The 111,736-nt window shown below is 59.0% G+C and carries 110 protein-coding genes, 1 pseudogene and 1 riboswitch (2 of these 112 cut by a window edge); of the genes and pseudogenes, 52 read left to right on the top strand and 59 right to left on the bottom strand.

All coding sequences use genetic code 11. The features are described from left to right. The 3 genes from AB6K10_RS08130 to AB6K10_RS08120 form a co-directional block, all read right to left on the bottom strand. Nucleotides 1–823 carry the 5' portion of a TRAP transporter large permease gene (locus AB6K10_RS08130; protein ID WP_339118404.1) on the bottom strand. 458 nt of this gene lie to the left of the window's left edge, so the window shows 823 of its 1,281 coding nt (coding positions 1–823); its start codon is at nucleotides 821–823; its stop codon lies beyond the left edge, outside the window. A gap of 5 nt (nucleotides 824–828) precedes the next feature. After that, a complete protein-coding gene (locus tag AB6K10_RS08125) occupies nucleotides 829–1,455 on the bottom strand; it encodes a TRAP transporter small permease (RefSeq protein ID WP_339118403.1) in 627 nt (208 codons plus the stop codon). A 72-nt stretch (nucleotides 1,456–1,527) separates the two neighbouring features. Further along, nucleotides 1,528–2,601, bottom strand: coding sequence for a TRAP transporter substrate-binding protein (locus AB6K10_RS08120; protein WP_159341451.1), 1,074 nt, complete (start codon nucleotides 2,599–2,601; stop codon nucleotides 1,528–1,530). A gap of 307 nt (nucleotides 2,602–2,908) precedes the next feature. Between AB6K10_RS08120 and AB6K10_RS08115 the strand changes: the two genes are divergently transcribed. The 4 genes from AB6K10_RS08115 (at nucleotide 2,909) to AB6K10_RS08100 (ending at nucleotide 5,266) form a co-directional block, all read left to right on the top strand. Beyond that, complete coding sequence (locus tag AB6K10_RS08115; RefSeq protein ID WP_339118402.1) at nucleotides 2,909–3,358, top strand: MarR family transcriptional regulator; 450 nt, start codon at nucleotides 2,909–2,911, stop codon at nucleotides 3,356–3,358. A 132-nt stretch (nucleotides 3,359–3,490) separates the two neighbouring features. After that, nucleotides 3,491–3,916, top strand: a complete 426-nt coding sequence (locus tag AB6K10_RS08110) for an organic hydroperoxide resistance protein (protein ID WP_285262658.1) — start codon at nucleotides 3,491–3,493, stop codon at nucleotides 3,914–3,916. Between the two features lie 235 nt (nucleotides 3,917–4,151). Then, complete coding sequence (gene yghU, locus AB6K10_RS08105) at nucleotides 4,152–5,012, top strand: glutathione-dependent disulfide-bond oxidoreductase (protein WP_253016992.1); 861 nt, start codon at nucleotides 4,152–4,154, stop codon at nucleotides 5,010–5,012. Between the two features lie 23 nt (nucleotides 5,013–5,035). Further along, nucleotides 5,036–5,266 carry a DUF2798 domain-containing protein gene (locus tag AB6K10_RS08100; RefSeq protein ID WP_253016990.1) on the top strand — a complete coding sequence of 77 codons (231 nt, stop codon included), beginning with the start codon at nucleotides 5,036–5,038 and terminating at the stop codon, nucleotides 5,264–5,266. 96 nt (nucleotides 5,267–5,362) lie between these two features. On the opposite strand, the gene AB6K10_RS08095 is transcribed toward AB6K10_RS08100, so the two are convergent. From AB6K10_RS08095 to AB6K10_RS08035, 13 genes are all read right to left on the bottom strand, one after another. Continuing rightward, nucleotides 5,363–7,474 carry a TonB-dependent siderophore receptor gene (locus AB6K10_RS08095; protein WP_339118401.1) on the bottom strand — a complete coding sequence of 704 codons (2,112 nt, stop codon included), beginning with the start codon at nucleotides 7,472–7,474 and terminating at the stop codon, nucleotides 5,363–5,365. Nucleotides 7,475–7,685: 211 nt separating this feature from the next. Next, nucleotides 7,686–8,003, bottom strand: a complete 318-nt coding sequence (locus AB6K10_RS08090) for a DUF6693 family protein (protein ID WP_253016986.1) — start codon at nucleotides 8,001–8,003, stop codon at nucleotides 7,686–7,688. Nucleotides 8,004–8,101: 98 nt separating this feature from the next. Continuing rightward, entirely contained in the window at nucleotides 8,102–8,620 is a 519-nt protein-coding gene (locus tag AB6K10_RS08085) for a DUF421 domain-containing protein (protein ID WP_253016984.1), read from the bottom strand. Between the two features lie 61 nt (nucleotides 8,621–8,681). Then, a complete protein-coding gene (locus tag AB6K10_RS08080; RefSeq protein ID WP_285262660.1) occupies nucleotides 8,682–9,002 on the bottom strand; it encodes a hypothetical protein in 321 nt (106 codons plus the stop codon). Nucleotides 9,003–9,059: 57 nt separating this feature from the next. Beyond that, nucleotides 9,060–9,998 (bottom strand): lipid A deacylase LpxR family protein, encoded by a 939-nt coding sequence (locus AB6K10_RS08075; RefSeq protein ID WP_253017372.1) that lies wholly within the window; start codon nucleotides 9,996–9,998, stop codon nucleotides 9,060–9,062. A gap of 292 nt (nucleotides 9,999–10,290) precedes the next feature. Then, nucleotides 10,291–10,830 (bottom strand): YaeQ family protein, encoded by a 540-nt coding sequence (locus AB6K10_RS08070; protein WP_339118400.1) that lies wholly within the window; start codon nucleotides 10,828–10,830, stop codon nucleotides 10,291–10,293. A 55-nt stretch (nucleotides 10,831–10,885) separates the two neighbouring features. Next, complete coding sequence (locus tag AB6K10_RS08065) at nucleotides 10,886–11,584, bottom strand: glutathione S-transferase family protein (protein ID WP_285262662.1); 699 nt, start codon at nucleotides 11,582–11,584, stop codon at nucleotides 10,886–10,888. Between the two features lie 74 nt (nucleotides 11,585–11,658). Next, complete coding sequence (locus AB6K10_RS08060) at nucleotides 11,659–12,432, bottom strand: enoyl-CoA hydratase-related protein (protein WP_285262663.1); 774 nt, start codon at nucleotides 12,430–12,432, stop codon at nucleotides 11,659–11,661. Between the two features lie 109 nt (nucleotides 12,433–12,541). After that, nucleotides 12,542–13,390: a 3-hydroxybutyryl-CoA dehydrogenase gene (locus AB6K10_RS08055; RefSeq protein WP_339118399.1), complete on the bottom strand. Its 849-nt coding sequence runs from the start codon at nucleotides 13,388–13,390 to the stop codon at nucleotides 12,542–12,544. Beyond that, nucleotides 13,387–15,033: an acyl-CoA synthetase gene (locus AB6K10_RS08050; RefSeq protein ID WP_339118398.1), complete on the bottom strand. Its 1,647-nt coding sequence runs from the start codon at nucleotides 15,031–15,033 to the stop codon at nucleotides 13,387–13,389. The genes AB6K10_RS08055 and AB6K10_RS08050 overlap by 4 nt, the downstream gene beginning before the upstream one ends. A 90-nt stretch (nucleotides 15,034–15,123) precedes the next feature. Then, nucleotides 15,124–16,917 (bottom strand): acyl-CoA dehydrogenase, encoded by a 1,794-nt coding sequence (locus AB6K10_RS08045; protein WP_339118397.1) that lies wholly within the window; start codon nucleotides 16,915–16,917, stop codon nucleotides 15,124–15,126. A gap of 114 nt (nucleotides 16,918–17,031) precedes the next feature. Continuing rightward, nucleotides 17,032–18,402, bottom strand: a complete 1,371-nt coding sequence (locus tag AB6K10_RS08040) for an MFS transporter (protein ID WP_159341442.1) — start codon at nucleotides 18,400–18,402, stop codon at nucleotides 17,032–17,034. Between the two features lie 135 nt (nucleotides 18,403–18,537). After that, nucleotides 18,538–19,176, bottom strand: a complete 639-nt coding sequence (locus AB6K10_RS08035) for a class I SAM-dependent methyltransferase (protein WP_339118396.1) — start codon at nucleotides 19,174–19,176, stop codon at nucleotides 18,538–18,540. Nucleotides 19,177–19,216: 40 nt separating this feature from the next. Between AB6K10_RS08035 and AB6K10_RS08030 the strand changes: the two genes are divergently transcribed. The 4 genes from AB6K10_RS08030 to AB6K10_RS08015 all read left to right on the top strand — a co-directional run bounded on the left by AB6K10_RS08030 (nucleotide 19,217) and on the right by AB6K10_RS08015 (nucleotide 21,420). Further along, nucleotides 19,217–19,600 (top strand): glyoxalase/bleomycin resistance/extradiol dioxygenase family protein, encoded by a 384-nt coding sequence (locus AB6K10_RS08030; RefSeq protein WP_062373496.1) that lies wholly within the window; start codon nucleotides 19,217–19,219, stop codon nucleotides 19,598–19,600. 117 nt (nucleotides 19,601–19,717) lie between these two features. Next, the gene (locus AB6K10_RS08025; protein WP_159341440.1) at nucleotides 19,718–20,122 is read left to right on the top strand and encodes a DUF4870 domain-containing protein; all 405 of its coding nucleotides are present in this window, start codon (nucleotides 19,718–19,720) and stop codon (nucleotides 20,120–20,122) included. Nucleotides 20,123–20,125: 3 nt separating this feature from the next. Beyond that, complete coding sequence (locus AB6K10_RS08020; protein ID WP_339118395.1) at nucleotides 20,126–21,058, top strand: lysophospholipid acyltransferase family protein; 933 nt, start codon at nucleotides 20,126–20,128, stop codon at nucleotides 21,056–21,058. An 11-nt stretch (nucleotides 21,059–21,069) separates the two neighbouring features. Continuing rightward, nucleotides 21,070–21,420, top strand: a complete 351-nt coding sequence (locus tag AB6K10_RS08015) for a DUF4870 domain-containing protein (RefSeq protein WP_159341438.1) — start codon at nucleotides 21,070–21,072, stop codon at nucleotides 21,418–21,420. 10 nt (nucleotides 21,421–21,430) lie between these two features. Here AB6K10_RS08015 and AB6K10_RS08010 read toward each other — a convergent pair whose 3' ends face one another. Both AB6K10_RS08010 and AB6K10_RS08005 read right to left on the bottom strand, forming a co-directional pair. Continuing rightward, nucleotides 21,431–22,840 carry a mannose-1-phosphate guanylyltransferase/mannose-6-phosphate isomerase gene (locus AB6K10_RS08010; protein ID WP_339118394.1) on the bottom strand — a complete coding sequence of 470 codons (1,410 nt, stop codon included), beginning with the start codon at nucleotides 22,838–22,840 and terminating at the stop codon, nucleotides 21,431–21,433. Continuing rightward, a complete protein-coding gene (locus AB6K10_RS08005; RefSeq protein ID WP_339118393.1) occupies nucleotides 22,837–24,432 on the bottom strand; it encodes an alkaline phosphatase in 1,596 nt (531 codons plus the stop codon). The genes AB6K10_RS08010 and AB6K10_RS08005 overlap by 4 nt, the downstream gene beginning before the upstream one ends. A gap of 203 nt (nucleotides 24,433–24,635) precedes the next feature. Between AB6K10_RS08005 and AB6K10_RS08000 the strand changes: the two genes are divergently transcribed. The 4 genes from AB6K10_RS08000 to AB6K10_RS07985 are packed head-to-tail and all read left to right on the top strand — an operon-like array spanning nucleotide 24,636 to nucleotide 29,741. Next, nucleotides 24,636–26,138 (top strand): glucan biosynthesis protein G, encoded by a 1,503-nt coding sequence (locus AB6K10_RS08000; protein ID WP_339118392.1) that lies wholly within the window; start codon nucleotides 24,636–24,638, stop codon nucleotides 26,136–26,138. Then, nucleotides 26,131–28,101, top strand: a complete 1,971-nt coding sequence (mdoH, locus tag AB6K10_RS07995; RefSeq protein WP_339118391.1) for a glucans biosynthesis glucosyltransferase MdoH — start codon at nucleotides 26,131–26,133, stop codon at nucleotides 28,099–28,101. Before AB6K10_RS08000 ends, mdoH begins: the two co-directional genes overlap by 8 nt. After that, on the top strand, nucleotides 28,102–28,905 hold the full coding sequence (locus AB6K10_RS07990) for an FkbM family methyltransferase (protein ID WP_339118390.1): 804 nt from the start codon (nucleotides 28,102–28,104) through the stop codon (nucleotides 28,903–28,905). Nucleotides 28,906–28,940: 35 nt separating this feature from the next. Next, nucleotides 28,941–29,741, top strand: coding sequence for a creatininase family protein (locus tag AB6K10_RS07985; protein ID WP_339118389.1), 801 nt, complete (start codon nucleotides 28,941–28,943; stop codon nucleotides 29,739–29,741). Here the strand turns inward: AB6K10_RS07985 and ribA are convergent. Continuing rightward, nucleotides 29,738–30,841 carry a GTP cyclohydrolase II RibA gene (ribA, locus tag AB6K10_RS07980; RefSeq protein WP_339118388.1) on the bottom strand — a complete coding sequence of 368 codons (1,104 nt, stop codon included), beginning with the start codon at nucleotides 30,839–30,841 and terminating at the stop codon, nucleotides 29,738–29,740. The genes AB6K10_RS07985 and ribA overlap by 4 nt on opposite strands. 97 nt (nucleotides 30,842–30,938) lie before the next feature. Between ribA and AB6K10_RS07975 the strand changes: the two genes are divergently transcribed. Further along, nucleotides 30,939–31,763, top strand: a complete 825-nt coding sequence (locus AB6K10_RS07975) for a RibD family protein (protein WP_339119606.1) — start codon at nucleotides 30,939–30,941, stop codon at nucleotides 31,761–31,763. A gap of 108 nt (nucleotides 31,764–31,871) precedes the next feature. On the opposite strand, the pseudogene AB6K10_RS07970 reads toward AB6K10_RS07975, so the two are convergent. From AB6K10_RS07970 to AB6K10_RS07955, 4 genes and pseudogenes are all read right to left on the bottom strand, one after another. Then, a pseudogene (locus AB6K10_RS07970) lies at nucleotides 31,872–32,741 on the bottom strand (lysylphosphatidylglycerol synthase transmembrane domain-containing protein); the annotation flags it as partial. 3 nt (nucleotides 32,742–32,744) lie between these two features. Further along, on the bottom strand, nucleotides 32,745–34,679 hold the full coding sequence (locus AB6K10_RS07965) for a glycosyltransferase (protein ID WP_339118387.1): 1,935 nt from the start codon (nucleotides 34,677–34,679) through the stop codon (nucleotides 32,745–32,747). Further along, nucleotides 34,676–35,074 carry a 6-carboxytetrahydropterin synthase gene (locus tag AB6K10_RS07960; RefSeq protein ID WP_159341429.1) on the bottom strand — a complete coding sequence of 133 codons (399 nt, stop codon included), beginning with the start codon at nucleotides 35,072–35,074 and terminating at the stop codon, nucleotides 34,676–34,678. Before AB6K10_RS07960 ends, AB6K10_RS07965 begins: the two co-directional genes overlap by 4 nt. Before the next feature lie 35 nt (nucleotides 35,075–35,109). Next, nucleotides 35,110–36,090, bottom strand: a complete 981-nt coding sequence (locus AB6K10_RS07955) for a zinc-binding alcohol dehydrogenase (RefSeq protein WP_339118386.1) — start codon at nucleotides 36,088–36,090, stop codon at nucleotides 35,110–35,112. 259 nt (nucleotides 36,091–36,349) lie between these two features. On the opposite strand from AB6K10_RS07955, the gene AB6K10_RS07950 reads away from it, so the two are divergent. Both AB6K10_RS07950 and AB6K10_RS07945 read left to right on the top strand, forming a co-directional pair. After that, nucleotides 36,350–37,069, top strand: coding sequence for a CDP-alcohol phosphatidyltransferase family protein (locus tag AB6K10_RS07950; protein ID WP_339118385.1), 720 nt, complete (start codon nucleotides 36,350–36,352; stop codon nucleotides 37,067–37,069). A 287-nt stretch (nucleotides 37,070–37,356) separates the two neighbouring features. Then, nucleotides 37,357–37,917 (top strand): manganese efflux pump MntP family protein, encoded by a 561-nt coding sequence (locus AB6K10_RS07945; protein WP_339118384.1) that lies wholly within the window; start codon nucleotides 37,357–37,359, stop codon nucleotides 37,915–37,917. A 111-nt stretch (nucleotides 37,918–38,028) separates the two neighbouring features. Here AB6K10_RS07945 and bla read toward each other — a convergent pair whose 3' ends face one another. The 5 genes from bla to AB6K10_RS07920 form a co-directional block, all read right to left on the bottom strand. Further along, nucleotides 38,029–38,910, bottom strand: a complete 882-nt coding sequence (bla, locus tag AB6K10_RS07940) for a class A beta-lactamase (protein WP_339118383.1) — start codon at nucleotides 38,908–38,910, stop codon at nucleotides 38,029–38,031. Nucleotides 38,911–38,967: 57 nt separating this feature from the next. Then, nucleotides 38,968–39,396: a GFA family protein gene (locus AB6K10_RS07935; RefSeq protein ID WP_339118382.1), complete on the bottom strand. Its 429-nt coding sequence runs from the start codon at nucleotides 39,394–39,396 to the stop codon at nucleotides 38,968–38,970. A 43-nt stretch (nucleotides 39,397–39,439) separates the two neighbouring features. Further along, entirely contained in the window at nucleotides 39,440–39,910 is a 471-nt protein-coding gene (locus AB6K10_RS07930) for a GNAT family N-acetyltransferase (RefSeq protein WP_339118381.1), read from the bottom strand. An 18-nt stretch (nucleotides 39,911–39,928) separates the two neighbouring features. Beyond that, complete coding sequence (locus AB6K10_RS07925) at nucleotides 39,929–40,456, bottom strand: GNAT family N-acetyltransferase (RefSeq protein WP_339118380.1); 528 nt, start codon at nucleotides 40,454–40,456, stop codon at nucleotides 39,929–39,931. Nucleotides 40,457–40,561: 105 nt separating this feature from the next. Then, entirely contained in the window at nucleotides 40,562–41,026 is a 465-nt protein-coding gene (locus AB6K10_RS07920) for an OsmC family protein (RefSeq protein ID WP_339118379.1), read from the bottom strand. A 198-nt stretch (nucleotides 41,027–41,224) separates the two neighbouring features. Between AB6K10_RS07920 and AB6K10_RS07915 the strand changes: the two genes are divergently transcribed. The 3 genes from AB6K10_RS07915 to AB6K10_RS07905 all read left to right on the top strand — a co-directional run bounded on the left by AB6K10_RS07915 (nucleotide 41,225) and on the right by AB6K10_RS07905 (nucleotide 42,712). After that, nucleotides 41,225–42,046 carry an aldo/keto reductase gene (locus tag AB6K10_RS07915; protein WP_339118378.1) on the top strand — a complete coding sequence of 274 codons (822 nt, stop codon included), beginning with the start codon at nucleotides 41,225–41,227 and terminating at the stop codon, nucleotides 42,044–42,046. Between the two features lie 163 nt (nucleotides 42,047–42,209). Further along, nucleotides 42,210–42,461, top strand: coding sequence for a type II toxin-antitoxin system prevent-host-death family antitoxin (locus tag AB6K10_RS07910; RefSeq protein WP_339118377.1), 252 nt, complete (start codon nucleotides 42,210–42,212; stop codon nucleotides 42,459–42,461). After that, complete coding sequence (locus AB6K10_RS07905) at nucleotides 42,458–42,712, top strand: Txe/YoeB family addiction module toxin (RefSeq protein ID WP_339118376.1); 255 nt, start codon at nucleotides 42,458–42,460, stop codon at nucleotides 42,710–42,712. Before AB6K10_RS07910 ends, AB6K10_RS07905 begins: the two co-directional genes overlap by 4 nt. 71 nt (nucleotides 42,713–42,783) lie before the next feature. Here AB6K10_RS07905 and AB6K10_RS07900 read toward each other — a convergent pair whose 3' ends face one another. Beyond that, nucleotides 42,784–43,161 carry an Ltp family lipoprotein gene (locus tag AB6K10_RS07900; RefSeq protein WP_339118375.1) on the bottom strand — a complete coding sequence of 126 codons (378 nt, stop codon included), beginning with the start codon at nucleotides 43,159–43,161 and terminating at the stop codon, nucleotides 42,784–42,786. Nucleotides 43,162–43,735: 574 nt separating this feature from the next. Then, a complete protein-coding gene (locus tag AB6K10_RS07895) occupies nucleotides 43,736–44,464 on the bottom strand; it encodes a DUF2971 domain-containing protein (protein WP_339118374.1) in 729 nt (242 codons plus the stop codon). Nucleotides 44,465–44,950: 486 nt separating this feature from the next. Then, nucleotides 44,951–45,082, top strand: a riboswitch (TPP riboswitch). Between the two features lie 85 nt (nucleotides 45,083–45,167). On the opposite strand from AB6K10_RS07895, the gene tenA reads away from it, so the two are divergent. Both tenA and thiC read left to right on the top strand, forming a co-directional pair. Further along, complete coding sequence (gene tenA / locus AB6K10_RS07890; protein ID WP_339118373.1) at nucleotides 45,168–45,836, top strand: thiaminase II; 669 nt, start codon at nucleotides 45,168–45,170, stop codon at nucleotides 45,834–45,836. A 26-nt stretch (nucleotides 45,837–45,862) separates the two neighbouring features. Further along, entirely contained in the window at nucleotides 45,863–47,779 is a 1,917-nt protein-coding gene (gene thiC, locus AB6K10_RS07885; RefSeq protein ID WP_339118372.1) for a phosphomethylpyrimidine synthase ThiC, read from the top strand. A gap of 58 nt (nucleotides 47,780–47,837) precedes the next feature. Here the strand turns inward: thiC and AB6K10_RS07880 are convergent, their stop codons facing one another. The 6 genes from AB6K10_RS07880 to AB6K10_RS07855 all read right to left on the bottom strand — a co-directional run bounded on the left by AB6K10_RS07880 (nucleotide 47,838) and on the right by AB6K10_RS07855 (nucleotide 52,720). Further along, entirely contained in the window at nucleotides 47,838–48,023 is a 186-nt protein-coding gene (locus AB6K10_RS07880; protein ID WP_159341408.1) for a CsbD family protein, read from the bottom strand. A 108-nt stretch (nucleotides 48,024–48,131) separates the two neighbouring features. Continuing rightward, entirely contained in the window at nucleotides 48,132–49,232 is a 1,101-nt protein-coding gene (locus AB6K10_RS07875; protein WP_339118371.1) for a DUF2955 domain-containing protein, read from the bottom strand. Further along, nucleotides 49,222–50,283 (bottom strand): HlyD family secretion protein, encoded by a 1,062-nt coding sequence (locus AB6K10_RS07870; protein WP_339118370.1) that lies wholly within the window; start codon nucleotides 50,281–50,283, stop codon nucleotides 49,222–49,224. The genes AB6K10_RS07875 and AB6K10_RS07870 overlap by 11 nt, the downstream gene beginning before the upstream one ends. A 184-nt stretch (nucleotides 50,284–50,467) precedes the next feature. Next, on the bottom strand, nucleotides 50,468–51,007 hold the full coding sequence (locus AB6K10_RS07865; protein ID WP_305948105.1) for a porin family protein: 540 nt from the start codon (nucleotides 51,005–51,007) through the stop codon (nucleotides 50,468–50,470). Nucleotides 51,008–51,159: 152 nt separating this feature from the next. Beyond that, a complete protein-coding gene (locus AB6K10_RS07860; RefSeq protein ID WP_339118369.1) occupies nucleotides 51,160–51,669 on the bottom strand; it encodes a porin family protein in 510 nt (169 codons plus the stop codon). Between the two features lie 130 nt (nucleotides 51,670–51,799). Next, a complete protein-coding gene (locus AB6K10_RS07855) occupies nucleotides 51,800–52,720 on the bottom strand; it encodes a DMT family transporter (RefSeq protein ID WP_339118368.1) in 921 nt (306 codons plus the stop codon). Nucleotides 52,721–52,872: 152 nt separating this feature from the next. On the opposite strand from AB6K10_RS07855, the gene AB6K10_RS07850 reads away from it, so the two are divergent. Continuing rightward, on the top strand, nucleotides 52,873–54,057 hold the full coding sequence (locus AB6K10_RS07850) for an acetate kinase (protein WP_339118367.1): 1,185 nt from the start codon (nucleotides 52,873–52,875) through the stop codon (nucleotides 54,055–54,057). After that, complete coding sequence (gene pta / locus AB6K10_RS07845; protein ID WP_159341401.1) at nucleotides 54,054–56,237, top strand: phosphate acetyltransferase; 2,184 nt, start codon at nucleotides 54,054–54,056, stop codon at nucleotides 56,235–56,237. Before AB6K10_RS07850 ends, pta begins: the two co-directional genes overlap by 4 nt. 97 nt (nucleotides 56,238–56,334) lie before the next feature. On the opposite strand, the gene cyoE is transcribed toward pta, so the two are convergent. The 6 genes from cyoE to AB6K10_RS07815 all read right to left on the bottom strand — a co-directional run bounded on the left by cyoE (nucleotide 56,335) and on the right by AB6K10_RS07815 (nucleotide 62,288). Next, nucleotides 56,335–57,258: a heme o synthase gene (gene cyoE / locus AB6K10_RS07840; protein WP_159341400.1), complete on the bottom strand. Its 924-nt coding sequence runs from the start codon at nucleotides 57,256–57,258 to the stop codon at nucleotides 56,335–56,337. Next, nucleotides 57,216–57,542: a cytochrome o ubiquinol oxidase subunit IV gene (cyoD, locus tag AB6K10_RS07835; RefSeq protein WP_044629017.1), complete on the bottom strand. Its 327-nt coding sequence runs from the start codon at nucleotides 57,540–57,542 to the stop codon at nucleotides 57,216–57,218. The genes cyoE and cyoD overlap by 43 nt, the downstream gene beginning before the upstream one ends. 1 nt (nucleotide 57,543) lies before the next feature. Next, entirely contained in the window at nucleotides 57,544–58,155 is a 612-nt protein-coding gene (gene cyoC, locus AB6K10_RS07830; RefSeq protein WP_159341399.1) for a cytochrome o ubiquinol oxidase subunit III, read from the bottom strand. Continuing rightward, entirely contained in the window at nucleotides 58,155–60,182 is a 2,028-nt protein-coding gene (gene cyoB, locus AB6K10_RS07825; protein ID WP_159341398.1) for a cytochrome o ubiquinol oxidase subunit I, read from the bottom strand. Before cyoB ends, cyoC begins: the two co-directional genes overlap by 1 nt. Nucleotides 60,183–60,184: 2 nt before the next feature. Beyond that, nucleotides 60,185–61,231: a ubiquinol oxidase subunit II gene (cyoA, locus tag AB6K10_RS07820; protein WP_159341397.1), complete on the bottom strand. Its 1,047-nt coding sequence runs from the start codon at nucleotides 61,229–61,231 to the stop codon at nucleotides 60,185–60,187. Nucleotides 61,232–61,520: 289 nt separating this feature from the next. Then, nucleotides 61,521–62,288, bottom strand: a complete 768-nt coding sequence (locus AB6K10_RS07815; protein WP_159341396.1) for a DeoR/GlpR family DNA-binding transcription regulator — start codon at nucleotides 62,286–62,288, stop codon at nucleotides 61,521–61,523. Nucleotides 62,289–62,570: 282 nt separating this feature from the next. Here AB6K10_RS07815 and AB6K10_RS07810 point away from each other — a divergent pair, with 282 nt between their 5' ends. The 7 genes from AB6K10_RS07810 (at nucleotide 62,571) to cdd (ending at nucleotide 69,485) form a co-directional block, all read left to right on the top strand. After that, nucleotides 62,571–63,416, top strand: coding sequence for an outer membrane protein OmpK (locus AB6K10_RS07810; RefSeq protein WP_159341395.1), 846 nt, complete (start codon nucleotides 62,571–62,573; stop codon nucleotides 63,414–63,416). A 34-nt stretch (nucleotides 63,417–63,450) separates the two neighbouring features. Further along, nucleotides 63,451–64,734 carry a NupC/NupG family nucleoside CNT transporter gene (locus AB6K10_RS07805; RefSeq protein WP_159341394.1) on the top strand — a complete coding sequence of 428 codons (1,284 nt, stop codon included), beginning with the start codon at nucleotides 63,451–63,453 and terminating at the stop codon, nucleotides 64,732–64,734. An 83-nt stretch (nucleotides 64,735–64,817) separates the two neighbouring features. Beyond that, nucleotides 64,818–65,624 (top strand): deoxyribose-phosphate aldolase, encoded by an 807-nt coding sequence (gene deoC, locus AB6K10_RS07800; protein ID WP_159341393.1) that lies wholly within the window; start codon nucleotides 64,818–64,820, stop codon nucleotides 65,622–65,624. Further along, nucleotides 65,625–66,977 (top strand): thymidine phosphorylase, encoded by a 1,353-nt coding sequence (gene deoA / locus AB6K10_RS07795; RefSeq protein ID WP_159341392.1) that lies wholly within the window; start codon nucleotides 65,625–65,627, stop codon nucleotides 66,975–66,977. Beyond that, nucleotides 66,977–68,221 carry a phosphopentomutase gene (locus AB6K10_RS07790; protein WP_159341391.1) on the top strand — a complete coding sequence of 415 codons (1,245 nt, stop codon included), beginning with the start codon at nucleotides 66,977–66,979 and terminating at the stop codon, nucleotides 68,219–68,221. Before deoA ends, AB6K10_RS07790 begins: the two co-directional genes overlap by 1 nt. 93 nt (nucleotides 68,222–68,314) lie before the next feature. Continuing rightward, on the top strand, nucleotides 68,315–69,040 hold the full coding sequence (gene deoD, locus AB6K10_RS07785) for a purine-nucleoside phosphorylase (RefSeq protein ID WP_159341390.1): 726 nt from the start codon (nucleotides 68,315–68,317) through the stop codon (nucleotides 69,038–69,040). A 37-nt stretch (nucleotides 69,041–69,077) separates the two neighbouring features. Beyond that, the gene (gene cdd, locus AB6K10_RS07780; protein WP_159341389.1) at nucleotides 69,078–69,485 is read left to right on the top strand and encodes a cytidine deaminase; all 408 of its coding nucleotides are present in this window, start codon (nucleotides 69,078–69,080) and stop codon (nucleotides 69,483–69,485) included. Here cdd and AB6K10_RS07775 read toward each other — a convergent pair. The 5 genes from AB6K10_RS07775 to AB6K10_RS07755 form a co-directional block, all read right to left on the bottom strand. Continuing rightward, the gene (locus AB6K10_RS07775) at nucleotides 69,482–70,471 is read right to left on the bottom strand and encodes a LacI family DNA-binding transcriptional regulator (protein ID WP_159341388.1); all 990 of its coding nucleotides are present in this window, start codon (nucleotides 70,469–70,471) and stop codon (nucleotides 69,482–69,484) included. The two genes, cdd and AB6K10_RS07775, sit on opposite strands and share 4 nt — an antisense overlap. Nucleotides 70,472–70,555: 84 nt before the next feature. Then, complete coding sequence (locus AB6K10_RS07770) at nucleotides 70,556–71,818, bottom strand: ABC transporter substrate-binding protein (RefSeq protein ID WP_159341387.1); 1,263 nt, start codon at nucleotides 71,816–71,818, stop codon at nucleotides 70,556–70,558. A gap of 63 nt (nucleotides 71,819–71,881) precedes the next feature. Next, entirely contained in the window at nucleotides 71,882–72,931 is a 1,050-nt protein-coding gene (locus tag AB6K10_RS07765; RefSeq protein WP_159341386.1) for a Gfo/Idh/MocA family protein, read from the bottom strand. Beyond that, entirely contained in the window at nucleotides 72,928–73,707 is a 780-nt protein-coding gene (locus AB6K10_RS07760; protein ID WP_159341385.1) for a ThuA domain-containing protein, read from the bottom strand. Before AB6K10_RS07760 ends, AB6K10_RS07765 begins: the two co-directional genes overlap by 4 nt. Before the next feature lie 138 nt (nucleotides 73,708–73,845). Next, nucleotides 73,846–75,255 carry a hypothetical protein gene (locus AB6K10_RS07755; RefSeq protein ID WP_159341384.1) on the bottom strand — a complete coding sequence of 470 codons (1,410 nt, stop codon included), beginning with the start codon at nucleotides 75,253–75,255 and terminating at the stop codon, nucleotides 73,846–73,848. A gap of 111 nt (nucleotides 75,256–75,366) precedes the next feature. On the opposite strand from AB6K10_RS07755, the gene AB6K10_RS07750 reads away from it, so the two are divergent. Both AB6K10_RS07750 and AB6K10_RS07745 read left to right on the top strand, forming a co-directional pair. Beyond that, nucleotides 75,367–76,356: a DnaJ domain-containing protein gene (locus tag AB6K10_RS07750; protein ID WP_159341383.1), complete on the top strand. Its 990-nt coding sequence runs from the start codon at nucleotides 75,367–75,369 to the stop codon at nucleotides 76,354–76,356. Nucleotides 76,357–76,387: 31 nt separating this feature from the next. Next, on the top strand, nucleotides 76,388–76,819 hold the full coding sequence (locus tag AB6K10_RS07745) for a hypothetical protein (protein ID WP_159341382.1): 432 nt from the start codon (nucleotides 76,388–76,390) through the stop codon (nucleotides 76,817–76,819). Here the strand turns inward: AB6K10_RS07745 and AB6K10_RS07740 are convergent. Next, nucleotides 76,736–79,162, bottom strand: coding sequence for a mechanosensitive ion channel family protein (locus AB6K10_RS07740; RefSeq protein ID WP_159341381.1), 2,427 nt, complete (start codon nucleotides 79,160–79,162; stop codon nucleotides 76,736–76,738). The two genes, AB6K10_RS07745 and AB6K10_RS07740, sit on opposite strands and share 84 nt — an antisense overlap. 126 nt (nucleotides 79,163–79,288) lie before the next feature. Here AB6K10_RS07740 and AB6K10_RS07735 point away from each other — a divergent pair, with 126 nt between their 5' ends. Next, nucleotides 79,289–80,296 carry an amidoligase family protein gene (locus tag AB6K10_RS07735; protein WP_159341380.1) on the top strand — a complete coding sequence of 336 codons (1,008 nt, stop codon included), beginning with the start codon at nucleotides 79,289–79,291 and terminating at the stop codon, nucleotides 80,294–80,296. A 39-nt stretch (nucleotides 80,297–80,335) separates the two neighbouring features. Then, complete coding sequence (locus tag AB6K10_RS07730) at nucleotides 80,336–81,019, top strand: gamma-glutamyl-gamma-aminobutyrate hydrolase family protein (RefSeq protein ID WP_253016866.1); 684 nt, start codon at nucleotides 80,336–80,338, stop codon at nucleotides 81,017–81,019. Here the strand turns inward: AB6K10_RS07730 and tpx are convergent. Next, nucleotides 81,009–81,512, bottom strand: coding sequence for a thiol peroxidase (gene tpx, locus AB6K10_RS07725; RefSeq protein WP_285262713.1), 504 nt, complete (start codon nucleotides 81,510–81,512; stop codon nucleotides 81,009–81,011). The genes AB6K10_RS07730 and tpx overlap by 11 nt on opposite strands. A gap of 112 nt (nucleotides 81,513–81,624) precedes the next feature. Between tpx and AB6K10_RS07720 the strand changes: the two genes are divergently transcribed. Then, complete coding sequence (locus AB6K10_RS07720; RefSeq protein WP_339118366.1) at nucleotides 81,625–82,335, top strand: glutamine amidotransferase; 711 nt, start codon at nucleotides 81,625–81,627, stop codon at nucleotides 82,333–82,335. Here the strand turns inward: AB6K10_RS07720 and nfi are convergent. The 3 genes from nfi to AB6K10_RS07705 form a co-directional block, all read right to left on the bottom strand. Beyond that, entirely contained in the window at nucleotides 82,332–83,021 is a 690-nt protein-coding gene (nfi, locus tag AB6K10_RS07715; RefSeq protein WP_339118365.1) for a deoxyribonuclease V, read from the bottom strand. The genes AB6K10_RS07720 and nfi overlap by 4 nt on opposite strands. Before the next feature lie 133 nt (nucleotides 83,022–83,154). Continuing rightward, the gene (locus AB6K10_RS07710) at nucleotides 83,155–84,867 is read right to left on the bottom strand and encodes a DEAD/DEAH box helicase (protein ID WP_159341375.1); all 1,713 of its coding nucleotides are present in this window, start codon (nucleotides 84,865–84,867) and stop codon (nucleotides 83,155–83,157) included. After that, the gene (locus AB6K10_RS07705; RefSeq protein ID WP_162527871.1) at nucleotides 84,867–85,139 is read right to left on the bottom strand and encodes a hypothetical protein; all 273 of its coding nucleotides are present in this window, start codon (nucleotides 85,137–85,139) and stop codon (nucleotides 84,867–84,869) included. Before AB6K10_RS07705 ends, AB6K10_RS07710 begins: the two co-directional genes overlap by 1 nt. A gap of 245 nt (nucleotides 85,140–85,384) precedes the next feature. Here AB6K10_RS07705 and AB6K10_RS07700 point away from each other — a divergent pair, with 245 nt between their 5' ends. Both AB6K10_RS07700 and AB6K10_RS07695 read left to right on the top strand, forming a co-directional pair. After that, complete coding sequence (locus tag AB6K10_RS07700; protein WP_253016862.1) at nucleotides 85,385–85,582, top strand: CsbD family protein; 198 nt, start codon at nucleotides 85,385–85,387, stop codon at nucleotides 85,580–85,582. A 99-nt stretch (nucleotides 85,583–85,681) separates the two neighbouring features. Then, nucleotides 85,682–86,164 (top strand): PRC-barrel domain-containing protein, encoded by a 483-nt coding sequence (locus AB6K10_RS07695; RefSeq protein ID WP_159341373.1) that lies wholly within the window; start codon nucleotides 85,682–85,684, stop codon nucleotides 86,162–86,164. A gap of 105 nt (nucleotides 86,165–86,269) precedes the next feature. Here the strand turns inward: AB6K10_RS07695 and AB6K10_RS07690 are convergent, their stop codons facing one another. Beyond that, nucleotides 86,270–87,274, bottom strand: a complete 1,005-nt coding sequence (locus AB6K10_RS07690) for a glutathione S-transferase family protein (RefSeq protein WP_253016851.1) — start codon at nucleotides 87,272–87,274, stop codon at nucleotides 86,270–86,272. 80 nt (nucleotides 87,275–87,354) lie between these two features. Next, the gene (locus tag AB6K10_RS07685) at nucleotides 87,355–88,275 is read right to left on the bottom strand and encodes a LysR family transcriptional regulator (protein ID WP_159343712.1); all 921 of its coding nucleotides are present in this window, start codon (nucleotides 88,273–88,275) and stop codon (nucleotides 87,355–87,357) included. Between the two features lie 608 nt (nucleotides 88,276–88,883). Between AB6K10_RS07685 and AB6K10_RS07680 the strand changes: the two genes are divergently transcribed. Then, nucleotides 88,884–90,578: a peptidoglycan DD-metalloendopeptidase family protein gene (locus tag AB6K10_RS07680; protein ID WP_253016849.1), complete on the top strand. Its 1,695-nt coding sequence runs from the start codon at nucleotides 88,884–88,886 to the stop codon at nucleotides 90,576–90,578. A gap of 67 nt (nucleotides 90,579–90,645) precedes the next feature. Here the strand turns inward: AB6K10_RS07680 and AB6K10_RS07675 are convergent, their stop codons facing one another. Further along, nucleotides 90,646–92,277, bottom strand: coding sequence for a murein L,D-transpeptidase (locus AB6K10_RS07675; RefSeq protein WP_253016847.1), 1,632 nt, complete (start codon nucleotides 92,275–92,277; stop codon nucleotides 90,646–90,648). 172 nt (nucleotides 92,278–92,449) lie between these two features. On the opposite strand from AB6K10_RS07675, the gene AB6K10_RS07670 reads away from it, so the two are divergent. The 3 genes from AB6K10_RS07670 to AB6K10_RS07660 all read left to right on the top strand — a co-directional run bounded on the left by AB6K10_RS07670 (nucleotide 92,450) and on the right by AB6K10_RS07660 (nucleotide 95,537). Further along, nucleotides 92,450–93,178, top strand: a complete 729-nt coding sequence (locus AB6K10_RS07670; RefSeq protein WP_159341369.1) for a murein L,D-transpeptidase catalytic domain family protein — start codon at nucleotides 92,450–92,452, stop codon at nucleotides 93,176–93,178. Nucleotides 93,179–93,331: 153 nt separating this feature from the next. Continuing rightward, nucleotides 93,332–94,432 (top strand): CZB domain-containing protein, encoded by a 1,101-nt coding sequence (locus tag AB6K10_RS07665; protein WP_253016844.1) that lies wholly within the window; start codon nucleotides 93,332–93,334, stop codon nucleotides 94,430–94,432. Between the two features lie 85 nt (nucleotides 94,433–94,517). Further along, nucleotides 94,518–95,537, top strand: coding sequence for a patatin-like phospholipase family protein (locus AB6K10_RS07660; RefSeq protein ID WP_339118364.1), 1,020 nt, complete (start codon nucleotides 94,518–94,520; stop codon nucleotides 95,535–95,537). Nucleotides 95,538–95,566: 29 nt separating this feature from the next. Here the strand turns inward: AB6K10_RS07660 and AB6K10_RS07655 are convergent, their stop codons facing one another. Then, entirely contained in the window at nucleotides 95,567–95,854 is a 288-nt protein-coding gene (locus AB6K10_RS07655; RefSeq protein WP_159341366.1) for a hypothetical protein, read from the bottom strand. A 19-nt stretch (nucleotides 95,855–95,873) separates the two neighbouring features. On the opposite strand from AB6K10_RS07655, the gene AB6K10_RS07650 reads away from it, so the two are divergent. The 4 genes from AB6K10_RS07650 (at nucleotide 95,874) to AB6K10_RS07635 (ending at nucleotide 100,434) form a co-directional block, all read left to right on the top strand. Continuing rightward, nucleotides 95,874–97,226 (top strand): MFS transporter, encoded by a 1,353-nt coding sequence (locus AB6K10_RS07650; RefSeq protein ID WP_339118363.1) that lies wholly within the window; start codon nucleotides 95,874–95,876, stop codon nucleotides 97,224–97,226. Between the two features lie 78 nt (nucleotides 97,227–97,304). After that, the gene (locus tag AB6K10_RS07645; protein WP_285262720.1) at nucleotides 97,305–98,570 is read left to right on the top strand and encodes a nitrate regulatory protein; all 1,266 of its coding nucleotides are present in this window, start codon (nucleotides 97,305–97,307) and stop codon (nucleotides 98,568–98,570) included. Nucleotides 98,571–98,644: 74 nt separating this feature from the next. Further along, nucleotides 98,645–99,331 carry an SDR family oxidoreductase gene (locus AB6K10_RS07640; RefSeq protein ID WP_159341363.1) on the top strand — a complete coding sequence of 229 codons (687 nt, stop codon included), beginning with the start codon at nucleotides 98,645–98,647 and terminating at the stop codon, nucleotides 99,329–99,331. A 110-nt stretch (nucleotides 99,332–99,441) separates the two neighbouring features. Further along, nucleotides 99,442–100,434, top strand: coding sequence for an LLM class flavin-dependent oxidoreductase (locus AB6K10_RS07635; RefSeq protein ID WP_159341362.1), 993 nt, complete (start codon nucleotides 99,442–99,444; stop codon nucleotides 100,432–100,434). 10 nt (nucleotides 100,435–100,444) lie between these two features. Here the strand turns inward: AB6K10_RS07635 and AB6K10_RS07630 are convergent, their stop codons facing one another. Next, nucleotides 100,445–101,077, bottom strand: a complete 633-nt coding sequence (locus AB6K10_RS07630; protein ID WP_159341361.1) for a LysE family translocator — start codon at nucleotides 101,075–101,077, stop codon at nucleotides 100,445–100,447. Nucleotides 101,078–101,186: 109 nt separating this feature from the next. Here AB6K10_RS07630 and AB6K10_RS07625 point away from each other — a divergent pair, with 109 nt between their 5' ends. The 4 genes from AB6K10_RS07625 (at nucleotide 101,187) to AB6K10_RS07610 (ending at nucleotide 107,378) form a co-directional block, all read left to right on the top strand. After that, nucleotides 101,187–101,690, top strand: a complete 504-nt coding sequence (locus tag AB6K10_RS07625) for a GNAT family N-acetyltransferase (RefSeq protein WP_339118362.1) — start codon at nucleotides 101,187–101,189, stop codon at nucleotides 101,688–101,690. Between the two features lie 342 nt (nucleotides 101,691–102,032). Further along, complete coding sequence (locus AB6K10_RS07620; RefSeq protein WP_339118361.1) at nucleotides 102,033–103,709, top strand: methyl-accepting chemotaxis protein; 1,677 nt, start codon at nucleotides 102,033–102,035, stop codon at nucleotides 103,707–103,709. A gap of 12 nt (nucleotides 103,710–103,721) precedes the next feature. Further along, nucleotides 103,722–105,599 carry a methyl-accepting chemotaxis protein gene (locus AB6K10_RS07615; protein ID WP_368473614.1) on the top strand — a complete coding sequence of 626 codons (1,878 nt, stop codon included), beginning with the start codon at nucleotides 103,722–103,724 and terminating at the stop codon, nucleotides 105,597–105,599. Between the two features lie 123 nt (nucleotides 105,600–105,722). Next, nucleotides 105,723–107,378, top strand: coding sequence for a diguanylate cyclase (locus AB6K10_RS07610; RefSeq protein ID WP_339118360.1), 1,656 nt, complete (start codon nucleotides 105,723–105,725; stop codon nucleotides 107,376–107,378). Here AB6K10_RS07610 and AB6K10_RS07605 read toward each other — a convergent pair. Next, entirely contained in the window at nucleotides 107,356–107,922 is a 567-nt protein-coding gene (locus AB6K10_RS07605; RefSeq protein ID WP_253016820.1) for a DUF1415 domain-containing protein, read from the bottom strand. The two genes, AB6K10_RS07610 and AB6K10_RS07605, sit on opposite strands and share 23 nt — an antisense overlap. A 95-nt stretch (nucleotides 107,923–108,017) precedes the next feature. Next, a complete protein-coding gene (locus AB6K10_RS07600) occupies nucleotides 108,018–108,686 on the bottom strand; it encodes an FCD domain-containing protein (protein WP_339118359.1) in 669 nt (222 codons plus the stop codon). A gap of 192 nt (nucleotides 108,687–108,878) precedes the next feature. Between AB6K10_RS07600 and AB6K10_RS07595 the strand changes: the two genes are divergently transcribed. The 4 genes from AB6K10_RS07595 to AB6K10_RS07580 all read left to right on the top strand — a co-directional run. After that, the gene (locus AB6K10_RS07595) at nucleotides 108,879–109,436 is read left to right on the top strand and encodes a chromate transporter (RefSeq protein ID WP_339118358.1); all 558 of its coding nucleotides are present in this window, start codon (nucleotides 108,879–108,881) and stop codon (nucleotides 109,434–109,436) included. Continuing rightward, a complete protein-coding gene (locus AB6K10_RS07590; RefSeq protein WP_285262728.1) occupies nucleotides 109,433–109,963 on the top strand; it encodes a chromate transporter in 531 nt (176 codons plus the stop codon). The genes AB6K10_RS07595 and AB6K10_RS07590 overlap by 4 nt, the downstream gene beginning before the upstream one ends. Nucleotides 109,964–110,003: 40 nt before the next feature. Further along, nucleotides 110,004–111,611, top strand: a complete 1,608-nt coding sequence (locus AB6K10_RS07585) for a gamma-glutamyltransferase family protein (RefSeq protein ID WP_339118357.1) — start codon at nucleotides 110,004–110,006, stop codon at nucleotides 111,609–111,611. Between the two features lie 122 nt (nucleotides 111,612–111,733). Continuing rightward, nucleotides 111,734–111,736, top strand: partial view of an ABC transporter ATP-binding protein gene (locus AB6K10_RS07580; RefSeq protein ID WP_339118356.1) — the beginning only. The gene runs 1,845 nt beyond the window's last position; 3 of the gene's 1,848 nt are visible here — the first part of the coding sequence; the start codon lies at nucleotides 111,734–111,736; its stop codon lies beyond the right edge, outside the window.

Below are 111,736 nucleotides of genomic sequence, written 5' to 3'. Positions count from 1 at the left end.
CCATGCCCGTCAGCCTGGCCGTGCGAATCAGCATGCCCATGAGTTCACTGAGCTTGAACTCCCGGTAGACCAAGAGCGAAATCGCCAGCGAATAGAGCAGCGCCGCCACAGCGGCTTCTGTTGCAGTGAACACGCCGCCAATAATGCCGCCAATCACGATCACCGGCAGCACCAGGGCCAGCCACGCGTCTTTGAAGGCTTTCCACAGCACGTCCCAGCGGAATTTACGCACCCCGCCACCCTGTTTGTTGGCCAAAATGAAGGTGGTCACCATCAAGGCCGCGCCGATCAGCAGCCCCGGGACGATACCGGAGATGAACAGACGGCTAATGGAGGTTTCCGTGACGATGCCGTAAAGAATCAGCGGGATGGAGGGAGGAATAATGATCCCGATCACCGACGAGACGGTGTTAATCGCCGTGGCGTTGGCAGCGGTGTAGCCCTGCTGCTTCATGGAAGGAATCATCATCGAGCCGGTGGCCGCCGTATCGGCCACCGCCGAGCCGCTAATGCCGCCAAAGAACATCGAGCCAGTGATCGCCACTTGCCCCAGGCCACCGCGCATGAACCCAACCAGCGCACCGGCCAGTTCCATCAGACGGCGCGCGATGCCGCCGTTACTCATCACTTCACCGACCAAGATAAAGAACGGAATGGCCAGCAGCGGGAAGCTATTCACCCCACGGATGGACTGCTCGATCATGATGGAGAGCGGAATATCAGACAGTACAGCCATCACCAGCGCCGCTACCCCTAAACCAAAGGCGATAGGCAGGCCAATGATGATCGACACGAATAAAATAATGAGAAAAATCCATAGCATGACGCTTACTCCCCTTGCGCGTTAGCCGAAGGGCCATGTGGTTGAACAATGACGCGCACGCTCATCCAAACCCGCCACAGCGATACGGCAGCGATAAAGATGACACACAGCACGAGGGAAAGACTGACCAAACTCAGCGGCACTCCCATGATGGCCGATCGACCGCTGGAGCGCGCCAGAACCTGATAGCCACCAAATATCATGACCAGCATCAGGCCAGTAATAATCAGGTGCTGCAGGCAGTAGAGCATATGCGCCAAACGCAGCGGCAAACGCCGCACCAGCGCATCTACGGCAATGTGCTCATAACGGGCGAACGCAGCCGCCGCACCAATGAAGACCAGCCAGATGAATAGCATGCGCGCCAGCTCGTCGACCCAAGGCAGCGAGTGGTTGAACAGCGAACGGCCCACCACATTGCTCGACACCGCCACGATCAACGCGACCAAAATCGCGCCAATCAAATACTCCATGCCAAGCGTTAACCAGCGAAACAGCGCCGGGCCCTGGCGCGTTTCGGTATCGATTTCCAGCAGCTTGCGATTGGGATCGTCCAGATAGACCGACGGATCTTCCATCGCGCGCGCTTTCAAAGAGGATTCAGCATTGGAAAGTGTTGAGGAGGGTGTCATAAGAACTCCAAGGGGCACTGACAAGTCGGGCAGGCACAATGGCCTGCCCGATGGCGCGCTTAATGGTGCGTATTAGTTGCTGCTGTCTTCGACGATCTGCTGAATTTCAGCGATCAGATCTTCGCCAATGCGCGGCGCCCACTCTTCGTAAACGGGCTGCACGGCGTCTTGGAACGCGGCCAGCTGCTCATCGCTCAAGCGAGTGATCTGCATACCACGCTCTTCTAACTGCTCACGAGACCAGTCGTCGTACTCAGCGGAGAGCTGAATTTCGTACTCGGCAGATTGACGCGCAGCTTCCAGTACCAGCTCTTGATACTCGGGTGCCATGCGGTCCCAGGTACGCTCGGACAGCATCATGATGAACGGGGTGTAAACGTGGCGGGTTTCGGTGCCGTAATCCTGCACTTCATTGAAGTTGGAGGTCAGGATGGTGCTCCAGGGATTCTCCTGACCATCGACGACGCCCTGCTCTAGCGCAGAGAAGAGTTCACCAAAGGCCATTGGCGTGGGGTTAGCACCGAGGGCTTCCCAAATCGCCAGGTGCACCGGGTTCTGCATGGTACGTACGCTCAAACCGCGAACGTCCAGGCCTGCCACGTCTTCCGGCGACTCCACCGGGCGTGCGCTGTTGGAGAGCTGGCGGTAGCCGTTCTCGGAGAGGGCCAACGCTTTCAGGCCAGTACCTTCGAACTTATCCAGCATTTCCTGAGCCACGTCGCTCTGCATGACGGCCATGGCGGCTTCACGGCTGGGCAGCAGGAACGGCAGGTCAAAGACGGAGAGCTCTTCGACGTAGCTGGTAGTGGCCGAGCTGGAGGGATACGTCATATCCAACGTGCCGGTCTGCAGCATTTCCATCATTTGAACGTCGTCACCCAACTGGCTGTTGGGGAACACGTTGACCGTAATGCGGCCTTCGGTACGCTGCTCCAGAATTTCGCCAAAGTACTGGCTAGAGAGAAACTGCGGAGACGTTTCCGATAGGCCAATACCCATACGAAGCGTATGGCTACCGTGGTCGGCCACGATATCCCCTTCGATGGCCGGCGGGTCGGAAAGCTCGGGGCTCTGGGCATGCGCCATGCCAAAAGTCAGGGTCGTTGCGCCCACTAGGGTAAGCGTGCTGCGCCAAATCGCTGTCATGACGTTATCTCCAAACATTCATTGTTGTTAAATGATGAGCGGTTGAGTGCTGGGTTGCTGAGCGTTTATCTGCCAACGGGCTAATGGCCTTTTATTAGCATGATCGAATAACGCCGCCGCATGAATGTTGCCGCTAACCAGCGGTTTCACACTTTCTTTGTTACCGGTAACATTCAATAAGCGAAGGCTAGCGACCGCTAGGCGGGGTGTCAAAACAAAACTGCTAACTTACGACCAACGTCTAGGGATAGCCACTCATCGTCTGGCGCGCTACATTACTGGCTATGCATCCCGTCCTGGAGTCCACATGCCTGCGTTAGACCCTTGCAGCGAATTGGAGCTCGATCATCAGCTCTGTTTCGCCCTCTATTCAACGTCGTTGACGATGACCAAGATCTACAAACCGCTTTTGAAAGAGCTAGGGCTGACCTACCCGCAGTACCTTGCCATGCTGGTGCTGTGGCAAGAGGATGGTATTACCGTTGGCTCATTGAGTAAGCGGCTGCTCACCGACCCCGGCTCGCTGACCCCGTTGCTCAAGCGCCTGGAAGCGGACCAGCTGCTGCGCCGTCAGCGCAGTGTGCAGGATGAGCGCGTCGTCGAGCTGTTCCTGACTAATAAAGGCCATGCGCTGCGCGAGCAGGCGCGCCATATTCCAAGCTGCATCGTCAATGCGAGCGAGAAATCGGTGGAAGCCTTGACGCAACTCAAAGAGGATCTCGTTCAACTGCGCGACAGTCTGCAAAAAGCGAAATAGACACGGTCGTTTCGCCAGCGGAGCATACTTTTATGGCAATTAACTTGCGCGCAAAATAAAGCTGGACTAAATTAAAACCCGTTTTGCACCAACGCGTCACACACCCAACGATTGATGAATAGGAGATACCCGATGTCGATTGAAACGATTGCTTATCGTGCCCACGCCCATGCGACTGGCGGCCGTGAAGGCCATGCCAAATCCTCCGATGGCGCGCTGGACGTCAAACTGAGCACACCAAAAGAGCTGGGTGGCGCAGGTGGCGACGGCACCAATCCTGAGCAGCTATTCGCAGCGGGCTACTCCGCCTGCTTCCTGGGCGCGCTGAAGCACGTGGCCAGCCAGGAAAAAGTCAAGCTACCTGCTGATACACAGATCGATGGCAGCGTGGGCATTGGTGCCATTCCCACGGGTTTCGGCATTGAAGTGGAGCTAAAAATCAGCTTGCCGGGTCTTGAGAAGGACGTTGCGCAGGCGCTGGTCGATAAAGCGCATATTGTCTGCCCTTACTCTAACGCGACCCGTGGCAACATCGACGTCACCTTGACGCTGGTGTAAACCGCCTTCCCCGCCACCTTGCCTATCGGCAGGGTGGCGGCTGTGTGATCTTTCCCACTCCTCTCTTGCCGTGCTGACTTCGCCGCGGCCTTCCCTTCACCGCCCCGCATATTTTTATTTAACGAACTCAAGGTCTACCCTTGTACCCAGGTTTTACGTCCCCATAAACCAGGGACAACTTAGCAAGCTAGGCAATTGGCACTGCTCTTTTCACCTGTTCAACAGCGAGGCTACTATGAGCGATACGACCTACACGCCACCACGGGTATGGAAATGGGAGCCGGGTAACGGCGGCAAGTTTGCCAATATCAACCGTCCGGTGGCAGGCGCGACCCACGAACAGCCGCTGCCCGTTGGCAAACACCCCTTACAGCTCTATTCGTTGGCGACACCCAACGGCGTCAAAGTAACGGTCATGCTCGAAGAGCTGCTCGAAAAAGGCGTCACTGCCGCCGAGTATGATGCTCACCTGATCCAAATTGGCGAAGGCGACCAGTTTGGTAGCGGCTTCGTTGAGGTCAACCCCAACTCGAAGATTCCAGCACTGATGGATCACAGTGTGAACCCGCCCCAGCGCGTATTCGAATCAGGGGCCATCTTGCTTTATCTCGCCGAGAAGTACGGTGAATTCCTGCCGTCGGATCCTGCCAAGCGTACCGAGTGCCTCTCTTGGCTGTTCTGGCAAATGGGCAGCGCACCGATGTTGGGCGGCGGCTTTGGTCACTTCTACGCCTACGCGCCAGAGAAGTACCAGTACCCGATCGATCGCTACACCATGGAAGTCAAACGCCAGCTAGACGTGCTGGACCGCCACCTCGCCGACAACCGCTTCATGGCAGGCGACGAGTACACCATTGCCGACATGGCGATTCACCCCTGGTACGGGGCACTGGTCAAAAACCGCGTGTACGACGCCGCTGAGTTCCTCGAGGCACACACCTATACGAATGTGCTGCGCTGGACCGAAGAGATTGACGCCCGCCCCGCAGTACAGCGTGGCCGCATGGTAAACCGTACCTGGGGTGAACCCAGCGAGCAGCTTCACGAGCGTCACGACGCTAGCGACTTCACTGAAAAAACCGAAGACAAGCGTTAATTCGCGTATTAGGAAAACGCACGATGTTCGATCCGAAATACGCCCAGCTGATATTTTCATGCCTGATGGCGCTGTTCATGTCATGCATCATGTCGCTGGTGATTACGCTGTATAACGTGGGACTCGTCGAAGGGATCGTGATGATTTGGCTCAAGGCGTGGCTGTTTGCCTTTGCCGTCGCGCTGCCGGTGATCAACCTAGTCTCCCCCATCGTGCGGCGGTTAGTGAAGCTACTGATCAAGCAGCCACACTAATCGTCGACACACGAAGAGACCCAAAAAGAGAACGGGGCCTGCTCATCGCAGGCCCCGTCGTTTTATGTGGCAACCTGCCACCGTATGTCGCGCGTATTAAAACTGATAGCGCACGTTGGCCGTGACGCTGCGGCGGTCGCCGTAGCCACAGTCGCCGCCGTCATAACGACACCAGGAGACATACTCTTCATCCGTGGCGTTTTTCAGGTCCACCGAGAAGTCCCACTCGCCCATGGTGTAACCCACCATCGCATCATACAGCGTGCTGGAAGGCACCACGGGCGCACCGCCAGACCCCACGTTGTCGCCGACATAACGAACGCCCGCCCCAATACGCCAGTGACTACCCACATACAGTCGGTTCCACCAGGAAGCCTGCTCTTCGGCCACGTACGGTAACCGCGTACCGGTGCTGTCGTTGGTGGCGTTCAAGTTGGTGTAGGCGAGCTGGGTTTCGAACTGCTGCCAGCGCTTGTTCACCTGCAGTTCCCAGCCATCGACCACGGCACCTAGCTGCTCTACGCCGCCTGGGGTAACGCCGTCGCTAATACGGTTTTGCTGCGTGATGTCAAAGTAGGCGGCACTCACGGCCAGCGATTGATCTGGAGAGACGTACTTGAAGCCAACTTCTTCTTGGTCGCCGGTCGTAGGTTTCAACGGGCTCGGATTGGCCGTTCCGTCGGTGCCCAGGTTCATGGCGAACGCTTCCGAATAGCTCACATAGGGCGAGAAGCCGTTATCGAAACGGTACATCAGCCCCACGCGCCCCGTGGTTTCGCCCTCATCGCTCACCGTATCCGGTCCAGACAGCGCCAGCGTGCGGTTCTCTGCCCAGTCACGACGCAGGCCTGCGGAGACGACCACGGGCCCTACTTCGATGTGATCCGCTAGATACACGCCCACCTGCTCGATTTCATTATCCGGGCGGTCGGTGGGGTTCAGTGAGCCCAGCTGCAGGTTGCCATACTGGGGGTTGTAGACGTTGAACTGCCCACCTCCACTGGCCACTGAGCTGTAGTTATCCTGAGACCAGCGGGCGTCCTGACGGTCGATGCCTGCAATGAGGGTGTGCTGAGTATTGCCAAGTGCGAACTCGCCTTCCAGCCGGGCATCCATATTGAGAGTGCGCGTTTCGGCATCGGCGGTGAAGATGGTGCGGTTGACGTTACCGTCGGCATCGGGAACGCTCGGAATATCGATCCAGTGTTCGCGGGTTTCGGTGCTGGAATCGGTGTAGCGCGCGGTGGCTGCAAAGGTCCAGTCATCGTTGAGCTGGTGATCGACGAATAGCGTCGTTTCGGTTTTTTCGCGGTCATAACGATCCCAGCCGGGCTCGCCCACGAACCGCTCAGAGCCAATGAACCCACGCGACCCCGGCTCCAACGTGCCCGCCTGGGGCAGAAACTGCGCTGATACCTGGCCTTTGTTTTCCTGGCGATTGAGCAGCAGCGTAATGCTGGTCTCGTCGCTGGGACGCCAAGTAAACGACGGCGCAAACAAGTAGCCATCATCCTCGACGTAATCGACTTGGGTGTCGCTATCACGGGTCAATGCCACCAAGCGATACAGAAATTCACCGTCCTCATCTGCCGCGCCGGTGACATCCAGCGCCAGCTGCTTGCGGTCATAGGAGCCGTACTGCGCCCACACTTCTCCGCTGCTCTCCTCTTGAGGCAGTTTCGAAACGCCGTTGATGATGCCGCCTAGATCCGCTTGGCCATAAAGCATGGAAGATGGCCCACGTAGGACCTCGACGCTCTCGAGTGCGTATACGTTGGTACGCACGGTGTTGTAAGAGCCATACACCTGGCGCAAGCCATCCAAATAGCGACCTGCGTCTAGCCCGCGCACTTTGGCACTGTCGCCACGGGTGTCGAAGCCAAAGTTGCCTGCATACACGCCGGGGGTATACAGCAGCGCATCTTGAATGTTTTTGGCACCGCTATCCTGGATGAACTCTTGGTCGATGACGGACATGGCGTAAGGCTGCTCGGCCAGCGGCACATCCAGCTTGCCGACGCTGGGTTCGCGTTCGGCATCGCTGTAACCAAAGCGGCCCGCTGCGTCAGCAGTGACTTCCACCGTTTCCAGATTAACGCGGTCAGAGGCATTTTCTTGTGCGCTAACAGCCGATACCGAAGTGGCAGACGCTAAGGCGACCGCGACGCTCAGCGCCCGCAGTCGAAAGTGAGGAGTGGTTTTCATCATGTTAGATCCCGGAGCAAATATTAATATTAATGATAGTAATTTTTATTCACGGGAAATATAGGGAGTTGTACAAACGTTGTCAATGACGCCGAATGGCTAGTTGAAACACAAGCGACGATACGTTAAACGCAAACGCTTATCACTCATAAAGCCTCTGCCGACGCTCGGCAGAGGCGATATTGTGGCGCGGGTGGACGTACAACCGGAGAGATTACTGCAGACGAGCGTTATTTAGGGCGTAGTTCCACACCCGGTAAAAGTAGAAGATGTAACCGAGCCCCAACGTAAGAAATGAAATGACCATCCATAAAATGATATGGCCAACGTTGCTGAAGATATTGATATCACACACCATTTTCCGCTCGATACCCGTTGCGTTATCGACCACGCGGGTGCGGTTGATTACGAAACGAGCAAACGAGTAAGGAAAGAAAAACAGTGCAATGCCAAAGGTAATCAGGGTCAGTACCACCCAAATCAACAAATGGCCAACGATGTCCAAGATCGAGAGATCAGCTTTAACGTTCACGGATTGCCCTTACACAGTAGGAGAGAAAGGCGCGCAGCGTACCACCATGGCGGCTAGCCGTGAACGGCATAGCGCTATCGACAGCTAACGCCCCATCGCTAGGGGCTCTGCACACCTCGCAGGCTGGTTTCCCCCGGTTGGCTGCTGCGTTTCACCACGCTCAGCGAGCCATCGGTCTCCAACACCACCGCCTGAGCGGCATCGAGATTGGCCAAGCCGCTACTCCGTACCGCAGAGCGTACTTCATCCCGCGTCACCCGTGCCTTGCGCAGCGCGTCGAGCAACAGCTCGCCCTCGTACAGCAACAAACGCGGCTCGCCGGTCACTAACCGCTTGACCCAGCTCACGCGAACGCTCAGCCACGTGATCAGGAACTGCAGAAAAATCAGCAGCCCCAACGCCAGCGCGCCTTCTGCCAGCGCCACGTCTTTCGACAGCAGTACCGTTGCCAACGTAGAGCCCAACGCGACCGTCACGATCAAATCAAAGGCGTTCATTTTCGATAGCGTGCGATTACCAGACATCCGCAAGAAGACAACCAGCACCGTGTAAGCAAGCACGCCTACGACGAGGGTACGGGCCAGACTTTGCCACCCGCCAAAAAACACCATGTCCATATGCCACTCCTGCTGAGTGAAGAAACCTATTCCTTACACAGCTCAGGGTAGCAACCATGGTTTATGAGTGCGACGCCCACCACTGGGCATACGAACTGTTATGAGGCGCCAAGCCTCCCTCATCGGGCGCGCCATCTTCCCACCAGACAGGACCACGCTCGCCCAAGGCTTCCTTGGCCTCTTGCACCGACTGACGCGCTTGACGCAGCGCGTCGTCGTCACCTTGCTGCTGGGCGCTGCGTACCGCCCGACGCGCCTTCATCAGCGCTTTGATATGGACGCGCTTCTGCTCTTCCGTGAGGCGGGGGTCGGTGCAGCGCCAAAGTCGGTTGTTAGCGACGAAATAGCGGCCATCCGGTGTGTGAGGGTACTTATTAGCCATCTCGAATCACCTTACCCCGTCGTTAATCACTGCCCTTGCAGGAGATTATCGGATGGCTTAGAAGCGCCGAGTCAGCGTAACGGCGCCAAACGTGTCCTGCTCGTCCTGACCATCGAATTCGCGAGTGCGCTGAACGGCGGCGTACGTCACCTGCCACGCATCCCAAGCCAATGCTAACCCGGCAGACGCCTCGGCCACCCACTCGTTGCGGTCGACCGAGTGGCTATCACGGAAGGTATTCCCATCGAGCGTCAGGTTTTGTGCCATGTAGTACCCTTCCACGTTCGCGAATAGGTACCACTGCCAGCCACTAGTGCCGTTCAACTGATGACGACTACCAGGATTTGGCGTCAGCGTGGGAATGCCCTGCGCATCGTCTCCCCAGCGTACGCTGTAGCCTGCACTGGCGTAGGTGTACAGGTTCCCCAGCGCCGCACCAACGCTGGGCCCATGGGAAAACTGCTTTCCGGCCAAGGGGGCATCGTGCCACCACTGGCGACGCATGGTCAGGTTGAGGATGGCCTCATCACCGAGCTGGTTTCGCCACCCGCGCGGACGGTCGCTATCGGTCACCCGGTGCACTTCCCGCTGAATGCTATCCGCTTGAGAAGAAGGTCCGACCAACCCCACGTCCAAGTGCAAATCCGTAGCCTGCTGCCAGCGGCCGACCGCTTTATCCTCATAAAGCGATACGCCACCGTACACCAACCCAGCGTAGGGGCGGTCATCTTCGATCAAGTCACGACGCTCGATCACATTGGGCGTGTAGATTTGATGTACCAGACGATACGAAGCGCGATCCGCTTCACCAATGAGGCTATCCGGTAACGCCGTGGCCAAACGCTGGGTCCAGCTCTGCGGCTCCGGGGTAAACATCCAATTCAGCTCGAAGCCACTGGTAAAGTGGCCATCGTCGCTGCTGGCGAAGCCATCATTTTCCAGCTTGACGGACAGCGCGCTATCGTCGGCCAACGCCATGGTGGGTAACAGGCCCATGGGTAGCACGAACGGCAGGATCGCTTTGTAGAACCTTAGCGGGTGACGCTTTGGCTGTTGAAAACGCGTATTGCAGCGTGCAACGCTGCGTGATATAGCAGATGGCATCATGCTCATTCCTTGAGTTGAGGGCTAAAACGGGCAAATACGAACGTAGCGGGGAGCAACAAACATTGCTGATTGTATGTAATCATGCAAATAGATAGCAAGCTACATTCTAGGAATCACCCATCATTAACGCGACTTCCTGTTCAGACCGACCACACGTCTTTAAAACCTAGCACAACATGGTTCAGCGCTCCCGCAATAGCCACTGCGGGGTCATCTCATGCTGACCATTGTCGTCGGTGATGAACAACGATCCATCGCTAATCATCACTGCCCAGTTATTCGCCCGGGGCAAATCTGCTGCTACGGTGGCCAGCGTTTCTTGGGGCAGCCCGGCGATGTGCACGTTCTTCAACGAGGCAACGGCAGGCAGCACTTTGCTTTCCCAAATATCCACGCGACCATACGCCAGCAGCGAGACCCGCTCTGCCCGGCGCGAGCACCAGGTCAAACGTTCGGCATCGGGTAGACCGACTTCGATCCAGTGAAGCACGCGACCATCCAGGCTCTTTTCCCAAAGCGCAGGCTCGTCCACATCGGAAAGCCCGCGCCCAAACCCCAACGATTCGCTGTACCAGAGCAGGTAAGCAATCAAACGTGCGCAGAGACGCTCTTCGGTTTCTGAGGGATGACGGGCCACGGTGAAGCGCAGCGTCTCGTAAACGCTGCGATCCAGATCGGTCAAGTTAACATCGACTTTATAAGGGGTCGCGCTCAGCGCCATGGCAAAGGTCTCTCTCGAAAGAAGGGGGCGCGCCAGTGTAGCGGATTTATCCCCATCACGCCGTGTTGCGTTCATCGCGAAGCAGCGTGGCGTTTTTCAACGTTTCCTCTTCGTGCATAGGTTCGCGCCAGGCCTCCTTCAGCGCGGCGTCGTACCAATCCTGCATAGCGGGAAGCGCCAACAGGCGCTGCACATAAGCAAGGGAGGCGTCACTCAGCGGCAGATTGAAGGTTTGTATCCGAAACGCCACAGGGGCGTAAAACGCATCCACCGCCGTAAAGTGTTCGCCTGCCAGAAACGGGCCGCCAAAACGCGCAAGCCCTTCTTGCCACAGGGCATCTAACCGAGCCAGATTGCTTTTCAGCCCTGGGGAAAGCTCGTTCATGGCCACGCGTACGCCACAGTTCATCGAACATTCGTCGCGCAGTGCGCCAAAGCCGCTGTGCATTTCGGCACTGGCCGAGCGCGCCCAGGCCCGCGCCCCACGCGCTGATGGCCATATGTTTGGATGTGTCTCGGCCACGTACTCGACGATCGCCAACGAATCCCACACGGCCACGTCGTGCTCACTATCGACCAAACACGGCACTAAGCCCGACGGTGAAAAGCGCTTGAACGTGGTGTGACTCTCCCCAAAGCCACCCTCAAACGGCATGAGGTGCTCATTAAAGGGGATCTCCAACGCTTTCAGCAACACCCAAGGGCGCAGCGACCAGGAAGAGTAGTTCTTGTTAGCGATATACAGATCGAACATGCCGCACTCCTTGTGAGCCACAAAAAAGGGCGGCGAATGCGCCACCCTTTTTAACTTAAACTTAATAAAACAATTTAAAAGTTGGGTTTACGCTTTTCGACAAAGGCACTCATGCCCTCTTTCTGCTCCTGACCTGCAAAGCAGAAAGCGAACAGGCTGGTTTCCAGCGCCAGGGCGCTATCCAGGTCTTGGTCCATGCCGTCATGAACGGCTTGTTTGGCTCCGCGAACCGACTGCGGCCCGTTGCCCTTCAGCTGTTTGGTGAGTTCTTCGACGTAGTTCTCAAGCTCCGCTTGGGGCATCACGCGGTTTACGAGACCAATGCGCAGCGCTTCGTGGGCATCGATTTTGCGCCCGGTAGTGACCAAATCAATCGCCATGGCGGGGCCGACTCGGCGCGGCAGACGCTGGGTACCGCCAAAGCCAGGAATGACGCCTAACAGGACTTCCGGCTGGCCGAAGACAGCGTTGTCGCTGGCGACGGCCCAGTCGCAGGCCAGCGCCAGTTCGCAGCCGCCGCCAAGGCAAAACCCGTTCACCAGCGCGACCACCGGCACGGGCAGTGTCTCAAGTCGCTTGATGGTACGCAGTGCCTGGCTGGCAAATGCGCGGGCCTCTTCGGGGGTTTTATCCCGCATTTCGGTGATATCTGCCCCGGCCACAAAGGATTTTTCCCCAGCGCCGGTAATCAATACCGCCCGCAGGTTGGGGTGCGCTTCAAGCTCGACTAAATGCGCTTCCAAAGCGCTGAGCACGTCGCTATTCAGCGCGTTCAGGGCTTTGGGGCGATTAATGGTCAGGCGCACTACACCGTCGTTATCAACCTTCTCGATCACTGCGTCGCTCATGATGGCTCCTTGATTGTTATTGCGCTTGTAAGTGATGACCACTCAACCCTAGCGAACGCTTGGTTGGGTGGCAATCACTTCTTTTGTCGCGCTTCAATCCGGCAGTTGGCTATTCGTAGATATAGAACCCACGGCCGCTCTTACGGCCCAGGTAGCCTGCGGCCACCATGCGCTTGAGCAGCGGGCAGGGGCGATATTTGGGGTCGCCAAAGCCTTCCTGCAGCACGTCCATAATCGCGAGGCATACATCCAGGCCGATCAAATCCGCCAGCGCCAGCGGCCCCATCGGGTGGGCAGCACCCAGCTTCATGGCCTCATCGATGGCTTCCGGCGTCGCGGTGCCTTCCTGCACGATAAACGCGGCTTCGTTAATCATCGGCACTAGCAAACGGTTCACGGCAAAGCCCGGCGCGTCGCCTACCGGCACGGCGGTTTTGCCCAGCGCTTTGGCCAGCGCTTCAATGCGCTCGACGGTGGCATCCGAGGTTTGCTCAGCACGGATCACTTCCACCAACTTGAGTACCGGCACTGGGTTGAAGAAGTGCATACCCACTACTCGCTCCGGGCGCTCGCATACAGCGGCCAAGCGGGTGAGAGACAACGAGGACGTGTTAGAGGCCAGGATGGCATCGCTGCTCAGATGGCTGAGATCGCGAAACAGCTTCTCTTTCAGCGCAGGCTGCTCAGGGACGGCTTCGATAATCACGCTGCAGTCGCTGAGCGCATCGAGCGCCGTGGTGGTAGAGAGTCGAGCGAGTGCTTCTTGCTTGCCCTCTGCGGTCATCTTCTCTTTGGCAACGAGCTTCTCGAGCCCTTTATCGATAGCGCCTTTGGCGCGGGTGAGCTGCTCGTCGGCGACATCGTACAGCCGAACGTTAAAGCCACTGGCGGCGACCACTTGGGCAATGCCCTGCCCCATGGTGCCTGCGCCTACCACGCCGATCCGTTGTTCGCTCATTGCTGCCCCCCTGACTGGTGCTGCTTGGCTTCTTCACGCAGCACGAATTTTTGAATTTTGCCCGTCGATGTTTTCGGCAGCTCGCTAAAAATCACCGTTTTGGGCACCTTAAAGCTCGCTAAACGCTCACGGCAGTGGGCGATGATATCCGCCTCGGTGACCTCGCCGTAGCCGATTTTTAACTTAACAAACGCACAGGGCGTTTCGCCCCACTTTTCGTCCGGCTTCGCGACGACCGCCGCCTCTTCAACCGCCGGATGGCTGTAAATGGCATCTTCCACTTCGATGGTGGAGATATTTTCACCGCCGGAGATGATGATATCTTTCGAGCGGTCTTTAATCTCGATATAGCCATCGGCGTGCCATACCGCTAAATCACCGGTGTGGTACCATCCACCCTCTAGCGCTTTTTCCGTCGCCTCGGCGTTTTTGAGATACCCCTTCATCACGTTGTTGCCACGCATCAAGATCTCGCCCATGGTTCGGCCATCTTTAGCGACGGGTTCTAACGTCACCGGGTCGGCCACGCAGAGCGCTTCCAGCATGTGGTAACGCACGCCTTGGCGGGCCTTGATTTTGGCACGGGACTCCAGTGGCAGCTCGTTCCAAGCATCACGCCAAGCGCATACGGTCACCGGACCGTACACTTCAGTAAGCCCGTATACGTGAGTGACTTCGATACCCAGCTTTTCCACCCCAGCAATCACCGAGGCGGGCGGCGCGGCACCGGCGGTGGTCACTTTTACCGGATGATCAAACACCCGCTTTTGGTCGGCCGGTAGGTTCACCAACCCATTGAGCACAATCGGCGCGCCGCTGAAGTGGGTGACGCCCTCTTCGGCAATAAGGTCCGTGATGCGTTTGGGATCCACCTTGCGCAGACACACGCTAACGCCCGCATTGGCGGCAATGGTCCAGGGGAAGCACCAGCCGTTGCAGTGGAACATCGGCAGCGTCCACAGATACACCGGGTGATGGGGCATGGCCCACTCGAGAATATTACTCACCGCGTTCAGGTAAGCACCGCGATGGTGATACACCACGCCCTTGGGCTTGCCGGTAGTGCCGGAGGTGTAGTTCAGCGAAATCGCCTGCCATTCGTCGTTGGGCAGCCGATAAGCGTAATCAGCGTCGCCCTCAGCCAGTAGCGCTTCGTACTCCAACTCGCCAATGCCTTGGGTGTCGCCCAAAAACTCGGGGTCGGCTACGTCAATAATCAGCGGTTTGCTTTCCAACTTGGCAACCGCCGCTTGAATCACCTCGGCAAACTCAGGATCTACCAGAATCACCTTGGCTTCGCCGTGGGCCAGCATATAGCCAATCGCGTCGGCATCGAGGCGAATATTGAGCGTATTCAGCACGCAGCCCGCCAACGGCACTCCGAAGTGCGCCTCGAACATCGCGGGAATATTGGGCAGCATGGCGGCCACCGTTTGCCCAGGTTGAATGCCGCGCTTTTCCAGCGCCGAGGCTAGCTGGCGGCAGCGCGTCCAGGTCTCGGCCCAGGTGCGGCGCGTTGCGCCATGCACGACCGCGGGGTAGTCCGGGTAGATGGCCGCCGAGCGCTCAATAAACGTGAGCGGTGAGAGCGGCACATGGTTGGCGGCGGTCGGCGGTAAGTCTTGTTCAAAGATGGAGGTCATGATCGGTTCCTGCACTCTCGCTGTTGTTATAGGACGTTTTATTATTGGACATTCATAACGAATACCGCCGCCCATAAGGCGGCGGTGGCGTTAGTGAGCCGCGCTATCGAACTGGCTAAAACACTGCCAGCCGGCCTCGATCACGGCACGCTGAGCGCGGCCAACCGGCAGCCATTGGTGAATGGCAAACTCGGCGCTGCAGAGCTTGGTGCGGTAAAACGGCTCATCGCTGCCGCCTTTTACAGCCTGTTGGGCGTGCAGCGCCGCGATGCCCATTTGCCAAGCGCACAGCACGTGCCCGGCCAGGTTCAACAGCGGCGTGGCGTACGCCTGTACGGCATCGGGACCGTGTTCAGGGTCGCTGCCCTGCTCCAGCACCAAGGTCATGGCAGCGCGCAGGTCGTCAGCGCCCGCCGCGAGCGCACTGCCCATGCTGGCAAGCGATGTCTCGCCGCGCAGCGCTTCGGCCGTTTTATGCACATCATCGATCAGCACAGAGAGCGCCGCACCGCCGTCTCGCTGCAGTTTGCGGCCCGCCAAGTCCAGCGCTTGAATGCCGTTGGTGCCTTCATAGATAGGCGCAATGCGCGCATCCCGCAATAGCTGGGCCGCGCCGGTCTCTTCCACGTAGCCCATGCCGCCGTGTACCTGCACGCCCATAGAGGCGATATCCACCGCTTGGTCGGTCGAGAAGCTCTTCACAATCGGAATCAGAACATCGGCGCAGGCCTGGGCAGCTTGGCGTTCGGCGTCGTTCTCGGCACGGCGAGCGATATCCAACTGCCCGGCACAGTAGAGCGCCAATGCACGCAGCGCATCGGTACGGGCACGCATAGAGAGCAGCATCCGGCGCACGTCAAAGTGGTCGCTAATGGTGCATTCGCTACCGCCCCGCTGTTTGGGCGAGCGGCCCTGGGTACGGTCATGGGCGTAGGCAAAGGCGTGCTGGCAGGCGCGTTCGGCCACGCCAATGCCTTGAATCCCAACTTTATGGCGCGCCTCGTTCATCATGGTGAACATATGGTTCAACCCGCGCCCTTCCTCGCCGACGAGATAGCCTACGGCACCGCCGTTTTCCCCAAAGCTGAGCGTGCAGGTGGGCGAGCCGTGAATGCCGAGCTTGTGCTCGATGGAGGCACAGGTGACGTCGTTACGCTCGCCGAGCGTGCCGTCGTCGTTCACCAGAAATTTGGGAACCAGGAACAGTGAAATGCCCTTATTGCCTTCCGGAGCATCGGGCTTACGGGCAAGGACGAGGTGGATGATGTTCTCGGCGGCGTCGTGTTCGCCCCAGGTGATGTAGATCTTTTGGCCGCTGATGCGGTAGTGCTCGCCTTCTGGAACGGCTTTGGTACGCACTTTGGAGAGGTCCGACCCTGCTTGTGGTTCGGTGAGGTTCATGGTGCCGGTCCAAGTCCCTTCGACCAGCTTGGGTAGGTAGATGGCTTTGAGAGCATCGCTACCGTGGTGGGCCAGCGCTTCGATGGCACCGGCAGTGAGCATCGGGCACAGCCCCAGGGCCATGTTTGCGCCGTGAAGCATCTCCTGTACCGCGCTGGCCACCACTTCGGGTAGGTTCTGCCCGCCCAGCTCTTCAGACACCCCAATACCGTTCCAACCGCCTTCAACATAGGCGTGATAGGCGGCGGCAAAGCCTTCTGGGGTAGTCACACTGCCATCAGTGTGGCGCTTAGCCCCCAGGCGGTCGCCGGTGCTGTTGAGCGGGCCCCACACATCGCCCGCCAGCTTCGCAGCCTCTTCCAGAACGGCCTCGACGAGATCTGGCGTGGCCTCTTCGAATCCCGGTAGCGATAGGGAGTGGTGGGCTAACATCTCTTCGAGCACGAAGCGAAAATCACGGACCGGGGCGGCGTAATAATTCATGGCAAAACCTCAGGCGACGGCGGCAAAAGTAGTAAAAACACTATCGCTGATAGTAGTTTCCCTAGTCTCACCACACTATTAGCTTAAGGTCTCACCTGTCGCCGCCTCAGCGGCTTATTTGCGCACCTCGGTTTCCACGTCATCGTAGTAGGTGATGTGGCTCTCGTCTTCTTGGGGCGGCCCCACTACCGGCTCAGCCACGTCGACTTCGGGCACGACGTCGGAAAGGTCTTCCAGGTGCTCGTGTTCGAGCGCCCCTTGTACCAGCTCTTCGGTCACCACCAGCTCAGCACCGGCGGCGGTCATTGGGGTGGTGGCGTTGAACGGTGCCACTGGCACCGGTGCCGGGCGCACGCTACGCCGCCATCCGAAGAACAGCACGAAGAATAGACTGAGGGAGCCAAACGCCCAGAACAGGCCCGCATCGCCCATGGCGGTCATCACCGGCGAGATCATCAGCGGGCTGATGGTGGCACCAATCGAGTTGATCAACAAAAGTCCCTGGCTCATCCGCACCAGTGCACCGGCAGGCGCACGGTCGGCAGCATGGCTAACGGCCACCGGGTACAGCGCGAACACGCCACCACCCAACAAAAAGAGCAGCACGGCGAGCAACGGCGTGGAGAGCGGCAACCACAGCATCGCCGCTGAAATCACCACGCAGAAGGCGCTGATACCAATCAAGACCATCTGGCGATCATGGCGATCCGACCAGCGGCCAATGGGGTACTGCAGCAGCATCGCCCCCATGATAACGACGGCCATCATTTGGCCGACCTGATTGACGCTCATGCCAATGCGCTGCAGGTAAAGCGGCAGCAGCGTGTAGGCGGCAGCGACCACCATGCCAGAACCGAGGCTGCCCATGACGCCGGTGGGGGTCATGGTGATCAAACGGTGCGGCGGTAGCGGTTCGGCGTGCTCGATGAGCGGCGACACCCGGGGAATCATCGCCATGGGCAGTACCGAGAGCGACGCCAACAGGCCAATCACCATGAAGGGCGCGGTGTCGCCCATGGCGCTGGTGATTCCGAGCATGAGCTGCCCCAGCACCCCGGCGGCGTAAAGAGAGATCATATAAAGCGCCAGCAGGCGGCCGCGCACTTTCTGGTCGCCCGCCGTGAGCAGCCAACTCTCGATGACCAGATAAACACCCACCGTGGCCCAGCCGCCGATCAAACGCAGCGCAAACCATGCCCAAGGTTCGAAGAAAAGGCCTTGCAGCAGTACCGTCACCGCGACCAGCGAGGCAAAGCTGCCGTAAGCGCGAATATGACCAATGCGCAGCAGCAGGCGGTCGTTGACCATGGCACCCAGGGCTAGGCCGATGAAATAGGCCGACGAGACAATCCCGATCACCGTCGCCGATTCGCCCGCTGCGTCCAAACGCACGGTAATCAGCGTAGCGAGAAAGCCATTGCCAATCCCAAGAATAAACAGCCCTAATAGGGGCGCTAGCGCCATGGCCAGCAGTTGCCGCGACATGCGTACCTCACCTTGCTCAATGGATGAATCGTTGCCGTTAACACGCCATCACATCGAACAGGCAAGAAAACGGGCGCGCAATTATTGCTTTCAGAGGCGCAAAGTCAATGCTTTTTCGCCCCTTGTGCAAGCAGATTAGTGTTTTCTAAAAATTACCACGTCATTGCCAGTAAATTCGACTGTCAACCCCTGATCAGCCGCCCACCAGCGGAAGGTTGCTTCGCTAAAAAAACTGACATGGGTTGGGTCGTTGATGTAGTGCCAACGGGCGAAGGCTTCTTGGCTCGCCACTCGCTTGGTCATCAGCCCAAGATAGCCGCCGCGGTCGAGTTGCGCGACACGCTCACCCAGCACCTCGCCTGGCGTCGCCAAGTGCTCGACCACTTCGGTGGCGGTAATGAAGTCATACTGGCGGGTAAGCGACACGGCATGGGGCGCGTAAAAGATATCGTACACGTCCATCTCAAAGCCCGCTTCCTCGAACATCACCGAGAGCGTGGGCCCAGGGCCACAGCCAAAATCCAGCCCTTTTGCCCCTGGAGCCAGTTTTGCCGCCAGCGGAGTGAATAAACGCCCCAAAAAGCGCCGATATCCCGTATCCTGCGGCGTGTTTTGGTGCTGGTCGTACTCGGCTTTTTCGTCAGCGGCACTTAAATGCTGCTCACTAGGCACAAACACCAGCGCACACGTGGCACACTGGTAGTACTCGCGGCGACGGTCTTGGTGGTACAGCGCAGGCTTCTGCGCGTGGCATAGCGGACAGCGTCGCATCATCGTATTCTCTGGTTTTTACGTTTGTATGAAGGAAAGAGGCATGCTCTCAGGTCTGGATCATCTTGTGGTTACCGTGACCGATATGGGTCGCGCAGTGGATTTTTACTCTCGCGTACTGGGCCTGGATGTGCGTTATCGGGACGCACAGCGCGTTGACTTGATGCTGGGTGACACGGCCCTGCGCTTGCACCAAACCGATACCGATATCGCGCCCATTTCAGCCACGCCGACACCGGGCAGCCTGGATTTATGCCTGCGCTGCCAGCTACCGCTGGACGAGTTCAAGCAGCACCTGGATGCGCTGGCCATCGAGGTAGAGCTTGGCCCCGTGGCCCGTCAGGGGGCTAGCGGCCCCATCGAGTCGCTTTACCTGCGCGACCCCGACGGCAACCTGCTGGAAATCTGCCGCCCGGCAGCCCGTTAAGTATGCCCCCGACGTGGGCGGCCTGCGGGTGATAAGTCGCCCCGCCCACGCTATCATAGCGGGCAGTCAAAGTGTCCGCTGGATGCTGGAATAGACCTGATCAAAGAAGGAACGCCCATGCGCGATGACGCCCCGCTGGAAGGTGAAGTGGTCGACCGCCACGCCACGCCGGACGAGACCTCCGCCACCACCCCGCCCCCGGACACCACCATGGCCATGGTGAATTATGCCCTCTATCTCGCCAGTTTTGTGGTGGGCTTTACGTCACTGATCGGCGTCATCATTGCCTACGTGTACCGTGGCAAGGGTCCGGCTTGGCTGGATGAACACTACCGCTACCAGATTCGCACCTTCTGGATCGGCCTTCTGTACGGCAGTGTTGCCACCCTGCTCACGCTCATTCTGATCGGTTTCCCCATGCTGCTCGCGCTGGCCGTGTGGTTCATCGTGCGCTGCGTGAAAGGGTTCAAGGGGCTACAGGAAAAACGCGCCCCCTCCAATGTCGATAGCTGGTTGCTGTAACCCATGACTAAACAGGTAACCCCTTCCACGACGCGCTTTCAAGCCCGCGCCATTGCAACGCTATGGCGCACGCTCTCCCGCTGGCCGGTGCGCTGGCTCTGGCGCATTGCGGCTCTGGTCGGCCCGCAGGTGTACCGCTTTAGCAAGCGCGAGCGCCAGGTGACCGAGATCAATTTAGAGGTGGTCTACCCCGACGCGCCTGCCCACCAGCGACAATCCCTGGCCAAACAGAGCCTTCAGCACTCCACCGCGACAATGCTGGAACTCGGCCACGCCTGGATGGCCCCGCCCGAGAAGGTAGAAGCCAGTATTCTAGCGGTACATGGCCGCGACAAGTTGGATAGCGCCCGGGCCGAAGGGCGCGGCGTGATCGTGCTTGCGCCTCACTTTGGCAACTGGGAAGTGCTGAACTTTTGGCTCTCCAGCCACTTTCCGTTTACCGCCATGTACGAACCGCCCAAAATCGCTGACTTAGAGCCGATTATCCGCCATGGCCGCGAGCGCATGGGCGCGAAACTCGTACCCACCAACCCGCGGGGCGTGGCGGCGCTGCTCAAAGCGCTGAAGCGTAGCGAGGCGATTGGTATTTTGCCGGACCAAGAGCCGGATTGGGGCAGCGGCGTGTTTGCGCCGTTCTATGGCCGCGATGCCTATACCGCCACGCTGTTACCCAAGCTGGTGGCCCGCACCCAAGCGCGGGTAGTCACCGGTGTGGCTCTGCGCATTCCTGGCAAAGGCTTCGAGATTCACTTTCTCGATGCCGACGAGCAGGTGTATAGCGAGGAGGATGCCACGTCCGCCACCGGCGTAAATGCCAGCGTCGAAGCTTCCATTGCGCTAGACCCAGCGCAGTATCAGTGGGAGTACAAACGCTACCGCAAAGTGGTGGAAGAGCAGCAAGGGCTGCCTAATGCCAACGACTTCCGTCTCTACTAGCGAGGATGGCCATGACTGAACGATACCTCCCCAAAGAGGATACGCGTCCGCCACAAATTATTTATGCGCTCTATTTGGCAGGGCTCGTCACGGCCAACGTCACCCTGTTGATTGGTGTGATCATTGCCTATGTCTACCGTAAAGAAGCGGCCCCCTGGCTGCAAGCGCACTACCGCTATTTGATCCGCACGTTCTGGATCGGCAGCCTCTACTTTATCGTCACGTTTACCCTGAGCCTGATCTTTATCGGCACGCTACTCTGGCCGCTGCTGGTGGTATGGCTCGGCGTGCGCTGCATTATCGGCTGGGTGGCGGTGCGTAAAGGCCAGCCACCGGCACGGCCGGGTAGCTGGCTCTGGTAGGTACGCTCCATTACTCGTCGCTGTGGCGCGCGTACACGTCATCTAGTCGTTCGATGTCATCCTCGCCAAGGTAGCTACCGGACTGCACTTCGATCAGTTCCAGCGGAATTTTGCCCGGATTCTCCAAGCGGTGCAGCGCGCCAATGGGGATGTAAGTGGACTGGTTTTCGCTGACCAAAAACGTGCGTTCATCCACCGTCACCTTGGCCGTGCCGCTGACCACCACCCAGTGTTCGGCGCGGTGGTGGTGGCGCTGTAGCGACAGCCGCGCCCCAGGACGCACGGTAATATGCTTCACTTGGTAGCGCTCGCCGTTGTCCATGGCTTGAAAGCTGCCCCAAGGGCGATGTACCTGCGGCGAGGTATGCGGCTCGCTGCGCCCGGCCTGGGCCAACGCCGCAACGAGCTGCTTGACGCCCTGCGCCTTGTCGCGCCGGGCCACCAGCACGCTGTCCGAGGTCTCCACCACAATCAGGTCTTCAACACCCAGCGTGGCGACTAAGCGGTGGTTCGCCACCACGAGCGAGCGGCGGGTATCGCTCAGTACGCCATCGCCTGTCACCACGTTGCCAGCCGTATCCGGGATGTGCGTCGCCATCAGCGCATCAAAGCTGCCAATATCGCTCCACTGAGCGTCTAAAGGCACCACGGCCGCTTGGGCGCAGTGCTCCATGACCGCGTAATCGATCGATTCGCTAGGGCAGCGCTGAAACGCCTGTTCGTCTAAGCGCAGAAAGTCCAGATCACGATGGGCACACGCCACCGCCTCTTGGCAGGCGGCCAGCATGTAAGGCTGAAGCCGTTCAAGCTCCTTCAAATAGCGGGAGGCGCTTAGCAAGAACATGCCGCTATTCCAGAGCGTGTCACCCTGCTCAAGCAGCGCTTTGGCATGCTCCAACGCGGGTTTTTCGATGAATGCTGCCAGATGGTGACCCTCCCCCAACGCGTCACCGCAGGCAATGTAGCCGTAACCGGTCTCTGGATGGGTCGGCACCACGCCAAAGGTCACGAGATAACCCTGCTCTGCGAGCGGTTCGGCACGCCGCACGCTATCGATAAACGCCGCTGCATCGCCAATAACATGGTCAGCGGGTAGCACCAGCAGCAGCGGGTCTTCGCCGGATTGCCGCGCCAACAGGGCCGCGCAGGCAATCGCCGGGGCGGTATTGCGCCCTGCAGGCTCTAGCACGATCTGGCCCTCCTGCTGGGCTTCACGCAGCTGTTCGGCCATCAAAAATCGGTGCGAATGGTGCCCCATCAGCATCGGCGGTAGCGTCGTTAAGCCCTCAAGGCGAGTGAGCGTTTGCTGAAGCAGGCTCTGTTCGCCGGTTAAGCGCAAAAACTGTTTAGGCATCTGCTCTCGGGAGAGCGGCCAAAGCCGAGTGCCGCTGCCACCGCTCAAAATAACCGGTTGAATCATGGTGTCGTCCTTGGTGATAGTGCCGAGGGGCCAAAGTCCTGCTGCAGCCAGTGGCGCAGCTGGCTCATTCGCGGCGCATCCTGCGGGCGCGCTAGTGGAGGCAGCATACCCTCCACGAAACCGCGCTGTTTAAACGGTGCCAGCAACGCCGGGTCGCCGCTAATGATATGCACCGGAACCGCGGCACTGGCGTCATCGCCGGTAATCAGCGGTGCGGGCTGATGGTCGCCCAAGACAATCAGCAGCGTTTGCTCATCGGCCACTCGCGCGGCCCAGCGCCCGGTCACGCTAACAGCGTAGTCCACCGACCACGCGTAGTGATCGCGAATTCGCTCCAAATCTCGCCAAATCACTTCGGGCGGATCGCCTGCGTTTTCCCAGGGCGCATAGATACTCCCGTCACCCACCAGCGACCAGTTTTCCAGCACCGGGAGCACCGGCGTCCAGGGCGCATGGCTGGAAATCAGCGCGAGTTGCGCAAAGACCGGCTCGTCGCCCAACAGCTCGCGCTGGGTATAGTCCAGGGTAAATTGATCCGGCATGGTCACCCAGTTGAGCGGCGGCCCGGCGTAGGGGATATCCTTCGCTGCGGCGATTTGGTCGAAGCCGTAGGCCTGCCCCTCTGGCCACGCCAACGTAATCGCGGGCATCACGCTGAGTGTGCGCTGACCGGTGGCATGAAAGTCATCGATCATCGTCGAGTGGCCGCTCTCCAGCATCAGCCGATACCAGAGCTGATTGTCGATCCAGCGGCCACTCAGCGTCGTTGCGTGGGCAAGCCACGACTGCCCACCGCGGATGGGGGATTCCACCAGCCCCGACACCACATGCAGGCCACGGTTGGATAACCGACGCTTGAGGTCTTCCAACGTAAGCAGCAGCGTTCGGTTATAGCGCGGATCATCGAGAGCAGACACGCCGTAGGACTCGATGAACGTCAGCAGTACGTTCCGTCCAGCCAAGCCTGGCAAGGCCTGCGCCGCTAACGGAGACGCTTCTAACTGCTCACTGAATGCCTGCCGGGCCCGATGGGTATCGAGGATCTGCGCCCATTGAAAACGTGCCGTCGTGACCATTGGCAGCGCGGCATGGGGAACCAAGCGGTGGTGATTCGCCTCTAAAATGCCCATACCTAAGCTACCCACCAGCAACACGCTGGCTGTGACAACCACCCCACCTCGGCGCTTAGGGGGGCGAGCAGGCAGTAATAGGCGCAGCATCAGCCACAGCAAGCCAAGGAGCAGCATACCGCCTAGCAGCATCAGGAAAATTGCCGCCAGTTGGCCTACATTACCCACTAGCAGGTGGTAAATGGAGCGTACCAGCGGCACATCCAGGTAGAGGTTGAGCGGCCGCCCAAATGCCGTATAAGTCGCCGCCTCCCCCAAATTGGCCGCCGTGGCCAGTGCCAGGGCACTAACAACCCCGATACCCACCCAGCGCCGCCATGGGCCAGGGGGTAATAGCAGCATGGCGGAGGCGATGACCCATGCTTCCCATGCGATCAAAGGCGATAGCGTGCCAAAACGCCACCACAACGGGGCGACCAATAGCACGTTCAGCGCACAGGCCGTGACAAGGAGACGAAGCATTCATTCCACCACTAGCGTTGTAGAGAGCATCAGCGGTATAACCGATTGACGGCGTACGCGCGTCGCTGCGTTTAATCTTAATATTTGACCCAACTTGTTAAGCGTATAGTTTTTGTTTAAATATTTCACACAATGACGTGTTGTCCACTCTATCAGCTCACGAAAGGAACTCGCCCATGGGTTATCGTAGGACTGCAAAATGGATGTTATCACTGAGTTGGGCACTCGCCCTGCCCGCCACTGCTAGCGAAGACGCCGTATTTCAACAGGTCGTGGCGCGTGCCCAACAGTTAGCCAATGCCCCCTATGAAGCGCCCGAGTCTTCACTGCCCGAGGCACTGCAATCGCTTAACTACGATGACTACCGGCAAATTCGCTTCAATCCCGAACGTGCCTACTGGCACGACGACAGCCCCTTTAGCCTACAGCTCTTCCACAGCGGGTTTCTATTTCAAACGCCGGTAGCGCTGAACATGGTCGAGAATGGCGACGTCGTCCCTCTCGACTTTACCACCGACGATTTTCGCTACGATGGCGACGCCAGCGAACTGCTCGAACATGATTTGAGCGGCAGCGGACACGCCGGTTTTCGTCTCCACTATCCGCTCAATAACCCCGACTACGCGGATGAATTCGCCGTCTTTCTCGGCGCCAGCTACTTTCGTCTGGTTGGCCAGCATCAAGCCTACGGGTTATCCACACGAGGGTTGGCGATCAACACCGCCTCGTCTCAAGGCGAAGAGTTCCCGGCCTTTCGCGAGTTTTGGTTGGTCACGCCGGACAGCGACGCCGAGAGCGTCACGCTGATGGCATTGATGGATAGCCCGTCGCTGAGCGGTGCCTACCGCTTCACCCTCACTCCCGGCGAGCACACCGAAGCGGAAATAGAAGCCGAGATCTTTGCCCGTGACGATGTCGAAAAAGTCGGGATCGCCCCGCTGACCAGCATGTTCACCTTTGGGGAAGCGAGCGCCCAACGGCCGGATGACTTCCGCCCTCAGGTTCATGACTCCGATGGCCTGCTGATGCATACCGGGCAAGGCGAATGGATCTGGCGACCGCTGAGCAACCCATCGGCCGTACGCGTTTCAAGCTTTACCGATGACGCACCCCAAGGGTTTGGCCTCATGCAGCGCGAGCGCGACTTTGATCGCTACCTCGACCTAGAGGCCAACTACCACCGCCGCCCCAGCCAGTGGGTCGAGCCACTGGAGGCGTGGGGCAAAGGTCACGTTGAGCTGGTGGAAATTCCCACGCCGGACGAAACCCACGACAACATCGTGGCCTACTGGGTCGCTGAGGACGCGCTCAAGGCTGGCGACACTCAGCGCCTGCATTACCGCACCTATACCCTGAACGAACAGCCTGAAGGGCACGCTCTGGGGAAAGTGATTCGCACCCGTCACGGCAGCGCCGCCGTGCCGGGTGAAGCGGACTCGCCTTCCGCCGAGCAGCGCCAGTTCGTGGTCGATTTTGCCGGCGGTGCTTTGGAGGCACTGTCGGCCGATGCGGAACTCACGCTGGATATCAGCGTGCGAGAGGGCGAAGCGTTACTGCCCCAGGTCAAAGTGCTGCCCAATAGCGGTCGACGCGCCACGTTCAGGCTGCCTCCCAGCCGCCAGCCCAGCGATATCCGTCTGCGCCTGATGCGCGACGGTGAGCCCGTGACCGAGACCTGGAACTACGTGTGGTATCCCGATGCGTGATGTGCCTACGCTGACGCCCTCCATCCCGTGGCTCAACGCTCGGCGTGCGCTGCTGGCCACGCTGGTCATCGGGTCCAGCATCGTAGGCTGTCTAGCGATGGTCCACGTGGTCGACAACCTTGCGCTGGGTTGGCAAATCGCCATGCTGACGCTGTTTGGCCTCACTTTTAGCTGGATTGCGCTGGCCTTTTGGGGAGCCGTCTGTGGTTTCGTGATCTGCGCGTTACGCCTTGACCCCCTCAGTCTCAAACGCGTGACGACAGAGCGCCCAACCGCCAGCCGTTTGGTCAGCCGCACGGCGCTGGTCATGCCGATTTACGCCGAACCCCCGATTCCCACGATGGCGGGGCTTGAAGCCACCTGCCGCTCGCTGCTTCAGCAGCCCAGTGCACCTGGCGAAGACACCGCGCGCGTGATCGGCCAGCACTTCGAAGTGTTCATTCTCAGCGATACCCAAGACCCCGCCCAAGCCGACGAAGAAGCCGCTCACGTGGCCGCGCTACAGCAGCGCTTGGCGGGGCAGCTCGCGGTGCATTACCGCCGTCGCCCCAACAATCACGGGCGCAAAGCGGGCAATATTGCCGACTTCTGCCGCCGCTGGGGCCGCCGCTACGACTATATGATCGTGCTGGATGCCGATAGCCTGATGAGCGGCGACACCCTGCTGCACATGGTGCATCAAATGCAGCGCTACCCCACCGTAGGACTGATTCAAACCGTGCCCATTCCCGTGGGGCAACGCACGCTGTTTGGCCGTTTTACCCAGCTCGCCTCGGCGCTGTATAGCCCCATGCTGGCAGCGGGCCAGAGTTTTTGGCAGGGCGACGCCGCCAACTACTGGGGACACAATGCGATCATTCGTACCCGCGCCTTCATGGCCCACGCAGGGCTGCCAACGCTGTCCGGCAAACCGCCGCTTGGGGGCGAGCTTTTAAGCCACGATTTCGTAGAAGCGGCCCTGCTAAGGCGTGGCGGCTGGCAGGTACTGCTGGATACCTCGGCAACGGCAGCGCTGTCTCGACGTAACCCCCATGCCAGCGCGTCGCGCAACAGCTTCGAAGCCATGCCCAGCAATCTGCTCGATTTTGCCAAGCGCGACCGGCGCTGGCTCCAGGGCAACCTCCAGCACCTGCGCCTATTGACGGGCGCTGGCTTCCACATTATCAGTCGCCTGCACTTCTTCTTTGGTGCATTTGCCTACTTATCCTCTCTGGTGTGGCTGGGATTGCTGGTGTGCACCAGCCTCATGGTGGGCTACCACGCACTCGACGGTGCCACAGAGCCACTGTTGCCCAAGGCGCTATCCCTATGGCTATTGAGTACCACGCTAGGCATGCTGATGGCTCCCAAGCTGCTCGGATTACTGCTGACTATCTGCCAATGCCCCCACGCCTTTGGCGGGCGCTTCAAGCTGGTGGCCAGCACGCTGCTCGAGATCGTGTTTGCCGCGCTGATTGCGCCGCTGATGATGGCGTGGCACAGCTTGTTCATCATCAACGTGCTGATTGGCCGCGCCATCGACTGGCAAACTCAGCACCGGGGCGAGCGCTCGTTGAGCTGGCGTGAAACCTGGCGGCATACTGGGTGGATGACGCTCTGTGGGGTGCTGTGGGCAAGCCTGATGGCGCTGTTCTCTCCATCGGCGTTTGGTTGGCTGACCCCCGCTTGGCTTGGGCTCGTGGCCGCTGCCCCGCTGGTAAAATACTCAAGCAGCGGCACCTGGGGCGGCGTGGTCAGCCACCGGCTAGGGCTGCTGCACACGCCCAGCATTAGCCTGACACCGGCACTGCTCAAGGACTTTGCCGACCTGACGGCGCGCAGCTCTCAAACGCTGGATACCCGTGGCGATCTCACGCTGAACGTGCCCCCCAACGAGCTGTATGGCGATATGCCTTGCCAACTGTTAAAACCCGGCAAGTCCTCTCAAGAGCCAGCCGTTTCCCGGGCGAAGGAGCCCCATTAGATGCCCTCTACGCTTCAACAGCTTCGTAGTGCCAGCGGCTTGGCCCGCTCCTTGTTCATATACTGGCGGCCTGGGCGGCAGCGCAGTTTGAAGCGGCTCTACCAGCCCTTTTTAGCACCGGGCGATATCGCCTTCGATATTGGCGCGCATTTGGGCGACCGCAGTGCCGCCTTTCAGTCACTGGGGGCGCAGGTCATTGCGCTAGAACCCCAGCCAGCGCTGGCCAAATGGTTTCAACGGCTGCTAAAAAGTCCCCATATCACCTTACTGCCTCTGGCGGTTGGCCCCGCCCCCGGCCATGCGGACATTGCCATCAGCGTGGGCAACCCTACGCTCTCGACGCTCGCTACCGAGTGGCGTCGCCAAGTGGGCGAGCGTAACCCGGGCTTCCAGCGAGTACGCTGGGAAGAGACGCTACGGGTGGAGATGACCACTTTGGATGCGTTGATCGACCGCTACGGCGAGCCTCGATTTATCAAGATCGACGTGGAAGGATTCGAGGCGGAGGTGCTGCAGGGGCTTAACTATCCCGTGGCCGCGCTGTCCGTGGAGTTCGTGGCGGGCATGCTCGAAGTGAGTCACGCTTGCCTAGCGCAGATTCAGCGCCTGGGCGACTACCGCTTCAACGCCATTGCCGGTGAGCAGCGCCAGTTCCGCTTCGATACCTGGCTTACGCCGGCTGCCATGGCCGCATGGCTTGCCGAAGGGGCCGATCAGCTTGCCTCGGGAGACATTTACGCCTGTCGCAGCGACCACGCGCTATTATCAAACACGTGTGTCAAGCCCGGCGCGGCCCTTGGATGACACACGTTAATCACCTTATCGCAAACGGGATGTTCATGGTTTATCACTGGCAGCACCTGACCGCTCCTCAGCTTCACGCCCTATCGCAACGCGACCCGGTCGCGGTCATTACTCTGGGGGCCATCGAGCAACACGGCACCCACCTACCGCTGGGCACCGACCTCATCATCGGTGAAGGCTTGCAGGCGGCGATGCTGGAACGGTTGGACGCGCAGGATGCTCGCGTGGACGTCGTGTGCCTGCCCGCCATGGCCGTGGGCGCCAGCGATGAGCATGCAAGCTTTCAGGGCACGTTGAGCCTACCCGCCCCGCTGGCCATTGCCACGCTCGAAGCCTACGGCGAAAGCATTGCTCGCGCTGGCATTCGTAAGCTCGTACTGATCAACAGCCACGGCGGCAATAAAGCCGTCATGGATTTAGCGGCCCTCACACTCCGGCGGCGCTGCCACATGCGCGTGGTCAAAGCGACCTACACGCGGCTACCGCCACTGGAAGGCGCGATGAACGCCGAAGAGCTGCGTTACGGGCTGCACGGCGGGCTGCTCGAAACCGCCATGATGCAGCATCTGGCACCGCAGCTCGTCACTCTAGACGGCTATTCCCCCACCGCCCCTGCCACTCCTGCGACAGGCGCGCTGGTGAGCCCCGAAGGCAGCGCCGCCTTTGCCTGGTTAGGGGAGGATTTAAGCGAGCACGGCGTGGCCGGGGATGCCAGCCACGCCAACGCTGCACTGGGTAAACGCCTCGTGGATCACTACGCCATGCAGCTTGCCCAAGTCGTTACGGAAACCGCACAGCTACCGCCGCTGGAAGTACCCGCGGCGGGCAGACGTTAACGGCCGCGGCTTTCGAGCACTTCGTCCAAAAAGTGGCCCGCCCGGTTGGCTTTGGCACTCAGGTAACGATGGTTGTGGTCCGTCACGCTGCCATACAACGCCTGGCGGGATACCACCTCGATACCGCCCTCTTTCAGGGCTGACATCTTCAGCGGGTTATTGGTGAGTAGCTGCACTTGCTCGATATTCAGTGCATTCAGCATGTCCACTGCCACGGCGTACTGGCGTTCGTCGTCGCCAAACCCCAACACCTGGTCGGCATCTACGGTATCCAGGCCGCTATCCTGCAGGGTGTAAGCACGCAGCTTGTTCGCTAGACCAATGCCACGCCCTTCTTGGGCCAAATAGAGCAGCACGCCGCCCCCCATGGCCTGGATATCCGCCACGGCATTGCGAAGCTGCTCGCCACAGTCGCAGCGCAGGCTGCCAAACAGATCGCCGGTCAAACAAGCGGAGTGCATCCGCAGCGGCACCGGGCCTTCCAGCGCCTCTACCTGGCCAATCACGACCGCCACGTGCTCGCGCAGGCCATCCGGTTCACGGAACAGCACAAAGCGGCTGTTCGGGGCGTCTTCCAACGGAATACTCGCCTCGCTCACTCGCTTCAGCATGCCCGGTGCGCCCGCCAAGCACTTCTGCGCTTCTTCAGCCTTGACCTCCAATAGCCGCCCCTGGGCAATTTGCTCGGCAATAGCGGCCTGGGCGTCTTCGCTGACCACTGCGGTCAAAGCAGCGGGGATCAGCAGCGCACGGCGCATTAATGCCACGGCGCCCCGTTCGGCGGCCCCTGCGGGTTTCAGTCCGCTCAATAGCGCGTTGGGTATGCTGCCGGAGTGGGCAACGGCCAACTGATGCAGCTCACCTTCGCTCACCTGCTCCGCCAGCGGTAGGCAAGCGGCTTCTGCAGTGAGCGATAATCCCATGGCTTCCAAGCGGTGGCGGGTGAGTACCAGCGCAGGACGCGCCCCGGATAAATGGGCCAGGGTATCCACCGAACGGCTGCCCTCTAGTGCTTGAACGAGAAGGCGCTGCTCACCGTTGCTGATCACGACCGGTAAACCACGACGAATATCGAAAATAGCGCGTTCAATTTGATACATGTAGGCCTCCAGGTTGCCTAATGATATGGGCAAAGGTTGCTTGCGTTGGGCAACATGGCCCCGCATGATCTGAGGTTATTTTCAGTGTGGAGGCGTCATGCCCGACTCCAGTAGTACATCCCATTCGATCAATCTTGATACCGCGTGGCAGTGGCTGCTCGCTCAGCGCGAGAGAATTTCCAGCACGGCGGCGCTGACGGTCACCAGCGACGGTCGGTGGCACTCGCCACACACCGTGACGCCTCAGGCCGAGATGCTGTTGGACTGCCTGACGCCGCTGGCGTTGCGCCCCCACTGGGTAGTTGCCCAGTTGGGGCAGAGTCTGGATGGTCGAATTGCCACGGAAAGCGGGCACTCCCACTACATCAACGGTCATGACAGCATCGTCCATTTGCACCGCCTTCGCGCCCTGGCCGATGCGGTGCTGGTCGGCGCGGGTACCGCTGCCGCCGACAATCCCCAGCTCACCGTACGCCACGTCCACGGCCGCCATCCGACCCGGGTGGTACTTGATCCGCGCGGGCGCGTGCCAGGCGATTTGGCGCTGTTTCGCAGCAGTGACGTCGAGACCCTGCATATCACCGGGCCAGACGCGACGCCTGCACCGAGCCACGCGGAGCGCTGCGTGCTGCCATTGAACGCCCGCGGGCAGTTCGAGCCGTCGGCGGTCGTGGCACTGCTGGCGACACGCGGGCTTAAACGCGTGCTGGTAGAAGGCGGAGGTGTCACCATTTCTCAGTTCATCGAAGCGCAGTGTGTCGACCGTCTGCACCTGATGGTGGCCCCGCTGCTGATCGGCTCCGGCAGGCCCGGCCTGCAAATGACGCCCATCGAGACGCTGGAGAGTGCGCTGCGCCCCACGATGCGCTCGTTCCGGTGTGGCGATGACACGCTGTTCGACGTGGAGCTGGGTGCCGTCTAACCCACCGGTCGGGGCTGGATTAAACGAGGTCGAGCCAGACGAAGGGGTTGCGTGAGCGCGTTTGGTAAACGCTACCCAAATGCCCGGCAGGCTGGAGAGCAGCACCAGCACGCCATACGCGAGCGAGACCGCCACCCCTTGAGCAGCGGGCAGACCGACCAGCACCCAAATACCCGCTGCGGCTCCTTCCCGCAGCCCCCAACCGGCAATCGAGAGAGGCACTAACATGGCCAGCAGCAGCACCGGTGCCAGCGCCAAGATGTCCAGAGCGGGCATCTCGCTGCCAATGGCACGAGCGGCGCAGACCATCACCAGTCCGTAGCTGATCACGATGGCCAGCGACGAGGCCAACTGCAGTGGCCATACCCGGCGCTCCAGCAGCCCGCGACGCACATCCCGCCCCAGCGCGACGCACCAGGACGGTAGTGTCGGCCCACGCTCGCGGCGACACCATATTCCCAGCGCGGCAACCACCAGTACCAAGGCGACCACCCCCGCAGCCAGAACGAGCAGACCCGTACCGCCCAGCGCAGCGTGCCACAGCGGCGAAGTGAGCAGTGCCACCAAGGTCAGCAGCGCCACCGCCATTTGCCCAGACGCCCGCTCGATCACCACCGCCCGCCAAGCGCTACCCTTGGACGCAGCTTGACGAGCATGACGGTGGGCACGTCCAGCATCGCCCAACACGCCGCCCGGCAGCAGCTGGTTGACCAGCAGCGCCAAGTAGTACTCGCGCAGGGCGTACCGAAAGCGCAGCGGCACATCTACCCGGCCGGCGGTGAACTGCCAGCGCCACGCGCTGAGCATCACCTGTAGTACGCTGACCGCCAGCGCCGCCAGCACCCACTCGGGCGCTAGGCGTGTCACCTCGGCTAGAACGGCAGCGGGCTCTACCCATAGCGCCACGGCCACCAACAGCGCCACGCTGACGATGCCGCGCTGCACCCAAGGCCGACGCAGAAAGTGCCCGGCAGGCATGGGCTAGCCCTGCTCCGCTGGCAGCGCCAGCAGATCACGATGGCCCACCCAAACGCCCACCTGCCCACGCTCCACGGCATCCAGACGTGCGGTGCGCCACTCGGCGATCCGCGTTGCCGCCTCCGGCGCCTGCTCGGTGGCCGCTTCCGCCCAGCCATTGATCAGCGAGCTGACGAGCGGCTGCTGCTCATGGCTCCCCGCGGCGAGCTGCCAAGGCGTAGCGGCCTCTTCCACCGCGTACCCCTGCTCCGCCATGGCGTGATAGAGCGCTCGGTGAGCCTCGCCGCCTAACGCCTCGCCCAACCCTTTATCCCGCTGCTGATGGGCGTTGAACAGCCCCAGCACAAAGCGGTCTTCCGGGTCGTCGATGGGCTGCTGATCCGCATCGGTAAAGCACCACTCGCCGGTGACGCTCAAGCTCACTAGCAGCGCTTGACGATGCGCGGCACACTGCTGTGCCAGCGTGTCGATCCACTGCTGAGACACCAAGTCGATGAGCGCTGAAGCAGTGACGACATCCGCCACTTTCAGTGCCGAGTGATCGAGATTCGCAAGCGACGCGCAGTGGGTTTCCACGTTCAGCGGCTGGCCCGTCGCATCATGAAGCGGCAGGGCACGACGGCGCGCCTCTCGTAACAGGGCGTCGTCGTGGTCGAACAGCGCCCACCGCTGCGCAGTGCTCAGTCGAGGCGCGAGAAACTGCATATTGCTGCCCCGTCCGCAGCCTAAATCTGCCAGCGATACCGGCGCTTCGCGCATGGATAGCCACGCATCGAGCCGGTTGACCAGCGCTTCACTGCGGGCGTGACTATCTACCGCTTCCCGCAGCGTGAGCCAGCTGGCCGCAAACTGGCTGCCCGCCGAGAGGTCGGGCGTACCTGTGCCATTCAACGCCTTGGCGAACTCAACGCCAGCGGCCTGCCAGTCGTTGAGAGCGCCTCGCGCCACCGCTACCCCGGCACGTAGTTCGGTACGTAGCGCCTCATGGGTGCAGAAGTTAGCAATCGCAGCGCTAAGTGCTTCCACATCGCCAGGAGCGACGCTGATGCCTGCGCCTTCCGGTAGGGTATCGCGCAGAGCGCCACCAGTCGTGGTAATCACCGGCAGCCCGTGGGCCAACGCCTCGGTGACCACCATGCCGTAACCTTCGTACCAAGAAGGCAGCACCAGCGCATGGGCACGTTGGTACGCGGCCTCCAAGGTGTCGGCATCGCACTCACCGTGGAGAGTGACGCGCTCGGCAAGCCGATGTTCGTCAATGAGCTGCTGCACGCTAGCGCTAAATGCCATATCGCGGGCCCCGCCGTAGCAGTCACACTGCCACTGGTCGCCATTCACGCGCGCCAGCGCCTTGACCAGCACATCCTGTCCCTTGCGCGGCGTGAGCGTGGCCACGCACAGCAGGCGGATGGGTTCACCCGGCGCAGGTGCGGGGCTGACCGGCGCGTGGGCAACGCCCGGCTCGACCACCGTAATGGGCGCAGTAATGGGCAGCGAGTAATCGCTGGCCAGTTCACTCAAACGGCGGGCGGTGAAGCGGCTAGTGACGATGACCCGCGCCACCTCCGCCAGCCCCGTCAGCTCGCTGCGATGAAGATACTGCTGCTCGTCACTTGAGAGCCCTTGTTCATCGCCCAGCGGGTGATGCAGCAGCGATGTGATATCCAGCCGATCCGCATGGCGGGCCACCACATCGGGCAGTGCGCCCATGGCCAAGCCATCGATAATGACGCGCTCGCCATCGGCTAGGGTTTCCAGCGCGCTATCAAGCGCACGTTTGGCCGTTGCATCGGCCTGCGGAAAGCGCCCGTCCAGGCCGACCACGTCCACCTGAAGGCCCTGTTCGCGCAGCGCGGCAACGATCTGCGCATCGTAGATATAACCACCGGTACGCTGGTCCGGATCACCTGCTACTAGTAAGGTAAAGCGCTGGCTCATAGTGCCCCTTCGTAGCTGGCCCAGGCCACATGAGATTCATGTAGCTTGATGTCCATTTGCGTCAGGCCTTTGGCGGTCTCGCCCATACGGCCCGCTTTGATGGCAGCGGCGAGCTGGTCAAAAATCACTTTCGCCATGAACTCCGTCGTGGTGTTCTGGCCGTTAAACTCACTGACCTCATCGAGGTTGCGATAGTTGTAATTGGCCAGCACTTCTTTGACGGTCTCACTGGCGAGGCCAATGTCGATCACCAAGCCATCCTGATCCAGCTCTGGGCGCTGAAACACGACATCGACCACATAGGTAGCGCCGTGGGTGCGCTGGGCCGGGCCAAAGATCTCGCCTTTGAAGCTGTGGGCAATCATGAAGTGATCGCGGACGCATAAACGGTACATGGGCAACTCCAGTCGGAAACTAACGGTTAAGGGGTTTAGGGGTAGCGAATTCGGTGGCAAAGCGCCGTGCTCTGTGGACTAAACAGCGCCGGGGCTCGTTCAGGAAAATCGATAAAATCGCACTCGCTGCTGATCAACGCCTCTAAGGCGGGGTCCGCCAACAGACGTAGCGCCACGCTCAAACGGCGGCGATAGTTCCAGCGCGGTTGCAGCTTGGCAGGCAGCTGACCCACTTGGCTCGCGCGCAAAGTCAGCCGCTGGGAATGGAAAGCCCCGCCGAGGGGCAGTGCCACCTCCCCTTGGCCAAACCAGCTCATCTCGATAACACGCCCTTCATTGCCGACCCGCTCCATGGCCAGACGCAGACCGTCCGGGTGGCCGCTGGCGTGAATCACGCAGTCTTGATCGTTGGGTGCTTGTTCAGGCAGGGCAAACGGTACACCGAGGGCACGAGCCAGAGATTCACGCTCGGGATTGATATCGACCAGCGTGACCTCGACCCCCGCAATGCGCGCACACAAATACGCCACCAGCGCCCCCACCACGCCTGCGCCCATCACGCAGACGCGCTCACCCAACATGGGGTTGGCATCCCACACGCCGTTGAGGGCGGTTTCCATGTTGGCAGTGAGTACGGCGCGCTGGGCAGGTACGTCATCAGGGACCGGCACCACGCTGTCGGCAGGCACTACGTAGTGATCCTGATGGGGATGAAGACAAAACACGGTTTTATCGAGAAGTGAATCAGGGCCGTGAGTCACACGACCCACGCTGCAGTAACCGTACTTTACCGGAGTGGGGAATTCTCCGGCCTGGAAAGGAGCGCGCATCCGCTGAGTTTCGCTTTCCGGCACGCGGGCATGAAACACCAGAGATTCCGTGCCGCGGCTCACGCCGCTATACAGGGCACGAACACGCACTTCTGATGTATCTATTGTGGGCAGCTCTTCCTGCTGCAGTTCGCCGTGACCTGGGTGCGTTACCCAAAAGGCCACCGCCGTATCAGGCGCCGACATGACATTTCCTTATCGTTGAAGCGCTGTTTCCATCCGTTGATCTTAACGTTACTAAGATATGGCGACTTTTCAATGGCTCACCTATAGCTTAGCGTAGAAAAGCAATCGGTCTATTAACGCTTGCCAACCTTCAACATTGTTTAAGTGGGGAACTTTTCGGGATGCTAACCACCATACACCCTATACAATAATGGTACATAGATAAATTATTGCATCACTAATTTCAACTGCGGACGACCGCGCCGCTTCGTGAGCCACCATGCCGCCTGTTTCTAACTCCTCCTCCTACCCACTGCCCAAGCGGCTGTTCAGCAGTCTCGAGCTGCTAATAGGCGCGCTGTTTCTCGTGGGTATGGGCATGCTGCTCGCGCCGCTCATGGCAAGCGCCGCCAACTGGTGGGCAGCCGGTATCTTCTATACGCTCATCAGCGGTTTGATCTTGGTGTTTTGGCCCCATGGCCCGCTAGGTTGGGCCAACCGGGTGACACTAGGGCGCGCGGTGCTGGTCGCTCTGGTTGCGGGCGCGCTGGTGAATGACGCTTTCATCGATGCCATTTGGCTATGGCTGGGTGTCTCGGTCATCGCTCTACTACTGGACGGCGTGGATGGTTGGATTGCCCGCCGCACCCGAAGCCACTCGCCTTTTGGCGCGCGCTTCGATATGGAACTGGATGCCCTGCTGATCATGCTGCTCTGTGTTGGCTTGATCATGGAAGAGGGGCTGGGGCTGTGGGTACTGCTGATTGGCGGCATGCGCTACTTATTCGTGGCCGCTAGCCTTCCCTTCCCTTGGCTGGATGCACCGCTTAATGAGAGCTACCGCCGCAAAGCCGTGTGCGTCTGGCAGGTCGTGGCGATGCTGTTGGCGTTAACGCCACTGACTTCGCCTTTGTTAGCAGGGCTGCTTGCGTTTAGCGCGTTAGTCACGCTGGTTTACTCTTTCGGCGTGGATGTTAAGTGGCTGTATCAACATCGCTAATTTTATTCGGCGTTAAATAATGCGTCTTTAAAAAGCCGCCTGACGTTTTCAATCAGGCGGCTTTTCATTTAACCACTATGCAACTAAACGTCAAAACACCAACAAAATCAGCTAGTAGACACATTGTTAGCCAAAGCTATGTTTGTTCGCTACTACAAACTTTATTTTTCGCAAACCGCCTTGTTACCAGCAAAAAACCTGATAGGATTCAGCGCTATTCAATATCCTCCTTTTACACTCAAGTAAGCATTTTAAAGATCGCGTTTTATCTAAAGAGCCTATCTATCATGACGCCTGTTGCGCTACTGTTTCTTGCGGTTTCCATGTCGGCGGATGCATTCGCAGCCTCCATCAGTAAAGGCGCCGAACTCAGCAAGCCCCGCTTCCGACATGCCCTGGGTATTGGCTTGGTGTTTGGCATCATCGAAGCGATGACACCGGTGCTGGGCTGGGTGGCTGGCAAGGCGTCTCAACAGTACGTCGAAGCCTGGGACCACTGGGTGGCGTTCACCCTACTTTTCATCATTGGCCTGCACATGATGCATGAAGGGCTGAAAAAAGAAGAAAAGGTAGCACACCGCAAACAAACGCTATGGCTGCTGATACTGACGGCTACTGCCACCAGCTTAGACGCCATGGCGGTAGGCGCTAGCCTAGCGTTCATCGACGTGAACATCATTACCACCAGCCTCGCCATTGGCCTTGCCACCACCGTCATGGCATCCATGGGAACGCTGCTAGGCCACAAACTGGGTAAATACGTTGGCCACTGGGCAGAACTTGTAGGCGGGGTCGTGCTGATTGGGATTGGAGCAATGGTGGTGGTGGAGCATACGGGGATTTTATAGGCTTACCGTCATTCGCTAAATTCAATAACGCCAGAACGGTTAGCGATTTAGCAACTCTACTTAAGCGCTTTTATAAAAAAAACGGGTGGCCAATTGGCCCCCCGTTTTTTATTAATGAGCTGCCAACGATTCTTGAACCACTTCACCTAAAGAAGCAATAGCCGCATTGCGCTCTTCAAACGATGCCTCGGTTGCGGTGATATAAAACACCACGACCGTAGGTGCCTGCTCCGGCGGCCAAATAATCGCGGTAATGGAGCGTGAGCCGTAACCGCCTGCGCCGGTTCTGTCCGCAATTATCCAATCAAACGGCATGGCGGCACGGAACAGGCCATCCGCCACCGCATTGCCCTTCATCCATGCTTCCAACTGCTGGCGAGACTCATCTGATAACACATCCCCAAGCACTAGCTTTTCCAGCGTGGCTAGCATGGCGTTGGGCGTGGTGGTGTCGCGCTCATCCCCTGGCGTGGCCTCGTTTAGCTCGGTCTCATAGCGGTCTAGGCGGGTAACGGGGTCATCCATACTCCGCACGAACGCCGTGATGGCTTCCGGCCCACCTAGCGCTTGCAGCACCAGATTAGCAGCGGTGTTGTCGCTGGTGGTCATGGTGGCATCGCACAATTCAAACAGCGTCATCGGCTTGTGGCCCGCGTACTGCTCGGTGACCGGCGAGTAAGTCACCAACTCCGATGCTTCAAAACTGACCTCGGTTTCCAGCGCCAGCTGCCCCTCATCCACCTGCTCCAGCAGTGCGCCGCAGGCCAGGGTTTTAAAAGTGCTAGACATGGCAAAGCGCTCATCCGCATTCACTCCCCAGCGCTGGCCTGTGGCTATGTTGTGGGCAGCAAAGCCAATGCGCGCATCCAGGGTTTGCTCAATGCGCTCAAGCTCAGCGTTAATACGATCCTCCTGCGCCATAACAGTGGCAGAAGCTAAAAGTAAGCAAGCCGACAGCGCAGCACGCATCCAGCGTGGTTGACGGTGATTCATTGTGTGCATTCCTAAGCAGTGTGGAAAATATTGGAGATGAGTGTAGCGCTATTCTGGCTAAACCTGCTGCAGTGCGCTGTTCAGCGCCTGTAGGCTCTCGGGTGAGGCATCAAAGCGCTGGCAGTGGGCGGCTTCCTGCTCCCAGGCGGCAGCTGATTCCATATGAAGATGCACCGCTACTCTGGCTGAGCTCTCGCCTTCTAATAACCCGGCAGGCACCCACATCCAAGCGCTACCGCGCAGTTGGTTGGGTACGGGGCTGCCGCATGTCGCGCAAAAATCGCTTCGGTAGCCGCTTTCACGCTGATAAGAACGGATATTCCCCTGCCCCGAAAGCCACTGGAACTGCTCGCCCTGCACAAAGGTGGCCGCATTAGCAGCGGCACCGGCTGCCTTACGGCATAACGAACAGTGGCATTGATACAGATGAGGCAGCTCGCCCGCAATCTTAAACGCCACTTCCCCACACAGGCACTCGCCTTTCATTTCCTTCTCCTTAAGGAATTTTTGGTACGCCACCGCTTTTGCGCTACTCCGCGCTGGCGTTATACAAGATCACCTCATCCCCTGCGCCATAGCCACTAATCACCGCCGCGCGGGAGACACCCAGCGTGGATTGATACAGCTTCTCTGCGAAGTTGCCTTCCGAGGTGGTCACCATCACCGCCCCCACGCCACAGCCCTGGCGGCGCACTTGGGCTTTGAACGGCGCTAGCGACTCCACAATAAGTTGCTTACCCAGCCCCTTACCCGCCGCATCTGGGTGAATGCCGATTTGTTCCAGCTCGATAATGCTCTTTTCCCGAAAACCGTTCTTCACGCACCAAAGGATATAACCACGCACTTGGCCCTCCACTTCGACCACGTAGTAAACGCCCCTTGGGTAAGCGTTAAACGACGCCTCTATCCACTCTGCGTGGTTTTTCTCGCGGGGGAAACAGGCCTGATACACCTGGGCGATGGCGGCAATATCGGTTCTTTCTGCAGCTCTTACGGTCACTTTAAAATCCTTTTAGACTTACCTCATGACTTTTTCAAAGCCAAAAAACTCAAGCTTATGCGCCTTACTACCCTGCTCTTCATCATCGGGCAAAGGGTAATAACGGTTATAAAAAGAGACAATTTTAAAACCGCACTTATTGACATAAAAGTGGATGTTTCGCTTTTCAAAGTAGGGCGTGTGGGTCATCCATACCCGCGTTTGCGGGTACACCTGCTCAATGGCTTGCCAGGCACGGTAGCCCACGCCACGCCCGTGGGTGCTGGGTAAGAGATAAAACAGATCCAGCGCGTTGTGTTGAGTGGCTTCGTCAATGGTCACAATCGCGCCGCCCACTTTCACGCCGTCTAACAGTATGTGATGCACCACGGCATCTGGCGCGGTAAGAGAGTTGTCGATATCGGCGTCGGAAGGAATCAAGCTCGCCTCCACTGCGCCAAACGTCTCTTCCACTGCCACGCTAAACGAGGCTTTTAACTCTTGCTTGAACGCTTCAAATGCCGATGCGTCTGCCAACGCCAGCGTGACATTAGAGGTATCTTCCATGGCTGCGCCTATATGCTCAATGAGCGTGATTAACCAACCGTTTAGGCTAACCGCTGCCATGACGTTTTGCTATACCACGCTCAAGAAGCCGACGACTTAACGACTCTAATGCTGAATCTCGGTCACCACATCGGTCTTAACCGAGTTAGCGATAAAGCACTTTTCATGGGCAGCATGATGAATCTGCTCAAGCGCCTCCATTGAGGGTGGCTCTCCTGCAAACACCGCCTTTGGCCGCAGCGTGACTTGGGTCATGGCGATCTTTCCATCGCAGCCCTTCTCCATCACACCCACCGCGTTATCCACGTAGCTTTCCACGACAAAACCTTGCTGCGCGGTAATGGCGAGGAAGAACAGCATATGGCAACTGGAGAGCGAGGCCACAAACGCCTCTTCTGGGTCGACGTTGGCCTCGACCGAATAAGGCAACGGCACTACGTGGGGCGATGACGACGCAGGCACGCGAACGCCGCCATCAAACACCCACTCGTGCCCACGGCTATAGCGCTGATCTAGAAAGGCTTCATCGGCCCCACGGGCCCACTGAATAGAAGCGGTGTATTCGGCCATTTGGGTTCCTCTGGTTCATTGAAAGCTGCCACTAGGATCGGCATGGGTAGCTTCTGACATGATCTCAGAATTGTGCTCATTGATCTTCTCTCGTTCACCACCTTCAAAGCGGAGCTTCTACGATGGGAGCATGAACGCCGATGGCCCTGGGCAGTCAGAACCACATCACAGCAGGGAATGACACTAGGAGAGTGAGATATGCAGACGATTGAGCTAGGCGGCGTCAGCGTACCCCGTATCGGCCAGGGCACCTGGCACATGGGCGAGGATGCCGGGCAGCGGCAGGCTGAAATCAGGGCGCTGAGTGAAGGCCTAGACCTGGGCATGACACTGGTTGATACCGCCGAGATGTATGCCGAGGGCGGCGCTGAAGAAATCGTAGGCGAAGCCATTCGCGGGCGGCGCGATGAGGCGTATCTGGTTAGCAAGGTTTACCCGCACAACGCCAGCACCCAGGGTGTTCAAGCCGCCTGCGAACGCAGCCTGCGCCGATTGGGCACCGATACGATTGATCTCTACCTGCTGCACTGGCGCGGCCAGTACCCGCTGAGCGAAACCGTGGAAGCGTTTGAGCGGCTGCGCGAACAGGGCAAGATTCTGCGCTGGGGCGTGTCGAACTTCGACGTTGACGACCTAGAAGAGCTAAACGCGCCCGCTTGCGCCACCAACCAGGTGCTCTACACCCCCGAAGCACGAGGCATCGAGTACGACCTGCTGCCCTGGCAAGCACAGCACAATATGCCGCTTATGGCCTACTGTCCCATCGGGCAAGGCGGCGCGCTACTTCGTGACGCTACTCTGCAACGCATCGCCGACAAACACAGCGCCACCCCCGCGCAAGTCGCCCTTGCCTGGGCACTGCGACACCCCGGCGTGATCGCGATTCCTAAAGCCGTAAATCTGGACCACCTTAAACAGAACGCTGATGCAGATAAAATCAGGCTAGATGACGAGGACCTGGCACAGATGGATGCCGTCTACGCGCCACCAACACGTAAGCAGGATTTAATGATGGTGTGAGCAAGCGCCTATCAACGGCTTAGCGTGGGATACGATTCGTGGGCATCACCGGCTCAACCGCTGTTTTAAAGCGGAGAAAACCGAACGCGGCGAAGCCAATTGGCAAACCCCAGCCTGTACGCTATTCTGTACATTAACAACATCGCGTACAGGAGTACCTTTTATGGATGCCATCAGCTACACCGCCGCTAGAACCAACCTAGCAAAAACCATGGAGCAGGTCTGCGAAGACCACTCTCCTATGATCATCACCCGCAATAAGGCGCAATCCGTGGTCATGATCTCTCTCGAAGACTATGAAGCACTGCAAGAAACAGCCTACCTCCTGCGCGCGCCCAAAAACGCCCGCCGTTTACTGGAATCCGTTGCCGAGTTGGAGCAAGGAGATGGTCAGGAAAAGGAGCTTCTTGAATGAAGCTCATCTTTTCCGATAACGCCTGGGAAGATTATCTGTACTGGCAGAAAACTGACAAAAAGATTCTCAACCGAATCAACAAGCTAATCAAAGAAATCAAGCGAGAGCCATTTGAAGGCGTCGGCAAGCCAGAATCCCTTAAACATAACCTCGCGGGTTACTGGTCTCGGCGAATCAACGAAGAACACCGAATGGTTTACAAAGTCACGGACGACGCTTTGCTTATTGCTCAGCTGCGGTATCACTACTGATTTAACATTACGTCTAGCTGCAAGTAAGTACATCGATTCCTGAACGCTTTGTCAGGACTTACCGTTGGTTATTAGCAAGCACCTGCTTGTCGTGCCCCGTAGGTGGCTTGACTCTCGGTATACCCATCGCCCGCACTGGATGAAAGTTGCTCAATAAGGCCTTGGCAAGAGAAGCCCATCATATTGAGGTACTGCTGTGCAGACTTAGCCGCTTGCTTGTTCCAATCAATATTGAGACTATCCACTGCCACGGTTGCGTCGGCAACCTCATAACCATCGCCAAAGTCTGATGAGAGCTGCTGAATAAGCCCGCTCCGGGAAAAGCCCTGCATACTGAGATAAAGATTCGCAGATCTAACGGCATTATTCTGCGGCCCTGTAAGGCTTTCTGCCCATGTCGGCGTGGCGGCAAACAAAGTAATAATCATCACTAATTTCAAGATTTTCATTATTATTTCTCCGTTTATTTATGGTGTGGCTCGTATCTTTAGTTTACTCACAACAACAGACTCAAAGTCAAATTTAGAAGCTGGCCGGACGAGGAACACCGACAGCGCCACGATTATGCAAATACTACTGATCGTAGAAGGAGTTGCATATCGTCTAGTCCCGCTCGGAAACCGGGTTAACTTTCATGGTAGTAACGCCCTGATGTTTTGATCCGACAGATCGCTAGCCCACAGCTTATTCCATTTTTCACAGGACGCGATCCATTGCTCTGCTTTAAAAGGGGCTTCCTTCGCCATTTGCTGAAATGTTTCAGGCCCTTTCTCTTTTGCCAGGCTGGAGCTGATCCTTATAGTTAATCACCACCATGGCGTTCTGATCGTAGTTATAAACCTTGAAGCGCAGCATGCTGACCACCCCTTGCCTGTTTTCCCGATCCTACCAAAACCTGGCTGTCAAAGAGGTTTTTCTAAAGCCTCAATGCTTGGGCTGAGCCGCCAGGACGGAGCGCCTCATAGTGCCGGTCAGCTTCACCCATTGGTTAAATTGCTAAGCTCACGTTTAATCCGAAAGCAATCAAACCTCAGTAATATCAAAGTCGAAAGTCCCCGCGATGTGTTGAGCTTTTTTAAGCTCGACGTGTTGGTATGCTGGGTGAGAAAGGATATTCGATATAGTGTGATAGTCTTCAGGGCTAATTTTGTTGCCCAAAACTATTTCTTTCAGCGCCTGCGGAGGGAATGTATGCAAGCCTGCTTCTCCTGACACCAGCCTATATTCTTGCTCATACTGCCATTTCTGAGACTTAACCAATAAATTCCCGCGCATAAGTCTCGAAAGTTGCTGAGTATAGAATTCATCTCCCAATTCATCTGAATAGTTGTGTCCATCCCATGGACGCACAAAGCTACCTAGTTCCTCCACTAGCTCCAAAAAAATATCCTTGTAAGCTGGTTGATCTCGATACTCGACGTGATCGCTGATAAAAACCCTCTCGATATCGAGTTCTTCGGTTTCAAATCCTAAACAAACACCTCGATGTCCATCCGCATAGTGGGACCATAGCAGAGCGTCACGCGGCGTCTTTGATAACGAGTAAATACCGACACTTTGGACAAACCGCTCGACAGCACCGTTCAAACCCAATTCCTCACCTGTGTTTGGATCTTTGAACTGGTGGGCGTCCAAGAGGAAAAATAGGAAACACTTTCTTTTTTCAGGGTGATCATCTAACTTCTCGACGATCTCTTTGGCTCGCTCATATTCTTGACGGATGCTAATCGAAGAATCCAGGGGATCATTCAACTGATTCGCTCTTGCAAAGTAGAGCTGCTGATTAATCAGTAGCTCCCATGTCCTTTGCCCACTGTTTCTGTATTTATAGCATCTCATCAGATATTCGAATCTTTGCGGCTAAAGAATTTAACAGTGATTATACGCCCCACCACGAAACCTCAATGAACGCGACATCACAATGACTGAGGTTTCATAGCCACCAAATTGAACCTACCTCATTGATTCTACAGCGAGCAAAGAGAATTTTGGCGATGTAGCCAAAATTCGCGGGGTTGCGCGTTTTGCTCGCCTCAACAATACTGTTTTTATGAACAGCATTGATGAGGCACTCTCCCATGACACTGATGGAACGCTTCAAGGTAATCATGGGGATCAAGCACTCCACTCCATCGCCTTTTCTTGGCGTTCATTGCCTTAACGGCAGACAACCTCTGTACGCCCAATAAAATAGCCTACCCTTGCATCTCCCCCACCCGCCTCCTACACTGCGCTGAATACTGCTTGACGGGGTGCCGGTGGAACCGGCTGAGATCGCTATACGGCTGGCTGCTACAGCAAGTCGTCACGGCGGGGCCCGTTGAACCTGATCCGGCTAGTACCGGCGTAGGAATCAAGCGGTGGTTGGGGTGCGCCGTGTTCACCTGATACCTTGCCCCAACTCACTCTCCTTTCGCCCGTGCGCCGGTTCGCTGTACCACCGGAGGCATCCAATATGGGCTACCGCTTTACCGATCTCACCACCGCTTGCCAGGACGATTGGCGCGCTTATATCGAGCACGATTTCGTGCGCCAGCTGGGCACCGCTACGCTGCCTGAGGCGTCGTTTCGCCACTACCTGAAGCAGGATTACCTGTTCTTGATTCACTTCGCCCGCGCCTATGCGCTGGCGGCCTATAAAAGCCCCACCCTCGCCGATCTTCGCCAAGCCCATGAAGGCCTGAAAGCCATTGTGGATGTGGAGCTGGGCCTGCACGTGGGCTTTTGTGAGGAGTGGGGGATTTCCGAGCAGGAGCTTGCCGAACTCCCAGAAGCCCGCGCCACGCTGGCCTATACCCGCTATGTGTTGGATACCGGCAACCGGGGCGACCTGCTCGATTTGCACGTGGCGCTGGCTCCGTGCCTGGTGGGCTACGGTGAAATCGCCAACTGGCTGAACGAGCAACCTTCCACGCTGCGCGGCGCGCAAAACCCGTTTGACGCCTGGATCGCCATGTACGAAGGCGAGGAGTTCCAAGCCGCTATGCAAGCGGAGCTTGCGTGGCTCGATGCCCGCTTGGCGGATGTTACCCCCGCCCGTTTTGCTGAGCTAAGCAAGATCTTCCGCGATGCCACCCGCCTGGAAATCGATTTCTGGCAGATGGGTTTAGACCTCTCTGAATAATGACCAACAACGACAAGGACACCGTCATGACCAAGACCGTTAAAAGCAAAACCGCTCACTTTTTAGCCGAAACCGCCCAGGTAGATGCCGCCGCCGTGGCGCCGCTGCCCGGCTCGCGCAAGGTGTATGTGGAAGGCTCGCGGCCGGACATTCGCGTGCCGTTTCGGGAAATCACCCTCTCGCCCACCAAAACCAGCGGCGTGGATGAACAGAACCCGCCGCTGCTGGTGTACGACACCTCCGGCCCCTACACCGACCCCAGCGCCAACATCGATTTGCGCCAAGGCCTGCCGGAGCTGCGCCGTGCCTGGATTGAAGAGCGCAACGACACCGAGTTTTTGGATGGCCCGACCAGCCAGTACGGCCAGCGCCGCGCCAACGACCCCACTCTTGCCCAGCTGCGCTTTGATTTAACCCGCACACCCCGCCGGGCGAAAGCGGGCAAGAACGTGACCCAGCTGCACTACGCCCGCCAGGGCATCATCACGCCGGAAATGGAGTTCATCGCCCTGCGGGAAAATCAACGCCGCCAGGCGTTGGGCACGGCGGAGGTGGAGCGCATTCTGGGCCATCAGCATGCAGGCCAGAGCTTTGGCGCTAGCCTGCCCAAGGAAATCACCCCAGAGTTCGTGCGCGATGAAGTGGCCCGTGGGCGGGCGATCATTCCCAACAACATCAACCACCCGGAAAGCGAGCCGATGATCATTGGCCGCAACTTCCTGGTGAAGATTAACGGCAACCTGGGCAACTCGGCGGTCACGTCTTCCATCGAGGAAGAAGTGGACAAGATGACTTGGGGCATCCGCTGGGGCGCGGATACCATCATGGATCTCTCCACCGGCCAGAACATCCATGAAACCCGCGAGTGGATCATCCGCAACTCGCCGGTGCCGATTGGCACGGTGCCCATTTATCAGGCGCTGGAGAAGGTCAACGGCATTGCCGAAAACCTCACCTGGGAGATCTTCCGCGATACGCTGATCGAGCAGGCGGAACAGGGGGTGGATTACTTCACCATTCATGCGGGTGTGCTGCTGCGCTACGTGCCGCTTACCGCCAACCGCGTCACCGGCATTGTCAGCCGTGGCGGCTCCATCATGGCGAAGTGGTGTTTGTATCACCATCAGGAGAGTTTCCTGTACACCCACTTTGAGGAGATCTGCGAGATCTGCAAGCAGTACGATGTGGCGTTCTCGCTGGGCGACGGCCTGCGCCCCGGCTCCATTGCCGATGCCAACGATGAAGCGCAAATGGCGGAGCTGAAAACCCTGGGCGAGCTGACCCATATTGCCTGGAAACACGATGTACAGGTGATGATCGAAGGCCCCGGCCATGTGCCCATGCACCTGGTGAAAGAGAACATGGATAAGCAGCTGGAGTACTGCGACGAAGCGCCCTTCTATACCCTTGGGCCGCTGGTAACGGATATTGCCCCCGGCTACGACCACATTACCTCCGGTATTGGGGCGGCGATGATCGGCTGGTTTGGCTGCGCCATGCTCTGCTACGTGACGCCGAAAGAGCACCTGGGCCTGCCCAATAAAGACGACGTGAAAACCGGCATCATTACCTACAAGATTGCTGCCCACGCGGCGGATTTGGCCAAGGGCCACCCAGCGTCGCAGCGGCGCGATAATGCCCTCTCCAAGGCGCGCTTCGAGTTCCGCTGGGAAGACCAGTTCAACCTGGGCCTAGACCCGGACACCGCGCGGGAATTCCACGATGAAACCTTGCCGAAAGACTCTGCCAAGGTGGCGCACTTCTGCTCCATGTGCGGGCCGAAGTTCTGCTCCATGAAGATCAGCCAGGAAGTGCGCGACACTTACCGCGACCGCACGCCGGACAACGCCAGCGAAAGCGACGCCGAAGCGGTGAAGCGCGGCATGCAGGAGCAGGCGGAAAAGTTCCGCCGGGAAGGGAGTGCGCTGTACCAGGAGGTGTAGCCCTTAAACACAACAACCGGAGCCAATGGCTCCGGTTGTTAATTCTGCGCAACAAGAATTACTTTTTCTTCTTGGCGCCCTCTTTGGCATCGCCCTTGCCTTTTTGCAGTTCGCCTTTGGCCTGTTGGGCTTTACCTTTGGCTTCGGTTTTGCTGCTACCGGTGGCCTTGCCTGCTGCTTCTTTTACTTTACCGGCGGCTTTGTTGGCCGCACCTTTCGCTTTATCTTCTTTGCCACTTGCCATGACGAACACCTCTAATCCGTTAGTAGGGAAATGGCCGCTCGCTGTGCGTCTTACGACATCAGCGTCGACTCTTTTTCAGCGTAGCTCTTTGTTAAAAAGTTGCCTCAACTACTTTTCGGGCAAGCACGTGGGTTCCCAGCGATTGAGCAGGTAGTGCAGGCAAATCATCACCGACAGCGTGCCGATCAGCGCCACGCTCATGGAAGAGAAGCGGTAAAGCGCGCTGTAGACCAAGTCTTGCTGCGGCCCTAACGACTGACCAAACAGAATCCCCATCGTGGTCAGCCCACCAAACCCAATCCCCGAGCCACCGCCTTCCAAGATATGCTCCCTGGCAAACAGCATTAGTCCCAGCCAATAGAGCAGAATCACCAATAAAAAATGGTGGCTCTGGGTGTAGAGTGCCAACTGCATGACCAGCGCGAGATTACAGCCCAGCAGCGTACCGACCGCACGCTTGGCTGCCGATGCCTGAGCGCCGAAATAACCCAGCGTGAACAGAATCAAGATGGTGGCCATTTGCGCCGAGAGCGAATCGCGTAGGTCAAATACCTGAAACACCACAAACGAGAGCGTGGCGGTGATGCCGCCAATCAGCGTTTCATGGCGGATTTGTGCCGCCGTTTTACTGCCTCTTGGCGGTGGCTGGCGAGGTTCTACATCGGGAAACAGGGTGTACATCAGCATGGCGATGAACACCGCCAGCACGCTGGCCATGAGATTACTGGCCAGCAGATCACTTAAATCCACCCCTGGATAGCTGGCAAAGTGCAGCAGAATGCTGAGCGTCAGCACGCCGTTGGCACCAAACAGAAACAGCGGGCCTTTGGCCATTAGGTTAAAGCGCAGCAGAAACAGGCCCAGCACCACCAGTGTCATCACCACGGGCATATGTTTTAACAGCCCAACGACCAAGCTGACTTCCAGCACGTTGAGGCTCACGTTGGAGAGAAACTGGCGAATGATCGAGCCATTTAACACCGTCACCAAGCCCAACAAAAACATAGGGAAGACGGTAAAGAAGACGCCATAATTCCACCCCATCAGTTGGCTGATGATAAACCCCAACGTGCCGCCACCCGCGACTCGTAGGCACTGGCGCAGCCCGTTCTGGCTAAGCGCCGAGGGATTGGGTACCGAACGAGGGGCGGGTGTCGCCGCGTGTGACTTTGAAGTAGCCAACGATCTCGCCAACCGTCTAATAAACATAGTGCAGCCAGCTAATGAGATGCGCCTGCAGCCAAGCAAACGGCTTGGCCAAGGCGTGCTCGACGGGCACTAATTGCACCGTGGCCCGCGCGCCGCTGGGCGGGAGTTCTTCCAGCGGTTCATCCAGCACGACGTGAATACGCACTCGCTGGGCGTCGCGCACCCATCGGTCAGAGGTAGGAATATCCACCAGTTGCCCGTCGGCGGCCTGCTGCCCTTCTCGCACACCGGCATCGAACGCGCTCACGTGGCCTGCAAAAATACGCCCCGGCAGCGCATCGAAGACGATCTTTGCGTCATCACCAGGGGCCACGTGGCGCAGGCTTTTTTCGCGAAAATCAGCCACCACGTCGACATTGCTGGCCACCAGCGCCACGGCTGGCTGGCCTGCCTGCACGTAATCCCCCGGCTGGAGCTGAAGGTTCGTCACTTCACCCGCTTCCCGCGCTCTAACCGTGGTACGCGCGATATCCAACTCGGCCTTCTCCAGCGCATTGTTAGCCTGGCGCAGCCGTAGGTTAGCATCGCCCTCTTCGCCTAGCTGTACTTCCAAACTATCGATTTGCGCACGAGCGGATGCTACGGCAGCTTGGGCCGTATGCTCAGCGGCCACTTGCTGTTCATACTGCTGGCGGGAGATACCCTGCCGCCCCAAAAGCGCCTCGGCACGGCGGCGCTCGCCGCTGCGCTCATCAAACGTGGCCTGAGCTGATGCCAGCGAGGCCCGCGCCGCCGCCAGTTCGGCGGTTAGCCGAGCGTTCTCCTGCTCAGCTTGCTCGCGATTCAACTCCGCCTGCTGCCGGGCAAGCTCGAACGGTGCCGGGTCCAGCCGAAACAGCACATCGCCCGCTTCTACCCGCTGGTGGTCACGCACCACCACGTCTTTCACCGGCGCGCTTAGCTCCGGCGCAATTCGCGTCACGGGCCGCATCGCCCGCGCCTCCGGGGTCATGGGCATAAAACTATCGGCGAGTAAGAAATAAACAAACAGCACAACAAACGCCGCCAGGGCTATTTTCACCCAGCGGGTAAATCGTTGATCAGGGGTCATTAGCGTTACTCGTTCACTGTTCCCAAACGGTCATGGCCCTTGGGTCGCGTTAGACGGAATACTTTAGTCTAACAAAATTATTAGCACGCTAACAATAATCTCTTGTTCGACGATAAAAAACCCCGCTGCCGAGTCTTTGCTCAGTCAGCGGGGTATGTCTTAGCCGGTTGGTATGGCTACTCGATTAGAAGCGGTAGCGTAGGCCAATGCTGTAAGCGTCTAGATCATAGTCTGCTTGGCTCAGGTAACGAGTGACATCTGCGCTAATCGCCAGGGTGTCGGTAACATCGACTTCTGCGCCTGCACCGAAGGAAACGTCGTCATCCCGGCCGCTCTCGTTCAGGCCAAAACCACTGGCGGTTAGTTTGACTTCCGAATAGCCTAGAAGACCAAACAGGCGGGCGTTGTCGCTAAGCGGAACGATACCTTTCAAAAAACCGCCCACTAAGTAGTCCAGTTCAACGTCTAGCCCATAAATGTCGTCTGAGCCGCCAGTGGCCCCGTGAAACTCAACGGCCAAGTACTCATCCAGCTTCATGCCTGCCACCAAACGCAGGCCCACTGAATCATAGCTCTCGTCTATACCCTCAAAATCTAACGTCCATGCCATTGCGTCTGCGCCTACGTACCCCTCGGGGTAGCCCGCATCAAAGGACTGCGCATGGGCGGCGGCGCTCACGAACAGAGTAGAGGCAATCGCAAGCGCTTTGGCTGATGTTTTCATGTTATTCCCTTAGTTTTAATACTTTTAGCGTCGTAAACAGCGGCGATACATTAACTAAAATTAATCGTCGTTGCAAAAAAACCCCGCTGCCGAGTCTTTGCTCAGTCAGCGGGGTCGTATTCCCTTGAAGCAGCGCTTAGCGCGCTAGAACATCAGAAGCGGTAGCGAAGGCCTACGCTGGCCGCATCAAAATCGTAGGCGGATTCGTCCAGGTAGCGCATGTAATCGGCCCCAACGGAGACGTTCTGCGCAATGTCCATTTCGGCACCCGCACCGTAAGAGAGACCGCTCTCGCGATTGTTGCTGATCTCGACTTCGGAGAAACCCGCAAGGCCATAGAGACGGAAGTTGGGCGCCACGGGGATGATGCCTTTGGCATACGCACCCGCTAGGTGGTCTAGATCGGCACCGCGATCCGAGCCGCCGGTGCCCAGGTGGCCTTCCAGGGCGAAGTAATCATTGAACTGAGCACCGCCGCGCAGGCGCAGGCCGACGTCATCGCGGGAGTCGCCGCGCTCAGGGTTCAAGCTCCAAAACATGGCATCGCCACCCACGTATCCTTGTGGGTATTGAAAGGACTCTTGGGCTTGGGCGGATGCCGCGAACGCACCTGCACCCGCCAAAAGCGCTGCAGAGGTCAGTGATAGTACGGTCATCTTCATGGGGATCACCTCAGTTAAAAAACAGTGTTTCCTTACACTTCGAAGTGTGGCCCAGCCCCCTGAAGAACGCAATTCACCCGCTCACGCTTGCATCGAGTTTCCTTTTTTCTTGCGCTGTTCATGACGTTTTCTAGCGCCCTTTCGACAAGCTCAGTACGACGATGCCCCCGACCACCACCGCGCCGCCCACGAGCTGGCTAGGGCTGAGCATTTGCCCAAGCACCAGATAGGCGATTAGCAGCGACGCCACCGGCTCGAAATTCATCACCGGCGCGTTGCGGGCCATATCCAACCGAGGCACGAAAATAAACAGAATCGAGAACCCGCTACCGTAGAGCAGCGCCAGCAGCGTTAGCCCTACCCAGCCGGTGCTATTGTCCGGCAGGCTCATACCGCCCGGCACGGCCCCTAAAAACCCACCAATGATCATGGCGATAAACACGGTTTGCATGGTGAGCAGGCTGCGCAGCGTACTGCCCACCCCGGCCAAACGATGCTCGGTCACCCACAGCGCACAGGCAAACGCGAACGCGGCAAATAACCCAAAGCCAATGCCTGCCAGCCACTCCGGCCCCATGGCATCGGCGTTGGCCACCCAACTGGGGATATCCAGCACCACCAACAGGCCAATCAAAATAGTGCCCATAATCAGGCAGCTGCGCAGCGATGGCCGAGGCCCGCCCAGCGCCCAGCTAATGAGCGCCAGTTGAATAGGAAAGGTATTCACTAGCAGCAGCGCAATCACCACCGGCAAGCGCGCCACAGCGGAATATAAGCTGACACTTTGCAGGGTAATAAGAAGCCCCACCGCGAGCTGCCAGCGCCACGCTCCCGAAGGCAGCCAAAGGCGCTTTTTCTGAAGGATGACCAAGGAGAGCAGAATCAAGCAAGCCACGCCTGAGCGCATCAATACCGCCAGAAGCAGCCCCGTGCCGTTATCAAACGCCAACCGAGCTGAGACGTGGTTCGCAGCGAACATCGTCGCCACCGTCATCATCAGCAGAATGGCAAGATGACGGGGTAATAGGTTGGGGCTAGAAATCGAGGACATAGGAACAAAAGGGCTCACGATGGGTTATATAAGGAACAGGATGCCGACATTTTACATAGAAGGCTAACTAAATTCTTCGCTGATTTTCCGCGTCGCAGCATGTTAAACTAAAGTCTATCCCCTTACCTCCTAACTACGTTACAAAGGTTGTTATGAACGCACCGGTGCTGGTTATTAACTGTGGCTCTTCTTCTATTAAATACGCTTTGATCGATGCTGACCCGCAGGCACCACGCTTAGCCGGGCTAGCGGAGCGCTTAGGCAGCAGCGACGCCCGCTTGAAAGGTAAAAACAGCGCCGGTGAAAGCTTTACCCAGCCGCTGCCGAATGCTGACCACGCCGAAGCCCTCAACGCCATTTTGCAGCGCTTGGAAGGCCGCGTGCCGGGTGCCGTGGGCCACCGGATTGTTCATGGCGGCGAGCACTTCACCCAGGCTGCCCTCATTGATGACAGCGTCATCGAGGCCATCGAAACCACGGCAGCTTTAGCACCGCTGCATAACCCCGCTAACCTGGCGGGCATTGCTGCAACTCGCAAGGTGTTTCCAGAACTGCCCCAAGTGGCCGTGTTCGATACCGCCTTCCACCAAACGCTGCCGCCCCGCGCCTACCGTTACGCATTGCCGGAAGCGCTGTATACCGAGCACGGCATTCGCCGCTACGGTTTCCACGGTACCAGCCACGCCTTTGTGAGCCAGCGCGCTGGAGAGCTGAGTAGCCGTGGCGCGGGCGGCTGGCTGACAGCCCACCTGGGCAACGGCTGCTCTACCGCGGCGGTGTGGAACAACCAGAGCCTGGATACCAGCATGGGTTTAACCCCGCTGGAAGGCTTGGTAATGGGCACCCGCAGCGGCGACGTGGACCCCGGCCTGCATGCGCATCTGCACCGCCAGTTAGGTTGGTCGCTAGATGAAATCGATAACGTACTGAACAAGCAGAGCGGCCTGCTGGGCCTTTCCGGCCTGACCAACGATATGCGCGAAGTAGAAGACCAAGCCATGGCCGGGCACCCTGGCGCCAAGTTGGCGTTAGACGTGTTCTGCTACCGCATCGCCAAGTCGCTGGCCGCGCTCTCCTGTGCACTGCCTACGCTCGATGGCGTGATCTTCACCGGCGGTATTGGCGAAAACTCACCCATCGTGCGTCGTGAAGTGCTGGCCCTGCTGCCCCACTTTGGTTTCAGCTTAGATGAAGCGGCCAACGAAGCCACCATTCGCGGCAAAGAGGGCAAGCTGGATAGCGCTGGCCATCAAGGCCCAGAAGTGTGGGTGATCCCCACCGATGAAGAGGGCCGCATTGCCATGGAAACCCGCCACTGCGTGGAGACCCCTGAATGAACAGCTCCCCCGAGCAACCGCAAGCCATTCTCCTGGTACCCACCAACGTCGGTGCCGGGCTAACGTCCGCTTGTCTTGGGTTGATTCAAGCGCTCGACACCATCGGCCTGAAAGCCGGCTTTTTAAAGCCGTTTATGCAGAACGAGCTAAACGGCCCCGGCCTTGACCGCTCCACGGCGCTGGTCTCACGCACGCTGAACCAACGCCCGCCCTCGCCCATTTCCCAGGCGCGTTTAGAGCGCCTGCTGCGCGATGACCAAACCGACGAGCTGATGGAAAACGTCATCGAGCTTTACGAGCAGGTCACACAGCAGGCCTATCGAGACGGCAGCGAGCTGGATCTTATTGTGGTGGAAGGCGTGGTCCCCACTCAGCACACCACCTACGCCACCCAAACCAATGCGCAGCTGGCCCATGCGCTGAACGCCCGCATCATTTTGGTGGGCACCGGGGATCTCAACGAACCCCAGGCGCTGGCCGAAGAGCTGGATATGCACGCCCGCAGCTTTGGCGGCGTTAGCTCTAGCCGCACCTTGGGCGGCATCTTGATGCGCATGAAGAACCTGCCCTACGGCCAGGAAGATGACCTTTCTGCCGCGCCGGGCACCATCAAACCGCAGCTGGAAGAGCCGGTACTCAACGAGCTGCGCCGCTACTCCCCGGCGCTGGCTACTGACCGCTTCCACCTGATTGGCGTAGTGCCTTACAGCAAAACTCTGAGTGCCCCGCGCACGCTGGACGTGGCCCGGGCGCTGAATGCCAAGGTGCTCAACGAGGGCGAAGCCGCCAGCCGCCGCGTGCTCTCTACCAGCCTGTGCGCTCGAAGTGCGGCCAACGCGCTGCATATCTTCACGCCGGGCAGCTTGGTCGTGGCCTCCGGCGACCGTGACGATGTGGTGCTGGCCTCCGCGCTGGCGACCATGAACGGCACCCAGCTGGCGGGCGTGCTGCTCACCAACGGCTTCTTGCCCAACGAGGGCATGATCGAGATGTGTCGCCCGGCGCTGAAAACCGGCCTGCCGGTGCTGGCGGTAGAAACCGACAGCCTGACCACGGCGCAAAACCTGAGCCAGCTCAGTACTGAAATCCCCATGGATGACTTCGAGCGCGCCGAGCAGGTGGCCCGCTACGTGGCTGCCCACATGGATTTGGAGTGGCTGAAAGCCAAGCTGAGCCGTGGCTACACCCGCCGCCTTTCGCCCTCAGCGTTCCGCCACCAGTTGGTGAAGCTCGCTCAGCAGGCCAAAAAGCGCATCGTGCTGCCGGAAGGCGACGAGCCGCGCACCATCGAGGCGGCAATCATCTGCCAGCGTCGTGGCATTGCCGACTGCGTGCTGTTGGGCAAACGCGAAGATATCGAAAGCGTCGCCCATCACCGTGGCCTCACGCTGCCCGATGCGCTGACCATCATCGACCCGGAAAGCACCCGCGCCAGCTACATTGACCCGATGGTCGAGCGCCGTCGCGGCAAGCTCAACGAACTGACCGCCGAAGCGCAGCTTCAGGATAACGTGGTGCTGGGCACTATGATGCTGCAGCTCGATGAAGTGGATGGCCTGGTGTCTGGCGCGGTTCACACTACTGCCAACACCGTTCGCCCGGCGTTTCAGCTGATCAAAACGGCCCCTGAGTACAATCAGGTGTCGTCGATCTTCTTTATGCTGCTGCCGGAACAGGTGGTGGTGTACGGCGACTGCGCGGTAAACCCAGACCCGGACGCCGAAACCCTGGCAGAGATCGCCCTACAGAGCGCCCGCTCTGCCGAGGCGTTTGGTATAGAGCCGCGCGTGGCGATGATCAGCTACTCCACCGGTGACTCCGGCACCGGCGCGGATGTGGACAAAGTGCGCGAAGCTACTCGCATCGCTAAAGAGCGCGCGCCGCATCTGGCCATCGACGGCCCGCTGCAGTACGACGCCGCCGCCATCGAAAGCGTAGGCAAGCAGAAAGCCCCCGACTCCCCCGTGGCGGGCAAGGCCACCGTGTTCGTGTTTCCCGACCTCAACACCGGCAACACCACCTACAAAGCGGTGCAGCGCAGCGCCCGCGTGGTGAGCGTTGGCCCGATGCTGCAAGGTCTGAACAAGCCGGTGAACGACCTCTCCCGTGGCGCGCTGGTGGATGACATCGTCTACACCATCGCTCTCACCGCGATTCAGGCCAGCCAGCGGGAAAGCTAGCCACTTGCCGCGTACCATACGCGCTAAAAAAACGCCCCGAACAGTGAACTGTTCGGGGCGTTTTAAGTTTTGCGTCAGGTTGAATCGTTGGGATGTATCACGCCCACATGGGCACCATGGCTTCCAATACCATCACTAAGCTCATGGCGGTAATGGTCAGAATCGAGACGCCGAACACCTTCTTCGCCCAGCGCACGTCGTCATCTAACCGGTAGCCGCATAGCGCCAGATAAAGCCAGTAACCACCCATGGTCAGCGCCACACACAGGTAGCCTGCGCCTGCTTGGCTGGCCAGTACCAGCGCCAGTGACGCGGGAATAAACGCCACGATATAGCCCAGAATATGGTGCTTGGCCCGCTTAATGCCGTGCACCACCGGCAGCACCGGGATGGAGGCGCGACGGTAATCCGCATAGCGGAAAATCGCGATAGCGTAGGAGTGCGGCATCTGCCACAGACAAAAAATCACCAGCAGCATGAACGCGCCGCTGTCGAACTGCCCCGTGACCGCGCAGTAGCCCACTACCGGCGGCATCGCGCCGGAAAGGCTGCCCACCAGCGTGCCGTACTCGGAGTGGCGCTTCATATAGAGGCTATACACCCCCACATACACGCCCCAGCCGATTACTGCCAGCGCCACCGTTAAGCCGTTGGTACCCAGCGCCAAACAGACCACGCCGGCCACCCCCAACAGCGCTGAAATCCCCAGCGCCTGGGTGATCGAGATGCGGCCCTTGGCCAGCGGGCGATGGCGCGTACGCGCCATCAGTGCATCGATATCCCGATCAATCACGTTGTTGCAGGCGCAGCCCGAGGCGATGACCAGGGCAATACCCATCATCACCGAGGCAAAGGTGACCCAATCGAAGGTACCGTGGGCGGCTAGGAAGTAGCCGCCCAAGGTCGCAATCAGATTGCCACCGATGATCCCCGGCTTGGTGAGCGCCAGCACGTCGCGCCAGCGGCTCGGTGCCACGTTCAGCCGATCATCATGTTGAGATGCAGATGCTGCATGATCCATAACGAGCCCCCTACCACCAGGACGAGTATCGTCAGTGTGAAAACGAAGGACATGACGTTCCAGCCTTCGTCGGCCTTGGTATTCATATGCATAAACATGACCAGCTGAACCAAAATCTGCAGCACGGCTGTTATAGCGATGACCACCACCGTCGTGGCGGTGCTTAACGCACCGCTCATAACGACCGCGAACGGAATCACGGTTAGCACTAAAGATAGCAGAAGCCCCGTCACATACGATTTAACGCTGCCGTGGGATGACGTTGAAGATGATGAATGGCTCATGTCACAGCACTCCCATCAGATAAACGAACGAGAACACGCAGATCCACACGATGTCCAGGAAGTGCCAAAACAGGCTGAGGCACAGAATCCGTGGACGCGTCATCGGGGTGATGCCCTTGGTCGAAAGCTGCACCAGCATGACCAGAATCCACACCAAACCCACGGTGACGTGAAGGCCGTGGGTGCCGACCAGGGTAAAGAACGACGAAAGAAACGCGCTCTGATCAGGGCCGTAGCCCTGATGAATCAGATGCTGAAACTCGTACACTTCCATGCCGACGAACGCGGCACCCAGCAGGAAGGTGATCGCCAGCCACGCTTTTACTTGGCCGACGCGCTCGGCGTTCATCGCCAGCACGCCCATACCAAAGGTGAAGCTACTGAACAGCAGCAGGAAGGTTTCCACCAGCACGAAGGGCAGCTCGAAGATATCCGCCGCCGTGGGGCCGGCAGCCGTGCCTTTCATCAGCACGGCGTAGGTAGCGAACAGTGACCCGAAGATCACCAGGTCACTCATCAAGTAGACCCAGAAGCCAAACACTTTCGTGCCGGTCGCGTCGTGGTGCTCATGGGGCTCGGCTGCGGCGCCATGATGTAGGGTATCGGTGGCCATTACGCTCGTGCCTCCACATAGTTGGTCTGTTCACGATCAGACGCTGCGCTACTCGGCGCAGAGGTTTTGCGCTTTTCGTGCTCGCGCTCGATGCGCGCCACTTCAGCGGCGGGCACGTAGTAGTCGATATCTTCGTTGAATACACGTGCTAGGAAACTTACCACCGCACCCAGCGCGCCGACGGCGGCCAGCCACCAGATATGCCACACCAGCGCAAAGCCTAGAATCAGCGCGAAGAAGCTGATGACCGGCCCCGCCACGGTGTTACGCGGCATGTGAATATCGGTGTAGGGCGCTTCGTCCAACTGCTCGTTACCCCGCTGCTTTTGCGACCAGAAGCTGTCGATATCACCGACTTCCGGCAGGCGCGCGAAGTTGTAGAACGGCGCAGGCGACGAGGTCGACCACTCCAGCGTGCGGCCATCCCAGGGGTCGCCGGTCAGGTCGGCATTCAGCTTGCGGTCGCGGATGCTGACCCAGAACTGAATGATGGTGCAGGCAATCCCCATCATGATGATCACGGCACCTACCCAAGCCAGAATCATCCAGGGTTGCCACTCAGGATTCGCGTAGGACTGCATACGGCGCACGGCACCGAAGAAGCTCAACACGTAGAGCGGCATGAACGCGACGTAGAAGCCGATGAACCAGCACCAGAACGAGCGCTTGCCCCACTTCTCGCTCAGCGTGAAGCCGAACGCTTTGGGGAACCAGTAGGTCAGGCCCGCCATCATGCCGAATACCACGCCGCCAATAATCACGTTGTGGAAGTGGGCAATCACGAACAGGCTGTTGTGCAGCACGAAGTTAGCCGCCGGGAGCGCCAGCATCACGCCAGTCATACCGCCTAGGGTAAAGGTGATGATGAAGCCAAGGGTCCACAGCACCGGCGAGGTCAGCTCAAGGCTGCCGCGGAAAATGGTAAACAGCCAGTTGAACACCTTCACCCCGGTGGGGATGGCAATGATCATCGTCATGATGCCGAAGAAGGCGTTCACGTTGGCGCCAGCACCCATGGTGAAGAAGTGGTGCAGCCACACGATAAACGACAGCAGCGTGATGGCCACCGTGGCCCAGACCATGGTTTTGTAACCAAACAGACGCTTGCGCGCGAAGGTGGCGATGACTTCAGAGAACACGCCAAAGGCCGGCAGAATCAGAATGTACACTTCCGGGTGACCCCAGGCCCAAATGAGGTTGACGTACATCATCATGTTGCCGCCAAAGTCATTGGTGAAGAAGTGCATACCGAAGTAGCGGTCAAGCGTTAGCAGCGCGATGGTCGCGGTCAGAATCGGGAACGAGGCAATGATCAGGACGTTAGCGCACAGCGACGTCCAGGTAAAAATCGGCATGCGGAACAGGGTCATGCCTTGGGTGCGCATTTTCAGAATGGTAACGAAGAAATTAATGCCGGTGAGCGTGGTGCCTATCCCGGATATTTGCAGTGCCCATATCCAGTAATCGACCCCCACCCCAGGGCTAAACTCTATCCCCGATAAAGGCGCGTAAGCGAGCCAGCCGGTTTTGGCGAACTCCCCTACCACGAGGGAAATATTGACCAAAATCGCCGAGACGGCGAACAGCCAGAAACTCAGGTTATTCAAAAACGGGAAAGCAACGTCGCGTGCGCCGATTTGCAGGGGCACCACCAGGTTCATCAGGCCGATGACCATGGGCATCGCAACGAAAAAGATCATGATCACGCCGTGGGCGGTAAAGATCTGATCGTAGTGTTCAGGAGGGAGATAACCTGCGGCCCCACCGGCCGCCATGGCTAATTGGGTACGCATCATAATCGCATCGGCAAAGCCGCGAAGCAGCATGACCAAGGCCACCACGAAGTACATGATGCCGAGCTTTTTGTGGTCAACGGAGGTAAACCACTCGTTCCACAGCCAGCCCCATTTACGGTAGTACGTCAGTGCGCCCAGTAGCGCGGCACCCCCAATCGCCATGAAGGCGGCAACGACCATAATGATCGGTTCGTGATACGGAATTGCTTCTAACGTGAGTTTTCCAAACATGCTTAACCCCCCGCTTCAACGCTTGTGGGATGGCCGCCCAAGGCGTGGTCATCACCTGCATGCTGATTGGTAACGTGGCCGATCGCGGCCTGCTGTTGCGACCCGTTGGCGCTCTCTAGCTCGCTGGATTCGCCGTGGCTATCGTGGGCATCACTGATGGCGTCACCGTGGTTTGCATGACCGCCGTGCCCACTGCCGTCACCACTGTGGAAGCTGCTGACGATCGACTCATACAGCTCGGGCGTGACCGCCGAGAAGTACTCCACCGGGTGATACTCCGTCGGCTGCGCCAAGGCTTCGTAACCATCCGGGAAGGTCAGGGTGTCGTCGGCGGCACGCACGTTTTCCACCCAGGCGTCGAATTCCGCCGGAGAGGTGACGTGGGCATCGAAGGTCATCCCAGAGAAGCCAGCACCGCTGTAGTTGGTGGAACGGCCGGGGTAGACGCCCTCTTCGTCGGCAATCAGGTGAACGTCGTTATCCATGCCCGCCATGGCGTAGATCTGGCTGCCTAAGCGTGGAATGAAGAAGGCGTTCATTACCGAGCCAGAACTCACTCGGAAGCGCACGGGGGTATCTACCGGGAAGGCCAGTTCATTGACGCTAGCAATGCCCTGTTCCGGGTAGATGAACAGCCACTTCCAATCCAGCGCGACGGCTTGGATCTCCATGGGTTCCACGTCGCTTTCCAGCGGTTTGTGGGGGTCCAGGCTGTGGGAGGTTTTAAAGGTGAGAAAGGCGAGTACGGCAATGATCAAGCAGGGCACGGTCCAAACGGCCGCTTCGATGGCGTTGGAGTGCGCCCAGTCCGGCAGATACTTGGCGACGCGGTTACTGCGCCGGTAGCGCCAGCCAAACAGCAGCGTCATCACGATGACCGGAATGACCACGATCAGCATCAGCCCAAAGGAGGTCAAAATCAGCGAGCGTTGCTCGACGCCAATCTGCCCCTTGGGATCCAGCAATGCAGAACTGCAGCCCGTTAACAGCAAGCACAATACGACGAGCACAAAAGTGCCTCGCCTGCGCCAGTGGGTAGGTAGTTGCATGGTGTGATCTCATCAGAGAGTTGTCTAAAACAGCCTGCTGCTTGGCGGACGTGTAGCCAACTAAGTAGCAAGCTAACTATCACCCCATACTTTTCCCAGAACAGTGAGCGCAACTGCGTTGCTCCGGGAAAAATATGCGCCACCTTATGGGGTTGGTGGCGAGCCTTGGCCGTGCACCTTGCGTGCATCAACTAAGACTAAAGTATTTTCTATTGATCTGGGTCAATCAGAAAGAGACGTTATGCCGCACCCTGCGCACCCGTTGGGTGCCAAGCAGCATCCTCTCTGTTTAGGCGAGCGTGACGCTCAAGGTGGGCAGTGGATGGCGCTCCAGCAGGCCAGGGGCTCGCTCATCGTCGGTGACGACGATATCGAAATCCTCCAGCGAGGCAAAATAGGCCGGGCGCACCACGCCAAATTTGCTGGCATCGACCACCAACAGCCGCTGCATCGCCGTGGCAATGGCCGCTTGTTTGGGCCCGACTTCATGAAAATGAAAGCAGCTTACGCCTCGTTCGCAATCCACGCCTGCGGCAGAGATCAGTGCTTTATTGATGCCCAAACGCTCGATAGCAGCGCCCATGCCGTCGCTACCAAACGATTGGGAGGAGGCATAGAACAGTCCGCCCAGCAGCACCAAGCGCACGTTGGGCAACCCGGCCACGGCGTTGGCCACGTTGAGCGCATACGTCACTACGGTTAATTCGCGGAAGCGGCTGAGCTGGCCCAGCAGCGGAATCAGTGTGGAGCCGCAGTCGATGAACAGCGTGTCGCCCTCTTCGATAAAGCTGGCTGCACGCTGGCAAAGCCGCTGCTTCACTTGGTAGTGACTCGCCTGCTGTTCGGTCAGATCGTACACCGGCGTCACGCCCGGGTAGCTGGCCATCACCAGCCGCCCACCCAGTAGACTAATGGCCGACGGCTGCGTTGAAAGGTCCCGACGAATGGTCATTTCGGAGACGCCGCACAGCTCGGCAGCATCGCGAAGATGCAGCGTTCCCCCGCTAGCCAACGCTTCTTGCAACATCGCCATGCGCTGTGCGCTCCGATCGTTCATGTCTGGCATCTCCTTATGATTCATTTTGTTATCAGCACTAAGCCCTACCAGGCGCTCTATGCTGAGCTAGCCCCTCGCTGATTTCCACTGCTACGCACGTTTATCACCCGCATATGATGCGCTTATCACATTTAAATAGCGTTGATGTGACAATACTTGCAAATCAACGTTAAAAAAATAACACTCAATGTTATAATTTTAACATCAACGCCAGCCCACACGACCCATAACGTCGGAACGCCAGCCCCTCTGGCCCCGAGATACAAACCTGTTGAGGCTTCCATGACTGCTCTATCCCACTCTCGTTCTTCTTCGTTCGTCACGCTTGGCGCTGGCGTTTTACTGGCCAGTGCTGCCGTAGCAACCCCTGCGTTTGCCGACGATGCCGAGCCGCAAACCCTCGACCGTCTGTGGTCGTTTGCCAACGTTTCAGTCAACTACCTGGACTGGTCGAACGGCACCGAAGCACGCACCGCCAGCAACGCGGCGAAAAGCGACTTTACGTTCGTTGAAATCGAAGGCGGCGTCGGCTTTAGCTGGGGCGAATTCTACGGCTTCTTCGATTTCGAGAACCCGACCAACGACCAGTTCGACCAAGCCAGCGGCGGTAAAGACAACTTCCGTACTGCGGGTAAAGTGACCTCTCACATCTACTTGGGCGACAGCCCGCTGTCGATTTACGCCCACCTGTACGATTTCCGCGACTACGGCTACGAGTCTCGCGAGCAAGACCAAATTCTCGGCTTGGGGTATCGCACCACGTTCGACAACGGCCTGTGGTTCAAACCGTTCATCGGTGCAGCCCGTGTGCAGAGCAATAGCTACACCGGCATGAACGGCTTCATGGCTGGCTGGGTCGCGGGCTACGACTTTACCGCCCTGAACCAAAACTTCAGCGTGACCAACTGGCACGAGCAGACCTTCGGCCGCGACGACGAGTACCTGACTCAGAACTACGTGGGCGACAAAGCAGGCAGCGTCGGTACCAACGGTGCGCTGAGCCTATGGTGGCACCCGTCCGATCTGATCACCACGGGCGTGCAGTACCGCTACTCAGAGAATAAACTGGGCACCCCGGACGCTTATCAAAACGCGATGATCTACTCAGTGAAGTTGAACTTACTGTAATCGCTCACACTCCTCACGATCCGAAGGTACTCCCATGACCCTCATCATGAGCTTGGTTGGTATGGTCACCCTGGTGGCCATCGCCCTGATCTTCTCTTACGACCGCAAGTCGATTCGGCTGCGCACCGTGCTGGGTGCCTTCGCCATCCAGGCCGGTATTGGCGCGTTCGTGCTGTACGTGCCGTTCGGCCAGGCGGTGCTTCAGGCCATCTCGGCGGGCGTTAGCCAGGTACTGGTGTACGCCAACGACGGTATCGGCTTCCTGTTTGGCGGCTTGGCCGATGTGGAAAACGTCGGTTTTGTGTTTGCCATCAAGGTACTGCCGGTCATCATCTTCTTCTCGTCGCTGATTGCCGTGCTCTACTACCTGGGCATCATGCAGTGGGTCATTCGGATTCTGGGCGGCGCGCTGCAAAAAGCACTGGGCACCTCACGTACCGAATCGCTCTCCGCGACTGCGAACATCTTCGTCGGCCAAACCGAAGCACCGCTGGTGGTGCGTCCGTTCATTGCCCGCATGACGCCTTCGCAGCTATTTGCGGTGATGTGTGGCGGCTTGGCATCGGTAGCCGGTTCCGTTTTGGCGGGCTACGCGGCGCTGGGTATTCCGATGGAGTACTTGGTCGCGGCCTCTTTCATGGCGGCGCCGGGTGGCCTGCTGTTCGCCAAGCTGATCATGCCGGAAACCCAAGACGCTGAAGACAGCGACAGCGTTTCCAAGGTCGATGAAGAGCTGAAAGAGCAGGACGACAAACCCACCAACGTGCTGGATGCAGCGGCCTCCGGTGCAACGTCTGGCCTAATGCTGGCAGCCAACGTCGGTGCGATGCTGCTGGCGTTCATTGGCCTGATCGCGCTGATCAACGGCATTTTAGGTGGCGTTGGCGGCTGGTTCGGCTTTGAATCGCTGAGCCTTGAGCTGATTCTCGGCTGGCTGTTTGCGCCGCTGGCCTTCCTGCTGGGCGTGCCCTGGGAAGAGGCGACCCTGGCGGGTTCGTTCATCGGCCAGAAGCTGGTGGTCAACGAGTTCGTGGCCTACATCAACCTGGCCCCCTATATCGATGGGGAACAGGTGGTGGCGGCAACGGGTCAGATGATGACCCCGCACACCATGGCGATTCTCTCCTTTGCCCTGTGTGGCTTTGCCAACCTGTCGTCCATTGCGATTCTGCTGGGCGGCCTGGGTAGCATTGCCCCCACGCGTCGCAAGGAGATTGCCCGCTTCGGTGTGAAAGCCGTCTTGGCCGGTACGCTCTCTAACTTGATGTCTGCTTCCATCGCCGGCTTCTTCATTGCGCTGAGCAACGTCACGGCGTAACGCAGCGAGTACGACACCATGCAACGGGCGCTGCTATGTTTTCGCAGTGCCCGTTTTGTCTTTTATTGATTTGCGAGAATTTCATGAACGCGACTGCCTCCCCCCAGCTCACTCAAGCCCAACTCACCCAAGCCGCTCGCCAAGCGTTGACGCTGATGGATTTGACCAGTCTGAACGACAGCGACACTGACAGCGTGATTGAAGCGCTGTGCCAGCAGGTGAAGACGCCGTTCGGCAACCCGGCGGCGGTTTGCGTTTATCCGCAGTTCATCGTCACCGCCGCCCGCGCCCTGAGTGCCCACAAGTTGGACGGCCAAGTCAAGATTGCCACCGTGACTAACTTCCCCCACGGCGGCGACGACATCATGGGTGCTGCCCGTGAAACCCGCGAAGCCGTGGCGTCTGGCGCCCACGAAGTCGACGTAGTGTTCCCCTACCGCGCGCTAATGGCAGGCGACGAAGAGACCGGCCGCGAGCTGGTAGAAATGTGTAAAGCCGCCTGCGGCGGACAAGCGCAGCTAAAAGTGATTATTGAATCTGGCGAACTCAAAGCGCCTGCGCTTATCCAACGCGCTAGCGAGCTGGCCATTGAAGGTGGCGCGGACTTCATCAAGACCTCCACTGGCAAAGTGCCGGTGAACGCTACCCTGGAAGCCGCCGAGATCATGCTCAAGGCGATTAAAGCCAGCGGCAAAGACGTTGGCTTCAAAGCCGCAGGTGGCGTACGCAGCGCCGAAGACGCCGCCGAGTACCTCGCGCTGGCCGCTGATATCATGGGCCCGCAGTGGGTCACGCCCGAGCACTTCCGGTTCGGTGCATCCAGCCTGCTGAATAACTTATTGAACACGCTAAACGGCAATGCTGATGCCGTGACGAATGGAGGCTACTAAATGCCGTCTAACGCTTCTCACCACGCCCTGCTCCCCCAAGAACTGATTCGCCTGAAGCGCGACGGCCAGCCGCTGCCCGCTGAAGAGATCAAAGCCTTCGTACAGGGCATCGCCGACGACCGCATCAGCGACGCGCAGATTGGCGCCTTCACCATGTCGGTGTTTTTAAACGGCATGAGCCGGGAAGAAGTCGTGGCGCTGACCACCGCCACCCGGGACTCCGGCCACGTGATGCAGTGGGATTCGCTCAACCTGCCCGGCCCGATTGTGGACAAACACTCCACCGGCGGCGTGGGTGACCTGGTATCGCTGGTGCTCGGCCCGTGGGTCGCCGCCTGCGGCGCGTTCGTACCGATGATTTCTGGGCGTGGCCTGGGCCACACCGGCGGCACGCTGGATAAGCTGGAATCAATCCCCGGTTACGACCCCTACCCCGCGCCCGAGCGCTTCAGCGATGTCGTAAAATCCACCGGTGTGGCGATCATCGGCCAAACCGGCAACCTCGCCCCGGCGGATAAACGCATCTACGGCGTGCGTGATGTCACCGCCACCGTGGAATCCATTCCGCTGATTACCGCTTCCATCCTGGGTAAAAAGCTGGCCTCTGGCCTGGACGCCCTGGTCATGGACGTTAAGGTCGGCAGCGGCGCGTTCATGCCCACCCCGGAAAAATCCCGCGAGCTGGCGAAAAGTATCGCCAACGTCGCGACCCAAGCGGGCACGCCCACCACCGCGCTGCTCACCGATATGAGCCAGCCGCTGGCCCCCTGTGCCGGTAACGCGGTAGAGATCGTCGAAACCTTGGCGCTGCTGCGCGGCGAGCGCGCCAACAGCCGTGTGATGCAGGTCACCCGCGAACTCGCCGTTGAGATGCTGATTGCGGGCAAACTGGTGGCCAACCGCGAAGAAGCCCTCACCAAGCTGGATAAAGCGCTCACCTCTGGCGCGGCGGCGGAGGTCTTCGCTCGCATGGTGCGCGAACTGGGCGGCCCTGCCGACTTTATGGAGCGCTCGGACAGCTACCTGGCCACCGCCCCGGTGATTCAAGCGGTGTACCCCGAGCAGAGCGGCATCGTCCAGCGCTTCGATACCCGCGCCGTGGGCATGAGCGTGGTGGAACTGGGCGGCGGTCGCCTGCGTAACGACGCCAGCGTCGATCACAGCGTCGGCTTTAGCGATATCGTCGAAATCGGCGACCGCGTGGATAGCCAGCGCCCGCTGGCTATCGTCCACGCCCGCACCGAAGAGGCCGCCGCTCGTGCCGCCGCCCAGCTACGCGCGGCGGTCACCCTCGGTGACGCCGAGGCCACCGCCGACACCCTGCTGCAAGAGACCTTCCGAGGAGAAGCCTAATGCGCCGTGCCGTTGTCTTAGTACTCGACTCTTTTGGAATCGGTAGCGCGCCAGACGCCGCGACCTTTGGCGACCAGGGTGCCGACACTCTAGGCCACATCGCCGCTGCTTGCGCCCGTGGCGAAGCGGATACCGCCGAGCGTTCCGGCCCGTTGAAGCTCCCCAATATGGCCGCGCTCGGCCTGTTCCACGCCCACCGGGATGCCACCGGTAGCGTGGCGGAAGGCGTCAGCCTGCCCGAGCAGTTGAACGGCGCTTACGCCCACGCCAAAGAGATCTCCAGCGGGAAAGACACCCCTTCCGGCCACTGGGAAATTGCCGGTGTGCCGGTGCGCTTCGACTGGGGTTACTTCAGCGACAAAACCGATAGTTTTCCCCAAGCGCTGTTGGACAGCATCGTCGAGCAGGCAGACCTGCCCGGCGTAATCGGCAACTGCCACGCCTCGGGCACCGAAATCATTGCCCGCCTGGGCGAAAAGCATATCGCCACCGGCAAACCTATCGTGTACACCTCGGCGGACTCCGTGTTCCAGATTGCCGCCCACGAAGAGCACTTTGGCCTAGAGCGCCTCTACAAGCTGTGCGAAACCGTTCGCGAACTGCTGGAGCCCTACAACATTGGCCGTGTGATCGCCCGCCCGTTTATCGGCGACGACCGCGAAAGCTTTGCCCGCACCGGCAATCGCCGCGACTACAGCATCGAGCCGCCGACCCCCACCGTGCTGCAAAAGCTGGCTGAAGCCGGCGGTGAAGTGGTGTCGATTGGCAAGATCGCCGACATCTACGCCCACTGCGGCATTACCCACAAGGTCAAAGCCAGCGGCCACGACGCGTTGATGGAGGCCACCCTGGCAGAAGTGGCGCGAACCGCCAACGAAACTAGCGACCGCCCGACCATGATCATGACCAACTTCGTCGATTTCGATTCGGTCTATGGGCACCGCCGGGACGTGCCGGGCTACGCCGCTGCGCTGGAGCACTTCGATGCCCGCCTGCCGGAGCTGCTCGCCGCCCTTAACGACGACGACCTGCTGCTGCTCACCGCCGACCACGGCTGCGACCCCAGTTGGGAAGGAACCGAGCACACCCGCGAATACGTGCCAATCATGGTACGCGGCGCAGGCTTCACCCCCGGCCCGCTGGGCGAGCGCGGCACCTTCGCCGACATTGGCCAAACCCTCGCGGCGTTCTTCGCCGTCGATGCCATGGCCGATGGCGAGAGCTTTTTACCGAACGCGGCATAAAAGCCGACAACCCCATTAGCACGCTTATGTGCACGGCCTGAATGCCACTGATTGGGTTATTCAGGCCAAACATTTTTTAGAGAGGAGTGTTCCATGGCTACCCCACATATCAATGCCGAGAAGGGCGATTTCGCCGATACCGTACTGATGCCCGGCGACCCGCTGCGCGCCAAGTACATCGCGGATACGTACCTGGAGAACGTGCGCCAAGTGAACGATGTGCGCAATATGTTCGGCTACACCGGCACTTATAAAGGCCGCGAGATTTCCGTAATGGGCCACGGTATGGGTATTCCTTCCGTCTCCATTTACGCCAAAGAGCTGATTACCGATTACGGCGTCAAGTCGATCATTCGCGTCGGCTCCTGCGGCGCGGTACGCGACGATGTCAACGTGCGCGACGTGGTAATTGGCATGGGCGCCTGCACCGACTCCAAAGTGAACCGCATGCGCTTCAACGACCACGACTTTGCTGCCATCGCCGATTTCGAGCTGACCAGCCACGCCGTTGCGGCCGCCAAAGCGCAGAACGTGCCGGTCAAAGTCGGCAACATCTTCTCAGCGGACCTATTCTACAACCCGCAAACCGACATGGCCGAGCTGATGAAGCGCTACGGCATTGTCGGCGTCGAGATGGAAGCCGCTGGCCTGTACGGCGTAGCTGCCGAGTTCGGTGCCCGCGCACTGACCATCTGCACCGTGTCTGACCACATTCTGAAAGGCGACTCGCTCTCCAGCGCCGACCGTCAAACCACCTTCAATGACATGATGGTGATTGCGCTCGACACCGTTCTGCGCGACGACGCTGCCAACGCTTAACCGCTTGGGAACAAGCGCCCACTGAGAGGATAACGTCATGAGCCGTGCGGATCAGGCCCTGGTAGACACGCTGTTGACCACCTTGGGCAACGCCTACGCGCCCTACTCCAACCACCCGGTCGCTGCCGTCATGGAGTGCCCGGATGGTCAGCAGTTTGCCGGTAGTAACGTGGAAGTGGCCCACTACAAAGGGCTATGCGCCGAAGCCTCGGCCATCTCTGCCATGATTACCGCCGGCCAGCGTGAGCTTGCCAAGGTATACGTCATGGGCCCTGGCGAGCATCTCTGCACGCCCTGCGGCGACTGCCGCCAGCGCATTCGCGAGTTCGCTACCCCCAGCACGCAAATCATGGTGCTCTCCAAGCAGGGTGAAGTGCTAAAAACCTACACCATGGACAGCCTGCTGCCCGATGCCTTCGGCCCGGAGCAGCTGCCAGGGCGTTAAGAGGTTTCTCGTAACACCAGCGCCACCGGCAGCGACACGTGCCGGGGCGCTTTTCCCGCCAGCGCTTCGCTCAATAGCTCGACACTCATCGCCGCAATGGCTGCAATATCCTGGCGCACCGTCGTTAATCCGGTGGCTAGTGTAGGCAGGTCGTCAAAGCCGGTAACGGCCACGTCTTCGGGCACACGAATATCGCGATCTTCCAGCGCGGCGACACAGCCGAGTGCCAGCTCGTCGGTGGCGCAGACCAGCGCATCGAACGGTAGCTGCTCAGCGCCTTCCTGATTGAGAAAGCGATTGAGATGGCGGTAGCTGGTCAGGGAGTCGGAGGTAAACCGATGAGGCAGGTTCAGCAGCTGCTCGCTCAGCCCCGCCTCGGCCATCGCTTGCTGGTAACCGGAAAGGCGGCTGTGGGGGCGCGGCACGTCTAACTCCCCGCCCACGAAGGCAATCCGCGTTCGCCCTTGTTCGATCAGATGCTGAGTGATCTGGTAGAGCCCGGAGACATCGTCCGGGGCCACCGAAAAGCCCTCCCCCGCATTGCCAATGCGCACGAACGGTATGCCTGCCGCACGCAGTACGCTTGGGCGCTCGTCCTCCCCGGTTTCCCCTAACAAAATCGCCGCGCCCGCCCGTTCGGGCAGCTCATGGGTTTGGTCGTGGTGGAAAAAGATCGGCACCATGCCCTGCTGGTGCAGCGCGACGGTCAGGTGTTGATAGAGCAGAATATAGTAGGGGCGCAGCTCGATATCCTGCCGCCCAAGGGAGATTCCTACGACAGCGGCTTTGCCGCTGATGAGCTGCCGGGCCGCTGCGCTGGGCTGATAGGCCACTTCACGGCTGATGGTGAGGATTTTGTCGCGCAGCGCGTCGCTGATCCCCGGCTTGCCGTTCAGCGCCCGGCTTACCGAGGCAATCGAGACCTCGGCACGCCGGGCAATTTCACGAATGGTGGCGGTTTGTGCGCTCGGTTTGTTCTGTTTCATGCCATGCCTCAGCCAGTCGGGCCCTGATTGTACAAAAAGCGGGGCCGAAAAGCGCTGAATGCACGGACGCTAACGCCGCTAGCGCTACCAGCCACGCCGTCCCAGTCGCGCCAGCTCGCTATCCAACTGCTGCACCGCTTGCTCCGGCGTGACGCTGCCGGACAGCGCATCGTGCACGCGGTTGAAGATCGCGTTGGAGACTCGCGGGTAGGCATCGCCGGTGACGCTGGCCGGACGCGGTACACCGTTCATCACCGTTTCATACAGTTCGCCAATGAACGGATGCGCGGCCAGTACCTCGTCGTCTTCGTACAGCGCTGGGCGCGTGGGGTTGCGGCCAAACTCGATGGCATGGGCTTTTTGCTGCGCTTCAGCGGTGAGATAAGCCACCAGGTCAGCGGCGGCCTGCGGCTCATCCGAATAGCGGGACACCGCCCAATTCCAGCCGCCCAGCGTCGCGACGGACTCGCCCTCTGGCCCGCTGGGCAGCGGCGCCACGCTGAATTTGTTCTGAATCGGCGTGCCGTCCGCTTGGCCCAGCGACCACACGTAGGGCCAGTTACGCATGAACACCGCGTTGCCCGCCTGGAAAACGCCGCGAGCCTGCTCTTCCATGTAGTTACGCACACCTTCTGGACTGATATCCCCCACCCAAGAAGCCGCTAACGCCAGCGCTTCCACCGCCTGGGGATTGTTCACCGTGACCTGCCCCTCGGCATCCACGAACGTACCGCCGCCGTAGCTCGCCACCCACTCCAGCGCGTTGGTGGTCAGCCCTTCGTAAGCGCGCCCTTGAAAGACGAAACCATGCATGCGCTCGTTGCCCGCTTCCCGTTCGGCGTTTTGAATGCGTCGAGCAGTGTCGGTGAGCGCTTGCCAGGTCTGCGGCACGTCAGCGCCGTACTGCTCAAGCAGGTCGTGGCGGTAGTAGAGCAGCCCGGCATCGGTAAACCAGGGCAGCGCGACCAGCTTGCCCTGCACGGTGTTGTTCTCCATCAGCGAGGGAATAAAGCCTTCTGCTGCGCCTTCCGGCAGGTAATCGTGCAAATCTACCAAGTGCTCGGCCAGCAGGCCCGGCCAGACGATATCCACCATCAGCACGTCGACATCCTGGGATTGGCTGCCCAACAACTGTTGGTAGAGCGACAATTTTTCGGTGGCCGATGCAGGCGTGGTGACGATATTGACCTGGTGGCCGTTGGCCTCGGCCCAGCGCTGGGAGAGCTCGGGGCAGAAATCCGCCGCCCCACCGTCGCCGCAGGCAACGGTAATTTCGGCGGCCATGGCAGGCAGCGCCGTGGGCAGCAGGGTCAGCAGTAGCAGCGGTGTTTTCAGTGGTTGGCGCATCGTCGCGTCCTCATTTTGTTATTGGGTGTCGTACGTTTAAAGATGCGTGTTGCAACGTGCTCGTTAGCTGGCAATCGCCATGCTGCGATCTTCCTGACTAGAAACGAAGCAGGCGTCCAGCACGGTTTGAATGGCCGCACCGCGAGCAAAATCGGGCTGGTCGTTCTCCCCCGTGCGAATGCTCTCGATGAAGCGCTGATAAATGCTGGGCGTGGGCGGCGCTTTAACGGTGCTCCAGCGGGCAGGATGCACATCGTCGTTCAGGCACACCTGTACCTCGTCTTTGGAGGCATCCAGATCCACGCGGATGGCGCCTTTATCACCGTGAACGCTCAGCGTTAACGAGTTGTGGTGGCCAGTGGCCCAGCGGGTCGCTTGGATAGTACCCATGGCACCGTTGGCAAAGCGTACGCGCATCAGCGCGGTGTCGTTGGCGTCCAGCACGTAGTCGCCAATGCGGTTATCCGGCGCTTTATCGAAGCAGGTGAGTTCGCAGTTGACGCGGGTGATGTCCCCCACTGGGAAGCTGGCGAAATCGACGATGTGTACACCCACATCCCCCAGTACGCCTTTGCTGCCGTGGGCTTCCGAGAGCCGCCATAGCCATTGGCTCTCCTGATCCCAGCGGCCCCAGGCGTTGCTCACCAGCCAGCTTTGGCGGTAGCTGGCGTCCACATGGCGCACGGTGCCAATGGCGCCGCCGGTGACGAGTGCGCGGGCGTGCTGAATGGCAGGGGCGTCCCGGTAGCTCAAGTTGACCATGTTGATGACGTTGGCGGCCTGGGCGGCGGCGGCCATCTCATGGGCATCCTCGGCGTTGGTGGCTAGGGGCTTTTCACACAGAATGTGTTTACCTGCGGCAATGGCAGCCAGCGACGTGACCTTGTGCACGCCATCCGGGGTGACGTTGCTCACCGCGTGGATATCGTCCCGGGCCAACATGGCGTCCAAGTCTTGATACACATCGGCAATGCCGTGGCGCTCGGCAAACGCCTGGGCTTTGGGATAGTCGCGATCGCAAACCGCCACGACCTCAACGCCTTCGATGCGGCCATAGTGCTTGGCGTGTTCGCCCGCCATGCTGCCTGCGCCAATAATTGCGATACGAATCATTTGAAGCCCTCCTCGCCGGGTTTGTGCAAGCTTTCACCTTTGATCTCGACCGGGTTGGGCGCCTGGTCGGCGGGCACGTTGGGGCAGCTATCGATCCAACGGGAGCCTTCCGGCTGTGCCCAGACAACGGCATTTTTGAGCACCCGTTTCACCTGCTCGTCGTAGTAGATCGGGTAGGTTTCATGGCCGGGGCGGAAGTAGAAAATCTTGCCGTTGCCACGCTTGTAGGTCAGGCCGGAGCGGAATACTTCGCCACCCTCGAAGGCGCTGATGAAAATCACCTCATCCGGATTCGGCACCGCGAAGGGCTCGCCGTACATTTCGGTATGGGGCAGCTCTAGATAATCCCCCAGACCTTGCACGATGGGGTGCCCAGGATTCACGACCCAAAGGCGCTCACGCTCGCCGGCTTCCCGCCATTTCAGCGAGCAGGTAGTCCCCATCAGCCGTTTGAAGATTTTGGAGTAGTGGCCGGAGTGCAGCACGATCAAGCCCATGCCCTGCAGCACGCGTTTTTGCACCCGATCAACGGTCTCTTCCAGCACGTCGCCGTGGGCGGCATGGCCCCACCACAGAAGCACGTCGGTATTCTCCAGCGTCTCCTCGCTAAGACCTTGCTCTGGGTCTTGCAGCGTGACGGCGGTGGCGGACAGCGCCTCTGACTCATTCAACCCATCGGCGATGCACTGGTGCATGCCGGTTGGGTAAATGCGTGCTACCACCTCGTTGGTTTGCTCGTGGACGTTTTCGCCCCACACGGTGACTCGTAGTGTCATCGCTCTCTCCCAAGCGTGTTCGTGTATCACTTCACCAGCCGTTTCGACCGGCGCCTGGGCAAAAAAGTAAACGTTTACGTTATTAGAGTAAACGTTTACTTATTAGCTTTTAGTCGCATTCAACGACACAAGAAGCGATTAGTCATCGCGGTTTTCGGCCACTTGCTCGACATCCACGATGCCCGAGCGGCTCACCGCGACTTTCCAACGGGCAAGGTAGGGAGAATCTTCACTGCCGGTTTCGCGCACCACTAGATTAAAAAGATGGCGGCGCTCGACGCTTTCCCGCACCGCTTGGCCCTCTTTTAAACGGTAGATGTGGTGCTTCTCTTTGCTCATTAGGCGAGTCAGCATCGAGAGGTCGATATGCAGCGTTTCGCGGGTGTGTTCGTAACCGCTGAGAAAACGGGTGGGCGACATGTGCGAGCTGGAGCGGTAGTGCATCACCACTTCGTCCCGCTGGGCGACGGTGCGCCGTCGCATCTGTTGAATGTCACGATCCAGCGCGGCGTAGCGTTTGTAGTCGAACCACTCAAGCTGCCGCCCCACCAGGGCGTTACGGGTGGGGTCGATGTACTGGCGGCGCCATTTGGGGCGGCCACGGCGCAGCCAACGCCATAGCGTATTACGCAGGTCGTCTTTGAACACCTCCCGCAGCGCATAGAGCAGCGCCATGGCCAGTACGAATAGCGCGGTGATATCGCCCAAGGCGCTGCGCAGTTGCAGTACGCCCAGCGAGACGAAGGCCATCACCACCGCCGTGGCCAGGGCTTTCACTGCCTTTTGTTCGCCGCTGCCCAGCTCCAGGGCTCGCTGCTTGAGGGTGATGGGGTGTTCGATGAGCCGCCGTAGCAGACGCATTTTATTCGACATGCGGGTCGGGTCGTCCACCACCCGCTCGGCGTTATACTCCTGGGCCTCTCGGTACTCCCCTTCGCGCTGGCAAATGGTAATGAAGCGCCGCTTGATCTCGCTGAACGCCCCTCCCCTCGGCATGTGGGCAACGAGCGCCAATAGCTGCTGCTCCGTGAACCAAGAGAGGTAGTTATCGATATTGGCAAAGTACTTGTAGAGCCGTTCGTCGCTGGGTGGGTTGCGCCGCAGGCGTTTGAGAATGCCGTCGCTCAGATCGCTCATCTCGGCGAGCTGCTCGCTCAGCGCGTCGGCTTTCTCTTGCCAGGCGGCGGGGTCATCGCTCGGTTCACGACGCAGCTTGCGGGCGTCGGAGAGCAGCGTTTGCGTGGTGCGCTCCAGTGCTCCCACGTATTGGTAGGCGTAAAGGCTAAGGCTCAAGCGGTAAGAGTCGCTGCCTAGCTGATTGCGGCTGGCGAGCCGACTGTGCACCAGCGGCAGGTGGTACTCGTCGCTGTAGTAGGTCCGCGAGACGCTGATCGCGCCATGGTAAAATGCCTCTTCGGAGATGACGTGGGTGCTCAATCCAAGCTCTTTGGGCACGAATAAGTAGACATCGAGCGTATGCGAGGTTTCCTCTTTCAATCGCCGCGACAGGCGCAGCTGGAAGCTATTTTTACGCTCAACGTTGATCACCTCACGAATCTCCTACTTCATTGCCAAACACGATGATATACCATGGTTAATTCGCCATAGTGGTCTGCTATACAGAGGCTACGGTTTACTACTTCGCCTTGGAGCTAGGGAATGTCCATCGCCCGTTTTTCACCCTTTGAGCTGCTGCTGCTCAAAAGCCGCAGCCAAGTGGATACGGCTACCCTGCTACTGCTGGGGTGGGTGCTGGTGCACCGCCAGCACGTCTCGGAAGGTCAGCGGCGCCGCCGCTTGGCCCAGGTGACGGCGCAGTTTCGCCATGGGCACGAACTGGGGCCCGTGATGAGCATTGCCCACAGCCAAGATCTGCATGCCATCCAACTGGCTGCCGAGGTGGTACGCAAAGAGTGCTCTAAAGAGCGTAGCCTGAGTGTGATGCACCAAGCGATTACCGTGGCGACGGACGACGGCGATATTTCGTTGGCCAATCATTACATTCTGCGGTTTTTAGCCGATTTGTTAAACGTGACGCCCACGACCCTGGGCACCCTGTTCCAAGAGCTGACCGGCAAGCCGCTGCGCCCGCCGGAGGATCCCAGCCGCGACGCCTACTGGCAAACCCACGACCCGGCCTACTATGCCCACAAAGCGCAGGAGGAGGCCGACGCCGCTCAGCGCGAGAAAGCGTCGCAAGAGAAGGCCGAGCAGCAACAGCGTTCCAAAACCGACAAACAGCAAGAAAAGAAGCAGAAGCAGCAGGAAAAAAAGCAGCAAAAAGAGGAGGCTCGCCGCGCCAAGGCCCGAGCGGAGCAGTCCAGCGCCGACCAGGCCAAAGCCGAGCAAGCCCGCCAGGAGCAGGCCCGGCAAGAGCGCCAGCGTCAAGAGCAGGCGCGCCAGGAAGAGGCGCGACGCCGCCAGCAGCGAAGTAGCCCGCCGCCGCCCGATCGCACCACCCGCGCGTTAGCCGTGCTGGGCTTGACCCCTGGTGCCAGCAAAACCGATGTGCGCCGCGCGTATCGTCGCATGGCCCAGCTCCATCACCCGGATCGTTTCTACTCCGAGAGCGAGCATCAGGTGGCGCTGGCGTCGGCGCGTTTTCAGCGCATCAAAAATGCCTATGATTATCTGATGCAAACCTACTAATCGTTACGCTTGGAGAGAGACTCCCTGGATTATGCGCGACCTGTACCAACGCCTCGCTCTGACGCCGGATGCCAACGACCAGCAGATCAAGAGCGCCGTGGCCCGCTGCCCCAATAGTGCGCTGCGCCAGGATGCCACGTCCGTGCTCGCCGTGCCGCCTCACCGGGAAACCTACGACACGCTACATCATACGCTGAGCGACATTGGCCGCCTGCGCGCTCGCTTAGGTCTGACCCACGGTGCCCATTGGCAGGGCGACGTGGCCAACGACTTCTCTCTGCCGCCGGATCACGCGATCTCCCGCCACGATGAGCTGGTCGATCGCGTCAGCCATGCGGTGTCACTCTACAACCGCTGGCGCCGCCTGCGCGGGCCATGGTTACTCATCGCCGTTTTCACCGTGGGGGCGGGCATAGGCCTCGCTCTGGGGTTTGCCTTGAGCGTGGGGCTTGGCCTGGGTTGACGCGCCGCGGCGCTCCCGCTCGTCTTGGCGAATTTCCGCCTGAGTGGGGCGCGGCGCGGGCTTCGGCGGCGCCGGCTTTTTATGCGCCTCGTCTGCCGAGGAGGAAGCGCCCTCCTCACCCCGCTCCAGGCTTAGATCGGTACCGGAGGTGTCCTCCATGCGCGACTCGGAGCGCGCCTCCATGCTGACACTCAAACGCGGCACGCCCAGGTCGATCTCTTGTGCTTCCATGCGCTGCTTCAGCAACAGATTGAAGGCACGAGAGACATCCCACTGCATTTCCGGCGCGGTGCGAAAACGCATCCGCAAAATCGGGCAGCCCTCTTCAAAGCCCTGCACGCCCTGCATCTCCAGCGGCGACCAGATGTAGTGGCGCATCATCGGGTCTTTACGCAGCTCCTGGGCGGTCTCCTGCATCAGAGTAATCGCATCGTCGATTTTCATGTCGTAAGGAATACGAATACGCATTAGCGCGATGCCGAACTGGCGTGACATGTTGTGGATCGACTCGATACGACTGAAGGTGATGATGTGCACCACGCCATCCAGGTCTCTCAGCCGCACGGTGCGCAGCGTCAACCCTTCTACCGTGCCCATGTGGCCGTTGATCTGGACGAAGTCGTCCACCGCCAGCGAGTCTTCGATGAGGATGAAAATACCGGTGATCAAATCCTGCACCAGGGTTTGCGCACCAAAACCGATGGCCAGACCGATCACACCGGCACCGGCCAGCAGCGGCGTGACGTTCACCCCGAGATTGGCTAGCCCCGCAATCACCGCGATGATCAGAATGGCGACGAAAATGACGTTGCGAATCATCGGCGTGATGGTCTGCGCCCTTGCCTGATTCACCCGCCGGCCGCGCGACCGAGCCGACGACGTCAGCGCCCGCTGAATGGCCGTATCGGCAAAGATCCACACCAGCCAAGCCAGTAGGATCGTCGCCCCCAGGCTCACCAGCGCTTGCCCGATCCGGGCGCTCGCGACGGCCTGCTGCCCCAGGCCAAACAGCGAGCCACCCCACACCTGCATGGAGAGCTCGGCAAAGACCATCCACGCACAGAGGTGTGCCAGTACGAAACCAAAGCGCTCCAAACGTTTGCGGTACTGGCTGAAGCGGCGACGGTGGCGGCGTTTGTTGAGCCGCTCCGCTTGACGGCGCAGCAGGCCGGTCACCACCAGCGTCAACACCAGTAAACTGGCAGAGACGATGGAGCGTGCCAGGGCCGTGCCTACATCGCCCACGGTAATGAAGATCGCCAGCAGCGAACCACCCACCATCAGTAGCGCGGGGATATGCCAAAGCCCCCCCAGGGCACGAATCATCTCGACGGCGGTGCTGGCATCGCGGCGCTGCTTATAGGGCCGGTTGCAAATCAGATGGCGAATCGGCCGTTGGAATTTGAAGATAAAGCGAGCCGACAAGAGCGCAGCCAGCATGTTGGCCAGCACCGACACGAGGCTGGAGAGTTCGGCCCCCAGCAGCTCGACCAGCCGCGTGGAGTTCACCGCATCGCCCAAGGCAATCAGTGCGCCGATGACAAACAGACCGCGCAGCGCTTTGTGTTGCAGCACCTGCACCGCCGGGAAGCGATGCCCACGGCTGAAGAAGGCGATGACGGTCTCAAATACCACCGAGAGTGCCCGGCCGCACAGGCAGATGTAAGCCACCACGAGCACCACGGCGCGACCGGGGCTGTAGGGGAGGATTTGCCCGATACCAAGCGTAATGGCAAAGGCCAGCGTCCACGGCAGCATGCGACGCAAAAAGTGCACCGCCAGCAGCCACGCTTTGGGGTCACGGGGAAGGTCCAGCGGCCAGTGACGACGCGTGGCGACCAAACGGCCAAAGGCAATCATCACGACCAGCAGCACGCTCCAAACGAAGGCCAACACTGCACCGTCGGCCACCGCGCGAATGGCTTCGCCCTGGTCAGCGTCATCGTTCAACGCGCGTAAATCATCGGCCCCCTGCACGAGCTGGCGAGACCACTCGTCGATGGGAGAATCCCCCGCCTGGGCCTGTTCGCCGATGTCGGTCAGCGTGTCGGCCAGCGCCCCCAGCAGGCCCTGGCGGACGACGCCATCCTCCTCTGCGGCATCGGTACTCACCTGCAGCTCGCGTAACGACGCCAGCAGCGCGGTGCGCTGCTCTTCGTTTTCGAGCATCGAGATCACGTCGCTCAGCGACCGTTGAAAATCCTCGTTGCTCACCTCCGCCTGCTCCGACGAATCGTTACCGGTCAGATTCGGCAGAGACACACCCTGCGCAAGCGCTGGCGCGTTCAGCAGCAGGCTGAGCACCACGCCGACGATGATCTTGGTTATCCAGTGCTGTCGCACACGTTACTCCCGACATAGACCGGCCACGGGTACCGGTGATTGACGTTGACCACGTTGATGACGCTCAGCCTCAACGCGTGATTGTGATAGGCTGGCCCTTCAAACGTTCACCTCAAGGATACCGAGATGACGCTGCAAGCCCCACCCAAACGCGTAAATAAAGATGGCCAGACTCGCTGTGTCGGTGTCGAAATCGAGTTCGCTGGCCTACCGCCCCGCGAGACGGCCGAACTGGTGCGCACGCTGTTTGGGGGGGAGCTTAACGTGGTCAGCCCCCATCGGCTACAAGTGGAGGGCACGCGGTGGGGAGAGTTCGGCATCGAACTGGATACCCAGTATGCCCACCCCGATAAAGCGCTGCTGGAAGAGCATCATGAAAGCGATAGCGAATGGGCGCGCCAGCAGCATCAGCGCCGGGTCGAGTTCCACCAAAAAACCCGCGAGCTGATCGGCGATATGGTGACCGGATTGGTGCCCACCGAGATCGTCTGTCCGCCCATTCCCTGGGATGAACTGGACACCCTCGATACGCTCTTCGAAACGCTGCGGGAAAAAGGCGCCAAAGGCACCGATGCCAGCCTGCTCTATGGCTTTGGCTTGCACCTCAATCCCGAGGTAGAGCGCCAGGAGGTGGATTACCTGCTGGCCATGATGCGGGCGTATCTGCTGCTGGCTAGCTGGCTGCGCGAAGAGATCAAGGTCGACATCACGCGCGAAGTGCTGCCCCACGCCAACCCGTTTCATAAAGAGTACGCCCTGAAAGTCCTGGACGCACGCTACCAGCCGGATTTGGACACCTTCATCGACGACTACTTGCACTACAACCCCACTCGCAACAGAGAGCTCGACCTGCTGCCGCTGTTTGCCCATTTGCGCCCCGACCACCCCCACGAGCTGCTGCATGGCGAACTCACCAAGCCGCGCCCGACCTTTCACTACCGCCTGCCCAATGCCCAGCTCTCCCAGCCAGGCTGGGGGTCGGTGGTAGAGTGGAATCGCTGGGTGGAGGTCGAGAAGTTAGCCGCCGATGACAAGGTATTGCGCGCCCGCTGCGATGAGTACATCGCCGAGCACAGCAAGCCCTGGTGGGCACGCTTGAAAGCCGCGCTCTTGAAGCCATTCGGCAACGCCTAACCCCCGCTTATTCTCACAGACAGACGAGACGCCCACTGCATGCCTCGACCGCTGATTGGAATCACCACCTCGGATCGTAAAAGCCAGCTTGCCTGGTGCTTTGACTGGTTTGCCGTCTGGCGGCATGGCGGTAAACCGCTGCGCCTGTCCCCCTCTCGCCCCATGCCCGAGCATCTGGACGGGCTGATCATCGGCGGTGGCGACGATATTCAAGCGCAACTTTACGGCGGCGAAGTCCAGCTCGACGTGCGCTTGGACCCTGCCCGGGACGAACTGGAACTGAGCCTGCTCAACCGGTTCATTCCGCAAAATACGCCGGTGCTGGGCATTTGTCGCGGAGCGCAACTGATCAACGTCCATTTGGGCGGCACGCTGGACCCCGACATCTACACGACCCATGAAGGGCTAAAACGTCGGCGTACCGTACTACCTCGCAAAACGGTCGACATCGTCGGCGGCAGCCAGCTGTATCAACTGCTGGGCGTGACCTGGTGCCGGGTGAACAGCCTGCATCATCAAGCCGTCAATCGGGCGGGGGAAGGCATTCAAATCGTCGCTCGTGACCGCGACGGGCTGGTACAGGGCATCGAATCAGAAGCCCACGATTTTCTCATCGGCGTGCAGTGGCACCCCGAGTGGCTGATTTTCAACCGCCCCCAGCAGCGCCTCATCAGCGCGCTGGTGGCGGCTGCCCAACGGGGGCGCGACCGGATTAAGCGTTGAGCACCGCCAGCGCCGCCTCGTAATCCGGTTCGTTTTTCAGCTCACTCACCAGCTCGCTGTGCAGCACACGATTGTTTGCATCCAGCACAACCACGGCCCGCGCGCACAGTCCCTCCATGGCGCTATTGCACAGCGCCACCCCCCAGGCTTCCTGAAATTCGCGGTGGCGGAAGGTAGAGAGCGTTTCGACATCGTCTAGCCCTTCGGCCCCGCAGAAGCGTTTGGCGGCAAACGGCAGGTCTGCGGATACGACGAGAACGATGGTGTTGTCCAACTTGGAGGCCAGCTCGTTGAACCGCCGGGTGGACATCGCGCAGGTCGGGGTATCGACGCTGGGAATGATGTTCAGCACCTTACGCTTACCCTGATAGGTGGCCAGCGTGACGTCTTCCAAGTCGCTGTTGGTCAGCGTCATGGCTGGGGCCGTTTGACCAACGGCTGGCAGCGTGCCCGCCACGTCCATCGGCGCGCCTGCACGTGTAATCTGTTGCATATCAAGCTCCTAATGTATGGTAAAACGGTCGTCAAACAAGACGTTTCAGCTTACAGCGGAATGACCTGATTCGGCTATCTTTCCACCGCCGCGATACGATAACGAGAATGCCATGGCCTCTTTAGTCATCATCAAAACCGGGGATGCGTTCCCTGAAGTGGTCGACCAGCACGGTGATTTTGAGCAGCTGTTCATTCACCGGTTACACGAGGCGCTTCCCGAGGGCGTGACGCTCAAGGTGTGGGATGCGCGGCTAACGGCGACACCTCCGGACGACATCGTCGGTGCCGTGATCACCGGTTCGCATAGCATGGTGAGCGAGCAGCCCCCCTGGAGCGAGGCGCTCAAGCCGTGGCTGCGGCAGGCGCTGGCCGATAACCTGCCGCTGCTGGGCGTATGCTATGGTCATCAGCTCATGGCGGCGGCCTTTGGTGGCGTCAGCGACTATCACCCCGCCGGGCGCGAATCGGGCACGCGCACGGTGCGCTTGACCCAAGCCGGCCTGAAGGACCCCCTCTTTAGTCAGCTACCTGGGCATTTCGACGCGCACCTTACCCATGCCCAGTCGGTGATGCAGCTACCCCATGGCGCCACCATTCTGGCTCACAACTGCCACGACGCCCACCAAGCGCTTCGCTACGGGCCGCGCCAATGGAGCGTGCAGTTCCATCCGGAGTTCTCACCGCCCGTCATGCGTGCCTACATCGAGCGTCAGCGCGCTGCCCTGCGCGACCAGGGTGACGACCCAGACCAGCTACTCAGTGAAATTAGCGAGACGCCAGAAGCGACCAGCCTGCTGCAGCGTTTTATCAGTTTTATTTAACGCTTCTGTTGATCTCGCCGTGACGCCAGCCGATCTGCCAGCCGGGTCGGCTCGGGCAGCTTGGTTCGCCCGAGGCAGCGCATCACCCACTCAAGGGAGGTATCCAGCGACAGCCGATGCCCCGGCGAGACGAATACCGGCTTGACGTTCGCCCGCGAGCGCAGCACGGCACCGATCACCTCTTGCCCGGCCAGGAGCGGCACCCAATCGCCTCGCGCGTCTCCGACCGCTGCATGCGTGCCGGTTAAGCGCGACTTGGCGATACCGATGGTAGGCAAATCGAGCCAAAGCCCCAAGTGCGCGGCTACGCCCAAGCGCCGAGGGTGAGCGATGCCTTGGCCATCGACCATCACCAGCTGTGGCTGAGTCTTAAGCTTGGCAAATGCCCCTAGGGCGGCGGGGATTTCACGAAACGACAGCAATCCTGGAATATAGGGCATGCGGGTAGGTTCGCGATGCACCACCTGCTCGACCACTGGCAGGTGAGGAGCCGCCTCGGGCGACCACGTCAACACTACCACTGCCGCCCGCGTTACCGCACCCCCTTCCTCAAAGCCAATATCCACCCCCGCGATATACCTTACCGGGTCGAGGCGATCACGGCTCTCCAACCGTTGGGCGAGCTGTGACTGAAGGGCAATCGCCTGTTTGGGTGACAGGTTCCATTCGTGTAGCGCAGCGTCCATGCAGGCTCCTTGTATCGAGGTAATGAACGTTTAGCGTAGCCAAAAAAAATCCCCCTACGCCAGCAGGCACAGGGCCAGTGGCATAGGGGGAGTTGACTCACCGATCAGGCGCTATCCAGCGCCTAGCGCTGAGTTACGCACGTTCGCGACGGCGAACCGGCGCATCGCCATCGTCACGACGACGGCGCGGTGCGCGTTCCGGCGCACGGTCCTCGCTGATTTCCAGCGGGCGACCGGCCACACGGGCACGAGCCATTTTCGCCAGGATGGTGGAAGGCAGACCGCTGGGCAGCTCGACCACGGAGAAGGCATTACGGATATCGATACGGCCGATACGCGCGCCTTCGATACCGCCCTCGTTCGCCAGCGCACCGACCAGTTGGCCCGGCTTCACGCCGTCTTTATGGCCCACGGAGACGCGGTAGCGGGTCATGCCTTCGCTGGGCGCACTGGAGCGCTCGCGACGGGCACCACCCGGCTTGCCCGGTGCGCCATCGCGCGGGGCACGCTCTTTGCGCGGTGCCTGAAGACGACCGATCGGCGCTTCGTCGGCACGGGCCATGGCGGCAAACGCACAGGCCAGCTCAACGGCGTCATGCCCCTCTTCCACCAGACGCTCGACCAGTGCGCGCTGCTCTTCAGCACCTTTGGTCAGTGCCGCCACTACACGGTGATGGAACACGTCGTCACGGTGAGCGCGAATAGCGGCTTCGTCAGGCAGCGGCATTTCGGTCATTTTCTGACCGGTAGCCTGCTCCATCCAGCCCACCTTGCGGCCTTCACGGAAGCCCGCGAAAGTGATCGCAATGCCGCTACGGCCCGCACGACCGGTACGACCGATACGGTGGGTGTAGGCTTCTGCATCCTGCGGCAGGTCGTAGTTGATGACGTGGGTGATACGCGGAACGTCGAGGCCACGGGCCGCTACGTCGGTCGCGATCAGCACGTCGACTTTGCCACGCTTCAAGCGGGTAATGGTGCGCTCGCGCAGGCTCTGATCCAGGTCACCGGACAGGCCAGCAGCGTTGACGCCACGAGCGGTCAACTGCTCGACCAGCGTGGTACAGGCCGCACGGGTACGCACGAAGACGATCGCGGCATCGACCGGCTCGACTTCAAGAATACGCGACAACGCTTCCAGCTTGGCACCACCGTCCACGCGCACGATGCGCTGTTCGATGTTTTCGCCCGTCGTGGTACGCGATTCAATCGCGACCTTCACCGGGTTGACCAGATAACGGTTGACGATGCGCTCGATTTCCGTCGGCAGTGTGGCCGAGAAGAACACGCGCTGAGCATCTTTCGGGGTATCGGCAACCACGCGTTTGACGTCGTCGATAAAGCCCATGCGCAGCATTTCGTCGGCTTCGTCGAGCACCAGCGCCGAGAGGCCGTCCAGCTTCAAGCTGCCACGATCCAGGTGATCGATCACACGGCCCGGCGTGCCGACGACCACTTGCGCGCCACGCTTCAGCGCGCCTAGCTGTTCACGGTACTCTTGACCGCCACACAGTGTAGCGACTTCCAAGCCCTGAAGATTTTGACCATATTTACTAAAAGAGACGGCGACCTGCTGAGCAAGTTCGCGGGTCGGTGCGAGTACCAGTACTTGGGGCTCGCGACGCTGCATGTCGAGACGCGACAGCAGCGGCAGTGCGAAGGCGGCGGTTTTGCCGGTGCCGGTTTGTGCTTGGCCCAGCATATCGCGGCCTTCCAGCAACGCAGGAATCGTCTGCGCCTGAATAGGCGAAGGAGTTTCGTAGCCCTGTGCTTCAACAGCAGACAGAACGGCAGGCAATAGAGCCAGATCGCCGAAGCTCGGCGAGGCGACAGAAGTCGAGGTCATTAATCACACCTTGGTAGGCCGGCTGAACCGGCAAAAAACATCGTAAGCGTCTCTGACTCTGTTTTATGCAGCGCGTAACGGTGCGCAGCAAAAGAACAAGGCTCCGCATAGCGGATATCGTCATCAGTGGAGTCGGAGACGCCGGTCGCACCTAGCATTCGGTTGGCAACACCGCGTTGCGGGCCAACCGCTGTGGCGACCTTCTGCGCCGATTTCACCCGTTTGGTGAAATGCTGGAGGCGCGCCATCTTCACAGCAATGAACATCTGCAATGAATGAGATGTTCCCGCAAACGTTTCGACTGGCGTGGCACATCAGGCTCAGCGTCAGTGAAGAACGTTTATCGTCGTGATGGAGGGGTCAACACATGCGAGGAGGGCGCATCCTAACACCGCCAATGGGTTCTGACCAGTCTTTTTGATTTAACCCATATCAATACCGGGGCTTGCACATGTGACTATGTCGTCTAACCTGAAAGGTGCCCGATGACGTTCACGAACTTCAAGGAGTGATGCACATGAACTGGGATCAGATCGAAGGCAGATGGACGGAAATGAAAGGTAAAGCTCGCGCCAGCTGGGGCGAACTGACCGATGATGAACTGACGCAAATCGGCGGCAAGAAAGACCAACTCGTTGGTAAGCTCCAACAGAAATATGGCTTGGAGCGCGAAGAGGCCGAGCGCCGTGCGGATGACTGGGCGAACGGGCTCTAAGCCCCTCCACTTTCCACGTCCCTTCCCTACGAATTCACATACCGAATTCACTCACAGGTAGCATGACGCTACCTCTTGATAGCCACATGGAGAGAAGCTATGCGTAAATCGATTCTGACGACTGCAATTACGACTGCCCTATTCGGCGGCATGGCGTTTGGCGTCCAAGCGCAAACGGAACCCCAGGGCATGTATTCGGCCGACGACATTCTTGATGCAGAAGTGTTCTTTGCCGACGGCTCTGAGGAAGAGATCGGTGAAGTCGACGATATTCTCTTCGATGAAGAGATGCGTATTTCAGCACTGGTCATCGAAAGCGGCGATGTGCTGGGTCTGGGCGGACGCGAAGTCGTGGTCGAGGCTGACCAGTTCACTCTGGAAACGCACACCGAAGATGATGGTGACACCGAGCACCGCATCATGCTGGATGCGACGGCCGAGGACGTCGAATCCTTCCCCACGTATGATCGCGACTGGTGGGAGCAGACCAAAGCCAACGCGCAAGACGCTTGGCAGAGCACCAAAGAGGGTGCCCAAAGCGCTTGGCAAACGACCCGTGACGCCGTCGATGCCGACGAGTGACACGCTAGCGATGGGCCACTTTGCGCAGAGTGGCATCGTCGCCCCGTAGCGTATAGTCGATCAAAAAAGGGCCACCCAAGCGGGTGGCCCTTTTTAATATGTGCATCACTGAGGACGTGAGTGCCGACGTATTCCCTGCCCCGGCAAACGCTCACGGTCGTGAGGACGCATGAAGTCCAGCCATGGGCCCGCCGGCACGATACGGGTCGGGTTGATCGTGTCGTGGCTGTAATAGTAGTGGCGTTTGATGTGATCCATATTGACCGTCTCGGCCACGCCCGGCCATTGGTATAGCTCGCGTACGTAGTTGGAGAGATTGGGATAATCTTCGATACGTTTGAAATTGCACTTGAAGTGACCGAAGTAGACCGCGTCGAAGCGAATCAGAGTGGTGAAAAGGCGAATATCCGCTTCGGTCAGCCACTCACCCGCCAAATAGCGATGCTCCCCAAGCCGCGTCTCCATGCGCTCTAGCGCATCGAACAAGGCCGTGACGTGCTTTTCATAGACCTGCTGATCCGTGGCAAAACCCGATTTGTAAACGCCGTTATTGATGTGGTCGTACACGTCATCGTTCACATCATCGATGACGCTGCGCAAATCGTCTGGATAGAAGTCCAAATCATTGCCCGTCAGCTCATCGAAAGCGCGGTTGAAGATGCGTAGCAAATCGGCGGATTCGTTGTTGACGATGGCGCTGCGCTGCTTGTCCCACAACACTGGTACCGTGACCCGGCCCGTGTACGTTGGGTCGGTCATGGTGTAGAGCTGATGGTGATAGTCAGCATGGTTGATAGGGTCGCCACTCGACCCTTCGTCTTGATGGTAGGTCCAGCCGTTTTCCAACATCAGCGGGCTCACATGGGATGCTCCGATCAGCGGCTCGAGCCCTTTCAGTTTGCGCATGATCAGCGCCCGATGCGCCCAGGGGCACGCGAGCGATACGTAAAGGTGGTAGCGATCGGCCTGAGCCGGATAGCTCTCGCCTTTAGACGTCTCATCGCTGCCCACCCAATCGCGCAGCTGCGCGGATTCGCGAACGAATTCCCCGCCGTGCTTTTTGGTGTCGTACCACTGATCGACCCACTCGCCGTTGACTAACAGTCCCATCGGGCGTCTCCTGCATTGAACGTTATAGAGGTGTATGACGTTCAGCATACCCCCGACGGAGTCAGGCTCAAGCGGATGTTTTACGGCCGTTCATTCGAGGGAATCGAACGTTGCTCGCACACCTCTCTCACTGCCCGCTTCAAAGCCGCGGCCATGGCATGGGCTGCCGGGCCCGCACGATCACGATCACGAAAAATAAGCTGCACGGGCACTTCACGAATGCCCCCAGCACTGAGCGGCAGCGGCTTCAGCTCACCGCTGGCCAGCTCGTCGGCGATACGCGTTTCCGGAACCCAGGCAAACCCCAAGCCGCGCCGCAGCATATCCAGCGACGTTCCCACGTGACCGACCGTCCAGCGCTGCTCGGCTTTTAGCCAGCCCGCGTTGGTGGATTGACGCAGCGCCGAGTCACGCACCACCAGTTGACGATGCTGGGCAAGATCACGCAAATCCAGCGAGCGCCCCAATTGATGCAGCGCGTGACGAGGATGCGCTACCGCCACGAAGCGCACATTGACCAGCGGCTCGCCCAAAAATCCTTGGGCCTCGATACCAGAGACCACTAGGTCGGCGCGGCCGTCGTATAGCATTTCCGTCCCCCCGTTCAGCACGCTTTCATGGAGCTGAACGCGCACCTGGGGATAGGTTTCCGAAAAGCGCTCCAACGCTTTCGCCTGAGCAGCCACCGGAAAAATTTGGTCGATCGCCACCACGACTTCGGCTTCCAGCCCCGCTGCCAAGCGCGAAGCGACGTCTTCCAAAGACGCCGCGCTTTCGATCAACTGACGCGCACGGCGAAGCAGCAGCTCGCCTGCTTCGGTGAGGCGCACCTGCCGACCCACCGGTTCGAGCACCTGGATACCCAACTGCTCTTCCAATTTATGCACCGCGTGATTCAGCGTGGAGGGGCTTTTATGGATCGCCTCTGCCGCTCGTGCAAAGCCACCATGATCCACCACGGCGGCCAGCATCTGCCACTGCGCTAGTGTTACCCGAGACATTTCGATTTCCTCGACGCTATACAGCGAAACAATCCGCTTCATCTTCGAAAAAACATCCCTAGAATGCCAGGAAAAGACGATGAGTACCTGTCTGTTATCGAATTTCGTTGCATCGCCACGCTGGAATACACTCTGCAAACCGCACAAAAACGTAAAGAAACATTAAAATACAAAAAATTACCTTTTTGATATGAGCAGCGTGGCGTGATGCCACTGTTCATCCATTGAGCGGACTCAGTGTGTCAGCGTCGAATCATTAACACGGGTTATGGACGTACGGAGAGAAGGCTTACACGCTGATAGCTTGGCAAAACTCCCTTTTAATTAGACGCACGTTATATTTATCTTTCACAAGATTTAATTTACGTCTATGGTAAAGGTAACGACACCGTTTTAACCCGTTGAGCTGGCCGCCGCCTCTCGGTTACTTTTGTTAGCAAACGGTGTTCATGGCTGAATAAGATGCCTTTATATTTCCGTTATTCAGCGGAAGTATATTTTGTGTATGGATGTACAGTCTATTCACCCCCTTCTCCTTGGGGTATGGTTCCCGAGTTTGCTTACTTTCATGTTACTTTTATTTCACGAACTCGGCGGCCTATTTACCCATGTTGCGAATCCTCCATTCGCTGCCTCGCACGCATAAATTATTACTGTTACCCGTGGCCACGATGGTCACCGTGCTGGGCGCACAAAAACTCATCACTACCTATCACGACCTGAACCAACCCCAAACACCGCTGGAGAGCGTGCTCGTTCCGCTTCCCAGCGATTCTGCCCCCGGCGTACCGTCGCTTCGACAAGAGCGCACGCCAGTCGCAGAAGCGATCGACCGCGCTTCCCGCGCTCTCGACGCAACCCGTGAACATATCCCCCTGAGTGAACTCACCGCCACCGAGATCGTCGATCTCGACATGATCACCAGTGCCGAAGCCTCTATGGCGAGCGATGCCGCCCCAGGCGACGCACACGCTCAGGTCACGCTGGACGACAGCCTGCTGGATGATGGCGCACTACACATGGCCATCGTGCTAGGCACGATCACAAGCGGCATGCTCAATGTCGACGACTCCGTCGAAATCGCTGATGCCACTTCTTATGAAGATTACGGGGTTGAGCTGTACGAAGACGACGTCTCTTTCCTCGAATTGGAACTGGCGGCCGATGAGCCGTTCGTGCCCGAGTGGGAAACCCACATCGTCGAATCTGGCGAAACCTTTGCCGTATTGGCGCAAAACGAGTTGGGGTTGGGGTATAGCGAAGTGCTCGCCCTGCTGGACGACCTGCCCGATCCTCGCATGCTGACCCACTGGCGTGCGGGCCACAGCTTCGACTATCAGTTGGACGAAACGGGTCGCCTCCTGGCACTGCGAATGATGAAGAACACCCGGGAAGGCGTTTTGCTAGAGCGTGACAGCGACCATTACGCCATCACTGCCATCGAGCGCCAGGGCGAACCTGTACAGCGGCTTTATGCCGGCAGCGTCACGGGCAGTTTTGCCCGCTCAGCCCAGGCCACCGGTTTGAGCAGCAGCTCTGTCACCGAGCTGACGCGCATTTTGCAAAAGAAGTTAGACTTCCGTCGCGACAGCCGCCGGGGGGATCAGTTTCAGGTCTTGGTGGAATCTGACATGATCGATGGTGAGACCCTCGACTCCCGCGTACTGGCCGTGAAATACGATGGCGAGCGCATGGATCTGACCGTCGTGCGTAACGCCAACGACGATAATTTTTACACCCCGGAGGGCAGCAGTCTCGACCCGGCCTTTGCCCGTCGCCCCTTCGAAGGCAGCTATCGTCTCAGCTCCAATTTCAATCCACGTCGTCTACACCCGGTGACCGGTCGCGTCAGCCCTCACAACGGTACCGATTTTGCGATGCCCATTGGCACTCCCATCACTGCCCCTGCCAACGGCCGCGTGGAACGTGTCGGTAACCATCATGCTGCCGGTCGTTACATCGTCGTGCGCCATGACAACGGCTACCGCACCCGCTACCTGCACTTATCCCAGCCGCTGGTCAGCCAGGGCGAGCGCGTCACGATGGGTGAGCGTATCGCGCTGTCCGGTAATACCGGCCGCAGCACGGGCCCTCACCTGCACTACGAAGTCATCGTGAACAACACGCCGGTCAATGCCATGACGGTCGAGCTGCCGGAGAACACCAGCCTTAGCGGCGACACGCTGGTTGCGTTCCAACGCCAAGCCGAACCGATGCTAGCGGCGCTGGAAAGTGGTGAGACCGGCACTATCAGCGTGGCTAACTACCAGCGCGACACTGAAAGTGACGAGAGCATTCAATAGCCCCGTCACATGCTAGACGAAAAAGCCGCCCCACTCGGGGCGGCTTTTTTATAGGGCAAGAAAACGACTAGGCCGTTTCGAGGGCTGCCAGCAGCGCCGCATCACGGCGGTAGATATCCTCTCTAAACACCACATCGCCCTCGCGATTGGGCCACGCGGTCAGGTAGTGCAGCGCTACCGGAATACGGGTAGGCAGATTCACGTTTTGGTCGCTGCGGCCACTGTTGATCAGCGAGCTGAGCTGATAGCGGCTGCCGCTGTCCTGCAACAGAAGCTGGGCAAATTCCGTCACACCTTCTACCCGAACACACCCCGAACTCAACGCCCGATGATCCCGCTGGAAAAGCCCTCTTGCTGGGGTATCGTGCAGGTAAATCATGTCGTCGTTCGGAAAACGTACCACGACACGCCCCAAAGGGTTACTACTGCCCGCGACCTGGCGAAGCATCACCCCTCCCGGCCGCTGCCAATCGATCGTGTCGGCATCCAGTGTTTCCCCAGATAGGCTGACGACCTGAATATTCTGCCGCGTGAGATACGCCGTATCTTGGCGCACCCTTGGCAGCACGTCTTCACGCATGATGGTCGGCGGGATCGTCCAGCTCGGGTTGACGGTCAAATGGCTGATGGAAGAGTGGATGATCGGCGTTTCTCGACTGGGCGATCCGACGACCACACGGGCATCCCAATGCTCCCCGTTAGGGCGCGTGTAGTGCAAGCGATAGCCTGCAATATCGACCCAGACGTTCGGTGTGCGATCTAGCGAGGGGCGAATCCAGCGGGCGCGTTCGAGGTTAATGCGCAGTTGGTCTACCCGCGCGGAGACGGGCATGTTCAGCGCCAATCTCGTGCGCTCGCCTACCACACCATCCTCTTGCAGCTGGTGGCGTCGCTGAAAGCGCATGACCGCCTGTTCGAGTTCCCTATCGAAGGTGCGCCGGTCACCGCCCGCTGCCTGTACACCAATCATCGGGTAGGCGCTGCTATCCGCCGCCAGCAGGTGGGGCTCTCCCCACAGCGTCAAGCGCTGGCGAAGCGTTTGCACGTCATCATCGATATCGCCGGGGCGCAGCGACTCGTCACGACCAGGCAAATAGGGCACGCTGCCCTGCTCGGCCAAGCGACGATAGTGCGCCAACGCGTTGCGAAGCTGGGCATACGCTGCCGTATCCGGCCGCGCCAGCGACAGCGCCTGCTCCACCTCTCCCCCGTCGACGGCCTGCACGACACGCGGCAGCGCATAGCGCCGCTCTGGGCGGGGCAGGTCCCAATTCGGCTCGACGCGCCTGGGATCCACTTTACCAATCGATAGATGATCCAGTGCCAGCAGCAGCGAACGGGTGGCGCGCACATCGAAGCGTGCTTGTGCCTGCTCGTCTAATTGCTGACTTTGCTGGAAATCGCCCAGCAGCGATGAGGCTTGGTAGTCGTCGGGCGTGAGCCCGTCATCCACCAGGGTGTTCAACGCGCTGACGAGGGATTCGACGCGCTGCAGCTCTTGCCAAGCTGGCTGTCCGCCGCGTAGTTCATAGAACGACGCGATGGGTAGCGATGCTTCTTGCCGCTGAAGTTGCTGCGCGAGGGCTTGCTGCAATGCGGCGCTGGTGGGTTCATTGGCAGTGGCCATTACCGGGCAGCTCAGCGCCAGACAGAGCGCTGCCCCTATCGCCCATCGTCTTAGTGGCTGGTGGTCGTTCATCGCCTCTCCTTGCGTTACTATGCTGCGTTGTAATGTGGCGTCACTCTTTTTGCTTAACGTCGTATCAGCAGTTCCCGTTCTGATACACGTTTTTTTCATCATAGCCGCTTACGCTGACGCGTGGTGTGTCGACTTCATTACGCTTTTGACCTCTTTGGCAGGATAACGCCCCATGCTTTTTCGTTCACGCATGACCACTGTACTGTTTTCGTTACCCATCGTGTTGTTTTCTTCCACCCTTCAAGCCGCCAGCTTTTTCTCTCAAGTGGCCGCCGCGCCGCCAGCGGGAGTATCCCCTCTACATCATCAGTTACTTCAGCTAGCCCCCGACGCCACACCGGCAGCCCTTCGGTTGGCGGCACAGGCATTGAGCTGTGCCGACCCTTCCGCCGAGCGCTTGGCCGTCATCGACTACTCGCTGCCCTCCACGGAACCCCGCATGTGGGTGTTCGACCTTCATCAGCACCAGTTGCTCTTCGAAGAGCTGGTGTCCCATGGTCAGGGATCTGGCGACGCGGTAGCCAACGCCTTTTCCAATACACCGGACAGCCATCAATCCAGCCTCGGTCTTTTTCGCACCATGAATAGCTACTACGGTCGCAACGGCTATTCACTGCGTCTGGATGGCCTGGAGCCACAGGTCAACGACTTGGCCTTCGAGCGGGCGATCGTGATTCATGGCGCCGACTACGTCAGTAACGACTTCATTGCCCAAACGGGCCGCTTGGGTCGCAGCCACGGCTGTCCGGCCGTGCGTGAAGACATCACCTACCCGCTGATCGACAGCCTCAAAGAGAACCAGTACGTCTTTGCTTACTACCCCGATGAAGAGTGGTTAGCCACGTCTGCGTTTTTACGCTGCGAGACGACGACGCCCATGCACGTGGCCCAAATGAAATAGCGCAGCCACTGAGTATGGCAGCGCTCCTGTTTTATGACGACAAGGGGTTGATTTTCATCAGCAAGGGGGAATCTTCCCAGGCAAGCAAGAACACCTTCTGCAATACTTTGTGACAAAACATCACAAACTGCATCACCACTGAAGGTATCCGCCATGTTTGCCTTTATGCATCCCTATCAAACGATCCGTCGTCTGGAGCAGCAAGTCGCTGAGCTGCACGCTCAGTTGGCCCTGGAGAAAAGTGCACGAGGCTACCGCACGATCAGTTTGATGACACCTCTTGAGTCGATCAGCATGCTCCAGGCCAAGGGCGCAGACATGCTGATGTCCCTCGATGCGGGCGCGGAACATCACGCCGAGCAGCTCGCCAGCGAGCGCGCAACGCTCACCGATCTTTTCACTCGGCTACATCACGCCGAGAAAGTCGCTCAACGTTTGCAGCAGCAGGGCCAACGACACCAGCAGGCGGACACCCATTATGCGGCGCCGCTGGCCAGCGAAACAGCCTTGCATGAACTGCGCGGCCTCAGTGTCGAGTTGGCTCGCATGGCGGGACACACCCGGGCGCTGGCCATGAGCACGGCGCTGGAAGCGGCCCATGTGCATGACGAACCCTGCGGCTTGTCCGCCGTGGTGAGCGACATTCAACACCTAGCGGATCACACCCAGCAGCTAGGTCACCAGTTGGATCACTGGGTCGAACAAACCGCCGCTATGCTCAAAGAGGATGCTCGCGTCCTGGCCCACCAGCGCGAGACAGCCAACGCGCTGGCTCAGGCCGCGCACGAGGCCGAGCAGATGATCGAACAGCTCACCGACCAAGCGCGCCATATGTACAAGGTCATCCATCACAGCACCACGACCGCCTGTTTGCACGCGGCCAAACTGGAGCATGTCGTGTGGAAAAGCCGCCTCTACCACCAACTGCTGTCGGCCTCCTTGGAAGAGGAGCCGCTGACCGACCACCACCACTGCAGCCTTGGCCGCTGGTACTTGACGGGTGAAGGCCAGCGTTACAAGCAGAGCGATGCCTACCGAGCCCTGGCCGTTCCCCATCGTCGCTTCCATGAAAGCGGTTTGGACGCCCTGCGCTATGCGCGCCAAGGCGACCATACCGGCCAGCTCGCCTCGCTGGCACTCATGGAGGAGGCCAGCGTGGCGCTCGCCAAACAGCTGGACCGTCTGATGGAGCATGCCGTGTTCGACCTGCCCCTGCCCCAACAGCGACCGTCGCCGCTGGCCGACGCTCCCTAACGCATGGACGTGCAGATCGTCCCTTCCGTCCGCACGCTTTTATGCCATGCTAAAGGCACTCCTATCACAGACGGTAAGGACGACGATGGCATCGGTAAAGAAGCTCGACCTTGCGCTACAGGGTGGCGGTGCCCATGGCGCATACACCTGGGGGGTGATCGATCGCCTTCTGGAAGATGACCGCATCGAGATCGAGGGCATCAGCGGCACTAGTGCTGGCGCGATGAACGGCGTCGTGATGGCCGATGCCCTTACCCGGGGCGGAAAACAGGCGGCGCAACAGGCACTGCGAGCCTTTTGGCAGGCGGTGAGCCGAGCGGGAATGACCAGTCCCATTCGCCGCTCCCCGCTGGATGTCCTCACCGGCAATTGGAGCCTCGACCACTCGCCGGGCTATATCGCCATGGACTTGATGACGCGCCTGGTGTCGCCCTACCAGCTCAACCCGCTCAATTTGAATCCGCTGCGCGATATCGTGGCGGCCCACATCGATTTCGAACGCGTACGTCAGTGCGACCAGCTCAAGCTCTTCGTGGCCGCGACCAACGTGCGTACCGGAAAACAGCGCGTCTTTCGCCGCGAAGAGATGAGTGTCGACGCCGTCATGGCATCTGCTTGCCTGCCGTTCATGTTTCAAGCGGTAGAGATCGATGGCGAAGCGTATTGGGATGGTGGCTACATGGGCAATCCGGCGCTCTTCCCGCTCATGGAGGAGTGCAGCGCGCGGGACATTCTGCTGGTGCAGATCAATCCCATTCGTCGCGAAGAGCTGCCCACCTCGGCCTCGGCGATCATGAATCGACTCAACGAGATCACCTTCAACGCCGCGCTGATCAAGGAGGTGCGTATGATCGCGCTGCTCAAGCATGCACTCGACGAGCAAGGCATCGAAAACTGCTATCAGCAAGCACTGTTCCACCGCATAAGTGGTGATAAAGCCCTGGATGACCTTTCGGTTTCCAGTAAGCTCAATTCCGAGTGGCCCTTTTTCTGCCACCTGTTCGAGCAAGGCAGAGAAGCGGCGGAGAAGTGGCTTGCCACACATTTCGATGCTCTGGGGCATGTGTCGACACTCGATATCGATGCGGTTTACCTACACGAATAAGCGCTGCCACGCCCAGCCCCTGCCCCAACTTAGCGCACGCTGCCCAAGCAGAGTGCGCTAACCAAGCGTCGAGCGCCCTGCGCTTCCCCACCTTTGCCACTCATCGAAGGTGTTCCCTTTGTAGCAAAAAATTTAACCATCTGTTTTGATTCATATAAAACAGCGATGGCGGAGTATTTGCTTATTTTCCCATCATGGTGATAGGCGTGGACCAGGCCCAACAGGGTACGAGTGCGTCGAACCTGACCTTCAACGGTGAAGGCATGTTCCCGTAACCACGTAACGCCTGCGCGTTGCGTCTCGGCAAACTCGTTCATACGCTGTGAGGCCACTCCCATGGACATACGCAACAAAGCCAACCGTATTCGGCTACTCAACTTCTCGACGCCGCAAATGCGGGCGTTTCACCTCTCCTGGTTTGCATTCCACATCTGCTTCTTCGGCTGGTTCGGTATCGCGCCGCTCATGGCCGTGGTGCGCGAAGACCTCGCCCTGACGCAAACCCAAATCGGCAATACCATCATTGCATCGGTGGCGATCACCGTGATCGTTCGCTTGTTGATTGGCGTGCTTTGCGACCGAGTCGGACCACGCAAAACCTACACCGGACTGCTGGTACTGGGGTCCATTCCTGTCATGGGGATTGGCCTCGCCGATAGTTTCGAAACGTTCTTACTGGCGCGCTTGGCCATTGGCGCCATCGGCGCATCGTTCGTGATTACCCAGTACCACACCACCCTCATGTTTGCCCCTAACGTGGTGGGCACGGCCAATGCCACCAGCGCCGGCTGGGGGAATCTTGGCGGCGGAACCACCCAAATCGTCATGCCACTGATCTTTGCCGGCATGCTGATGCTAGGGGTCAACGAAGCGCTCGGCTGGCGTCTGGCCATGGTGGTGCCCGGCGTCGTGCTGTTCTTCACCGGCATTGCCTACTGGCTGTTCACACAAGACGCCCCCAACGGCAACTTCAGCGAGCTGCGCGCGCGCGGTGAATTACCTTACGCCACCGGTGAGCACGGTGCCGCCCAAAGCTTCCTGGCAGCGGCGAAGGATATCCGCGTATGGGCCCTGTTCGTGGTGTACGGGCTCTGCTTTGGCGTCGAGCTGACGATCAACAACATTGCCGCCATTTACTTCTTCGACAAATTCGACCTGACGCTCGCCACTGCCGGGCTGATCGCCGGGCTCTTCGGCCTGATGAATATCTTCGCGCGCACGTTGGGCGGCGTGTTTTCTGACCTGTTCGCCAAGCAGGGCGGACTCAAGGGACGCGTGCGCTGGCTCTTCATTGCCCTGGTGTGCGAAGGCATCGCGTTGGTCGCATTCTCACAGATGCACGTCCTCAGCCTCGCCATCGGCATCATGCTGGTGTTTAGCCTGTTCGTCCAAATGGCCGAAGGCGCTACCTTTGGCGTCGTACCTTTCATCAATAAAAAAGCCTTGGGCGCCGTGGCCGGTATCGTCGGGGCGGGTGGCAACGTAGGGGCCGTATCAGCAGCGTTCCTGTTTCGCAACGAAAGTTTGAGCTACCAGCAGGGCCTTTTCTATTTGGGATTGACCGTGCTGGTGCTGGCCTCCTGCGTGTTGGTGGTCCGCTTTAGCGACGCCACCGAAGCCGAAGAGGCCAGCGCATACCGTGACGCGGCGGGCGACGATGCGGGAGCAGGCGCGCTCTCATTACGCTAATATTAATTAACACCGCCCCTGCATGCGCATCGCTGTGGGGGCGTTTACCTTTTGGCGGCGAGTATTAAGGAAATCAACATGTCTTCTGCACAACAGCTCCTCTTCACCGCCCTGCGCTGCGACATCGATAACCTCCACCATCTCGCCACGACCGCCGATATCGTGAGCGATATCAGTCAGTTCATTCATGTACTGCAGCGCGAACGCGGTGCCTCGACGATTTATCTGGCGTCCAAGGGCAAACGTTTCAAGACCCGCCGAACGAGTTACGTGCAACATAGCCAAGCGGCCGAGGCCTCGATGCGCCTGCGCTTGGAAACGCTAAGCCAAGAAGCGCGGCCACAAGCCACCGCACGCTTGCTTCGCCGCATTGCCGCCGTTTGGCTGGCATTGGATGAACTCGACGCTCTGCGCCAAGCCATCGATACCTTTCATATCTCACCCGATGCGGCCACGCAGGCCTTCAATCACCTCATCAGCGGTTTATTGGCCATCGTCTTCGAAGCCGCCGATACCGCAGTCGACCCCGACATCACCCGCGCCCTGGTGGCGATTTTCCACTTGATGCAGGGGAAGGAGCTTGCTGGACAAGAGCGCGCTTGCGGTGCTTTTGGGTTCACCTTGGGCCACTTCGATAACGCCCATCGTACGCTGCTCAACCAGCTCGTCGAGGCGCAGCAGCGCTGCTTCGATACGTTTGCCGAATTTGCTACTCCAGAAGCGCTGAGCGCTTGGCAGCAGTCGCTCTCACCCCGAACACTGGCCGGTATTTGTCAGTTACGCGACATCGCTTGCCAGCGTTCGCACCATCAAACGGCCTCAGGCAATACGCTAGGGGAAACCTGGTATGAGCTGACCACCCTACGGATCGATACCATCAAGACGGTAGAAGACACGCTGAACACCCAGCTCACGGCTCTTTGCCACCATAAAATAGCTCACGCCCAGGCCGCTCTGGACCAGGCTAAGGCCACCCCCGACACGCCGCTTCCGGCCCCGTGTGAACAGCTTCTTGCCCTCACCCCGTCTCAGCCGCTGGGGGATTTGACCGCCAGCGCTCTCAATTCGCCCTTGAGCCGCTCGCTGCTGGAGTTGACGCACGCCCAATCGAGCCGGTTACAGGGGCTCAGCGACGAGCTGGAAAATACCCGCAAAGCGCTGCGCGAACGCAAGCTGATCGAACGGGCCAAAGGACTCATCATGGCCCACCAATCCATGAGCGAGGAGGAGGCATACCGCTTTCTGCGTAAAACCTCGATGGATCAAAGCAAAAGCATGGCCGATATGGCACGTTCGATCCTGGATCTCTCTGCCATGCTGCAACGTCGGCAAGAAAAACCCTAACGCGGAAGCGCGTTTGCAACCTCGTTGGGTTTTAGCCATGCTGAAACTTCCCCTATTTGCAAGGAGAGCCTAGGATGCATGATCGTGTACTGTTAATTACCGGCGCTTCCAGCGGTATTGGCGCTGCCACCGCTCGCGCAGCGGCCCGTGAAGGGTATCAACTGGTGCTGGCCGCGCGCTCTGCCGACAAGCTAACCTCCCTTGCCCAGGAGCTAGGCCCAGAGAACGTGCTGACGTGCGAGGTCGATGTCACCGACCTGAAGCAGCAGCAGGCCATGGTGGAACACGCCATCGAAACCTTTGGCCGAATCGACGCTGTCTTTGCCAATGCGGGCCGCGGCGGCTCGCCAGGCGGCTTTAGCAGCGCCGACCACGACGCTTGGCGAGAGATGATTTTGACCAACATCTACGGGGTTGGCCTGACCTTGCAAGCCTGCCTGCCGGAGTTGAAACGCCGCCAAGGGCACGTGCTGCTGACCGGCTCGGCAGCAGGCCGCACGACCATCCCTGGCTCCATGTACAGCGCCACCAAATGGGCGGTCACCGGCATTGGCTACAATCTACGCGAAGAGCTGCGCGGCACCGGCATGCGGGTGACGCTGATCGAACCCGGCATGGTCGACACGCCCTTCTTTGATGAACCACCCGAGTACGCTCTGCAAGATCGTGATATAGCCAATGCGGTGATTTACGCGCTCTCACAGCCGCCGCATGTGGATGTCAACGAGATCTTGGTACGCCCCACGCCCCCCAAAGCGTGACGTTCACGTGACGACGGCTTGCAATTGCCCAGAACTGCCCACATAAACGCAGCATTATGAAGCGTGCTAACGAATCACTGCACGCACCATGCACGTTTATCAGGTGATTTATGAGCCAACTTGCGAGCACCGCCCTCTCCGTTCTAGACCTTGCGCCCATTCGTCAAGGCGGCAGCGCGGGGGAAACGTTCCGTGACAGCGTATCCCTGGCCCAGCATGCGGAATCGTTGGGCTATCAGCGCTACTGGCTAGCCGAGCACCACAACATTGCCGGTATTGCCAGTGCCGCCACTTCGGTCTTGATAGGTCATGTGGCGGGCCAAACATCGTCCATCCGCGTAGGCAGCGGGGGCATCATGCTACCGAACCACCCACCGCTGGTAATTGCAGAGCAGTTTGGCACGCTGGAGACACTGTACCCAGGGCGCATCGACCTGGGCTTAGGGCGCGCCCCTGGTTCTGACGGTGCCACCATGCGAGCGATGCGCCGCCATGCCCATGCAGGCGTCGACGATTTTCCCGAGCGTTTAGAAGAGCTGCGCCGCTACCTTGGCGAAGAAGACCCACAGCAAACCGTCAAAGCGGTGCCCGGCCAGGGCACGCACGTGCCCATTTGGCTGCTGGGTTCTAGCGGCTACAGCGCCCAGCTCGCCGCCAAACTGGGCCTTCCCTTCGCGTTTGCCGCCCAGTTCGCCCCCGGCTATCTGTTCGAGGCTCTGCGCCTCTATCGGGATAACTTCCGCCCGTCCGAGCATTTAGACGCGCCTTATGCCATGGTCGGCTTGCCGGTCATGGCGGCTGAAAGCGACGAAATGGCGCACTACCTGGCCACCACCGCGCAGCAAAAATTCTTGAATTTGATTCGCGGTAAACCAACCCAGTCACTGCCCCCCGTAGACGCACTGGATTGGTCGCCCATGGAGCGCGCTCAGGTAGAACAGTTTTTGGGCGCGGCCATCATCGGTGGCCCCGAAACGGTCAAAGCACAGCTAGAGGCGTTTCAAGAACGTACGGGGGCGAACGAGCTGATGATCAATAGCGATTTCTACAGTCACGCGGACCGCCTGCGTAGCTATGAAATCGTGGCTCAGGTGGCCCGTTAAGCCACGTGTCTCACCCTTTGGCGACCAGAAAGGCACCCGCAGCCATCATCAATGAACCGGCTGTACGGTTGGTGCCTTTCTGGGCGCGCTCGGACTGGAAGAAGCGCCGCGCAGACGAGGCAAACGACGCAACCAACATCAACCCCATCATTAGCCCGAGCAACGTCAAACCGACCACGAGGATCATATCGCTACGCTCGAGCACGGTCAGGTCGATGAAGGTCGGCAAGAAAGCGATGTAGAACAGGATGACTTTGGGGTTGGACGCTGAAATGAGAAAGCCCTGAAGAAAGCTCTTCGCGCTATCCCGACGCCAAGCACCGCTACTGGCTGGGAAGGCCTCCAACGTCTGCGCCGTAACTTCGGCCGTCCACATTTTCCACCCTAGGTAAAAGAGGTAGGCGGCACCGGCGTAGCGTAGCAGCGTGAAGGCGCCTCCCCAGTTCTCCGCCAAGGCAGCCAGCCCGTAGAACGCGAGCAGTAGGTAGATCACATCGCTGACCGTCATGCCTAGGGCCAGCGGTAAACAGGGCCGCGCGCCCGCTGACATTCCCTTGGCCAGCAGAGCAAAAATACCCGGCCCGGGCGTCACGGCGAAGACAAAGATCGCCAAAAAGTAGGTCAGTGCGCTCTCAACGGTCATGGCCGTGTCCTCTCGCGGTCCAGTGGTTCACTGATCAACGTACCAGCGGCACAGATCTCTCCTCGATTGTGCTAACGTCGCTCATGACGACATCAACGGAAGAAACCTCATGTCCAGCCTTCAATTTTCCCCGATGACAGCCAACGAGTTCGCGCTCTTCTGGCCTACGTTTCAGGCCATTGTAGCCGCCCAGGAAACCTACGCGATAGATCCAGGGATTCGTCAAGAGGAGGCTTTCGCGTTTTGGTGCCAAACGCCGCTCCTAAGCATGGCCGTCAAAGATGAGCATGACGAGCTACTGGGCAGCTACTACTTGAAAGCCAACGCCGCAGGCCCCGGCCGCCATGTGTGCAACTGTGGCTACATGGTCACCCCCAACGCACGGGGCAAAGGCGTCGCCAGGGCCATGTGCGAACACTCTCAGCGGGAAGCGTTGGCGCTGGGTTTTAAGGCCATGCAGTTCAACGCCGTCGTCGCCAGCAATCAGGTGGCCGTCGCGTTATGGCAACGTCTGGGCTTCGAGATTGTCGGCACGGTACCTAACGCCTATCGGCACGCCTCCTTGGGGTTTGTGGATACCCATGTCATGTACAAAGCGCTGACCGCCCATTAAGCGTTCTTCCCGCCCACGGCAGCATGGCCCCGCTTATGCTGCCATTCAACGCTGCAAAAAATAACATTGTCTCTAGTTATTAACCCTGACTTTCGCACGCTATCGTGACGATACATAAACATCACACGGCTGCCGCTGAGGGGCGTGTGGCGATACGTTATGTCGTCTTAATTCACTTAATGAAACAATGGTCGTTTGATTTTCGATAAATTAATGAAAACAATCGTTTAAAACAAGATATCTAAATAAAAACAACCTCTGCGTGCCCATAAGATTTCACTGCTATCTTTTAAATCCCACGTTAACACTACGTCAGGTGTTGGGATCATAAAGGGAACGGACATGCAAAAAATATCAGTAAAAACCCTGATAGCGGGCGCACTCGTCGTGCTTTTAATCATGCTGATGGGCGTAGGGCTCCTTGGCTATTTGGGCGAACGCAAGGCGGCTACCTATCTAGAAGACGTCAATAATATCAGCGCACTACAATCGAGTTCGGCGGCTAGGGCAGAGACCAACCTCATGGAAATGCGGGTTCGATTAGAGCGTCTGTCTCAGCATTACCAAAATGGGATGATGGCCAACGTCGACGATGCACTGACCTCTGCAAAAGAGAGCCTCGCCGTATCGGACGCTAGAATCGAAGCGATGAATAGCGTTCCCACTGGCCCTGACGACGAGCGCTTCTCCTACCTCTCCACGATCAATGACACCTATAACGCTGCAGCGACAAGCGAACTTAGGTCGATGCTTGCCAGTGCGGATATCGAAGGATTGATCGACTATAAAGAAACCATCAATCCCGCTTTTTTAGCCTTTGGTCAGGCGGTGGGCGACTTTAACCGCTTTGCGCTGGACTATGGCGATACCCGAACGGCAGAGACTCTGCGCGATAGCCAAGTTCTAGGTATGACGGTCGGCTTTTTGGTCGTGCTAGCCCTCGTGCTCTATATCACGATGCAAGCAACGATTAATAAATATCTGCTCACCCCTTTACAGCGCGCCGTCAACATTTGCGAAAACATCGCTAAAGGCGATCTCACCAGCACGATTGAAGACCGTGGCAGTAATGAGATAGGCCGCCTTTACGCAGCAATGGATGATATGCAGGATCGACTCGAAGAGATGATCAGCACGCTCAATCAAAGCAGTGAAGCCGTGGCCAGTAGCTCCAAGCAGATTGCTGGTGGCAGCCAGGACTTAGCATCGCGAACGGAACAGCAAGCCGCCGCACTGCAGCAAACCGCAGCCAGCATGGATGAAATCTCTTCGATCGTCCGTCAGAACTCGGATACCGCCGAGCAGGCCGAACGGCTCACGAAAGCGGCCGCCAAGAAAGCCACTAGCGGTAAGCAGGCTTCCGAGCACACCAGCCAGCTAATGCGTGAGCTCGAAGAAACCTCCCACAAAGTGCACGACATCATTCAAGTCATCGACTCGATTGCTTTCCAAACCAACATTCTCGCGCTGAACGCCTCGGTGGAAGCCGCTCGGGCGGGAGAGCACGGACGCGGCTTTGCCGTGGTCGCCAGTGAAGTGCGCTCGCTAGCCACCAAAACGTCTACGTCTTCCAAAGAGATTCGTGAGTTGATCGAGGACATTTCACAGCGTATTGCGCAAGGGGCCGAACAAACCACGCGTAATGGCCAGAGCATGGCGGACATCAACGCATCGATCGTACAAGTGACGGAAATGATGCAGGAGCTAGCGCTGGCCGCGAAGGAGCAGGATTCCGGTATCAGCCAGGTCAGTACGGCGGTGTCTCAAATGGACGCGGCGACACAAGAGAACGTTTCGCTCGTCGAAGAAACCAGTACGGCGTCTGCCTCGTTGCAGGACGAAGCCGGCCGCCTGGCCGAACTCGTGAACGAGTTCAAATTGAAGCGTCTTGCGCACACCCTGCGCGACAGCCAAATCCCGCTTGCCGTGCAGCAAACGTTCAAAACGTCTTACGCCTCGCCGCTGGCGGCGGCCGCTCCTTCCCGGGTCGCCGCCACGCCAGAGTGGGAAGCGTTTTAACCCATTGCGTCGATGGCAAAAAGGGCCAGCTTGCTGGCCCTTTTGTATGGCAAGCACAGATGTCACTTGCTTAAAACCACACCTTTGCAAATAAGTGTGAAAAAAGCGATCCACACCTCTCAATATCACTCTCGTTGTGTCGATAATGTACAAGCGAGGCTCCCCTACCTCGTACCAAAAGCTCCTCACCTTATCGTGCCTATGAGAGTAACCAATATGAGAAACCTATCTGTCAAACACTTGCTAGCAGCAGTGCAAGGGCTAATGCTGCTTGCCCTACTGGCTATAGCAGCGACAGGTATATTAACCAAGCTTGATGTGATGGATAGTTTACGCCGCGTCGATGAGATCGCTGCTCAGCAAGTCGCTGCTATCAATCGCGCAGAAATTAATCTAATGGAGTTAAGGGTGCGTTTGGGCCGCTTCAATGAGTACAGTGAAGATGGAGATACCGTCAGGGCACAAGAAACTCTTGAGTTAGCAAGAGCGGCTTTGGAACGAGCAGAATCACGTTTCGAGCAGTTTTCAGAGGTAGAAGTACCCAGCAACGCTCTCAGAGCCCCCATCATTCAAGCTTTGCAAACCAGATTTAACCAACTTGTAACGAGCGATCTACGCACCGACCTAGCGTCAGGAAACTTAGCCGCTTTGATGGGCCATCGTGAGCGCATCAATGACAATTTTGAGCCCTTCTCTGAGTCTGTGCGCAGCTTTAATCAGCGAGCACAAAGCTTGTCATCAGAAGAGATTAGCTCTGCAGAACGCCTACACACCGTTACGATGATCATCAGCGGTGTACTAATTCTACTTGCCTTATTGCTTTTCATTATCGTACAGATTGGTATCAAAAGGCTCATCGTCCGTCCGCTACAGCGCGCGGTGGAGCTGTGTGAGCATATTGCCAAAGGCGATTTGACCAGCCAAATCGAATCTCGTGGCAAAAACGAAATTGGCCGACTCTACAGCGCCATGCACGACATGCAGGGCAAGCTGCAAACCATGGTAGGCACGCTTTCGCAAAGCAGCACCGCTGTTGCGGCGAGTTCTCGCCAAATTGCCGGCGGCAGCCAGGATCTCGCCTCACGTACCGAACAGCAGGCAGCCGCACTGCAACAAACCGCTGCCAGCATGGATGAGATTTCCTCCATCGTTCGTCAAAACGCCGACACTGCTGCTCAGGCCGAGCGCCTGACACAGGATGCTTCCAGAAAAGCGGCTCACGGCAAGCAGGAGTCGGAGCAAACCAGCGTGCTGATGCGCGAACTGGAGGCCAGCTCGCAGAAAGTCAACGAGATCATTCAGGTCATCGACTCCATCGCCTTCCAGACCAATATTTTGGCGTTGAACGCCTCGGTGGAAGCTGCACGCGCGGGGGAACACGGCCGTGGTTTCGCCGTCGTAGCGAGTGAGGTGCGCTCGCTGGCAACGAAAACCTCCAACTCCTCGAAAGAGATTCGTACGATGATCGAGGATATCGCCAGCCGTATCGCGCAAGGGGCCGATCAGGCGCTGAAAAATGGCGAAAGCATGGATGACATCAACCAAGCCATCGTACGCGTCAACGATATGATGCAAGAACTGGCGCTGGCAGCAAAGGAGCAGGAGTCCGGCATTAGCCAAATCAGCACCGCGATTGCCGAGATGGATTCCGCCACCCAGGAGAACGTCTCTTTGGTAGAGGAGACCAGCACCGCATCGGCTTCGCTGCAAGACGAAGCGTCTCGACTGGCAGACCTGGTCGCCGCGTTCCGGCTCAACGGCACCAGCCGCCACGCGGCGCTTGCTCAACCCGCTTCTGCGCCTGCCCAGCGTTTACACGCTCCCTCGCCAAGCAAGAGCGTAACGCAGCGCCAGCGCCCCACCGCTGAGCCCGAGTGGGAAGAATTTTAACTAAGCCTTATGGCCGCGTGGGTGATCCCCATGCCCACGCGGCCTCCGTTGACCCCGCCGATTCGTGCCATAACAAAAATTACGCTAGGGTCTTCTCATTACCACAACGTGCTTGGCCCACCCATGCCTAACCACTCGTCCCTTTTGAGGCGTGTTTCTCTACGCACACGCATCATTGGCCTCATCACCTCGTTAGTGGTCGCCATTACGCTACTGCTGAGTTGGGTCGCTTCCCGGGAAGCGGCCATTCAGCTCGAGGCGAATATTGGCTATAGCAGTGCCGATACCGCTTACCAAATGGTGGATAAGCTCAACCGCAGCATGGATGCGCGGATCAAAGAAGTGCGCCTGCTGCTGGGTATTCAAGAGTTTGCCGACCGCACCGACCGCTTCTCGGTACGCGCGCAGCTCGAACACCTGCAGCGCAACTATGACGTGCTTTCCTGGATTGGCGTGACGGATGCCACTGGCCTGGTCGTCGCCTCTACCGGAGGAGTTCTCGAAGGGACGTCGATTGCTCAGCGGCCCGTGTTTATCGAGGGACGGCAAGCACTGTGGGTAGGCGACGTGCATGATGCCGTCATGCTGGCCCAGCTACTTCCCAACCCCACTGGCGAGCCCGTTCAATTTGTCGATATCGCCGCGCCCCTTTACGACCAACGCGGCACCTTTACCGGCGTGTTGGGCGTACACCTGAGCTGGGAGTGGGCAACGCAGGTGAAGAACTCCATGTTTTCCCCACAGCTTCGCGCACAGCAAACGGAACTACTCCTGCTCTCTTCTCAAGGCAGGGTCATTCTCGGGCCGGAGGAGCTCATCGGTGAATCGCTGGCGTTCCTGGAGAACGCTTCTGATAGCCCAACGCCTGCGTGGTCCATCGAAACCTGGCCAGACGGACAGCGCTATGTCACGGGCGTAGCCCGAAGCCAAGGATTTGGAGACTTTCCAGGTTTGGGCTGGGTCGCCGTGAGCCGACAGCCCGTGACCAACGCTTTTGCGCCCGTCGAGCAGCTTTACGAGCTCATATTAGGAACGGGGCTGCTGGTGGCGCTGATGTTTTCCATCATTGGCTGGCTCGTCGCGTCCCGTTTGGTCGCACCGCTGACGCGCCTTGCCCGGGCAGCCGACAACATTCAAGCGGCCACCCACCGCGGCGTCATCACCCTGGAAACCGGCTCTCCCGAGCTGAAGCGGCTATCGACCTCCATGCGCGACATGGTGGAGCGCTTGATCGACCAGCGCCAGACCATTAGCCGTTTGGAAGATTTGGCCAACACCGATCCGTTGACCGGGTTGCCTAACCGCGCCTTTCTAACCCAGTACCTACAGCACACGCTGCCTGACGCACATCGCCAGCAGCAGAGTGTGATCGTCCTGCTATTCGACTTGGATGGCTTCAAACGGGTCAATGATGAACTTGGTCATCACGCGGGGGATTTGTTGCTGATCGAAATCACTCAGCGCCTCAAGTCAACGCTACGCAGCGGCGATGTGGTAGCCCGTTTAGGAGGCGATGAGTTCGTGATGATTCTCAAAAGCACCGCCGAGCACAGCGCCTATCTTGTAACGGACGTGGGTCAGCGGCTGCTACAACGTATCGCAACGCCCGTTCTGCTGCCCGGCGGACACCGAGCGCAAGTCGGCTGCAGCTTGGGCGCCGCATGGTGGCCTCAACACGGCCACGATATCGAGCAGGTCATCCAACTGGCCGATATCGCGCTCTATCAAGCCAAAAACAAAGGAAAACACCGACTGGTCATTTATGGGGAAGCGCATTGAAACATGCCTGCCGCTGCGCTTCGGCGGCGACGCTGCCAAGGGCGCTCAGGTAAGCGATATTCCGCTCGGGAATGGCGGCCGTGTCCCCATAAAACGCGATGGCTTTCTCGACACTGGCCTCGCGCAGCACGTGCACCATGGCATGGGGTGAACGGTTCGAGTAGTTGGCAGCATCATCGGGGTCAGCATCGTCGAAACAGTAGTCGGGATGAAACGTGGCTAGCTGATATACCCCTTCGTAACCCAGCTCAACTAGCAGGTTGTCAGCCATGTCGACGTAATCCAGGTAATGATCGAAGCTCTTGAACAGCGTCGGGAAGACGATCAGCGTGGTTTCGGTGTCAGGATGCTCATCGAGCCACGCAAGCTCCGCCGCCAGCTCTTCGAGCGCCACCTGTAACTTTTTGGAACGCACGACTTCCACACGGATCGTGTCGTTCTCCAACTCCCGCTTGGCGAAAGGGCAAATGTCGTGCCCTACGATAAATTGGCGCACCCACGCGAGTGTCTGTTCCACGACTTGCTGATCGGCTTCTTGCGTCATACCCACTCCCACGGTGGCCTTCTTTACCTGCGTTCATTCAAGTGGCGAGTGCCACGCGCTGGCCCACAGTGTACAGGGATCCCCTGGCAAATACGTCAGGCGTGCTGCTGGTAACGAGCCAACGCGACTTCGTAAGATTTGTGGATATGGTCATCCATCAGTGCCCGTGCAGCGATGGCGTCGCGCTGAAGCGCCAGTTCGACCAATTCGTGGTGCTGTTCATCCAGCTCTTGGCGGATGGTGGGCATCTTTGGCCCTAAACGCCGATAGCGGTCGAACTGGTCGTGCAACTGCTCAATAAACCGTAATAACCACACCGAACCACAAGGTGCCACGAGCGTGCGGTGAAACTGAGTGTGCAGCCGTTCCCACTCCTCGCCTTTATCCAAGGTAATGTCGGCGCGCTTGAGCCGATGCGCTGCCGCCAGCAAATCGGCTTCCCATACGGCATCGCCGTGGGCAATGGCCCGCTCTAACGCCATGCCCTCCAACTCGGTGCGCAGCCGGGCAATGTCATCGAGCTCTTCGCGGGAGAGCTTGGGTACCCTGAACCCGCGCTGATTCTCCTGCACCAGCAGCCCATACGCCGCCAGCTTGTTCAGCGCCTCACGGAGCGGACTGAGGCCGACTTGGTACTGCTCTTTCAGCGCGTTGATGGCGAGTTTCTCACCCGCTTTGAAGCGACCGCCGACCAAGTCCCGACGCAGCACATCATAAATAGGGCTTGAGGCGCTGCTAGTGGGAAGCTGCATATGCTTGTTCATTCCGGAGTCCTTTTGCATACATTTGCCAGGGATCGGTTAACGAAAAACCCATGGTGACGTGTTGACGCCTCTTGCGGGGCTCACCTATATTCTATTTTAGAAAAAATAATCGATTTTTTAATCTACAAACGATAAACAGGGCACTCTTTTTATGTTGCTGACCCCATGGCCTCCTCTTCAGGCGTTAACCCCATGAAGCAAACCGCACTCTTTTGGGCATTTTTCCGCGTCGGCATTTTCGGCTTTGGCGGCGGCCCTGCCATGATACCGCTGGTCCGCGCGGAAGTCGTGACACGCCACCAGTGGCTCACGGATGAAGAGTTTGCCGACGTGCTCGCCATTGGCAACACCCTACCCGGCCCCATTGCCACCAAAATGCCCGGCTACATCGGTTATCGCGTGGCAGGCACCAGCGGCTGCGTTGCTGCGGTCATCGCCATCATTTTGCCGATGATCGTTGCCATGATTGTGATGCTAGGCATTTTTAGCCGCTACCGCGACGTGGGTTGGATACGCGGCATGGGGCAAGCGGTCGTTCCCGTGGTCATGGTCATGATGGCTCAGCTTACCTGGGACTTCTTCGATAAATCCAAAGCCGCCCTGGGCTGGCTTGTCAGCCTTGTGATGGCGGTCATCGCTGGTGGCGTGATTTATTGGCTCGGCGTTCACCCCGGCTGGGTGATTGGGGCCATTCTGCTCGCCGCACTGCTGCGCCCTTCCGGTAAAAAACGCGCGGAGGGTGCCGCATGATTTATTGGGATCTCTTTTTAGCGTTTTTCATTCCTAACATCATTGGCTACGGCGGTGGCCCCGCCATCATTCCGCTGATCGAGGCGGAAGTGGTAGGCCGCTACGGCTGGATGACCTCACAGGGCTTTGCCGAAACCTTGGCGCTCGGCAATGCGCTCCCGAGCCCGATCGCCACCAAAATGGCGGGCTATGTGGGCTATGAGGTCGCCGGCATTGGTGGGGCGTTCGTGGCCGTGGCTGCCACGGTGGTCCCTTCCCTGCTGCTCATGCTTGGCGCACTCGGGCTTCTCTATCGCCACCGCGACTCCCCGCGCGTCAAGCGCATGAGCCAGTGGGTACGCCCCGTCATTGCCATGATGATGGCGTGGCTTACCCTCGGTTTTTTCACAGAAAGTATGGCGGCAAGCGGCCTCCTCCACACGCTGATTATCGGTATCGTGGCCGCGATCGCGCTTGTGCGTTTCAACACCCATCCCGCCTTTGTTGTTATCGGCGCCTTGGTTTATGGAGGGCTTTTGTTAGGCTGATAACCTCTCTTAGCGCCCTCCTTCACGAGAAAGGACTCCCATGCATAACAACGCTCTCTATTACCCCAGTGCCTCACGTCGTATGGCCACTTTCGGCAAACGCGGTATGGTGGCCACCTCTCAGCCGCTCGCCGCCCAGGTAGGTATCACTATTTTGCAGCAAGGCGGCAATGCCATTGATGCGGCGATTGCCACCGCCGCCGCACTCACTGTGGTAGAGCCTACGTCTAACGGCATTGGCAGCGACGCCTTCGCAATTGTGTGGGTCGATGGAAAGCTACATGGCCTCAACGCCAGCGGCCCTGCTCCGCAGGCAGCCACGATTGAGGCTTTGAAAGCGCTTGGCCATGACGCTATGCCTAACCACGGCATGCTGCCTGTTACCGTGCCTGGCGCGCCTGCGGCCTGGGCGGCGCTCTCTGAGCGCTTTGGTAAACTGCCCTTTGCGGAACTGCTAGCGCCTGCCATCGCGCTGGCAGAAGAGGGCTTTGCCGTGACTCCGATCATCCATCAAATGTGGGAAGAGGCCTTCCATCACTACGCGACCTACCCCGACACTGCCTTCCAACCCTGGTTCGATACCTTTGCCCCTAAAGGCCGGGCACCGCGCCCAGGCGAGCTATGGTCCGCCCCTGGCCATGCGAAAAGCTTAGCCGCGATTGCCGCGACAAAAGCCGACGCGTTTTATCGCGGAGAGCTGGCTGAGGCCATCGATACGTTCTCCCGCGAGCATGGCGGCCTCATCCGTAAAGAGGATTTGGCCGCTTACCAGCCCGAGTGGGTCGACCCGATTAGCGTGCGCTACCAAGGCCATGATATTTGGGAAATTCCACCGAACGGCAGCGGTATGATCGTGCTGCAAGCACTCGGCATGCTGGAACGATTAGACCCGTGCCCAGGGGATGCCGTTGAAACCCTACACCGACGAATTGAAGCCACTAAACTTGCCTATATGGATGGCTTTAAACACATCACCGAACGCAGCGCGATGGCTCCCACCACCGAGCAGATGCTAGATGATGCCTACCTCACCGCACGCGCTGCGCTGATCGGTGATCAGGCCGTTGACCCGGCGCACGGCAACCCGTTGCAAGGCGGCACCGTCTACCTAGCCACGGCTGACGACGAAGGCAATATGGTGTCGTTTATCCAAAGTAACTTTAAAGGCTTTGGTTCCGGCATGGTGGTTCCCGGCACCGGGATTAGCCTGCAAAACCGTGGCTGGTCGTTCTCGCTAGACCCAGAGCATGCGAATGCTCTGGCACCCGGCAAGCGCACCTACCACACCATCATTCCCGGGTTTATCACCAAAGATAATCAAGCCGTTGGGCCGTTTGGCGTCATGGGCGGCTATATGCAGCCTCAGGGCCAAGTGCAGGTGGTCACCGCCATGATTGAGGATCAGTTAAACCCACAGGCCGCGCTGGATATGCCTCGTTGGAAGTGGACAACCGGCAGAACCGTGGAAGTGGAAGCGGATTTCCCCAACCACTTGGCGCTCGCCCTCGCTCGGCGCGGCCACAAGATTGTTAAGGTGGCGGATTCGATTAGCTTTGGCCGTGGCCAAATTATTCTCCGTAATTCTGATACCGGCGTGCTGCAAGGCGGTACTGAACCGCGCACCGATGGGGCCGTGCTGCCGCTGTAGCGCTTTTCACCCCATCACCTGCTGCCCTCTCTGGGGCAGCAGGCTGGCTATCAACGCCAAAGCACCGCATCATGGCGGCCTACTAATGCTGGTGCTCCTTACTTTTCGATGTTGCTAACGCCATG

Origin of the sequence: Halomonas sp. BMC6 (assembly GCF_964204995.1) — a bacterium.
In the GTDB taxonomy this organism is placed as follows: Bacteria; Pseudomonadota; Gammaproteobacteria; order Pseudomonadales; family Halomonadaceae; genus Vreelandella.
This window is presented reverse-complemented; position numbering and strand designations above follow the sequence as displayed.

Excerpts from the sequence above, each read along its gene's own strand:
- AB6K10_RS08055 (WP_339118399.1), bottom strand. The coding sequence starts at position 13,390 with ATGAGCGAACAACGGATCGGCGTGGTAGGCGCAGGCACCATGGGGCAG.
- AB6K10_RS07630 (WP_159341361.1), bottom strand. The coding sequence starts at position 101,077 with ATGACCGTTGAGAGCGCACTGACCTACTTTTTGGCGATCTTTGTCTTC.
- AB6K10_RS07680 (WP_253016849.1), top strand. The coding sequence starts at position 88,884 with ATGTTGCGAATCCTCCATTCGCTGCCTCGCACGCATAAATTATTACTG.
- AB6K10_RS07700 (WP_253016862.1), top strand. The coding sequence starts at position 85,385 with ATGAACTGGGATCAGATCGAAGGCAGATGGACGGAAATGAAAGGTAAA.
- AB6K10_RS08025 (WP_159341440.1), top strand. The coding sequence starts at position 19,718 with ATGCGCGATGACGCCCCGCTGGAAGGTGAAGTGGTCGACCGCCACGCC.
- AB6K10_RS07670 (WP_159341369.1), top strand. The coding sequence starts at position 92,450 with ATGCTTTTTCGTTCACGCATGACCACTGTACTGTTTTCGTTACCCATC.
- AB6K10_RS07745 (WP_159341382.1), top strand. The coding sequence starts at position 76,388 with ATGCGCGACCTGTACCAACGCCTCGCTCTGACGCCGGATGCCAACGAC.
- AB6K10_RS08005 (WP_339118393.1), bottom strand. The coding sequence starts at position 24,432 with ATGCTTCGTCTCCTTGTCACGGCCTGTGCGCTGAACGTGCTATTGGTC.
- tpx (WP_285262713.1), bottom strand. The coding sequence starts at position 81,512 with ATGCAACAGATTACACGTGCAGGCGCGCCGATGGACGTGGCGGGCACG.
- AB6K10_RS07775 (WP_159341388.1), bottom strand. The coding sequence starts at position 70,471 with ATGAAACAGAACAAACCGAGCGCACAAACCGCCACCATTCGTGAAATT.
- cyoC (WP_159341399.1), bottom strand. The coding sequence starts at position 58,155 with ATGGCCACCGATACCCTACATCATGGCGCCGCAGCCGAGCCCCATGAG.
- AB6K10_RS07590 (WP_285262728.1), top strand. The coding sequence starts at position 109,433 with ATGATTTATTGGGATCTCTTTTTAGCGTTTTTCATTCCTAACATCATT.
- AB6K10_RS07685 (WP_159343712.1), bottom strand. The coding sequence starts at position 88,275 with ATGTCTCGGGTAACACTAGCGCAGTGGCAGATGCTGGCCGCCGTGGTG.
- AB6K10_RS07610 (WP_339118360.1), top strand. The coding sequence starts at position 105,723 with ATGCCTAACCACTCGTCCCTTTTGAGGCGTGTTTCTCTACGCACACGC.
- AB6K10_RS07880 (WP_159341408.1), bottom strand. The coding sequence starts at position 48,023 with ATGGCAAGTGGCAAAGAAGATAAAGCGAAAGGTGCGGCCAACAAAGCC.
- AB6K10_RS07860 (WP_339118369.1), bottom strand. The coding sequence starts at position 51,669 with ATGAAGATGACCGTACTATCACTGACCTCTGCAGCGCTTTTGGCGGGT.
- AB6K10_RS07975 (WP_339119606.1), top strand. The coding sequence starts at position 30,939 with ATGCCCGACTCCAGTAGTACATCCCATTCGATCAATCTTGATACCGCG.
- AB6K10_RS07935 (WP_339118382.1), bottom strand. The coding sequence starts at position 39,396 with ATGAAAGGCGAGTGCCTGTGTGGGGAAGTGGCGTTTAAGATTGCGGGC.
- AB6K10_RS08080 (WP_285262660.1), bottom strand. The coding sequence starts at position 9,002 with ATGGCTAATAAGTACCCTCACACACCGGATGGCCGCTATTTCGTCGCT.
- AB6K10_RS07735 (WP_159341380.1), top strand. The coding sequence starts at position 79,289 with ATGACGCTGCAAGCCCCACCCAAACGCGTAAATAAAGATGGCCAGACT.
- AB6K10_RS07965 (WP_339118387.1), bottom strand. The coding sequence starts at position 34,679 with ATGAGCCAGCGCTTTACCTTACTAGTAGCAGGTGATCCGGACCAGCGT.
- AB6K10_RS08010 (WP_339118394.1), bottom strand. The coding sequence starts at position 22,840 with ATGATTCAACCGGTTATTTTGAGCGGTGGCAGCGGCACTCGGCTTTGG.
- AB6K10_RS07650 (WP_339118363.1), top strand. The coding sequence starts at position 95,874 with ATGGACATACGCAACAAAGCCAACCGTATTCGGCTACTCAACTTCTCG.
- AB6K10_RS07600 (WP_339118359.1), bottom strand. The coding sequence starts at position 108,686 with ATGAACAAGCATATGCAGCTTCCCACTAGCAGCGCCTCAAGCCCTATT.
- AB6K10_RS07620 (WP_339118361.1), top strand. The coding sequence starts at position 102,033 with ATGCAAAAAATATCAGTAAAAACCCTGATAGCGGGCGCACTCGTCGTG.
- AB6K10_RS08115 (WP_339118402.1), top strand. The coding sequence starts at position 2,909 with ATGCCTGCGTTAGACCCTTGCAGCGAATTGGAGCTCGATCATCAGCTC.
- AB6K10_RS07815 (WP_159341396.1), bottom strand. The coding sequence starts at position 62,288 with ATGAACGATCGGAGCGCACAGCGCATGGCGATGTTGCAAGAAGCGTTG.
- AB6K10_RS07720 (WP_339118366.1), top strand. The coding sequence starts at position 81,625 with ATGGCCTCTTTAGTCATCATCAAAACCGGGGATGCGTTCCCTGAAGTG.
- mdoH (WP_339118391.1), top strand. The coding sequence starts at position 26,131 with ATGCGTGATGTGCCTACGCTGACGCCCTCCATCCCGTGGCTCAACGCT.
- AB6K10_RS08035 (WP_339118396.1), bottom strand. The coding sequence starts at position 19,176 with ATGATGCGACGCTGTCCGCTATGCCACGCGCAGAAGCCTGCGCTGTAC.
- AB6K10_RS07695 (WP_159341373.1), top strand. The coding sequence starts at position 85,682 with ATGCGTAAATCGATTCTGACGACTGCAATTACGACTGCCCTATTCGGC.
- AB6K10_RS07690 (WP_253016851.1), bottom strand. The coding sequence starts at position 87,274 with ATGGGACTGTTAGTCAACGGCGAGTGGGTCGATCAGTGGTACGACACC.
- AB6K10_RS07850 (WP_339118367.1), top strand. The coding sequence starts at position 52,873 with ATGAACGCACCGGTGCTGGTTATTAACTGTGGCTCTTCTTCTATTAAA.
- cyoB (WP_159341398.1), bottom strand. The coding sequence starts at position 60,182 with ATGTTTGGAAAACTCACGTTAGAAGCAATTCCGTATCACGAACCGATC.
- AB6K10_RS08095 (WP_339118401.1), bottom strand. The coding sequence starts at position 7,474 with ATGATGAAAACCACTCCTCACTTTCGACTGCGGGCGCTGAGCGTCGCG.
- AB6K10_RS07645 (WP_285262720.1), top strand. The coding sequence starts at position 97,305 with ATGTCTTCTGCACAACAGCTCCTCTTCACCGCCCTGCGCTGCGACATC.
- cyoD (WP_044629017.1), bottom strand. The coding sequence starts at position 57,542 with ATGAGCCATTCATCATCTTCAACGTCATCCCACGGCAGCGTTAAATCG.
- AB6K10_RS08015 (WP_159341438.1), top strand. The coding sequence starts at position 21,070 with ATGACTGAACGATACCTCCCCAAAGAGGATACGCGTCCGCCACAAATT.
- AB6K10_RS07905 (WP_339118376.1), top strand. The coding sequence starts at position 42,458 with ATGAAGCTCATCTTTTCCGATAACGCCTGGGAAGATTATCTGTACTGG.
- AB6K10_RS08100 (WP_253016990.1), top strand. The coding sequence starts at position 5,036 with ATGTTCGATCCGAAATACGCCCAGCTGATATTTTCATGCCTGATGGCG.
- AB6K10_RS08020 (WP_339118395.1), top strand. The coding sequence starts at position 20,126 with ATGACTAAACAGGTAACCCCTTCCACGACGCGCTTTCAAGCCCGCGCC.
- AB6K10_RS07710 (WP_159341375.1), bottom strand. The coding sequence starts at position 84,867 with ATGACCTCGACTTCTGTCGCCTCGCCGAGCTTCGGCGATCTGGCTCTA.
- AB6K10_RS08085 (WP_253016984.1), bottom strand. The coding sequence starts at position 8,620 with ATGGACATGGTGTTTTTTGGCGGGTGGCAAAGTCTGGCCCGTACCCTC.
- AB6K10_RS07875 (WP_339118371.1), bottom strand. The coding sequence starts at position 49,232 with ATGTTTATTAGACGGTTGGCGAGATCGTTGGCTACTTCAAAGTCACAC.
- AB6K10_RS07730 (WP_253016866.1), top strand. The coding sequence starts at position 80,336 with ATGCCTCGACCGCTGATTGGAATCACCACCTCGGATCGTAAAAGCCAG.
- AB6K10_RS07585 (WP_339118357.1), top strand. The coding sequence starts at position 110,004 with ATGCATAACAACGCTCTCTATTACCCCAGTGCCTCACGTCGTATGGCC.
- pta (WP_159341401.1), top strand. The coding sequence starts at position 54,054 with ATGAACAGCTCCCCCGAGCAACCGCAAGCCATTCTCCTGGTACCCACC.
- AB6K10_RS07665 (WP_253016844.1), top strand. The coding sequence starts at position 93,332 with ATGTTTGCCTTTATGCATCCCTATCAAACGATCCGTCGTCTGGAGCAG.
- AB6K10_RS07770 (WP_159341387.1), bottom strand. The coding sequence starts at position 71,818 with ATGCGCCAACCACTGAAAACACCGCTGCTACTGCTGACCCTGCTGCCC.
- AB6K10_RS08060 (WP_285262663.1), bottom strand. The coding sequence starts at position 12,432 with ATGAGCGACGCAGTGATCGAGAAGGTTGATAACGACGGTGTAGTGCGC.
- AB6K10_RS07900 (WP_339118375.1), bottom strand. The coding sequence starts at position 43,161 with ATGAAAATCTTGAAATTAGTGATGATTATTACTTTGTTTGCCGCCACG.
- AB6K10_RS07615 (WP_368473614.1), top strand. The coding sequence starts at position 103,722 with ATGGCAAAAAGGGCCAGCTTGCTGGCCCTTTTGTATGGCAAGCACAGA.
- cdd (WP_159341389.1), top strand. The coding sequence starts at position 69,078 with ATGAGCCGTGCGGATCAGGCCCTGGTAGACACGCTGTTGACCACCTTG.
- ribA (WP_339118388.1), bottom strand. The coding sequence starts at position 30,841 with ATGTATCAAATTGAACGCGCTATTTTCGATATTCGTCGTGGTTTACCG.
- AB6K10_RS08120 (WP_159341451.1), bottom strand. The coding sequence starts at position 2,601 with ATGACAGCGATTTGGCGCAGCACGCTTACCCTAGTGGGCGCAACGACC.
- deoD (WP_159341390.1), top strand. The coding sequence starts at position 68,315 with ATGGCTACCCCACATATCAATGCCGAGAAGGGCGATTTCGCCGATACC.
- AB6K10_RS07985 (WP_339118389.1), top strand. The coding sequence starts at position 28,941 with ATGGTTTATCACTGGCAGCACCTGACCGCTCCTCAGCTTCACGCCCTA.
- AB6K10_RS07635 (WP_159341362.1), top strand. The coding sequence starts at position 99,442 with ATGAGCCAACTTGCGAGCACCGCCCTCTCCGTTCTAGACCTTGCGCCC.
- AB6K10_RS08050 (WP_339118398.1), bottom strand. The coding sequence starts at position 15,033 with ATGACCTCCATCTTTGAACAAGACTTACCGCCGACCGCCGCCAACCAT.
- AB6K10_RS07760 (WP_159341385.1), bottom strand. The coding sequence starts at position 73,707 with ATGACACTACGAGTCACCGTGTGGGGCGAAAACGTCCACGAGCAAACC.
- AB6K10_RS07960 (WP_159341429.1), bottom strand. The coding sequence starts at position 35,074 with ATGTACCGTTTATGCGTCCGCGATCACTTCATGATTGCCCACAGCTTC.
- AB6K10_RS08065 (WP_285262662.1), bottom strand. The coding sequence starts at position 11,584 with ATGTTCGATCTGTATATCGCTAACAAGAACTACTCTTCCTGGTCGCTG.
- deoC (WP_159341393.1), top strand. The coding sequence starts at position 64,818 with ATGAACGCGACTGCCTCCCCCCAGCTCACTCAAGCCCAACTCACCCAA.
- AB6K10_RS07865 (WP_305948105.1), bottom strand. The coding sequence starts at position 51,007 with ATGAAAACATCAGCCAAAGCGCTTGCGATTGCCTCTACTCTGTTCGTG.
- AB6K10_RS07625 (WP_339118362.1), top strand. The coding sequence starts at position 101,187 with ATGTCCAGCCTTCAATTTTCCCCGATGACAGCCAACGAGTTCGCGCTC.
- AB6K10_RS07955 (WP_339118386.1), bottom strand. The coding sequence starts at position 36,090 with ATGTCGGCGCCTGATACGGCGGTGGCCTTTTGGGTAACGCACCCAGGT.
- AB6K10_RS07640 (WP_159341363.1), top strand. The coding sequence starts at position 98,645 with ATGCATGATCGTGTACTGTTAATTACCGGCGCTTCCAGCGGTATTGGC.
- tenA (WP_339118373.1), top strand. The coding sequence starts at position 45,168 with ATGGGCTACCGCTTTACCGATCTCACCACCGCTTGCCAGGACGATTGG.
- deoA (WP_159341392.1), top strand. The coding sequence starts at position 65,625 with ATGCCGTCTAACGCTTCTCACCACGCCCTGCTCCCCCAAGAACTGATT.
- AB6K10_RS08075 (WP_253017372.1), bottom strand. The coding sequence starts at position 9,998 with ATGGGCCTGTTACCCACCATGGCGTTGGCCGACGATAGCGCGCTGTCC.
- AB6K10_RS07810 (WP_159341395.1), top strand. The coding sequence starts at position 62,571 with ATGACTGCTCTATCCCACTCTCGTTCTTCTTCGTTCGTCACGCTTGGC.
- AB6K10_RS08125 (WP_339118403.1), bottom strand. The coding sequence starts at position 1,455 with ATGACACCCTCCTCAACACTTTCCAATGCTGAATCCTCTTTGAAAGCG.
- bla (WP_339118383.1), bottom strand. The coding sequence starts at position 38,910 with ATGAATCACCGTCAACCACGCTGGATGCGTGCTGCGCTGTCGGCTTGC.
- AB6K10_RS07925 (WP_339118380.1), bottom strand. The coding sequence starts at position 40,456 with ATGGAAGATACCTCTAATGTCACGCTGGCGTTGGCAGACGCATCGGCA.
- AB6K10_RS07595 (WP_339118358.1), top strand. The coding sequence starts at position 108,879 with ATGAAGCAAACCGCACTCTTTTGGGCATTTTTCCGCGTCGGCATTTTC.
- AB6K10_RS07855 (WP_339118368.1), bottom strand. The coding sequence starts at position 52,720 with ATGTCCTCGATTTCTAGCCCCAACCTATTACCCCGTCATCTTGCCATT.
- AB6K10_RS07750 (WP_159341383.1), top strand. The coding sequence starts at position 75,367 with ATGTCCATCGCCCGTTTTTCACCCTTTGAGCTGCTGCTGCTCAAAAGC.
- AB6K10_RS07990 (WP_339118390.1), top strand. The coding sequence starts at position 28,102 with ATGCCCTCTACGCTTCAACAGCTTCGTAGTGCCAGCGGCTTGGCCCGC.
- AB6K10_RS07765 (WP_159341386.1), bottom strand. The coding sequence starts at position 72,931 with ATGATTCGTATCGCAATTATTGGCGCAGGCAGCATGGCGGGCGAACAC.
- AB6K10_RS07915 (WP_339118378.1), top strand. The coding sequence starts at position 41,225 with ATGCAGACGATTGAGCTAGGCGGCGTCAGCGTACCCCGTATCGGCCAG.
- yghU (WP_253016992.1), top strand. The coding sequence starts at position 4,152 with ATGAGCGATACGACCTACACGCCACCACGGGTATGGAAATGGGAGCCG.
- AB6K10_RS07945 (WP_339118384.1), top strand. The coding sequence starts at position 37,357 with ATGACGCCTGTTGCGCTACTGTTTCTTGCGGTTTCCATGTCGGCGGAT.
- AB6K10_RS08070 (WP_339118400.1), bottom strand. The coding sequence starts at position 10,830 with ATGGCGCTGAGCGCGACCCCTTATAAAGTCGATGTTAACTTGACCGAT.
- AB6K10_RS08040 (WP_159341442.1), bottom strand. The coding sequence starts at position 18,402 with ATGTCGCGGCAACTGCTGGCCATGGCGCTAGCGCCCCTATTAGGGCTG.
- AB6K10_RS07655 (WP_159341366.1), bottom strand. The coding sequence starts at position 95,854 with ATGAACGAGTTTGCCGAGACGCAACGCGCAGGCGTTACGTGGTTACGG.
- AB6K10_RS07675 (WP_253016847.1), bottom strand. The coding sequence starts at position 92,277 with ATGAACGACCACCAGCCACTAAGACGATGGGCGATAGGGGCAGCGCTC.
- AB6K10_RS08000 (WP_339118392.1), top strand. The coding sequence starts at position 24,636 with ATGTTATCACTGAGTTGGGCACTCGCCCTGCCCGCCACTGCTAGCGAA.
- AB6K10_RS07605 (WP_253016820.1), bottom strand. The coding sequence starts at position 107,922 with ATGACGCAAGAAGCCGATCAGCAAGTCGTGGAACAGACACTCGCGTGG.
- cyoE (WP_159341400.1), bottom strand. The coding sequence starts at position 57,258 with ATGGATCATGCAGCATCTGCATCTCAACATGATGATCGGCTGAACGTG.
- AB6K10_RS07910 (WP_339118377.1), top strand. The coding sequence starts at position 42,210 with ATGGATGCCATCAGCTACACCGCCGCTAGAACCAACCTAGCAAAAACC.
- AB6K10_RS07805 (WP_159341394.1), top strand. The coding sequence starts at position 63,451 with ATGACCCTCATCATGAGCTTGGTTGGTATGGTCACCCTGGTGGCCATC.
- AB6K10_RS07790 (WP_159341391.1), top strand. The coding sequence starts at position 66,977 with ATGCGCCGTGCCGTTGTCTTAGTACTCGACTCTTTTGGAATCGGTAGC.
- cyoA (WP_159341397.1), bottom strand. The coding sequence starts at position 61,231 with ATGCAACTACCTACCCACTGGCGCAGGCGAGGCACTTTTGTGCTCGTC.
- AB6K10_RS07870 (WP_339118370.1), bottom strand. The coding sequence starts at position 50,283 with ATGACCCCTGATCAACGATTTACCCGCTGGGTGAAAATAGCCCTGGCG.
- AB6K10_RS07950 (WP_339118385.1), top strand. The coding sequence starts at position 36,350 with ATGCCGCCTGTTTCTAACTCCTCCTCCTACCCACTGCCCAAGCGGCTG.
- thiC (WP_339118372.1), top strand. The coding sequence starts at position 45,863 with ATGACCAAGACCGTTAAAAGCAAAACCGCTCACTTTTTAGCCGAAACC.
- AB6K10_RS08110 (WP_285262658.1), top strand. The coding sequence starts at position 3,491 with ATGTCGATTGAAACGATTGCTTATCGTGCCCACGCCCATGCGACTGGC.
- nfi (WP_339118365.1), bottom strand. The coding sequence starts at position 83,021 with ATGGACGCTGCGCTACACGAATGGAACCTGTCACCCAAACAGGCGATT.
- AB6K10_RS08045 (WP_339118397.1), bottom strand. The coding sequence starts at position 16,917 with ATGAATTATTACGCCGCCCCGGTCCGTGATTTTCGCTTCGTGCTCGAA.
- AB6K10_RS08030 (WP_062373496.1), top strand. The coding sequence starts at position 19,217 with ATGCTCTCAGGTCTGGATCATCTTGTGGTTACCGTGACCGATATGGGT.
- AB6K10_RS07660 (WP_339118364.1), top strand. The coding sequence starts at position 94,518 with ATGGCATCGGTAAAGAAGCTCGACCTTGCGCTACAGGGTGGCGGTGCC.
- AB6K10_RS07920 (WP_339118379.1), bottom strand. The coding sequence starts at position 41,026 with ATGGCCGAATACACCGCTTCTATTCAGTGGGCCCGTGGGGCCGATGAA.